Origin of the sequence: Lysinibacillus sp. A1 (assembly GCF_000801965.1) — a bacterium.
Taxonomy (GTDB): domain Bacteria; phylum Bacillota; class Bacilli; order Bacillales_A; family Planococcaceae; genus Lysinibacillus; species Lysinibacillus fusiformis.
This window is the reverse complement of record NZ_JSZM01000001.1, coordinates 57,672-173,014: the sequence shown is the minus strand read 5'-3', so window position 1 is coordinate 173,014 and position 115,343 is coordinate 57,672. Positions and strand designations below refer to the sequence as shown.

Sequence of the window (115,343 nt, the reverse complement as noted above, 5' to 3'; positions counted from 1 at the left end):
TTCCAGATTCTCATTATTATAAATGACCGCATGAGCTCCCTTTTCTTTGACAGACATAGGCAACTGTGAGTGCATGCGTGCTAAGGCATCCTCTTTTGATAAATGATTGCGTTCCATTAAGCGTCGAAGCTGAACCTCTTCACTTACCGACACTACAATAATACGCTCTACAAAATGCTGAAGCTTACTTTCAAATAACAGGGGAATATCCATGACAACATGCTCATGGCCACCCTCTAAGTAGGCATCACGTTGTCGTAGCATTTCCTTTCTAATGGCCGGATGCATAATATCATTTAAAATTTTGCGTTTGGCAGGCTCATGAAAAATAATATCTCCGAGCATTGTCCGATTTAAATTGCCATCCTCTAGTAAAATATCTTGGCCGAAGTTTTCTGCAATAAATGCCAGTGTCTCCGTTCCTGGCTCGACGACATCTCGCGCTACAATATCTGCATCAACAATCGGTAATCCTAGTTCGAGCATCATTTTTGCTACTGTACTTTTTCCGCTTGCAATACTTCCTGTAAGTCCGATAATCATTGTTAAATCCCCTTTAATGTTGACAATTTGGACAAAAAACCGATGTTCGCCCACCAATCGTCATCTGACTTGTTGCCGTTTCACATGTTGGGCATATCTTTTTCCCATACATTTTCAAACGATTCTGCATGCTCCCAGCTTCCCCATTAATATTTCGATAATCAGAGATGGTTGAACCACCCGCTTCAATACTTTGACGCAAAACAGCAACGATCTCCTCAAATAGTGCTCGTTTACGCTTCTCACTTATACGATTCATTTTTCGTGCAGGATGAATTTTTTGAGCAAACAGCGCCTCCGTTGCATAAATATTGCCACAGCCCGAAACGACTTGCCCATCCATAATCACTTCTTTTACTGCTTTATTCGCATATTTCGATAATGTTGATTTTGTTATAAAAAAATCACACGCTAATTCATCAAACGGCTCTGGCGCCATTTTTGTTAATGGTACATGATCTTCAATTTTTGTCAGAAATCGAAGTTCACCAAAGCGTCGTATATCTGAATAAATTAAGTAACCACCATCAGCCATCTTAAATGTAGCATGGATATGCTTTTGGAATTTTGCTTCATCGATGTCTTCTGGTGAATTCACAACAAACCATGCACCTGTCATTCCTAAGTGACTAACAAGTACATAAGGAACCTCATCTTTCAATAAGTGAAAGAAAATATATTTCGCACGTCGTTCAATTTTTGTAATCGTCATTTCAGACAACGTTAATTCAAATGCATCAGGCTCTGCTTGCTTAACAATACATTGTTTCCCCTCACTAAAAGAAAAGTGTACCCTTTCAGATAGCTTTACATGTTGAATTGTACGTCCTTCAACCTTTGGCTTCAATGCCTGGACGACACCTTCTACCTCTGGTAATTCAGGCATTTGAACCCCTCCTTATTTTGCTTCATACCATGTCGAACCATGGTTAAAATCTACTTTAAGCGGTACGGAAAGCTCGATTGCATTTTCCATTACCTCTGGCACAATTTTTTCTAGCAATGCAATCTCTTCCTTAGGTGCTTCAAAGATTAACTCATCATGCACTTGTAAAAGTAGCTTTGCCTGCATATTTTCCTTTTTTAGTCGAGCATCCATATCAATCATCGCTTTTTTAATAATATCCGCAGCACTTCCCTGAATTGGGGTATTCATCGCCGTACGCTCTGCAAAGCTTCTTAAATTAAAGTTTGAGCTCGTAATATCTGGTAAATAACGACGTCTATTTAAAATTGTTGTAACATAGCCATTGAACTTCGCATTTTGCACAATATCATCCATATACTGTTTAACACCTGGGAAACTAGCGAAATATTTCTCAATAAACGTTGCCGCTTCCTTACGGGTAATATCTAAATTTTGTGATAGACCATAATCACTGATACCATAAACAATCCCAAAGTTAACAGCCTTCGCTGCACGACGCATATTACTATCAACTTCCTCTTCGGATACATGGAATACATCCATCGCTGTTCGTGTATGAACATCCATTCCTTCACGGAAGGCCTCTACAAGGTTTTTATCCTCCGACATATGTGCGAGTACACGTAATTCGATTTGAGAATAGTCCGCCGAAAACAGTATCCAATCCTCATTTGAAGGGACAAATGCTTGACGGATTTTACGTCCCTCCTCTAAACGGATAGGGATGTTTTGTAAATTTGGATCTGTTGAGCTTAGTCGTCCTGTAGCGGTTAAGGCTTGTTGGAAACGAGTATGCACCTTGCTATCCTTTTCATGGATTTCCTTTAGCAACCCTTCAATATAAGTAGACTGTAATTTACCAAGCTGACGATATAACAGAATATATTCAATAATGGCATGCTCGGATTTTAACTTCTCTAATACATCAGCAGCCGTTGAATAGCCCGTCTTCGTTTTTTTAATAACAGGTAAACCTAATTTATCGAATAAAATAACACCTAATTGTTTTGGTGAATTAATATTAAACGTTTCTCCTGCCACCGCATAAATTTCTTGTTCAAGCACAACAAGCTTTTCATTAAGCTCTTGGCCCATTTTTTCGAGCGTAGCACGGTTAACGGTAATGCCTTCACTTTCCATCTCACCTAAAATGGCTGCCAGTGGCAATTCCAAGTCTTTATAAAGATCAAATTGTTCATTTTCCTTTAATAATGCTTCTAGCTTCGGCTGTAATGACCAGACAGCATAAGCTTTTCGGCTAACATGCTGTGCAAGCTTATCTATTTCAGGTATAGCACGTTTGGCTCCCTTGCCATAGACCGTTTCATCAGCTTGTACATCATAATACCCAAGCTCCCTTGCAAGAGTGGCAACATCATCCCCACTAAGTCCAGGATTATTAATATATGAAGCAAGCACTAAATCAAAGTCAACGCCAGCTAATTGAATACCTGCTCGTTTTAATGCTGCTTGAGATGCTTTGGAATCAGACATATATTTTATTTTTGAGGAGTCCTCTAACCAGCGGCGAAGAATATCTGATTTTGCCACAATGTCAAAAGGAATGTATTGAGTCTTGGTCCCATCAGATAGGGCCATTCCAAGTAGCGCACAAGTGTGGTAATGTTCATTCTCTAGCTCAACATGTACAGCCATCACATCTTGTAAGTCTTCTTGTCGTACTTCTTGAATTTGTTCAAAATCAAAAGGTGCTTGCTCTTGCTCCTGCACAGTAAAATCACTTTTCTCGAGCAGTGATTTAAAGCCGAGCTCACGCCATACATTGATCAATTCTTCTTCATTCGGTCCATGGTACGCGAGATCAGTTAGTGAAATGGTAATTGGGGCATCTGTAAAAATCGTTGCCAGCTTCTTACTCATCTTAGCCTGCTCTTCATTCGCTACGAGCTTTTCTTTCATCTTAGAAGCTTTCAATGTATCCATCGCCTCGTAAAGTGCCTCAACGGAGCCATGCTCTTTTAATAGTTTGACAGCCGTCTTTTCGCCAACACCTGGCACACCAGGAATATTATCTGAAGAATCCCCCATTAAGCCCTTCATATCAATAATTTGTAGGGGCGTTAAACCGTACTTTTCGGCAATAAAGGCTGGCGTGTTTCTCTCAATTTCCGTAATCCCTTTTTTCGTAATATAAACCGTTACTTGCTCTGTCGCAAGCTGTGTTAAATCGCGGTCTCCAGATACGATGATAACATCCATATCCTGTGATGAAGCCTCTTTTGCCAGCGTCCCAATAATATCATCCGCTTCATATAGATCTTGTTCATATTGTTTAATTCCATAAGCATCAATTAGCTTGCGTATATAAGGGAATTGCTCCGATAATTCTGGTGGCGTCTTTTGTCGTCCACCTTTATATTCTGTAAAGGTTTCATGGCGGAAAGTTGTTTTTCCAGCATCAAAAGCCACTAACATTTGCGTTGGTTGCTCTTCCTCTAATATTCTTTGTAGCATCGTTGTAAAGCCGTACACAGCATTAGTATGAATTCCACTATCATTCGTCAACAATGGCAACGCAAAAAACGCGCGATATGCTAAACTATTACCGTCCAATAATAGTAATTTTTCCTTTGTCATAATATTATCCTCCTGCGTTGTCTTCTACTTCCTTCTACTTTATCATAACAATACATTTCAAGTAAAAAAAGCAGACAGGTCCTCCCTAAGGTTATCCGCTACTTTTGACTCGCTATCCGTCACTCTTCTGGTTTTATCCGCCACTTTGGGCTTGCTATCCGGCACTTTCTTTGTTTTATCTATTACTTTTAACATGCTATCCATCACTATTGCATTTCAACCTATAGCGAATGTGAACCTTTTATTGTGAAAATCCATAACAGCAGGTAATGAGGTTTCTCCTGTCACAGGATCAGTGTATATTATTGCCTCATTTAATGTAATTAGTAACTTGTTCGCCTCGATAGTATAGGATTCCTCGTATTCAACGCATAAAAACGTAAAAAAACTCCCATTCACAGAGAAAGTCCCAGTGAATGAAAGTTCTATTATAGATATTACTGATTGGCTGTTCGATGAAAAATTTCTTCATATATAATCGTTAAGATAAAGGCATTCATAAAGGCAAATACTAAAAATAATGGCATTCCACCCAGTTGTGGCTGTGTTAACTCTTTACTAAATACCATTACAGCACTAATTTGAGCTAAAAAGAAAATGAAGCCAATACCGACTTGCCATATAGGACGCTTGACCTTACGTTTTTCATACCAAAACAACCTTTTAAACAGATTTCTTACATCATTTGCAATAATAATACTAACTAAAAAGATACTGACAAAAAATACAGGTATATGATAAACACTCTTTGTCATCCATGCAAAATCAGATAGGCGGAAGAACAGAGTCAATAACGATGCTATACTACAAGCAATTCCAACATTTTGGAGCCAAGTGCTAATTCGCAATTTCACAGCTATTACCCCCAACAGTTCTTTTTTAAACATTATCATTCTATCAAATTATAGGCAGTTGGGGAATAGAAATTTGTATGTTTCTATTATTTTCACAATATAACAAGTCAATTGTAGGGATATTTATAATTTTTATAATAACAAAAAGTCGCCTCCCTAATAGGGAAGACGACTTTGCTATCTATTATTTTAAATAACCAGATAAAATTTTTGCATAAGGTGATGATGCTGGCAAAATAATGACCGTATCCTCTCCAACCGTTTTCTTATAGGATTCTAACGTACGGTATAAAGAGTAAAATTCAGGATCTTGAGAGAATGATTTGTTGTATATTTTCGCAGCTTCTGCTTCTCCCTCAGCTTGAATAATGGATGCCTCCTTATTCGCTGTAGCTAACATTTCCTGCACTTGTTGGTCCGTTTGGGCTTCGATACGTCGTTTATCTGCATCCCCTTCTGAAAGATATAATTGAGCCGTTGATTCACGCTCTGAAATCATGCGGGTAAATACAGACTGTTCATTTTCTGCTGGTAAGTCTGTACGACGAATACGTACATCCACTACTTCTACACCATACTTGTCATTTTGTAACAGTTCATTAACTCGCTCTGTTACACGATCGTTGATGCTTCCTCGTGAAGATTTTTCATCATTAATAATCTCATCGTATCGCAGTTGGCCAAGCTCTGTTCTTATGACGGAGTAAATAAACTCCTCCATTCGAGTCTCTGCCTTACTAAGTGTACCTGCATTGGATATTAGAGCTTTTGGATCTGTAATACGCCAAACAGCATAGTTATCGATGATAATTCTTTTTTTATCCTTTGTATTAATTTCTTCCTCTGAAATATTATAGGTCATCTGATTTTTTGGCAGTCGTGTAACACTTTGTATAAAAGGTATTTTTATTTTTAAGCCCGGATCTCGTTCAAATTTCACTACTTCTCCAAACTGGCGAACCACGGCATATTCAGATTCCTTTACAATATAAACATTCGCAAAAATAATGATAGCTGCAGCAAAAACAACTGTTAATGTGATGACAATAGACAGATATTTTTTAGGGTTGAGCGGGCCTTTTTTCTTCATTTTCACGACATTGTCTCCCGTATCACTGTCTGCTGGAGCCGCTTTTTTGCTTTTTCCTGATAAAAAATTGAGGAATTTGTCAAGGTCCTTATTTTTTTGGTCCATTAATTACTGCTCCCTTCCTTTTTATCTGATTGTGCCTGCTGAGGCTGTAATGGCTGTAGTGGTAAGTACTTCATCGTACTGCCATCATCATTCATAATGTATATTTGCGCCTTCGGTAAGACATTTTCAAGTGTTTCTAAAATTAATCGCTCTCGTGTAATTTGTTGATTTCCTTTATATTGCTCATACATCTTATTAAAGACAGCTACATCACCTTGAGCTTGCTCGATACGTGCTGTTTTTGCACCTTGTGCCTTGGAAATAATAGCATCTTTTTCGCCTTCAGCTTCACTTTTACGCTGATTCATATACTTTTGTGCTTCATTCGTTTTTGTATTCTTTGTTTCACGTGCATCCGTTACTGCTGTGAAAGCAGCACGCACTTCCTTGTTTGGTAATTCAACGTCTTGTAACTTCACGCCTAATACGCCAATACCAATATCATATTTTTCGATTAAGGACACTAGCAAATCACGTGTTTTTGCTTCAATTTCAGCCTTCCCATCTGTTAATGCTGCATCAATGGTAGAGCTACCAATAATCGAACGAATGGCGCTTGATGTGGCGCTATGTAAAATTTCTTCGGGGCTTTGTGCGTTAAATAAAAATTTACGAGGGTCGGTAATTTTCCATTGTACAACAAGATCAGTTAATACAATATATTCATCTCCTGTAATCATCTTTGTCTCAGCATCATAGGCTTCTAGCTCTCCTGCCTTATTTTGCTTATAGCCAAACTGTAAACTGAACGTTTCCTTCGATAAAATTTCAACTGATTGAACTGGCCAAGGTAATTTAAAATGAAGTCCTGGGTTTGTAACCATTTCATCGGCACGTCCAAATGTAATGACAACCGCTTGTTCTGATTCATCTACTGTGTACCAGGATGTAAATACGGTAATAAGTGCAATAACTCCAAAAATCCCAAGTCCAACCATCATTAGTGTCCTTTTCACACTCATGTCTGTTCCTCCCTTTTATTGATTACTATTGTTTACGGAAGAGTTTTATAAAAAGTTTCAAAATATAGTGAATTTAGCATAAAAAAATCCTGCTACCTTTTATGGTAACAGGATATTAATAACTAGATGTTCGAAGACTGGGAAAATGGTTGTGGTTAATACAATGCTCATTAAAGCAGCAACAATCATTGCTAAGCTGGCAAATGTACCCTCTAGTTCACCAAATTCAAATGCTCTAGATGTACCTGCCCCATGCGCGCCCATTCCTAACATTAAGCCTCTAGACGATGGGTTGTGGAATCGACATATTTTAATAACAATAGGTGCTAGTAGGCTTCCTAAAATGCCTGTCGTCATAACAAAGACAGCTGTTAAAGTAGGAGAGCCTCCAATCATATTTGAAATGTCCATTGCAATAGGTGTTGTCACTGATCGTGGCACTAAACTATGCACAAGCTCATTGTTTAACCCTACTACTAAGGCCATTATAAAAGATGAAATAATGGCGACTGTGGAGCCAACCGCAATACTTATAAAGATTTCGAAGGCATGTTTTTTTAATAAATTGACATTTTTATAGATAGGAACCGCAAAAGCAACCGTTGCTGGTCCTAGTAAATTCGTTAAAACACTAGCCCCTGCATTATAAGTTGTATACGGTATGCCTGTTACTAATAGTAAGATAATAATAACGATCGGCGTCACCAGCATAGGTGTCAGCCATTCCTTTTTATATTTCTTGTAGATTATTTTACAAATATAAAAAATAATAATTGTTCCAAGTAAGCTACTACCAGCTATCCATAAACTCATACTGCATCACCCTTCTTTCGACGCCCTAGCCATTGTGCCGTATAGCCCGTTACAAACATGACAATAATCGCACTTCCAACAATGACCAACACAACCTTCATGCCCTGCACACCGAATAATGCATCGTAATCGATGACACCAATGGCAGATGGAATGAAGAAAAGTAAGAGTTCACTTAGTAATAATGCTGCCCCTAGCTCAATCCATTCAAGCTTAATAATATGAAACTGTAAAAGTAAAAATAATAGAACGAGTCCTATTATGCTCCCTGGAATCGGCAAGTGAAGTAGGCGTGCAATACTATTCCCAATCAATAATAGGAAATAAAGAAAGCCGATTTGCACGATACTTTTGACGATTTTCATGGTCATCCTTCTCTCATTTTTTTCTCTGCTTTAACAGTCAGAAAAACACGATTCAAATGAAAAGAAGTTATGATTTCACTGACTGTTCAAGCTTTAGTTTGACAAACAATCTACTACAGATTGATGGTAAACTTTTATGCTACTATACTTTACACCTATTTATCCTCTCTGTAAAACAGAAAAAGAATCTAGTGCCTAATAATTAGACAATAGATTCTTCTGTGGTGAAAATAAAACAGTTATTAAAAAATCTGTCATCACCGAGTAAAATGGTGAGCGCGATTTTTTAGTTTATAGTCTTAACAATCATATAAGGGGGTTTCTAGTTATAAGTATAGTTCCCAAATATGAATGTAACATGTTGTTCATGTAAAGGATTTGTTAATTTTTCGGAATCATCACAATCATGGTTGTCCCTACGCCCACTTCACTTTCTACTTGAATACGTCCATGATGGGCTTCTACAAGATGCTTAACAATTGCTAAGCCTAAGCCTGTTCCACCTGAATTTCGGCTTCGTGCGCGATCAACACGATAAAAGCGCTCAAAGACTCGGGCTATTTCATGCTTTTCAATTCCGATTCCTTGATCTTCAATTTCAATAATACCATGTGTTTCATTTTCTTTTAAACGAATAGACACCGTTGTATTTTCTGGAGAATAGGTGATTGCATTGGTAATTAAATTCGTCACGATCTGAATAATACGATTGGCATCACCCATTACTTGTACGTCACGGTCAATATCCACTTGAAAGCTCATATTTTTTTCATCTAATCGTGGCGCTGTTAGCTCTGCTCCACGAATCAGCACATCCTGCAAGCCCATTGGCATAATGTTAACCGTGAACCCATGCTGTTCAATTTTAGAAAGCTCTAACAAATCCTGAATGAGCATTTGAAGACGATTACTCTCTTTATAAATAATTTCTAAGAAAGATATTAACATTTTTTCGTCTTTATAGGCTCCATCCAATAAGGTTTCAGAAAAGCCTTTAATAGAGGTAATAGGTGTTCGCAATTCATGGGATACATTGGCAACAAAATCTTTGCGAATTTGCTCTAAACGGACAAGCTCCGTTATATCATGCATAACAATAACAACGCCTAGCCATCGTCCATGGTCCCCAATAACAGGTGCTCCATATACTTCTTTATTATAGAGCTCCTGCTTTATCTCCATTTTAATTTGCTGTCGATAAGGCATCTCTGTAAGAAATACGTGATCGATAAACTGCTCTAATGATTTTGGTAAGCCAATTGTCCGGAATACCTTTCCCTGAACTTCATCAATCTGCATCCCAAAACGTTCTAAAAATACGCGATTTACGATAGAAATATTGCCTTCACGCCCAATCATCATGAGAGAGCTACCCATATTTTCGATTAACGTTTTCAGCCTCTCTTCCTCTACTTCACGAACAGTCGTAATATCCTGTAGATTACGAGCCAAAATATTAATGGAATGACTTAATGGAATCATGCGTTCATATTCATTTTCCTGGGCACGTGCACGATAGTTCCCCTTTGCAAGTTCAAGAGCAGTTTCCGTAACATTATCGATTGGTGCTGTAAAATTCCGTATCATATAGCGACTGACAATTCCGATTAAAATCAGTGTAATCGTGAAGAGAATGGCCAATATGATATAGAGTCTGGCCCGCACAAAGGTCAAAGAATCTTCTAGATCTAAGCTCTGTGATGCAAATAATGCTTCTTGATCTTCCTCTGAAAGCTGGAGCTTACGTTCATCTATTACTTGAGTCATTGATGCTTGTTTATGAGTATTTGCATCCTCATTGTATTGCTTAATATAAACAGGAAAAAGCTGACCTATAACAATCATTAGGACAGCTAATATCGTTCCAAGTAAAAGCATGAATGTCAAAAATAAGCGGTTGCTCATTGATTTCATGACGTTTTCGGCTCCTCAAATTTATAGCCAAGCCCCCTGATTGTTTTAATAAACATTGGCTTACGGCTATTTTCTTCAATTTTATCGCGAAGGTGGCTAATATGAACATCCACAATTCGAGTATCGCCAGCAAAATCATATTTCCATACAGCACTTAATAGCTGATCACGTGTTAATACACGATTTTTATTTTCAAGTAAGTAAATGAGTAATTCAAATTCCTTTGGCGTAAACTCCAGTGCCTCATCTTGTAAAAAGACTTCAAAGCGTTCTGGAAATACACGTAATTGTCCAAACTCAAACATTTTCTCTTGAGGTTCATCTTTCTCATCTGATACAACATTTTGAGTAAAGCGTCTTAACACTGCCTTAACGCGTGCTAATACTTCCCGTGGACTAAAGGGTTTAGTCATATAATCATCTGCACCTAATTCTAGACCAAGTACTTTATCAAATTCGTCATCTTTTGCTGTTAACATTATTATAGGCGTATTCATACGCTGCTGACGTATTTGTTTGCATACTTCCATACCATCTAGTTTAGGTAGCATCAAATCTAACAGAATTAAATTAGGTTGTATGTCAATTGCTTTTTCCAGACCTTCTTGTCCATCTGCAGCTGTTTCCACTAGATAGCCAGCCTGTTCTAAATTATATTTCAATAATGTTGCGATTGAAAATTCATCTTCAATAACTAATATCGTTTTCGTCATAATATAATGCCTCCGTTAGTGATTTGAAACCCCCATTTCAAACCTCAAGACGTCTATAATGCAAGTGGTGGTGTCACCAACAACATACCTTCAATCACAAGCTGCTTCTGCTCATTATAAGAGTGTACAGACACAGTAATCGTATTTTCGTATTTATTGACTGCTGTTACCTCTAAAAGCGTATCAAACAATTCATAATGATAGAGAGGCCCTAAATATTTTAAATGTTGCTCAATAATTCGTGCACCTGGTCCTGGAATATACTTTGACACAGCTGATGTAATAATACCATTTAACATGATGGTCGGGACGATCGGTTTTTCAAAAGGTGTCATCGCCGCATAATCATGTTGAATATAAAGTGGATTACTATCGTTCGTGAGCCCTAAATACAGCAACAGATCTCTATCCTCAATCTTTTCAGTTATATGGATCTTTTCGCCAACTGTAATTTCATCGATTGTCAGACCAAGTTTACTATTTTTTTGAAGCAAAGATACGCCAACCCCTTTTCTATCATACTACATTCATAGTATCAATTTTATGCCAAAAGTACAACGAAAAGCCGAAGTACCTTAACCCTACCACCACTTAGGCACAAAAAAAACGAGCAGGAGTTACCTACTCGTTTTCTTAATTCAGACTCATGTACTGATATTGAACTTCAGATATAGAGACATTGCTTATATATTTTTTCGATAGCTGAAAGAGAGAGATCGACATGCTGCCCTAAAGACTCTGCCTGAAAGCACCTTGAGTCGGACATCATTAATCTACACTAAAATTTTCATTACGTTGCGTACTGCATCTGCCGATTGGTCTAAAGCTGCTTTTTCTTTGCCTGTTAACTCAAGCTCAAAGATTTTTTCAATACCATTTTCGCCAAGTAATGTAGGAACACCAAGATATAAATCGCTATAGCCATATTCACCTTCTAAATAAGCAATAGATGGTAGAATACGCTTTTGATCTTTAATAATAGCTTCAGCCATTTCAATCAATGCTGCAGCAGGTGCATAGTAGGCTGAACCGTTTCCAAGTAAGTTAACAATTTCAGCACCACCATTACGAGTGCGATCTACAATTGCTTCTAGACGTTCAGCAGGGATTAATGTTTCTAATGGAATACCACCTGCAAAAGAATAACGTGTTAAAGGCACCATCGTATCTCCATGACCACCTAATACAAAACCAGTAATGTCTTTTACTGAGATATTCAGCTCTTCTGCAACAAATGCACAGAAGCGCGCCGTATCAAGAACACCAGATTGACCGATAACACGATTTTTTGGGAAACCAGTTTCCTTATAAACTGTGTAGGTCATGGCATCAACTGGATTCGTAAGGACGATAATTGTGGCATTTGGTGAATGTGCGGCAATCTCTTTGGACACTGTTTTCATGACGCCTTGGTTGATTTGTACAAGATCATCACGACTCATACCTGGTTTACGGGCTACCCCAGCTGTAATAATGACTACGTCAGAATTAGCTGTATCCGCATAATCTGATGTACCTTTTACATAAGCATCAAAGCCTTGTATTGGCGCTGCTTCCCACATATCTAGAGCTTTTCCCTTTGTAGGATTTTCTGCTTGTGGGATATCTACTAATACAACGTCACCAAGTTCTTTCTGAGCTGCTAAAAAAGCTGCGGTAGCACCTGTAAATCCTCCACCGATTACTGATAATTTTTTTCGTTTCAGAGACATTTGAATACGCTCCTTTAAAATGGGGTTATATATTTTAAAAGAGGGAGGAGAAATACATCTCACTCCCTCGATTAAACAAGTTCATCGTAAATATTTTATTTAACGAAAATTCACTTTTACCCTAATTATATCGGCATTTAAAATGCATACTTTTACGTAAAAATTTCTATATCAGAATAGAAAATTATAAGTTTTTGATTAACTCATTAGCGAATTCTGAACATTTCACTTCTGTAGCGCCGTCCATTAAACGAGCGAAGTCATAAGTTACAACTTTAGAAGAAATTGTATTCTCAACAGATTTAGTGATCATGTCAGCAGCTTCTTGCCATCCTAAGTGTTCAAGCATTAATACACCTGAAAGTAATACTGAAGATGGGTTTACTTTATCTAAACCAGCATATTTTGGAGCTGTACCATGAGTAGCTTCGAAGATCGCATGTCCAGTAACATAGTTAATGTTAGCTCCTGGAGCGATACCGATACCACCAACTTGTGCAGCAAGTGCATCAGAAATATAGTCACCATTTAAGTTCATTGTAGCTACTACATCGAACTCAGTTGGACGAGTTAAGATTTGTTGTAAGAAGATATCAGCGATAGAATCTTTTACTAAGATTTTGCCAGCTGCTAAAGCATCAGATTGAGCTTTGTTTGCTGCTTCTTCACCTTGTTCAGCTTTGATTGCATCGTATTGGTTCCAAGTGAAAGTTTGATCAGCAAATTCTTTTTCTGCTAATTCATAACCCCATTTTTTGAATCCACCTTCAGTGAATTTCATGATGTTACCTTTATGAACTAAAGTAACAGATGGGCGTTTATGTTTAATTGCGTATTCGATAGCAGAACGTACTAAACGCTCAGTACCTTCTTTAGATACAGGTTTAACACCGATACCAGAAGTTTCTGGGAAGCGGATTTGATTTACACCAAATTCAGATTGTAGGAAGTTGATGATTTTTTGAGCTTGTTCTGAACCAGATTCGAATTCAATACCAGCGTAGATGTCTTCTGTGTTCTCACGGAAGATAACCATATCAACGTCTTCTGGGCGTTTAACTGGAGAAGGCACTCCATCAAAGTGACGTACTGGGCGTAAGCATACATATAAGTCAAGTTGTTGACGTAATGCTACGTTAAGAGAGCGGATACCACCACCGATTGGTGTAGTAAGAGGACCTTTGATTGCAATTAAGTATTCATTAATTTTGTCTAAAGTTTCTTGTGGTAACCATTCACCAGTTTGGTTAAATGCTTTCTCACCAGCTAAAACTTCTAACCATTCAATTTTCTTTTCACCGTTATAAGCTTTTTCTACTGCTGCGTCGATTACGCGTGATGCTGCTGCCCAGATATCTGGACCAATTCCATCACCTTCGATGAAAGGAATTACTGGATTATTTGGTACATTAAGTACGCCATTTTCAACTACAATTTTGTTTGACATTCTGTTGCCTCCTAAATTCATAATCATAGGACTGTGTTAGTGATAACACAGTCCCAAACATTCTAGCATATTTTCCAAATTAGCGCTCGCTGATTGGAACATATTTTTGCATGCCTGGTCCAACATACTCAGCACGTGGACGGATTAGGCGGTTATTTGCATATTGCTCAAGGATGTGTGCCACCCAACCTGAAGTACGTGATACTGCGAAAATTGGTGTGAACAGGTCATGATCAATACCTAAAGAATCATACACTGACGCAGAGAAGAAATCTACGTTAGCTGGTAATTTCTTTTGTTCAACGATCATGTCATGGATTTTAACTGACATCTCATAAAGCTCTGGTTTACCAGTTAGTTCAGTTAATTTTTTAGACATTACGCGTAAATGTGGTGCACGAGGGTCGCCTTTGCGATATACGCGGTGACCGAAGCCCATGATTTTTTCTTTGTTGTCTAATTTATTTTGAATATAAGATTCAACATTTTCAAGTGAGCCAATTTCAGTTAACATCTTCATAACTTGCTCATTTGCTCCACCATGAAGTGGCCCTTTTAAAGCTCCGATTGCTGCAGTTACACCAGAATAAACGTCTGATAATGTAGCTACACATACACGTGCAGTGAATGTAGATGCATTTAACTCATGGTCAGCATGCAATACTAGTGCTTTGTCGAATGCTTCAATTTCAATATCTGCTGGCTCTTCGCCTTTAAGCATGTATAAGAAGTTTGCCGCATATCCTAGTTCAGGTTTTGGTGAAACTGGTTCTAAACCTTTACGAACACGTGCAAATGCAGTTACTACTGTAGCAATTTTAGCTTGAAGACGAATTGCTTTACGGTAGTTTGCTTCTGGGTCCATAACATCCGCTTCTTCATCGAATACACCAAGTAGAGATACTGCAGTACGTAGTGCAGCCATTGGATGTACAGTTGAAAGTGGGTATGTTTTGAATTGGTCGACAATCGCTTGCGGAATTGACATATTGTCTGCCAATTGTTGTTTTAACTCAGCTAGCTCGTCCGCTTTTGGTAAACGAGTATGCCATAACAAGTAAATTACCTCTTCAAATGACGCATTTTGTGCTAAATCATCAATGTTGTAACCAACATATGTAAGTGTGTCATCGATAATTGAACTGATTTTAGATTCCGCTGCTACGATACCTTCTAATCCTTTAGTTGCTGACATAAATTATCGCTCCCTCATATTTATATTTTGTTGTAAATGCGTTTTTTTCTTGCATTTACGGTTTTTGCTCATATGAACCATTAAGTAAATCGCTTACATTGCTATTATAATCATTTTTGACAGCTTTGTGAATGAAAATCCTTCAAATAAAGAAAAAGACGTCCGAACGACTATATATTCGCCCTAAAGAGATTTTATTGTATTTTTTGACATTATGATTTGAGGTGAATTTGTTAAAATGAGGAATTTAAAGTATTTTTCATACGAAAGAACCACAAGTATTTTACTTTTTATTTTTTATTTAGTCATACTTTGGTTTGTATTACCAGTATCACTTGCGATTTTTTTGTCATTTTCGACGTACCCTGTCATAAATTTCTTGCATAAATATTGCAGGATCGCCTATTGGATAGCAGCAATAATTGTGGAGGTATTGATTTTAACTTGTATTTTTTTGCTTGTCGTCATATCCATCAATAGTGTGATTGTCATTTTTCCGGAGATTCGTAATACATTACAAAACTTCCCACTTTTCAGTGAATATGAATCGATGTTTATACAAGTTTTGAAGGAGAAATCACTTTCTATTTTTGATTCGATCATCATATATACAGCTGATCTTTTCCAATTATTAATGAAACATGTCATTGAGGTATTCATTTTCTTGGTAGCTTATTATTTCGCTCTCCTAGAAACGCGTAAATCTCGCTATTGGTTTTTTCAATATGTGCCAAAGAAATATCGTCAAGAGTGGCAATCACATTTCGCGAAAATCATGCAACTTTTTCATTATTTTTTATATGTGGAATTTCAATTATTTACAATAACCTTACTTATTCTTTGTGGAGGCTTTATGATCCTTCAATTTGAACAAGCTATTATTAAAGCTTTTATTGTAGCCTTCGCAGATGTTCTGCCATTTTTCGGTATCGGTGTATTTCTTGTGCCGATGAGTATTTATTTTTATTTCAATGGAAATACATTTTTATGTGTAGCCATTTTACTGTTGTATTTATTTGTACAATTAACAAGGCAGCTAGCTGACTCAATGCTTTGGTCCAACACGCTTCAATTACGTACATTCCATACATTTTTCATCAGCGCCGCCTCTATTCTATTATTTGGCTTTTATGGAATATTACTTAGCCCAATCTTTTTATTTTTAGCGGTTAAGCTAAAAGAAAACTCTATCTTTGAACGATAATAAATTGACCTTTTTTCATTTTTTTACGCATCCAATAATAGACAACAGGTTGGAACATTTTTCGTGAAAAAGGCAGAAGCAGTAGTAAGCCAATAAGATCTGTCATAAATCCTGGTAATGCTAAAAGCAGTCCACCACTAAAAGTTAATAATGTATCAACCAACGCAGATCCCGGAGCCTCTCCACGTGCTAATGTATTTTTTACATTTTGGATAGAATTCATACCTTTATTTTTCATTACATAAACCCCAAGTACACTAGTGGCAGTAATGAGTAATAATGTACTTAAAACACCAATGTTTTGTCCAATAACTATTAATAACGCCAATTCGGCTAATGCGTAGACAATGAAACCAAGAAAAATTTTTCGCATATTTTTCTCCTTTCTACTTGAAAAGGTATACCTTTTATACGTTATTATAGCCCATTTAGTTTCATAAAAAAATGAATGCCTCCCATCAAATAATACCAAATCACTTATCTTTCTTGATGGAGATATAAAAAGTAGCTTTCCATATAGCACGAAATATAGTTAATTTGTACAACCCTTATTAAAAAAGCTCTAGTACAACAAATCGCACTAGAGCTTTTTGTTTATAATTAAAGAACGCTCGCATGTCCTTTATAGATAACGCCTGTTTCAGCGTCCATCGTAATTTCTTGACCGTGGCGTAATAATGTTGTTGCTTCTTTTACGCCTACAATTACTGGAATACCAAGACTTAGTCCAACTACTGCAGCATGACTAGTTAGTCCACCTTCTTCAGTAATTAGCCCAATGCAATTTTCTATTGCTGGCATCATTTCACGGTCTGAACCAACTGTTACAAGGATACTTCCTTCCGTATCATAAGCAAGTGCCTCAGCCGCATTTTTAGCAATAACCGTTTTACCTACAACCGATGCCTTGCCAATCCCTTGCCCACGAGCAAGTAAATCGCCAATAATGTGTACTTTCATTAGGTTTGTAGTACCCGCTTCACCAACTGGCACACCTGCTGTAATTACAACAGCATCACCATGTGTGACAAAACCGTGTTTCAAGCTTTCATCTACAGCTAATTCTAAAATCTCATCTGTTGTTGTAACACGTTGGCAAACAATTGGATGTACACCCCACACTAATGTTAATGTTTGAGCCGTATTTGTTGAGCCTGTTACTGCAACAATTGGTACACCAGGTCGGTATTTGGCAATCATTCTAGCTGTATTTCCACTTTCTGTTGGGGCTAATACGGCTTTAACACCTAAATTAATGGATGTATAAGCGACTGCTTGTGAAATAGCTTCCGTCATATTGGCTTCTTTTTCACGACTACGTGTAGAAACAATCGATTTATAATCTAATGAATTTTCAGTACGTTGAGCAATTTTATTCATTGTTTGTACTGACTCCACTGGATATAGACCCGCAGCAGTTTCTCCTGATAACATGATCGCATCTGTACCATCGATGATGGCGTTCGCTACATCACTTGCTTCTGCACGTGTTGGACGTGGGTTACGTTGCATAGAATCCAACATTTGAGTAGCCGTAATAACCGGTTTCCCTACTTGATTACATTTTAGAATTAATTTCTTTTGTACAAGAGGTACTTCTTCTGCTGGAATTTCAACACCGAGATCTCCACGTGCTACCATCAATCCATCGGACACAAGGATAATCTCATCGATATTATCGACACCCTCTTGGTTTTCAATTTTCGGGATGATTTGGATATGCCCACCACCATTTTGCTCAAGCAACTCACGAATTTCAAGCACATCTTTTGCTCGACGAACGAATGAGGCAGCAATGAAATCAACACCTTGTTCAATACCAAATAAAATATCCTGTGCATCCTTTTCAGTAATACCTGGAAGTTGTACAGAAACACCTGGTACGTTGACACCTTTTTTATTTTTCAATACGCCAGCATTTTCTACAATCGTATGAATTAAACCTTTTTCAACATCTGTAGCTAATACACGTAATTGGATTAAACCATCATCAAGTAAAATAATTGAGTTTTGTTCAACATCTTCTACTAGCTGCTCATAAGTGACAGAAAAGCTTGTCTCCGTACCGTCCACTTCCGTCATTGAAATATCAATCACTTGGCCAGCCGATAAATGAAGCTCACCATTTTTCATGTTATGCGTACGAATTTCAGGACCTTTCGTGTCTAATAAAATTCCTACTGGTTTATTTAACTTTTGTGCCACTTCACGAATTAAATGAATTCGTCCCGCATGCTCTTCATGAGAGCCATGTGAAAAATTCAAGCGGGCTACATTCATACCTGCTTCAATTAATTTTTCTAATGTTTCTGGTGACTCACTTGCAGGTCCAATTGTACATACGATTTTTGTTTTTCTCATTTTTGCCCACTCCGTTTATAACAAATTATATTGATAGTTCTTTCATAAGTGTGTATAGACTTACATCTGCCTCATGATTTTTTTCAAAAGCCTCCGGCATATCATAATCGATAACCTGATGATTGCGAATACCTACCGCTCGACCATACTTGCCTTCCATTAGTAACTCCACTGCATGTGCGCCAAACTGACTTGCCAATACGCGATCACGTGCAGTTGGGGAACCACCACGCTGAATATGACCTAATACAGAAACGCGTGTTTCTTTACCAGTCTTTTCTTTTATCAACTTAGCCAGTTCATTTCCAGACATAACGCCTTCTGCCACAATAATGATACTATGCTTCTTTCCACGTGCTGCACCACGATCTAAGCGTGCCACAATGTCATCTAAATCATAATCCTCTTCTGGAATTAAGACTGTTTCCGCTCCGGCAGCAAGTCCTGCCCATAAAGCAATATCTCCTGCATCACGACCCATAACCTCAACTATGAAAGAATTTTCATGAGAAGTAGCTGTGTCACGAATTTTATCGATGGATTCTACTACTGTATTGAGTGCCGTATCAAAGCCTATCGTATATTCTGTTCCTGGAACATCATTATCGATAGTGCCTGGTACACCTACAGCAGGGAAGCCTTTTTTCACTAAATCCATAGCCCCTCTATAAGAACCATCACCACCAATGACAACAAGTCCTTCAATTCCGGCAGCTCGTAAATTTTCAATGCCTTGTAGTTGCACGGCATCTTCCTTAAATTCTGGACATCTCGCAGAATTTAAATGGGTACCACCACGCTGAATAATACCACCAACCGAACCTAGATCAAGTTCTTCTAAATAACCTTTTACTAAGCCCTCATAACCATGTTTAATTCCGACAACATCAATTCCATGGAATGCTGCCTTACGAACAACCGCTCGAATAGCCGCGTTCATCCCAGGCGCATCTCCACCACTAGTTAATACAGCAATTTTTTTCATTGTCGAACCTCCTGCAGTTACTATTATTATTCACATTAACATGAAAAAACAAACTATGTAAGGGTTCTGAGGATACAAAAACATAACTTTTACATAAAAAATGAAAAGAATGCGCTTTCACACACTCTTTCCATCCAAAAACATCCTAAATCTAACAAATTTTCAAGAAGTCTGACGTTCAGATTGCGTAACTAGCTTCTTTAATTTTAATAGCTTTTTAATATGTTAAGAAACAAATTTTGTCTCTTAACGAGCAAATTCATATCTCCATATTTTTGATGCTATCAGAAGATAGCCTTCCAAAAATGTGTTTTATACTTCTGTATATTGTCCAATTTTTTTGAACTTCTCATAACGATCGTCAATTAATTGTTCTCCATTTAGAGAATTTAATGCATGAAGTGTAGTGCTGATGCATTCTTTAATATAAAGTGCCTGTTTTGCTACATTGCGATGGGCACCACCAATAATCTCAGGGACGATACCATCTATAACACCAAGCTCTTTTAAATCTGGTGCTGTTATACGCATTGCTTCAGCTGCTTGCTTAGCAAGGCTACCATCACGCCATAAAATCGACGCCGCTCCTTCTGGAGAAATAACCGAATAGGTTGAGTTTTCTAGCATAAAGACACGATTTGCAACACCTAATGCTAGTGCACCACCACTTCCTCCTTCTCCAATCACAATACTGATGACTGGTACTGTTAAGCCTGCCATTTCAACAAGGTTTCTAGCGATTGCTTCACTTTGCCCACGTTCTTCAGCAGCTTTACCAGGATAAGCACCTTTTGTATCAATAAAACAAATTATTGGTCGATTAAATTTTTCTGCTTGCTTCATCAAACGTAGGGCTTTACGATAACCTTCTGGGTGAGGCATACCAAAATTACGTCGTATGTTTTCTTTTGTTGATTTACCACGTTGGTGTCCGATTATTGTTACAGGTTGCCCTTCAAAAATACCAATTCCACCAAGGATTGCAGCATCATCACCAAAAGTACGATCTCCATGCAATTCAATGAAATTCTCACATATCGCTTCAATATATTGTAAAGTGGTAGGTCTTTCTGGATGTCTTGCTACTTGCACACGATCCCACGGCTTCATATTCGCATAAATAGATTGCTCTAATTGTGATAACCGTGTCTCTAGTTTCTCGATTTCACCCGTCATATCGACATCAGCTTCAGTAGCTATTGTTTTTAATTCATCAATTTTTTCTCGTAATTGGATAACTGGTTCTTCAAACGCTAAATTTTTAGACATGTTGCACGCCGCCTTTCGTATGCATTTTTACAAGTAAAGAAACTTGTTTACGTAAATCTTTGCGAGGGAAAATGGCATCAAGTTGGCCATGCTCTAATAAAAATTCTGCTGTTTGGAAATCATTTGGTAGTTTTTCTCTTACAGTTTCTTCAATAACGCGTCGGCCTGCAAAGCCAATTAATGCTTGTGGTTCTGCAATATTTATATCACCTACAGAGGCAAAGCTTGCTGAAACCCCACCAGTTGTAGGATGCGTTAAAATGGAAATAAACAACAAACCTTGATCGCTATGACGCTTTAAGGCAACACTTGTTTTTGCCATTTGCATTAAAGATAGTACACCTTCTTGCATACGCGCACCGCCACTAGCCGTAAAGATAATAAATGGCACACCTAATTCAGTTGCTTTCTCTACTGCGCGAGTAATTTTTTCGCCCACAACTGAACCCATGGACCCCATACGGAAGTGAGAATCCATAATGGCAACAACAATTTCTTCTCCATCTAATGTACCAACGCCTGTTAGTACAGCTTCATTCAAGCCTGTTTTTTCTTGGTCAGCTGAAATTTTCTCTACATATGCTGGGAAATTCAATGGATTGCTTGTTTGTAAATGATCGTCCATCGAAACGAATGAACCTTCATCCAAGAAATAGTCCACACGTTCTTGTGCAGTCATTTTGAAATGATGACTACATCTCGAACACACTTTATCATTCTTTTCTAGTTCTTTCGTTAATTGAATATGGCGGCATTCAGGACATTTTGTCATTAATCCTTCTGGAAATGCCTTTTCTTGTCCATCCTCTTTCTTTTTTCGATTACCACTAAATAAGCTACGTATTGCCATGTTTGACTCCCCCTTTGTTGTTGTCTAAGTGCTTTGTACAGTACTCATCCACTGCTCATAAGCTTTTAGTGCTTCTTTTTCGTACCCTAGCTGCATCGATTTCAACATAGTTTGAATGATTATTTTTTCATCTTCTGTTGAGTTTCGATTTAAACGGTCGCCATCATAAGCTGCCAATTGAAACCAGATTTTTAATGATAAACGATTACCTGTTGTGATTAAAAGTTCTCGCAATATATCACGACAATTAACCATACCTTCTAATTCTAGTTTCACAAAAAAACTATCCCACACAGGTAGTGTGCGAAGAATCTCTGTACAACTTATTACGCGAATAGCTTCCTTTTCATGAATTTGTCGCGTAAATTCGACATCTTTTTTTGATTTTTCATCTTCTAATATAAACATCGACAGGATTTCTACAAGCTGATGCTTATGTGTGGAAGCAAGAAAAGTACCACCACCATGTCTCGTTTCTATAAGACCTAGCAATTCTAGACTTCGCAATGCCTCTCTGACAGAGGATCGCCCGACACCTAGACGCTCAGATAAGACTCGTTCGGAGGGAAGCTTTTCACCTGCTTGAATTTTTTCCAATTTAATGAGTTGACGTAGTTGTTGGACGATTTCTAAAAACACTTTTTTTTGTTCGGTTTTTTTATCCATACGACTAACTCCCCTTATCAAAAAAGTGGTCAGACCACTTTTTAACGTTGACTCTAGCTTACAAAATAACTAATCAAAAGTAAAGAAAAAACTGCATAAAATTTAATGCAGTTTCTAAATTCTCGTTTCATTTCATATCATTTTCGTCGCTTGCGCATGTTTTACTTTAATTTGTGGTTTTCCAAAACGTCTTTCTATAGTTCCTTCTATAAACAGAATTTCATCTTCTATTAACAAGTCTTGAACGAATTGGAAAACTTGCGGGAATAACGTAGCGGAAACAGCTCCATGCTCATCCTGTAACTGGACAAAGGCCATCTGCTCTCCTTTTTTAGTACGAATTTTTTTCACTTCTTCAATGACACCAATCATTTTCACATACGTACCATCTCGCATCTGCTTTAACTCACGACAAGTACTATTCACATCAGCCCAATGTAGTCTTTCTTGCGTAACGGGATGGGCAGAAATGTAAAAACCTAAACTTTCCTTCTCATGCATCAATTTTTCCTTTTGTGGCATATCATCCACCTGCATATATTTTGGCTTCCCAAAGCTAAATTCTGTAGCAGTTGATATATCGATATCCTCAGTTGGTCGTAGGAGTTCAGCGTGTTTTAAAGCAGCGTCTATTGTCTTAATCAGTACTGCACGGTCTTTCTCTAAATAATCTAGGGCTCCAGCATAAATTAATGCTTCTATTACTTTTGGTTTAAAATGCTGTGCACTTAATGCCACAGCTAAATCAAAAAGATTATGCAATGCCAGAGGGTTTGTTTGGCGCAATGTATGGATATTCTCTATAAAAGTATGAGGGACACCTTTAATTCCTGATAAGCTATAACGTATTCCCTCTTGCTCGACAGTAAAATACTTTGTACTGTCCTTTAATGAAGGTGGATAAAATGAGATACCTTTGTCCTTGGCCTCTTGCACTAGCTGTTGAATTTTATCTATATTTCCCGTCGCATTAGATAATAATGCCGCGTAAAAGCTTTGAGGGAAATGAGCCTTTAAATAAGCCATATGATAGGAAATAACACTATAGGCTACAGCATGACTTTTAGGGAATCCGTAATCGGCAAAGCGGACAATTAATTCGTACACCTCTGTCGCCACCTGTTGATCATAGCCTTGTTTTAATGCCCCTTGCACAAAGGAAACCTGTTGCTCCTCTAGCACTTGGCGATTTTTCTTACTAACTGCACGGCGAAGTAAATCTGCTTGTCCCATTGAGAATCCTGCAAGCACAGAGGCAATCTTGATAATCTGCTCTTGATAGACAATAACACCAAAAGTCTCTTGTAAAATGGGCTCTAGCACAGGGTGAGGCATAATAACCATTTCTTTGCCGGCTTTTCGTCTAGCATAGACAGGTATAAATTCCATTGGACCTGGACGATAAAGTGCGTTTACGGCAGCAATATCTAAAAAGTGTGTAGGATGAATGTCTCGTAATGCTTGTTTCATACCTTCTGATTCTAATTGGAAAATACCTGACGTATCACCTTTTTGCAATAATTGAAAAGTCTTTTCATCATGCATAGGAATTCGTTCAAAATCAATCCACGGTCCACCGGCTTTATAAATGGACCAACGCATTTGCTCTAAAATAGTAAGATTACGTAAACCTAAAAAATCCATTTTGACGAGACCACGTGCCTCGATATCCCCCATCGGCCATTGTGTGCAATAGATGCCTTCATGTCCATCCTCTATAGGGACTGTATTTACTAATGGGGATGGTGCAATAACAACGCCTGCCGCATGGGTAGAGGAATTTCTCGGTAGCCCCTCTAGTTTTAGCGCTACTTCAAACCATCGCTGATGTCGTTCATTCTCAGAGAGCCAGCCCTGTAAATCATAGGATTCTTCTAAAGCCTTTTGTAATGTAATACCTGGTTTATTCGGTATCATTTTCGAAATTTTTTCCAATGTCTCTGCGTCGAAACTAAATACTCTCGCGACATCTCGAGCAACTGCTTTGGCAGACAATGTACCGAATGTAATGATTTGCGCCACATTGGCTTTACCATACTTTTGTGCAACGTATTGGATTACTTGATGTCGTTTACTATCGACAAAATCAATATCTATATCAGGTAAAGATATCCGTTCAGGATTTAAAAATCGTTCAAATAATAAACCATAGGCAAGGGGGTCTACTTGCGTAATAGCTAAACTATAGGCAACTAGTGACCCAGCGGAAGAACCACGACCAGGTCCAGTCAAAATGCGATTGTCTTTCGCAAAGCGCATAAAATCAGCTACTACTAAAAAATAATCAGCGAAGCCCATTGAACATATTATTTCAAGCTCATATTGTAATCGTTCTCGGTAACCATTCGGAATATCCATCTGGTTGAACCGCCCCTCTAATCCGGCAAATGCTTCTTTAACAAGTAAGCTCTCAGCTGTATCGCCAATTGGCACAGGAAATTTAGGCATTTGTACAGACATTTCTGGGATAATAGCGTGACAGTTAGCAAGCATTTGTCCACAAGACTCAAGCCACTCTGGTCGATCAGCAAACCAACTTTGCCACTCCTCTGCTGTAGGTGCAAAATAACCTTGTAAATTAGCTGTTAGCATCGTATCGCCAAGCTTGTCTCCTGTATCGATAGCTCTTGCTACTTCATATGCAAAATGATCATCAGGACGTAAAAAATAACAGCTTTGAACGGCTACAAGTGGAATTGTCTGCCCTTCACACCACCCTACAAGTTCTTTCTCATTAGCTTGCGCTACCCCTCCAGGTCTGGTAATTCCCATATAAAAATGATGCTGAAAGAGTTGGGCTAAGGCAGTAACTAATGCTTGCCAATCTTCTACATCACCTATATCATCTGAAGAAAGTAATGCCAAGCAGCCTGCTGCATAGCCCTCTAGCCATTTCCAAGGCAGCACTTCATCTTCCCTAATTGAAACTGCACTACTTATTTTCAATAAATGCTGATAGCCCTCCTGAGACTGTGCATACAGCACAAGAGGAAACGTTTTGTCATGCCATTGCACATTTATAGAAAGACCAATGACAGCATGTATATTTGCTTGCTGTATGGCTTTACAAAAAGGCAAAAGCCCGTACAATTTCGTATTTACGATTGCACAGGCTTGTGTCTTTTGTTCTTGTAAAAAAGGAATCAATTGCTCAAGCCGAATTGTGCTTTTCAATAAATCCGCGCTCGTATGCATCTTTGTGTATACGTGTGTCAAATGAATCCCTTCCTTTTCTTTTTAATGATACGCTTTACAAATCTCTTGTAATCTTTCGATGACGTCATCTGCCTCTTTCCATGAATAAGCAGTAGCTCCAGAAGCGAGCGGATGTCCACCACCATTAAACTCTTTTGCTAATGTATTAATAATAGGACCCTTTGAACGTAAACGCACACGAATTTGATCCTCTTCTTCAATAAATACAACCCATGAACAGATCCCTTTAACACTTCCTAGGCATCCTACCAGCAACGACGCCTCTGATGGTACAATATCATGTTCTGCTAATAATTCTTTTGTTAGTTTTACATGGGCTGCTCCATACTCATCCATTGTAAAGTTCTGATAAATATAGCCCTGTAAATTGAGCAGTTTTTGCTCCATTTCATACATACCATCAAAAATTTGATTTCGATCAAAATCATATGTAATCAGGTCTGCGGCTACTTTAAATGTTTTAGCAGTAGTACTTGGGAATTGGAATCTCCCTGTATCCCCTACAATTCCTGCAAATAATAATCGTGCAGCAGTATCTGACAGTTGCCAGTTCGCTACTTCCTTACCTTCCTCATACAGCTCGTAAATCATTTCACTGCAAGAACTTGCTGTCGTATCCACCCATAAAAGATCACCATAGGCATCATCATTTGGATGATGATCAATTTTAATCATCTTTTTTCCCTTTGTATAGCGTTGATCGTCAACACGTTCTGTATTAGCTGTGTCAGTCACAATGACTAAAGCATGTTCATAAACGTCATCCGCTACTTGATCAGGCTGTGCCATAAATGTTAAAGAAGCATCATGGTCACCTACAGCAAAAACCTTTTTCTCCGGATAATTTGCTAAAATCAATTCTTTTAACCCAAGTTGTGAGCCATATGCATCTGGATCTGGTCGTACATGACGATGAATAATGATTGTTTCATAGGCAGCAATTGTGTCGATGATTTGTCTTTTCACAATAAATTCCTCCAAAATGATAGTAAGAACCGTTAGCATTTTTTCAAAATTATCGTTACAATAATGTCTAGTTATGCTAGGAGGTTTACTATGCTCAATTTAATATTTGTGTTTGCGATAATTATATCTTTTGTCTTTTATTTTTATTTTAAAACAAAACAATTCCGTTCTTCATTACCAATCGCTAAAAATTGGTATAAAAGTAAGGCGAATATCGGCTTCGGTTCCTTCCTACTGTTTTTCGGATTCAATCAAGCCTACTTATTCCCTAGCTTATATACATTTATAATTGTAGCAATTCTTGTCGTGCTAGGTATCTTTGTCGTTGTAGAAAATACGAAAAAAGCGCGTCATTATGGTCAGTTTGTTGAGGAGGAATTCCGCATTAATCGATAATATGTAACAAAGGGATGACCAAGCAATTGCGCTAGGCCATCCCTTTCAATCCTTAACGTTCTAAAAGCTGGAACATCATCATTGCCTTACCAACAAGTATTTGTTGATTATACACTTCAAAATCCATTTTCACAAACTTACGACTCATGTCTAATATTCGTGGCTTGACTGTAAGTGTACTTTCCATTTGTACTGGTTTAATAAAGTAAATGGTCATATTCTCGGCCACTGCATCTCCACGTTTTCGACGCTTTAATGCAAATGAACCCACTTCAGCTAATAGAGTCGTGAAAGCACCGTAAGAAATCGCCCCGTATTGATTCGTCATTTGCGGTGTAACCTTAAACTCCACAACGAGCTCTTCATCACCAAGTACCTTCATCTCATTTTTCACTAAATCATCAATAGTTTCACCATGCTGTGGCTGTCTTTGAGCTAGCTGTAATGCTTTAAGTACGTCCTGACGACTAATGACTCCTTGTAAAATGTTATCATCATTTACGATTGGTAACAGATCAATACCTTCCCAAATCATACGATGCCCGGCTGAAGCAACACTCATCTTCATGGAGCCAGCAATTGGATTCTTCGTCATAACCTTTTCAATTAGCTCATTTTCTTCTCGACCAATAACGTCTTTTACAGTAATCATTCCGACAAGTTTATTTTGATGAGTGACAACTGGAAATGCCCCATGTGTTGTGCGTTCATTCATCTTTTGGAAATGACGGATGGTCTCATCATTTCTCAACGCTGCTGTGTCAGTCATTGGAACATAAATATCTTCAATAAATAAAATATCCTTTTTGATGAGCTGATCATAGATCGCTCGGTTAATCATCGTTGCTACAGTAAACGTATCATAGCTTGTTGAAATTATTGGTAAATCCAATGAATCAGCAAGCTGTTTATTGGCATCCGTTGTATCAAAACCACCTGTAATTAAAACAGCAGCACCTGCTCGAAGGGCATTTTCATGGGCTTTAATACGATTTCCTACAATCAATAAGCTACCTGCATCTGTATAGCGCATCATGTCTTCTAATTGCATGGCCCCTATGACAAATTTCGTTAACGTTTTATGTAGACCAGATTTTCCACCTAAAACTTGACCATCTACGATATTGACAATTTCTGCAAAAGTTAAGCGTTCAATATTTTCTTTCTTTTTCTTTTCAATACGAATTGTTCCAACACGTTCAATTGAACTTACTAAGCGACGGTTTTCTGCTTCTTTTATAGCACGATATGCAGTCCCTTCACTCACTTGCATTTCCTTCGCAATTTGACGTACCGAAATTTTATCGCCCACTGGTAGTGACTCGATGTATTGTAAAATTTTCTCATGTTTTGTAGACAAAATATCACCTATTTCCTAAGCTTCAATTCTGCTCTTAGTGTACCATATTTTTTATAAAAATATTTAATATAAAGTGATCAAATTGTTTAAAAACCCCCACCATTTCAACTACCAGCGTGGTGTCAATTCATATAGTACAGCATTATCAACGATTAGAAACAGTTTACTTTCTCACCAGCTTTTAAAATTTGAACCTCTGAATTTTGTACTAAATCAGCAAAAACCTGTGGATCTTGCTCAATAGGTGGGAATGTATTGTAATGAATAGGTACGACAATCTTAGGCTTTAAGAATGAAACTGCACATGCAGCGTCTTCTGGACCCATTGTAAAATTATCACCGATTGGTAGGAATGCTATATCAATTGGATGTCGCTCACCAATTAATTTCATATCACCAAATAGAGCTGTATCGCCTGCATGATAAATCGTTAACCCTTCAACAAATAGTAATATCCCGGCTGGCATACCCATATAAATAATTTCATTTGTATCAGTTACATAAGAAGAGCCATGGAAAGCTTGCGTAAACTTCACCTTCCCAAAATCGAATTCCTTAGCCCCTCCAATATGCATTGGATGTGTTTTTACTCCCTGCCAGGAAATCCAATTGGCTAATTCATTTGGAGCAATAACTAGCGCATCTTTTTTCTTTGCTAGTTCTACGGTGTCTCCAACATGATCATTATGACCATGTGTTAATAAAATAATATCTGGTGCTTCCTCAGCAACCTTTAAATCTGTTTGTCCATTACCGTTAATAAAAGGATCAATTAAAATTGTTTTCCCATTTGTTTGTATTTTGACAATAGAATGTCCATGATAGCTTATTTCCATCTTAATGTCCTCCTTGATTTATAAATGAAAACCCCTCCATTTTAATTCGCTACCCATGCGCTTTTTCCCTTTTTTTGATATGCTTGTACAGAGAATAATCGTATCACTCTCTAACAATTTTATACGTTGTTAGATCACAATTATTCAGTGATAAAAAGGAACAGCCATTTTCTTTAGAAAATCGAAGTTTCCTCATTAAAATTTCCAATGTACTAAAAAGGAGGACATATTTATGTCAAAGGTTGAAGAAATCCAAAGTTATTTGCAGCAAAATCACATTGATGCGGCATTTATCACTACTCCTGACAATGTTTTTTACGTTTCAGGCTTTAAAAGTAATCCACATGAGAGATTACTAGGTGTCATGATTTTTAAAGATGCTGAACCTTTTCTAATTTGTCCGCAAATGGAAATTCCAGATGCAAAAGCGGCTGGTTGGTCTTATGAGGTTATTGGCCATCAAGACACTGACAATTCGATGGAGGTCCTTGCACAAGCCATTACATCACGTAACATTCAACCAACTACGTTTGCCATTGAAAAGGCACAGCTCATTGTGGAACGCTTAGAGGCCCTACAGCAGTCCTTCCCACAAGCAAATTTTGTACGTCTAGACGAAAAAATTAATGCAATGCGCGTAATTAAGGATGAAAGTGAATTAGACAAATTACGCAAGGCTGCGGAGTTAGCTGATTATGCTATTGAAATCGGTTGCAAGGAAATTGCTGAAGGTAAAACAGAAATGGAAATTTTAACAGCCATTGAAAATGCTATTCAAGATAAAGGTTGTAAAATGTCCTTTGAAACGATGGTACTGAGTGGCCCAAAAACAGCCTCTCCTCATGGTCATCCAGGTGCACGAAAAATAGAAAAAGGGGATATGGTACTATTTGACCTTGGTGTCATTTACGATGGCTATTGCTCTGATATTACGCGTACAGTTGCCTTTGGAGAGCCAAGTGAAGCACAAAAAGAAATTTATCATGCTGTGTTAGCAGCTAACCAAAATGCAGTTTCAGCTGTGAAACCTGGTGTACGTGCTATGGACTTAGATAAAATTGCACGTGATACGATTACCGAAGCAGGATTTGGAGAATATTTCACACATCGTCTTGGACATGGTCTTGGCATTTCTGTACATGAATTCCCATCTGTTACAGGAACAAATGACATGACAATGGAAGAGGGCATGGTCTTCACGATTGAGCCTGGAATTTATAAATCAGATGTAACAGGTGTACGTATCGAGGATGATGTTGTTGTAACAAAAGATGGTGTGGAAGTATTAACAAAGTTCCCGAAAGAGTTAATCATTCTATAATATAAAAAGGAAGCATCCAAATGCCTTCCTGTCTTTTTATTCCATTGAACTAGGATCTTTACTAGATAAATGTTTAGAAGAAAAATAACAAAATCCTTCGAGAGTGAATTTCTCGAAGGATTTTTCATTTTTACATGTAATTATTGAATAAGCTCATCCACATTTACATATGGAAGTCCTTGTGAATCTGCAACAGCTTTATATACTAGTTGTCCATCTAAAGTATTAACACCTTTTTTCAGTGCAACATTGTCTAGGCAAGCTTGTTTATAGCCTTTATTCGCAATTTGAAGTGCGTATGGAATTGTATTATTTGTTAAAGCAATTGTTGATGTACGTGGTACTGCTCCAGGCATATTCGCAACTGCATAATGTACAACGCCGTGTTTTACGTATGTTGGATCATCATGTGTTGTGACACGATCTGAAGAAGCAAAAATACCACCTTGGTCAATAGCTATATCCACTACTACAGAGCCTGCTTGCATTGATTGAATCATTTCTTCTGATACAAGCTTTGGTGCTTTTGCGCCTGGAATTAATACGGCACCAATTACTAAATCGGAAGTTTTTACAGATTCTGCAATATTATAAGGATTAGAAATCAATGTTTGAACATCACGACCAAACATATCTTCTAATTGGCGTAAACGCTCAGGGCTTAAATCAATAACTGTTACGTCTGCTCCCATACCAACAGCGATTTTCGCAGCGTTAGTTCCCGCGATACCACCACCGATGACTGTTACTTTACCGCGTTGTACACCTGATACACCACCAAGTAGAATACCTTTACCAGCATGATTTCTCTCTAAGAACTGTGCACCGATTTGTGTAGCCATTTTACCTGCTACTTCACTCATCGGTGTTAATAATGGTAGTGAACCATTTGCTAATTGAACTGTTTCGTAGGCAATCCCTACAACTTTTTTATTTAAAAGTGCCTGAGTCAATTCAACTTCTGGCGCTAAGTGTAAGTAAGTAAATAAAATTTGACCTTCATAGAAGTAATCATACTCAGAAGCTACAGGCTCTTTTACCTTCATAATCATCTCTTGCGACCAAGCTTCTTTAGCAGTTTGCACAATATGGGCACCAGCTGCAATATAATCAGCATCCGTAAAGCTTGATCCTAAGCCTGCTCCAGTTTCAATGTACACCTCATGGCCTGCATGTGTTAAAGTAACAACTCCTGCTGGAGTCATTGCTACACGATTTTCATTGTTTTTAATTTCCTTTGGAATACCAATTTTCATAGTTTCCTATCCCCTTCCATTACGTAAAAAATCAGCATCATTTATGTAATTAAAAATTGATGCACCCCTTGCAATTCCATATTACCAAACAAATAAAAAAAAAGCTTTAATTAAAATAAATACAAATAAAATTTCTAACATTTCAAAAATACAAAATATTTAAACGGTGATTTTACATACTAAATTATTATATTTATAAAATAAAAAGGAAAATTATAGTGATATATACTCTTCGATTACGAAAGCCAAAATTACGTTTACACGTTGCTAATAGTGGGAATTAAGTAATTATATTTTCTTCATGAAATGCCTTCACTTTTTCATAATTTTTCTTCCGGAAAGTATTTCCTTTAGAAAATCATTTGGTATAATCAACATATACAAATCAGGGAGGTTTTTCAAATGGCTAATCATTATAAAAGCATTGTGGTTGCAGTAGACGGTTCTAAGGAAGCTGAATACGCTTTTCGTAAATCAATTGACGTGGCGAAGCGTAATGAGGGTTCTGTATTAAATTTAGTGAATGTTATTGATACACGTTCATTCGCTGCGATTGAAGCATACGACCGTTCCATTGCAGAACGTGCTCAAGCATTTTCTGAAGAACTATTAAATGGTTACAAAAAGCAAGCTGAAGATGAAGGTATCGCAAACGTTAACCTAATCATCGAATATGGTTCTCCAAAAAATATTATTACTAAAGAGCTTTCTAAAATTGTAGACGCAGATCTAATCATTTGTGGTGCAACAGGTCTAAATGCAGTAGAGCGTTTCCTAATTGGTTCAGTATCTGAAGCAATTGTACGTTCAGCTAATTGTGACGTTCTTGTCATCCGCACACCTGAAAACTAATCAGCAATACATAAAAAGGTATCCTACTGTAGGATACCTTTTTGACTTCTATGAGCAATTACTTGCCCTCTTTCCACATTTTCACTTTTTCAAAGAATAAAGCAAGTGCCTGTTTGTTTTGCATATTTGGTACTTTTGCTAAAAGCACTTCTTTAGGTGATTGACATTCCTTCGATTGCTTTTGCAAGATGACAATGCTCTTTTCTAATGATTTATTGGCAAACATGGAATCAGGTAGTTGAATAATCGCTTGAATCCAAGCATGCTTTTGAATGTATTTATGAAGTTGCTTAGACTGCTCTGAATCAAAAAGATGTGATGGCGCAAGGAAAAATAAGTAGCCACCTTCCTTTGTATAATTCATAGACTGCTCAATAAATAAATGGTGGGCATAACTCATTCCCTCAGGCGCACACAATTCATACTCAAGGGCAATTTCTTCATTTGGATAATAACCAACAGGTAAATCACATACTACTGCATCTACAGGATTTGCCAATAAATCTTGTAAGGCATCCTGACGATATAAAGAAATCGGTTGCTCTGTTAAATCAGCTGTTGCTGCAGCCAAACGTATAAGGAGCTCATCTACCTCTACACCAGTAGCCTCTACTTTACCATCTAATAAATTCATAACTGTTAGTAATAAATTCCCCGTACCTACTGCTGGATCCATAATCGAAATTTTGTCATGCTCAAGACGTTCAGCAAAAATTTGTTCAACAAAATAGCCCACTAATAATCCTAACGTATCAGGCGTCATTTGATGGTTTGGTTGAGAACTTTTACGCATTCCTTTTAGAATGGCAATTTGAATAGACTTGCGAATATCCTCTTTTGTCGCATCCTTTTGTGAGAAATCCACTTCTCCATCCAGCCACGCCTCTAGCCCATCTAGTAACCCCTCTAACAAAGTTGTATTGTGTTCTTTTTCGATTTTTTCAGCATGCTCATTTAGCATACCAAATAATTTCTCGATGTTTTCCATAGATAACTTCCTTTCAAGCAGAAAAGAGCCGTGACAAACACTCGTCACAGCCCCTTTGTCTAGTATTATCTTAGCCTAAAAGCAGGCCATTATGCTAGTGCTTTAACAGCTTCAATAGCCGCTTCATAGTTTGGATGGTCTGTTGCCTCAGGTACATACTCAACATATGTTACTTTATTGTTTGCATCCACAACAAATACTGCACGTGTCAGAAGACGTAATTCTTGAATATACACGCCATAAGCCTCACCAAATGAAAGGTCACGGTGATCAGAAACTGTTTGAACGGCATCAATACCTGCTGCCCCACACCAACGTTTTTGAGCGAATGGAAGATCCACAGATACTGTATAAATCACTACATTATCGCCTAAGTTAGCTGCTTCTTCATTAAAACGACGTGTTTGCGCATCACATACACCAGTATCTAATGATGGTACTACACTAAATAAACGAATTTTCCCCTCTGAATCTTTTAATGTTACAGGTGAAAGGTCATTCGCTAATACTGTAAAATCTGGTGCAGAATCGCCCACCTTTACTTCATTACCTACTAGTGTCACTGGACCATTTTTAAATGTTACTTGTGCCATATAAACGCCTCCTAATCTTCATATGTACATAATATTACTAAATGAAGGGAATTAATTGCAACTAAGATAGCTTACTTTATTCTAAGTGTTAGCTAGTAATAGAAAAGACTGTCTCTTCATTTGAGACAGTCTCTTGTTTATTGTTCATTTTTTTCTTCTAGTTTTTCTAGCTCAGGTTTTCCCTCTTGTTCAATAGAAGCTATCTGCTCTTCCTTTTTCTCTATAGAAAGTGGCACCAAGTTCTTTTCAATATAGACTTTCTCATGCACCACGGTTGTATCGGCGAAATAATCATGCAACCCTTGATTGTCTGGCAAAATAACTACCAAAATATAGAGAGGCATCACAATATTATTAATCATACGCCCAATCCATTCACGGAATAACACATCTGACCAAGTAAGGTTATCATGCTTTAATGAAATAACACGTAGCCCAAATACCATCTTCCCTAGCGTTTGACCAAAGAATTTCGTCATAAGGACAAAATAACTGTAATAAAGAATCGCAGATATAATGGAGATTGGAGCATACCAAACTGATTCTGATAAGGACCAGTCCATTAAATAAAAGATAGGATTAATGAGTATGCCAACTACAGCAGATACAATAAATCCATCCAATAGAAATGCCCACAATCTGATCCAAAAGCCTGCCGTTTTTAATGTGTAATTTTTTTGACTTGTGGAATCTTCCGTGCCATTGTTAAAAAAGCCATTTTCCATTGAGGGTGAACCTTGCATAACAACTTCATTGTTTGTCATTGAACTCCCTCCTTAATATTCACCGTATAAATACATCATTTTCGGTGCATTGTAATCAGTCATAATTTTCATTAGCATTTTTTCTTCTGCAGAAGGACCGAACATAGAGCCAATTTTCATTCCAACATAAGATTGCCATCCACCCATATCATAGGCATATTCAAATAATACAGCATCTTCTAGTCCAAAATCTGCGCGTAAGGCAGCAATGGCAGCTTCTTCGTCGCCAATTTCATCAACTAAACCTGCTTCAAGTGCTTTTGTACCGCCAAGGATACGTCCATCCGCCACTTTCTTCACATCAGCTTCTGACATATTACGTCCTTGTTCAACGATATCTACAAATTCTTCGTATGTTTCATTGATCATATCCTGCATCATCGCTCGTTCCTCTGGTGTCACATCACGCATTGGGCTTAGCATATCCTTATGCTCGCCAGATTTAAACGTTTCGAATTTGACACCTACTTTTTCAGCCAATGCTTGATAATTAATAGATTGCATGATTACACCAATCGAGCCTGTAATTGTATCACGATGGGCAAATATTTTATCTGCTGGAGCTGAAATATAATAGCCACCAGATGCTGCCATCGAATCCATCGATACATAAATTGGAATTTGTCGTTCTTCTTTAATTTTTAATAGCTTTTTATAAATTTCAGCAGATTCTTTTACCCCTCCACCCGGAGAGTTAACACTTAAAACAATCCCTTGAATCGTATCATCGTACAAAATATTATCCAATTGATCTAAGAAAAATTGATGATCATATGCAACAGGTTGCCATAGTGAACTTGATCCAATATCTTGGATTGTTCCATCTACCTTTAAATAGGCAATCCTTTTATCATAATTATCTCCTTCAATTACATTTTCATATACATCTAGGTTATTTCCTGCCATTAAACTGTCAAAATTACCTAGGAAATCTGCTTTAAATAGTGCAAAAATGGTATTAATCCCTAATGAAAACAGTAAAAGAACACCAGCCACTATCAATGCAACCCACCTTTTAACATTCATGTCTTTCCGCCTCCTTAACTCGTAATACGTATGACTTGCTCATTTGTTTCATTTTTTTGCAATAATATGCAAAAAGTTTTATTCTATTTATTTCCTCATAATACCTTACCTAAAAATATAAAAAAAATCAAAGTTCATTTCTTTGCATGAACTTTGATTTTCGACATTATTTCCTAGGAAATGATTATTGTACAAGCTGTTCTAATTCTTGTTGTCTTAATTCGACACGTCTAATTTTACCAGATGCAGTTTTGGGTAACTCCGTAACAAATTCAATAGCACGTGGGTATTTATAAGGGGCCGTTAATGATTTGACATGATTTTGAAGGGATTGAATAAGCTCTTGATTACCATTAACACCATTATGAAGGATAATGAACGCTTTAACGATGTTTCCACGAACTTTATCGGGACTTGCAATGACAGCAACCTCTTTCACAGTCGGATGCTTCATCAGCGCATCCTCTACTTCAAAAGGTCCAATTGTGTAACCTGAGGAAATAATAACATCATCTCCGCGGCCTTCAAACCAAAAATAGCCGTCCGCATCTTTATAAGCTCGATCCCCTGTTATATACCAATCACCACGAAATTGTAAATTAGTACGTTCAGGATCATTTAAATATGTTTTAAAAAGTGCAGGTGTTTCTCGATGAACAGCAATATCACCTACTTCTCCTATAGCAACTGGCTCGCCAAAATCGTCTATAATGTCAACGGTATTGCCTGGCGTAGGTTTACCCATCGAACCAACTCTTGCGTCCATACCAACCATAGTCCCTACAAGAAGTGTATTCTCAGTCTGACCATAACCATCTCGCACTTGTAGATGGAAAGTGTCTGAGAATTTTTTAATGACTTCACTGTTCAATGGTTCACCTGCTGAAACAGCTTGTCGAATTGAACTGATGTCATACTCCTGTAAATTTTCAAGTGCTGCCATAAAACGATATTCTGTCGGTGTGCAACATAAGACATTCATCTTAAATTTTTCAAGCAACGCTAAATATGTTGCTGCATCAAACTTTCCTTTATAAACAAATGCAGTGGCACCGCTGCCTAAAATCGCGAGAAACGGACTCCAAATCCATTTTTGCCATCCTGGTGCTGCAGTTGCCCATACAATATCATTTTCTTGTACGCCTAGCCAGTGTGGGGCTGTTGTCCGTAAATGTGCATAGCCCCAGCTATGAGTATGAACAGCAGCTTTCGGGTTACCTGTTGTGCCACTTGTGTAAGCTAAAAAGGCATGGTCTGTACTTTTTGTTGGTGTAGAACTTATGTAAGTTGTTGGTTGCTTTCGCATTTTGTCTACTAACGGCTGCCATGGTTCATGTGCATCTCCGATAACAAATTGCTGTATATTTTGTAGATTTCCTACTTGATCAAATTGCTCAATATAGGGCTCAAAGGCTACTACAGCTTTAGCATCAGCATGATGAATACGATACTCAATATCTTTTGTTCTTAGCATTTCAGAGCTTGGAATGATTGTTAATCCCGCTTTTAATGCAGCAATATAGACAATGTATGCTTCTACTGAGCGTGGTACCATCACTAAAATGACATCACCTTTAGTTAATCCATTTTTTGTAAAGACATGTGCCGCCTGATTCGCTCTTTCAAGTAAATGTGCGTAGGTGATAAATTGTACATCATAATGCTCATTATAAATAATCAATGCGTTTTTAGTTGAATCCTTTGCATATTTTTCAAATTCATCTGTTATGTTGTACCATTCTGGTGCTACTAATTCTTGTCTATTCATGGCAAATGCCCCCTTTTGTTAAGACACATTATACTCCTTTCTTAGTATTTTCAATGGTTTACACTTGATTTAAGTAAAGTCATGACAACTATCATGCTTAGCTATATGGCATCAGTCACGTTTTGTCGATAGGAAAACTTGCTATTGAATACATACGAAAAGTATGGTACATTTTGGTCAACTAAAAGCAAGATTGCAGGGGGACTCATAAAGAGTTGAGAAGGTAAAACCTGACCCTTTGAACCTGTTAGTTAATACTGACGTAGGGAGCAATGAACATCGTTTTTTCAGATGAAAGGCTCTTTTTCGTGCATTTTTACGTAAAAAGGGCCTTTTTTGCATGCTTACGTCCACCCATAAAGGAGGACTAAAATGATTTTTCAAACAATTCGTCAACAACAACCGCTTATTCACTGTATAACTAATTATGTCGTGGCTAATTTCCAAGCCAATGGTCTATTGGCATTAGGTGCCTCTCCTGTCATGGCTGATGATAGCCATGAGGTTGAGGAAATGGTCGCCAATGCAGACGCTCTTTTAATCAATATTGGTACACTAAATGATCGAATAAAAGAATCAATGCTGTTAGCAGGAAAAAAAGCAAATACCCTTGGCATTCCTGTTATATTAGATCCGGTTGGCGCAGGTGCCACAGTTTATCGCAAGGAAACCGTACACCTATTACTTTCAGCTATTCAATTTGCAGTCATACGTTGTAACAAGGGAGAGCTTGCGGCATTAGCCAATGTGGAATGGCAACAAAAAGGTGTTGATAGTGGTGAGGGATTTATTGACATAGAGACTGAGGCTACATTATTGGCTCAACGCTACAACTGTATAGTCATTGTTACAGGCAAACATGATTTTATGACAGACGGTGTGCAGAGCGAATGGATTACAGGTGGAAATTCACAAATGACTGAAGTAACGGGTACAGGCTGTTTACTTAGTGCTATATGTGGAGCAGCCTTCTCTTCAGGAGATGATCCGTACAGCCAATTAGCGGAAACACTCACATACTATAAAAAAGCAGCTGAGTTAGCATCCGCATTTACAGAGGATATTGGGGATATTCAAATTGCTTTGCTTAATGCCTTACATCGTCTTTCAAAGGAGGGTGAGGCTTCATGCATATTGTAACGACAATTGCAGGCTCAGATAGTGGCGGTGGCGCTGGTATTCAGGCTGATTTAAAAACATTCCAGGAATTAGGGGTTTTTGGCACCTCCGTTATTACAGCATTAACTGCTCAAAACACACTTGGTGTAACAGGGGTTTTCCCAATTGAAGTTGACTTTGTTGAAAAACAATTTCATGCATTACTAGAAGATTTTTCGATTACTGCGATTAAAACAGGTATGCTTTATTCCTCGGAAATTATTCAAGGTATTGCACACATTATTGACGATTTAAAAATCCCACTAATCGTTGATCCCGTTATGATTGCAAAAGGTGGAGAAAGCTTATTGCAGCAAGAGGCTATCGAGGCCATGCGCATGTCTTTACTTCCTCTTGCTACAATTGTGACACCAAATATACCGGAAGCAGAGGCACTTACGGGAAAAAAAATAAATCAATTCTCGGATATGGAGGAAATTGCTCAATGCTTTTTCCAACTAGGTGTTCAATGTGTCATCATTAAAGGTGGGCATCTACCCAATTCGTTATATGCAATTGATTATGTATTTATAAAAAATGACAAATCATTTTCCATGCAGTCTCCTCGTATTACGACGAAAAACACACATGGTACAGGTTGTACATTTTCAGCAGCTATCACTGCTTTTCTTGGTCAAGGTTTGACCATTGAAAAAGCTATTATCGAAGCTAAAAGATTTATACAATTAGCCATTATGCATGATTTAGCCATTGGTAAAGGTCATGGCCCCACAAATCATTTTGCTTATCAGCTGCATAAAGGTGCCTGCGAGGTGAAGTTACTTGAAACGTGAAGATTTACAGCTTTATTTTATTATGGGTACAAGCAATGTTTCCCAACAGGAACCTTTAGCTGTACTCGAACAAGCGCTACGGGCTGGCATTACTATGTTTCAATTACGCGAAAAGGGTCCTTATGCATTAACAGGATTAGCTTATGAGCAATTTGCCCACCAATGCCAAAAACGATGTCAACATTACCGTGTGCCGTTTATCATCAACGATGATGTGGATCTAGCAGTTCGACTTGGTGCTGATGGTGTTCATATTGGTCAAGATGATGAACAAATTGCCATTGCACGTAAGAAAATGGCAAACCGGCTCCTTGGCGTTTCTGTACATTCACAGGAAGAACTACAAACGGCTATTGACCATCATGCGGACTATGTAGGAATTGGACCTATTTTTGCCACAACATCTAAAAGTGATGCACAACCACCATGTGGCACAAATTTTTTACAGCAAGCTTCCAAGTTGCAACCTAACTTGCCCATCGTAGCTATAGGTGGAATAAATTGGACAAACGCTAATATTGTTTTGCAAGCTGGTGCTGACGGAGTTGCTGTTATTTCTGCTATCTGTGACAGTAAGGATATTGTACAAACAGTATCCATGTTTAAGTCTTTATCTCGCATAAAATAATGATTGATAAACAAACTAAAACCAGTGCCTTTTACGGTCACTGGTTTTGAGTTTATAAATGCTTAGTTAGCATTTATTAGTTGTTGTTGTTTGGCATACCTTTTAATTGAGATTCTGCCATTTGTACAAGACGTTTAGTGATTTCACCACCAACGGAACCGTTAGCACGAGCTGAAGCGTCAGCCCCTAATTGAACACCAAATTCTTGTGCAATTTCGTATTTCATTTGATCAAGTGCTTGTTGTACTCCAGGTACTGCAAGCTGGTTTGAACTGCGGTTGTTGTTTGAAGCCATGTTTCTCACCTCCTTGTGAATATAGAATGTGCGTTATTAGATTTTTAATACAAAAAAAATAAAGGTAAAATATACCTCTATTGGCATTTGGCGAACTATACAAAAAAGCCGTCTCAAATAAGCTATTTGAGACGGATTTTGAAATTTTGATTTATAAAAGATCAGCAAACTTATCTTGCTTTTGCTCTTCTTCTTTCTTAGGGAAAATATAGACCTCACGATTTTTGACCGCGCGTGCTATCAGTTCATCAAAATCAGAAAAGCTTTCGTAATGCTCAACCTTTTCGAGCTTAGGCTTTGTTTTAGGACTAGCAGGCGTAAAGATTGTACAGCAGTCCTCAAAAGGCTGAATAGATGTTTCATATGTGCCGATTTGTTCAGCTAACTCAATGATTTCTAATTTATCTGATGAAATTAACGGTCGTAAAATAGGTGTATTCGTTACTGCATTTATTGCCGTTAAGCTTTCAAGTGTTTGACTTGCTACTTGTCCAAGACTTTCTCCTGTGACAATCGCAAGAGCACCGATTTCTTCTCGCACTAGATCAGCAACCTTCAACATCATACGACGAGTTGTTGTCATCGATACATTAGAAGGTACTTTTTCTTTAATCAGAACTTGTATTTCAGTAAAAGGAATAACATGCAATCGTATATTAGCTCCAAATTTCGTTAACTCATTTGCAAGCACTTTTACTTTTTCCAATGAATTTTCGCTTGTATAGGGCGGACTAAAAAAGTGAATGGCTTCTAAACGGACTCCGCGTTTCATCATTAAATAACCTGCAACTGGACTATCAATACCACCTGAAAGCATTAACAATGACTTCCCGTTTGATCCTACAGGCATTCCGCCTGCACCTGGAATGACTTGTGCCATCATATAGGTTGCATCATGGCGCACTTCTACTCGTAACTCAATATCAGGTTTCTTCACTTTAACAGATAAATTATTAAATTGAGGTAAAACATATCCACCAATCTCCCTTTGTATCGCGTGTGATTCTAATGAGAAGGTTTTATCGGTACGTTTCACTTCCACTTTAAACGTATATGGCTTTTCTTTAAATGTCTCCATTATCGTAATCGCCAGTTTTTTCATACTTTCCATATCTTTTTCACATGCTGCAACAGGACTAAATGATTGAATACCAAAAATTTTAGGCAAACCTGTTACTAGTGTTTGCATTTGTGCTTCATCCTCTATCGCAATAAACATTCGATCACGTTCTGTACGAATATGGAGATGTCCTAAATCCGCAAAAGCATGACGGATATTTTCACGTAAACGGCGGATAAAATCCATCTTGTTGCGACCTTTTGTAGAAAGTTCGCCATATCTAATTAAAATTTCTTTCCAAATCATTACTTTATTTCTCCTTTAAGCTCTAGCATTACTTCTGCTAATACTTGTTTAAACTTTTCAATATCTTCGACAGTGTTATGTGCACCAAAACTAATACGGATGACACCTTTTTTATAATGCTCATCTAGATGCAATGCTTCGACAACATGACTTGTTTTAGTTTGCTTCGAAGAACAAGCACTGGATGTTGATACAATAACGCCTCGTTTTTGCATCGCATTAATGATGACTTCCCCTTTTAAATCGCGAACACTGAAAGATAAAATATGTGACGCTCCCTGCGGAGTCGATAAAATATGAATAGCTTCTCCATATTCGTGTAGCTGTGCAAGTATTTCATCATGCCATTGACGATAATTTTTTGCATGGTCATTCATAGTTTCGATGGCCATTCGAGCTGCCTTTGATAAAGCGACAGCTTGTGGAACAGCAACAGTCCCACTACGCAATCCAAATTCTTGGCCACCACCAAGTGCAAATGGCTGCCATCTTATCGCTTTACGAAATGCTAATACACCGGAGCCTTTAAAGCCATGAATTTTATGGCCTGAGATTGAAATACAATCCGGTCCCTCTTCACCCTTAAAGGATACAGCCAATTTTCCAAAGCTTTGTACAGCATCCACATGCAAAGCTGCCCGGCTCATTTCATGGATTAATTTAGCAGCTTCCCCTATCGGTTGAATCGCACCCATTTCATTGTTTACATGCATCATACTTACCAAAATTGTATCTTTACGTATTTTTGCACGAAGTTCATCTAACGAAATAACACCATGCTGATCAACATTTAAATATTCCACTTCAAAGCCCTCTTTTGAGAGCTGTTTAACAGTCTCTAAAACAGAAGGATGTTCTATTTCAGTCGTTAAAATATGCTTTCCTATATGTGTATTACTCCGTGCTATTCCAAAAATCGCCGCATTATTCGATTCTGTACCACCTGAAGTAAATAGCACATTTTTTGCTTCTGTTTGCAAAATATCTGCTACTTGCTCACGTGCACGCATTAATAAATCATTTGCTTCAACACCCATCGCATGGATAGATGCAGGATTGGCATAATACTGCTCATTCACAACCATAAACGCCTGTAGTACTTCTTTTAATGGTTTTGTTGTGGCACTATTATCTAAATAAATTGTATCGTTCATTATATTTTCACACACTTTCAAAACGTTGATGTAACGGTTTTTATCATAACGCAATCTGTGAAGATTGACCACTAACTTTAACGATAATTCATATTTTAATCATTAGAAAGGATGGTACTTACAATTTTTTTAACATCGTAATAAATTCCGTTGGCGTACTAAATTCAAGCTCTTTCACAAATCCTAATTTTTCATAAAGGAATATCGCTCGCTTATTAAATTGGGCAACTGTTAAACGGAGTGGCATAGCGTATTCTTGCTGGATATTATTTATGATGAATGAAAAGAATTTTGTACCAAAACCTTTTCCTGTTAGCGTTGGCTTCATGCCAATACCAATATCTATATACTCTTTTGAATAAGCGTTGAAATCATGTCCTTTTGGCACTTGGGCAGCTGACCCTGTGCAATAAAAACCGATTAATTCCTCTTGTTCATTCATAATGGCGAAGTAAGGATTGTCAAGAAATTCCCGCAAGGATTCCTCGGATAATTCATTATTATAAAAATCATAGGGCTCTTCGTATTGCCAACATATAATTTCCTGAGCATACTTTTCGTTCATATTTCGAATTAATAGTTCCACTCGTATCACATCCTTTACAAAATTTAAAAAGAAAGCTGTCTAAAAAGTAATTGCTATACTTTTTAGACAGCACAAATGTAGTTTTAATTTTTTGCCATAGACTGTTCTGCAACCATTTCTTGGATGCGTTTTAATGCACCTGGCTCCATTTCTTCCACCGCTGTCCCTGCTTCCTCTAATGCTTTGGAGTAGCGGAATTGATGGAATGCTTCCTCAGCCTCTTTTAAACGTGCATTTAATGTCGGATTAGATGCACGATGACGATTGCCATACTGAATAATGCGCTCAATAAGCATTACATTCTCTATTAATTCATGTGCTTTTGCTTTAACATCCTCTACACAAAGTGTCGCAGCATTTAAATTATTATGAACCGTTCCCATATTAAGCGGAACTTCCTGCAGACTTTGCATAACTACATATATATGCTCTGCCGCTTCATCAAGTCGTGCGTCCATCTCTTCTGGGACTCCTGGAATATTCGCCTTATTTAGGAGACGATCTGTATCTTGTAATATTTTCTTTAAGTTTTCGACTTGAGCACGGGCTTTATTTTCATCAATACGAAGTTTCTTCATTGTATTAGACAGATGACCTTGCTCTTCATGGATTCGTTCAAGCTCTTCACTTATTTCTATTAATTCTTCTTGCAAGCTTGAATACGCAGACTTTTCTTCTTTGACACGCATGGATAATAAATCATAACGACGTTGCAGTGCTTCCAATTGCTTTAATGCAGCTTTTGGAATTTCAGCATCCTTTTCGTTTAAGTGATAGCTTTGTTGTACATAGGTTGCCTCATCACTCACTGATTTTGTAGACGTTATAACGTTTGTGATTGAGCTTAATAAACGATCACAATTTTGATCCACATAATTTTTAGCAATAACCTCTTTTTCCAGTAAATCATAAAAATGATCGATTTCTTCATTTATTTCTGTTACACGAGGTTTAACAACCATTAAATTTAGCTCTGCTAGGTCATTTTTTAACGAAGCAAATTCGTTTTCATACTTATTTAATGCCTCTGCTAATTCTAAATGCTGCAGATAGTAAGATTGGTCTTCCATTTCCCGTTGACCATTACGCAATTCCTGAACTGCTCCTGGGAGCTTAACTTGTAATTCCGTCAAAATTGTTGGGACATCATTAATATATTCGAATGTTTGCTGTGATTCCTGATTTAAGCTAATTACAATTTCCCTTGCTTGCAAGTAATTACCCTCATTGGTCAGAACATCAAATTTTTCAAACTTCTCAACAAATTCCTCTAGCTTTTTCTCCAGTGCAGGTAGTGCTACACCGAAGGAATGCTGGTGTGCTAGCAATGTTTTTCTCGCAGAACGGTAATATTCCTTTAACTGTTCAATTTCAATTCTATTTTTTTCTTCGCTGCCAATTAATTCATTTAATTCCTCTAAAATTTTATCTTTATCTTGGTCACATTTTTCAATATAGTCTTCGATTTCACGTTCAATTAATGTCGCTTTTTTAAAACGAAGTCGATTAATTTGATCTTCTGCATCAAATAAAAGTGAATCGATTTTAGTCATATGTACATCGATGACTTCATCCCAAATATTGCGCCATCGTTCAAACATTTCTTCCGTTTCACCGTTCATGTTCAAAGATTTTACTTTTGAAATTTCTTCATTTATAGGTTTATGTTGTATTTGTAATTTTTCATTTTCAAGTTTTGCAATAATTGCAACATGTTTTCTTCGCATCATAAATCCTACTATGGCTAAAATTAATAGTAGGATAATCGGAATGATGATATACTCCATCGTAAGCCTCCTATTCTACAATAAACGAATTGGCTAGTTGTATTTATTATATACTATGTTTTCGCCTTTTGTACTAAAATTTAAGTGATTTTCAGAAAACTGTATTTTTGCTATTGTAAAATATCAAAATAGCGGTCTATAGATCTAAAGGAGTGGTACATTTTGAAACGTGATGGGCATATACATAGTCCTTATTGTCCACATGGCAGTTCGGACACGTTCATTCAATATATTGAAAAAGCAATTTCTCATAATTTCACTGATATAACGTTTACAGAACACGCCCCATTACCAGACGGTTTTATTGATCCTACACCACAGCAAGATAGTGGGATGAAACCCGAGTATCTTATGCCATATATTAAAGAATTACAATGCCTGCAAAAACAATATGCAAAAGATATTCGTATTCGTATTGGGTTAGAAGTTGATTATATCAAAGGATTTGAACAAGAAACTCGTCATTTTCTTGATACATATGGACATTTTTTAGATGATGCCATCTTGTCAGTTCATTTTTTACAGTGGCAGGACACCTTTGAATGTATCGACTTCTCTCCCGAATGCTTTATTGATTTCTCTAAGAAAGTTGGCTCTGTTGAACAGGTGTATCATTTATATTATGATACAGTCCTACAATCTATAAAGGCAGACCTTGGTTACTATAAACCAAAACGGATTGGACACCCATCACTTATTCATAAATTTCAGCTAGCACATCATGAGAAAATAATTGACGGCACTCGAATTCACCAGGTTTTAGACATGATGAAGCAAGATGGCTATGAATTAGATGTAAATAGTGCTGGTTTAAGTAAGCCATTTTGTCTGGAGCCCTATCCACCATTTGCCTTTATCAATTATTGTCATGCTATTGAATTACCTTATGTATTTGGTTCAGATGCCCATAGCGTGGCTGATTTACATCAACATTATAATGTTATATTACCGATCTAAATAACTTTTAAACGAGGTGCTTATATGTTTACACAAATTAATTATGAAGGATCCATTGCTGACCAATATCTTACACTATCTAAGCAATTAGATGCACTACTAACTGGCGAAACAGATCAGATTGCAAATTTAAGCAATGCTTCTGCCATTCTTAATCAATTTTTAACAAATATTAACTGGGTCGGCTTCTATCTCTTACAAGATGATGAGCTTGTACTTGGACCATTCCAAGGTCTACCTGCCTGTGTTAGAATTCCGGTTGGCCGTGGAGTTTGTGGAACTGCAGTGGCAACAAAAGAAACGATTGTTGTCAAAGATGTACACGATTTCCCAGGACATATCGCCTGCGATGCTGCCTCCCAATCTGAAATTGTCATACCTTTAATGAAGCAAGGTGAGATTATTGGTGTACTTGATATCGATAGTCCTACTGTGAATCGCTTCTCACAGGATGATCAAGATGGCTTAGAGCAATTTGTTCAAACATTATTGCTTCACATATAAGGTGTTAAAAAATTGCCCTGAAATGGATTGTCATTTCAGGGCAATTTATTTTATAGTACCTTTTACATTAATGCCATCCATCTTATTGATTTGTTTGAAAAGAATCACCATGGATGCAAAAACGATTTTTACCACTATTTTTTGCTTCATAAAGAGCAGTATCGGCATGTAAGAAAACAGATTGGAAAGCCGGTCGGTCTTGATCATTCCATGTAATGAGACCTGCTGAAATCGTTACTTGAGGGTCCGTGGCACTTGGGATTACTTCAACGATGGCTGCTGCTAATTCTAAAGCTTCTTTTTCACTGATATTAGGTACATATACAGACATCTCTTCGCCGCCCCACCTTGCACAAATTCCTCGACTACCTATTGTTTCCCTCAACTGAACGGCAATCTGCATAAGAATTTTATCACCCACTTGGTGACCATACGTGTCATTAATTCGTTTAAAATTATCAATATCAATAAGTAAAAACATACCTGATTGATCATACTCAAGCGACTTTTCTACAAAATGATCTAGGTAACTACGTGCATATAGTTTTGTTAAATGATCCAAATCGACCATTTCCTGAAGCTGTGTTCGTAAAATAGAGTTTGCAATTGCTAAAGATGAGTGGTGGATTAAAGACTGCATTAATTTAAAGCTATCAAACGAAAAGAAATACGGCTCTTTATGTAAGACGATACTAAAGCCATTGATCTTTTCCTCCATTAGAATGGGGATAGCCATTATGGAACGATAATCAATTTGTTTAGAGGTTAATCGACTAAAATCAGCTATAAACAGCGGATCATTAGTTTGAGTAAAATGTTGTTCAACATGCTTAATATACGTTTGACCCTCTTCAGAACTAAATAACGAAGTACTTGCCCCCGTTACTTCAAAGGTGTCATCTTTTTTAAATGCGAAGCAAACTTCCATTGGTTGAAAAGATTTTAGTAACTGCTTTTGTAGGAAAAGTAACATTTCATGAATGTCAATCCTCATATTTAAACGATGTGATGTTTCATTGATAAGCTGTAAGTCACTGACGAGGCGATGCGACTGATGATATAACTTTGCATTTTCTAGTGCATTTCCTGACGCCTGTGCAAGCATCCGTACAAAATCTTTTTCAGTCGTTGAAAAAAGGTAAGTAGTTGGAGCACTTACTTGTAATATGCCATAAATTGCCTGCCTTCCTTTAATAGGAGCATTTAATAATCGGCAATTTAAATCACTCGCAAGTTCAGTTGTTAAATCTCCTGATACAAAAGCCTCAATAGTTGTAGGTCTTTCGGATAAATAATCAAAAAGCTTAATATCGATGGTCGTGTGTCGGTCTTGATCATTCGATAATATAAGCTCTACATTGAATTCAGGGAAGTTATCCCTTATATTTTTCAATACATTTTCTAAAATTAAATCAATATCCATTGTTGAATGAAATAAATCAGTCATGTTATATAGTTTTCTATATTGGTCTTCATTTATTTTTACATCTAAATTATCTTTCATCATTTGAAGAGCCTGAGAAAGTATTTCTATACATTTTTCGCCGTAATCTGAGGTCATAAAGTCTGTCCAAGACTTTGTTGCCTCCACAAGTAATACACCAATGGGATTATTGCCCTCTGCTTGGAAAAGCACCATATCTGTCATCATTGAATAGGCCTGTCTTGCCTTTAATATATAAGGAATTTTCACTACTTTTTGTTGATAAAAACTAGCTTCGATCATCAGCCATGACACAGCATTTAGCTTTGTTTCAATTGTTAATGAAGCCATCTCCTCAATAGGTATTAAAGAATTACCTTCAAAACTAAGAAAAGCTACATTATCAATTTCCAAGTGTTTCTTAAGACACTGTTTTAATGAATAAAAATACCCATTAAAACTAGCTTGTTCTTCATTAGAACTCACCCAAAAGCTCAAAACATCAGATTTTATATATTTTAGCGTTTGTAAATGGTCTGTCATGAAATCACCTTTTCTATATAACGTCCAAATCAATTACTATTAACTTATAATATATTATACATAATTTGTGTCATTTTGACTATGTAAATTCTCCCTTACTTTTACATTTTAGATTTTACAGCGTATCTTTAACTATTTCTGACACATTAGGAATGTACAGTGAGGAAATTCCTACTATACGCCTGTTACAAAATTTTAAATACTAATAATTGACGTACATGTCCTAAGCAGTTACAATGAAGGTTGTGTAAAATAAACGCAGCAGTGGTATAAGCTTATATTGTATTTTATTCCTCTATTTTCTTCTGTACAACTACTTAGATAGTCAACTATTAAAAATAGATGGTGTATCGCGTAACCTAACGGCTGCATAGGCGAAAATACATGAAAATAAAATGCGTGTAAGAATGGGTACTACTGGTTTTTGTTTTACAACAAAAAAACCAAATTTAAAGGAGGAGACAACAATATGTCTCGTTATACAGGTCCATCTTGGAAATTATCACGTCGTCTTGGTATCTCACTAAGCGGTACAGGTAAAGAAATCGAAAAACGTCCTTACGCACCAGGACAACACGGTCCAAACCAACGTAAAAAATTATCAGAATACGGTTTACAACTTCAAGAGAAGCAAAAACTTCGTCACATGTACGGCATGAACGAACGTCAATTCCGTACACTGTTTAACCGCGCTGGTAAAATGAAAGGTGTACACGGTGAAAACTTCATGATCCTTCTTGAAACTCGCCTTGACAACTTAGTTTACCGTTTAGGTTTAGCTCGTACTCGTCGTGGAGCTCGTCAATTAGTTAACCACGGTCACATCTTAGTAGATGGCAAACGCGTTGACATTCCATCATTCAGCGTAAAACCAGGTCAAACGATTTCTCTTCGTGAAAAATCTCAAAACCTTGCTGTTGTAGGTGAAGCAATCGAAGTAAACAACTTCGTACCTGACTACTTAACATTTGACGCTGACAAAAAAGAAGGTACATTCACTCGCCTTCCAGAGCGTTCTGAGTTATCAGCAGAAATCAACGAATCATTCATCGTAGAGTTCTACTCTCGTTAATTTTTTAACGATAGAAATCTTCGGATTCTTAAACCCCGTAATCTTGGTATACCAAGTGTTTACGGGGTTTTTGTTTTATATTCACTTTCTGATATTATAACTTGGCGTTTTTACTTCAATAAAATTATTTACTTCATCAATAAATATAGTTGCAGTCCATCCGCTTATCGATAAAAGAAAAAAACCAAAATGAATTTCTCCATTCTGGTTAAAGTCATACTATTTGAGTTTCCCATAAAATAAATAGCTTGATTATAAACTTATCTTACCATTTGTTAATTATAATCGCTCTAAATCTTGGTACTCTTTCATATAAGGGCCATCCTCTGCTACAAATGAATGATACATGGCCTTTACTGCAAAATTTTTCTCTAATCCCATTTCAGATTTTAGCTTTTTTAATTCATCATGCAGTACTCGATGTTCATTGATAAGCTTTAGCATAACTGTTTTATTATATTTCATTACATCCGTCCTTTTGTTTAATTACAACTTTGAAATAATTAAATTCTGTTCTGTGGTTCTGCATTTAATCGATTTTTTCCTTCTAAATACGCATTAATGCACCATTAGGCTTTGGTAATTCTTGAGCTGATATCTGATTCATTTTACAAAAATGTTGAAAAAATTGTTGTGCCTGCTCTCGTTCATTTGGGTCACTTTTCAACGACATGATATCAAGTAAAATTTGGGCCATCCATATATTTTCAAAATAACGGTATTTACCAGTATTCCATGTCATTTTGTCAGGAGATTTTTCGTTTGTATAATATTTCCAAAAAAGCAGCTGATCTGATTCCTGTTCTGTAAGTTGAATTCTGTAGGTCGAATGAGCAGGAATATATCCATTTTCACAAATTTTGCCGACAAAATCTTCTTTCACCATATAGATACCTAAGATGCGTCTTTCTTTTTCAAGCTTACTGGAATCTATTGCTGTTAATAGCACAGCGCTATTCGGGTGCAAGCGGCTCGGCTTGTTTGGCTTTCCTTTGTTATTACCACTTTTCAATACTCCTGAGAAAACTTTCCACTCTGAAAAAGCAGTAATCTGTTCTTCCGTGTCACACCAAAAAACCATTTGTGATGCAGGATGAAGTTTATGGTTTTTCATAAGTTTTTCATGTTCCAAGCGAAGTGCCAGTTTTTTTCGTTGTAGATTTTTTTCCTCTTCCTTCTTCAATTCCGCTTCTTTTCTTTCATTTTCCTTTTTTTGTATAATCTCTTCAAGTGACTTAGCATCACTTTTATCATGCAGCTGTAGATGTTTTCCAAATACATCAGGGAAAACAAACTTTTTATTTTCAGATGCGAAATCGATTTCAATACTAGAATCATTATGCTTAACGATACTACCTACGCCGAAACGCTTGTGCGTAACTTTCTTATTGATTAGATTCATTATTCTAGTCCTCCTTATGGAATAAAAAAACTCGGTTACCATTAGATAATAAATTAATAATTATTCAACCAACTTCCTTAAAAGTTTACAAAACTGTGTTAATTTTTTCTTTAGCTTTAAAAAAATATAAAAAAAGCGCCCAAATTCTATCTGTAAAAAAGACATCGGATTTTGAAATACGATTTCAAAAAATGATTATAAGACTATTATAACATTTTTTGAAAATTTCACAAATTTATTATTGACAACATATTTTATATTAAGGTAAAATTATAATTTATTCTCTGAATTTCTTTAAAATAAAGACCTAAAACAAGTCTCGAAACTTCTTGAAAATGCCAGTAAAAATAACCTCTTGTCCCACACCTCCTCTATAAACGAAAACAAATAGTCTCAGGAAATGATTCTACAATTATGGACCATATAAAAAACCCCAATTTTGCAAATGATTATTGCAAAAATTAGGGTCAGAATTTGTTTAAACCAAGCTGATCGTATCTCTCTAGATACCAGCTCATTTTAATAACTAAAATTTAGCCTGATTTGTTTATTAAGGTTCAGGGCTTTTTACCATTTAATCGTAATTTATGAACAATCAATTCGAACCTACGCTTCTTCCACTTTTAATCATAAGCGCAGAAACTAATCCAATACTAAGTGTTGTAGCAAGAAGAAGGAAGGCTACAGTAAAGCTACCAGTTTGGATAAAATAAACAGATATGAATGGTGCAACACTTGTTCCAGCAAATAAAATGACTGTATACATAGAGACCGCAATCCCTCCCATATTCCAGCCTAACTGACTAACAAGTGTTACTAATGAAGGAACCGCCAGTGCAATCCCACCGACAAATAAAATACTAATAATCGTTAAACCAGCTATTGTTGAAACAAAGCTCATCACCGTTAGTGAGATAATCGAAAGACATAAGGCCATTTTTAATACAAATAGTACATTAAAACGCTTCGCTAATTTACCTGCAAATGGTGACATCACCATTCCTACTATCCCAAAGGCACGAATGTAAATGAGGTTTTGACTATTCATACCGAAGGAATCACTCGTTAAATATGCACCTAAAATAATATACATACTGACAAATGACATTAATAATACAAACGCAATGATATAACTGAATATCAAATTTCTAATGGTAAAAATAATACCGATTTTCTTCAGAGGAGCACATATATTTTTAGATTGGTTCTGAAGTACTCCCTTCGGTAAGATCCACACGACTAACAAAGCAGTTATAACATACACGGAAGCAAGCACATAAAAAATGACGTGCCAATGACTATGTTCACTTACATATCCACTAAACACCTGCCCAACTATACCCGCAACAAGAAATCCCGTACTGATAAAACCAATGGCCCCAACTTTTCGATCATTTGGAAAAATCTCAAGAGTATAAGCAAGTGCTACTGGTGAAAATGTTGCTGCCGCAAGCCCTTGTAATCCTCTCAATAAAAGAATAACAGAAAAATCATTAACTAATCCTAGAAGTAACGTGATCATGCTTAGTGAAAAAAGCCCAAATACAATGACATTTTTTCGACCATATTTTTCTGATATCGCACCATAGAAAAAACAACCTAGTGCAAATCCAAGTGAAAAAACACTTGATGTAAAGCCTGCTTGAGCCAATGAAATATTAAAATAATCACTGAATAAACTAATCAGAGGTATTGTTAAATAGAGACTCGACATCACTACCATACCTGTCCAGGATAAAATAGTTGTCATTAAAGCATAATTTTCTCGATTACCTGAAATTACAATACTCATTAAATAAATCACCCTTTTAGTTTGATTAACTTATAGTTAGATAATCTAATTAAACGATTAAAAATTAAACTGTACCAACATAGCTACAGTTTAACGCTCCACATTTAGTTTTCTTTGTATTGATGTTACTAATTTACTCACTAGCTTCTCAAATACTTTTCGTTCATCAGGCTCCAAATCAATTAAATTAGAAGCACACGACGACCAATATGTCGGTAAAACTTCAGCTATAAAAGTACGACCTTCATCCGTTAAACTTACATAGATCTTCCTCCGATCTTCCTTACTATGATTTCGTACAACAAGATTTCTTTTTTCTAACCAATCGAGCATTGACGTTGCAGATGCTCTCGTAATTCCCAGTCGTTTGGCTAAAGCAGACGGAGTCGCATGTCTCTCCCCATGTAATGTCAGTAATAGCAATAAGTCTAATTTACTTTCTGTAATACCGAAAGGAGCTAACTCATTGTCTGTTACATCTAAAACGTAATCACTTAACCATAACAACATTAAACCCAATTTCGCATCTTCATGATTTGTTTCATTTGATGAAGACATCTGAATCAGTTCCACATACGGCTCTATCCCTAAGGCTGGTAAATCATCTTCATTCATGTACGTTTTCTTAAATTTTGTCATTGAATCACCTTTTAATTAGATTATCTAACTATAAACCATCCTAACTATAAATTTAGTTGAAGGCAAGCACTTTATTTCCACAAATTTCTTCAAAATAAAAGCTACTCCTTTTTTAGTGCAAACACAATGCCTCTCAATGATCATAATCCCCTCTCACTTTGTGACAATTTTATGTACTTTAAAATAGTAATTACTTAGTTTCAAAATAATATATTCACTACCTTAATATTAAAAATTAAATATCAGTTATTTACTATTCTTAGACCACTTCAAATAGAACCGTTTTCCAAAAAATATATTTTATTTTTATAGTAAAACATTTTCCAAACCATATTATAATCAATATTCTTATACAATTCTTATTTTTAAAGAACCTTTTGATAAGCTAACTTTTTTGTAAAATAATAACAAGGATAAAATGAACAATTTTAATAAAAATACGAGTTGAACTTTAACAAAAAATAGAATACGATGAATTCCGAAAGGTGGTTCACCATCATTCAAGCAATAATAATTTTTAAAAAGGGGTTGGAAGTATGTCAGACGTTCTAAAGCAATTTGTTATGCCGAAAACAAACTTATTTGGACCTGGAGCAATTCAAGAAGTTGGTAAACACTTAAATGATTTAGAAGTGAAAAAGACATTAATCGTAACAGATGAGGGCTTACACAAATTAGGTCTCTCTGAACAAATTGCAAACATCATTACAGCTGCTGGAATTGATGTAGCAATTTTCCCTAAAGCAGAACCAAATCCAACAGATCAAAATATTGAAGATGGCATTGCAGCTTACCATGCTGAAGGCTGTGATTCAATCGTTTCTCTTGGAGGAGGGAGCGCTCATGATGCAGCAAAAGGTATCGGACTTATTGCTTCGAATGGTGGACGCATTCACGATTATGAAGGCGTTGATAAATCACAAAATCCACTTGTGCCATTAATTGCTATTAACACAACGGCTGGTACTGCTAGTGAAATGACTCGTTTCACCATTATTACAGATACAGCACGTAAAGTGAAAATGGCCATCGTTGACAAACATGTGACTCCGTTAGTTTCGATTAACGATCCAGAACTAATGATTGGTTTACCTCCTGCTCTAACAGCAGCTACTGGTGTTGATGCATTGACACATGCTATTGAATCATTTGTTTCGACTAATGCTACACCAATTACGGATGCTTGTGCTGAAAAGGTACTTCAACTAGTTCCCGAATTCCTACCACGTGCTTATGCAAATGGAGCTGATTTAGAGGCACGTGAACAAATGGTATATGCCCAATTTTTAGCTGGTATGGCCTTTAATAATGCTTCACTTGGCTATGTCCATGCAATTGCTCATCAGTTAGGTGGCTACTATAACCTACCTCATGGCGTATGTAATGCGATTTTATTGCCACATGTTTGCCGCTACAATGTAACAGCACGTACGGAGCGCTTTGCTCGCATTGCTGAATTATTAGGTGAAAATGTGGAAGGATTAAGTAAACGAGATGCTGCTGAAAAAGCTATTTCAGCGATTGAAAAGCTATCAAAAGATTTGAATATTCCTAGCGGCTTCCGTGAACTAGGTGCAAAAGATGAGGATATTGAAATTTTAGCAAAAAATGCGATGCTAGATGTATGTGCTGAGACAAATCCTCGTAAGGCAACACTAGAGGATATTAAACAAATTATTACAAATGCAATGGGCCCTATCGTAAAAAAAGAGACATCGCTTGAAGCTGTTGCTCTTTCATAATTAATGTTAAAAACAAAAGGTGGAGATAAACAAAGCGTTTTCTCCACCTTTTTTCTATGCACTAAAATAAAAAAAACGTAGACACATTGTTTAGAATGCAAACTCTCGCTATACTTTTCTTAAAAAAGGATAGGAGATAACAATATGCGTTTAATCTCGATATGCCCAAGCAATACGGAGCTTGTAGCCTATTTAGGACTGACAGACCAGCTTGTTGGAGTAGATGATTTCTCCGATTGGCCATCCAGCGTTAAAGATTTGCCACAGCTCGGCCCAGATTTATCTATTAATATGAACGATTTAGAGGAATTACAGCCCGATCTTGTTCTTGCTTCATTAAGTGTGCCTGGAATGGAGAAAAACATCGAGGAATTGCAAAGAAGAAATATCCCACATATTGTTTTTAATGCTAACTCGTTAGAGGAAATTGCTCAAGACCTCCTTTCACTCGGGAGAGCTTGTCATGTAGAAGAACGTGCTAAAAAAATTGCGGAAGAATATTTGCAATCGATTGACAAAATGCGTACGGTTGCAAAATCCCTCATGAAGAAACCTACCCTTTATTGGGAATGGTGGCCGAACCCTATTTTTACACCAGGAAAAATAAATTGGCTAACAGAAATTAGTGCTATTGCAGGTGGAGTCAATTTATTTCAGGATGTCGAACTAGCCAGTGTTCAAACAGATTGGACAGATGTTGTTAAACGAAAGCCTGACTACATCATGATGGCTTGGGTAGGCGTAGCTTTTGAGCGTATACAGCCAGCCAACTTATTAAAGCGCCCTCACGCTAGTGAGCTACATGCCGTGAAAATGGAACAGCTCCATGTAATGGAGGAATGGCTTTATTGTCGCCCTTCTCCCCGCCTTATTGAAGGGGCTTTAAAGCTAGCTAAAATATTGCACCCTCAACAATATGAACATATAAAATTGCCAAGTTTTTTATCATAAAAAAACAACATCCCCTTTTTGGTCGGGGGATGTTGTTTCAATCATTACACAAACTTCACCATATGATATTTTTTCTTACCGCGACGAACAACGCTAAATGCATCCTCTAAACGATCCTTTGCATCGAATACATATTCTAAATCCGTCACTTTTTCTCCATTGACACTAATTGCACCATTTGAAACGTCCTCACGCGCCTGACGTTTCGATGATGAGATGCCAGCTTCCACTAGAAGGTCTACAATATTTTTATCTTCCTTAGCCATTTCAATAGAAGGAACATCTTTAAAGGCATCCTTCATTTCTTCAGCAGAAAGTGCTTTTAAATCGCCTGAAAATAACGCTGCCGTAATACGGATAGCTTGCTCTAACGCCTCTTGACCATGAATTAATCGTGTCATTTCCTCAGCAAGTGCTTTTTGAGCCTTACGTAAATGTGGCTCTTCCTCTACAGAAACAGCTAATGCTTCAATCTCTTCACGAGTAAGGAATGTGAATATTTTCAAGTATTTGATCACATCTGCATCAGCAGCATTGATCCAGAATTGGTAGAACTCATATGGAGATGTTTTCTTACCATCTAACCAAACAGCACCACCAGCTGTTTTACCAAATTTCGTACCATCAGCTTTCGTTACTAATGGAATCGTAATTCCAAAGGCTTTAGTTATTTCTTCATGAGTTTTACGAATAACCTCTAAACCTGTTGTAATATTACCCCATTGGTCAGAACCGCCTACTTGAATACGACAATTGTAGTGGTTGTATAAATGATTGTAATCAATCCCTTGAATTAATGTATAAGCAAACTCTGTGAAAGATATCCCCGTATCAAGTCGAGAAGCAATTGTATCTTTTGCCAACATGTAGTTAACATTAATTAATTTCCCATAATCACGTAAAAATTCAATCGTATTTATATTGCCGATCCAGTCACGATTGTTCACAAGTTGAGCACCATTACCATCTTTAGCAAAGTCAAAAATACGTTCTAGTTGACCGCGGATACCTTGAACATTTTTATCGATTTGCTCCACAGTTTGCAATTGACGCTCTTCTGAACGGCCTGAAGGATCTCCTATCATACCTGTAGCCCCACCCACAAGTAAAATTGGACGGTGACCAGCTTTTTGGAAACGACGTAAAGTTAAAAGCGGAACAATATGTCCAATATGCATAGAATCTGCTGTTGGATCTACACCACAGTATAAAGAGACAGATTGTTCTTCTAATAATTTTGCCATACCATCAGCATCTGTTTGTTGATATAGCAGCCCACGCCATTCTAAATCTTGTAATAATTCGTTTGTCATGATGATTCCTCCTATTGATTGAAATTCGCTACGTGCATGGACAAATTCATGAGATAAAAAAAATCCCTACACGCAAACAATTGCATGCAGGGACGTTAAATTGTAAATTAACGCGGTACCACCCGGCTTGAAGATGTCATCCACCTTCCACTTCATTCAATCGCCTTTATCGCAGGCGCGCACGTCTAAGCTCCAAGCACGTAATTCATCTCTACATTATGACCAGTTTTCACCAACCACTGGCTCTCTAAACAGGGAATATAGAAACTACTCCAAACTCTTCATCACTAGAAAACTATAACCATTATTCTAAACGAATCTATTTCAAAGTCAATAACTATGTTCGAGCTAAAACAATATGTGCTATAATAAACAAGATTTTAGGAGGTCGATACATTGAAAGATTGGATTGAAAAAATCAATGCAAAGATCGATACATTAATTGAACAAAAATGGATGAAGAAATTACGTATTTCAGGTAGCGTTACCTGGAACTTATTTTTACTATTTTTAGTCTTTGCATTGGTTGGCACTGTATTTGTCGGTTCAGTAGGAGCTGGTTATTTCGCTTCTCTTGTAAAAGAAGAGCCCTTACGCTCAAAAGAAGAATTGCGAGATCAAATTTTTAGCTATGAAGAAACAAGTGAGATTTATTTTGCCAACGATATTTATATTGGAAAATTACGGACAGATTTAGATCGCCGTGAAACTTCACTTAAAAATGTTGCACCAGATGTTCTTAATGCTGTACTAGCAACAGAAGATGAATATTTCCGTGAACATAACGGAATTGTACCAAAAGCGGTTATACGAGGCTTATTACAAGATGTTACGAATTCTGCTACACAGACAGGTGGCTCTACCCTAACGCAACAACTTATAAAAAACCAAGTATTAACCAATGAAGTTTCCTATGAACGTAAAGCAAAAGAAATTTTACTTGCTATGCGTTTAGAGCATTTTATGACAAAAGAAGAAATATTAGAGGCTTATTTAAATATTATTCCATACGGTCGTAACTCTTCAGGGCGCAATATTGCAGGTGTAGAAACAGCCGCGGAAGGGATCTTTGGTGTGAAAGCTAAAGATTTATCACTAGCGCAAGCAGCTTACATAGCTGGTATTCCTCAGGCGCCATTTGCTTACACACCGTTTACAAATACGGGTGAACTGAAAAGTGAGGAAGCTTTAAAACCAGGTATTGATCGTATGAAAACAGTTCTTTATCGTATGAAAGAAGCTGGTTATATTGACGATGCACAATATAAAGAAACACTTAATTATGATATTGCTGCTGACTTCCGTGGTCCAGAAATGCGAGCGGAGGATCGTTATCCATGGCTTACATATGAGCTTGAGAGTCGCGCAAAAGATATTATTGCAGAAAAACTCGCAGAAGATGACGGTATTGACCCAGAGCGATTAAAAACAGAAAAGAAATTAAAAGATAAATATAAAATCTTAGCAGATCGTGATGTTCGCTCAAAAGGTTATCGTATTTATTCAACCATTAACAAAGATATGTATGATGCCATGCAAAAAGCTGCTAAGGACTTCCAATATTATGGCCATACGTATACTGGTAAAGGGAAGGATCCTGTAACTGGTGAAGAAATTGATATCGAAATGCCCGTACAAGTGGGTAGTATTTTAATGGAAAATACGACGGGTCGAATTTTAAGTTTTGTAGGTGGTCGAGATTTTAATACAACTCAAGTTAACCACGCAACACAAGCTTATCGTTCAAATGGTTCTACGATGAAACCATTACTTGTTTACGCTCCTGCTATTGAGTACGGGGTAATTGGTGCAGGTAGCCCACTCGTTGACGTAAAATTCTCAATCGGTTCATGGAGCCCAAGTAACTATATTACTAGTGATGAACGAGGACTTATTCCAGCACGCGAGGCTTTAGCAGATTCTCAAAACATATCAGCGTTACGTTTATACAATGATATTATTAACAAACGTCCTGCTGATTTATTAGTAAAAATGGGATTCACAAAATTACACCCCGATGATTTCACTAACCTAGCAACTGGTATCGGTGCTTTAAGTGAGGGGACTACTGTAGAAGAGAATACGAATGCCTTTGCTACTTTTGCAAATGGTGGTCAATTCGTTGATGCTTATATGATTGATCGAATTGAAGATCAAGAAGGAAATATTATTTACAAACATGAAGTAGAGCCCGTTCAAGTATTTAGTCCAGAAACGTCCTATATTGTGACGGATATGCTACGTGACGTGTTAACAAAAGGAACAGGAACTCTTGCACGTAACACATTAAAATTCTCTTCAGATTTTGCTGCAAAAACAGGGACTTCTCAAGAGTATAAAGATGTTTGGTTAGTTGGTTATAATCCAAATGTATCTCTAGGTGTTTGGATGGGTTATGACCAACCTCGTACATTGTACGCATTTAATAATACGTACCAACAGCCAAGTGTTCGTGTCAATAAACTATGGGGTACTTTAATGAATTCCGTTTACGATGTGGCTCCTGAGTTTATTGATCCACCAACAAGCTTTAAGGCACCTAAAAATGTGGTGACCGCTTCGTTCTGTGGTATTTCTGGGATGGCACCTTCTGCAGCCTGTGCAGACGCAGGTTTAGTCCGTTCAGACTTATTTAATGCGAAAGTATTTTTACCTACACAACCAGATGATAGTTTAGCTGCTTCAAGTGTTGTAACGATTAAAGGAAAAACTTATAACGCATTACCAAGTACACCAGCAGAATTTGTTAAATCAGGTGGCGCAGGTATTAATCAAGCGTTCATTAAACGCATGTTAGGCCGTCTTGGCGGTAATCCAGCAAGTTTATTACCAAAGAATTCAACTTTATCAAATTCATCTGTTTCAGCAGTTGATTTCCCTGCAGATGGAAGTGCACCTGCAGCGGTAACGGCATCCGTAAATGGCTCAACTTTATCTTGGACGGAGTCATCAAACGATGTAGTTGGTTATCGAATTTATAATGTTACAAATGGAGGCAACACATTAGTAACGTCCGTTCTTGAATCTACACAAAGTATTACGGTTGCTAGTGGACAAGCCTATGTTGTAGTGGCTGTAGATATTACAGGCTTAGCATCACCACATTCTAATGTAGCCTCTACTGGTGGTAGTGATGATGAACCTGACCCAGAGGATAATGGTCAAGAGACAATTCCACCGACAACACCGCCTACAAATGGCAATGGGTCTGGTAATAATGGGAACGGTTCAAACAATGGAAATGGATCAGGAAACGGCAATGGATCTGGTGGCAATGGCAACGGCTCCAACAACGGCAATGGGTCTGGCGGCAATGGTAACGGCTCTAACAACGGCAACGGTAACGGTGGTAACGGCAACGGCTCCAACAATGGCAATGGATCTGGTGGTAACGAATCAGGCCAACCGGAAGATGGCTCAAACGGAGGAGACAACAGCAATACTACTCCCCCAGAAACGTCAAGCCGATAAACAATTTCGTTTCAGTATCAAACAGACTTACTACAATTCACTTTTGATTTGTAGTAAGTCTATTTTTTTGTCATTATTAAGAAGACTACTATTTTGAAGGAGAGGGAAAATATGAACATATTAGTTTTAGGTGGCACACGTTTTTTTGGAAAAAAATTAGTGGAACTTTGCATTGAGAATGGACATGATGTAACGATTTTAACACGGGGTCAAAGCGGCAATCCTTTTGGGACAGCTGTCAAACAATTAATAGTTGATCGGGATAACCATGACGCACTAGAAAATGCTCTCGCCCATACAACATGGGATATTGTTTATGATAATATTTGCTACTCTCCTAACGAGGCACATACTATTTGTGAGCTTTTAAAAGGGAAAACGAAAAAACTTGTCTTTACGTCTACTCTTTCAACCTACGAAGTAGATGGCAAGATGAAAAAGGAAGAAGATTTCGATCCTTACCATTATCAAATTCTTATGGGGGATCGAGAAGAATTTTCCTATGGAGAAGGAAAACGACAGGCTGAGGCAGTGTTGTTTAAAGAAGCTTCATTCCCTGTTGTTGCCGTACGTTTCCCAATTGTTATGGGCGAACATGATTACACACGTCGCTTGCATTTTCATGTTGAACGTATTTTACATGATCAGCCAATCTCATTACCAAATATCGATGCACAGATGAGCTATATTACAGATGAGGAAGCTGCTGAATTTTTATATTTTGTAGGCGTTACGCCTATAGAAGGACCGTACAATGCTACGGCTTCTGGTGCCATTTCATTGAAGGAACTTCTTGCATTGATTGAAGAAGAGAGTGGAAAGCGCGCAAAAATTTCTCTTGTTGGTGGCGATGAAGAATCACAATCACCATATGGTGTACCAGCTGATTGGTATATGACGAATGCGAAAGCAGAGAAAGCAGGATTTACATTTACTCAACTTCGTGATTGGTTGCCAAATTTAGTTAAAACTTTAGTAAAACAACTTCAATAAAAAAGAAAAACAAAGAGTCTGCCAAATACGCAGCAGATTCTTTGTCTGTATATTAATATAATATAGTCTTTAAAATAGCGACGGCTTCATCTATCTCTTCCTTCGTTACCGTTAAAGGTGGCAATAAACGAATAACATTCGGACCTGCCCCCACTAACAAGAGACCCTTCTCCTCTGCCGCTGCGATATAATCCGCTACTTCTGTTTCGCCACAGCCAATTCCAAGCATTAAGCCCTGACCCTGAACGGTATAGTTAGAAGGTAAATGCGCTTTTAATTGTGCTGCAAAATACGCTGACTGATCTTGTACTTGCTGTAAAAATGCCGGCTCAAAAACATGGCTTAAGACAGCTTGAGCTACATTCATCGCAAGAGGGTTGCCACCAAATGTAGTGCCGTGTGCACCTGGACTAAAGGTTGCATAAAGCTCGGCAGTTCCTAGCATTGCCCCTACTGGGAAGCCACCACCTAGGCCTTTCGCTAATGTCACAATATGGGGCTTTAACACAGTTTGCTCAAAGGCATAGCGTGTTCCTGTTCTTCCTATTCCTGTTTGTACTTCATCAATAATAAGTAATATTCCCTTGTCATCACATGCTTTCGCAATCGCGGCAGCGAATTCTAACGATACACAGTTAACACCACCTTCTCCTTGAATCATCTCCAGCATAATGGCTGCTACTGAGTCATCAATAGTAGCTTCTAGTGCGGCAGCATTATTGAATGGCAATATCGTAAATTTTTCAACGAGTGGTCCAAAGCCGTTATGTATTTTGCCTTGACCTGTTGCAGACATTGCTCCGAATGTGCGACCATGGAATGATTTTTCGAAAGTAATAATGTGATTTTTCCCTGTATGTTTACGCGCTAACTTAATGGCCGCTTCATTTGCCTCCGCTCCACTATTACAGAAAAAAGCATGTGCCAAATGCGTATGAGCGATTAATTTTTGAGCCACCGTTTCCTGGCCAGGGATATCAAAAAGATTCGATATATGCCACAGCTTTTCACTTTGCTCTTGCAGTGCCTGCACGATGGCAGGATGGGCATGCCCCAGACTCGCTACTGCAATACCACTAGTAAAATCTAAATATTGTTTTCCTGTAGAATCCTCTACAATGGTGCCCTGCCCTTTGACAATTTGTGCACGACGTTTACCGTAGTTCCCGAATAAAGCACTCATATTATCATCTCCGCTTTTATTTGAAATGGTCTTCTTTCAACATCTATACTTTTAATACGATCTTATTAGAACACTAGGTAGCATGAAGTTTGTCGGAAGTGACAATCGTAGTGCCCATCAATGTCTCTCCAACAATTTGCACGGAAGGTATACCTGCACGTAAACAATCGATAGCACCTTGTACTTTTGGAATCATTCCCCCATAAAGATGCCCTTGTTCTATCCATTGATGAATGAGAGAGGGTGTTGCCATTGTTTGATATTCATCGTAAATTCGAATACCGCTTACATCTGTAACAAGTAATAAGCTATCTGCCCCTAAGGCTAATGCCATTTCACTTGCGACTGTATCACCATTAATGTTTAAAGCCAGACCTGCTTCACTTGCTCCAACACAAGCAATAACGGGTATAATTCCCACTGTCAATAAAGCTTCAAGTAAGGCTGTATTGATGGCTTTTACTGCTCCAACAAAACCATACACGTCTTTATCCAAATAATCCGCCACCATTAATTGACCATCAAAACCGTTTAGCCCAATGGCCTCAATGCCAGCACTAGTTAATTCATGAACTAAAGCAGGGTTAACCTGCCCAATCAAAGTTGATTGGACAACATTCATAGCTGCCTCATTTGTCACACGTATACCATTTAATGTATGCGATTCTATGCCTCGAGCAGCTAATTCACGATTAATAGCTGGGCCACCGCCATGAGTAATAATAAGCTCCACACCGCTATCTTGTAGCTTTTTAAAATTAATAAAAAAGTCTTTATTTAAGCCCTCTAGTGTACTACCTCCGAGCTTGATTACCATTCGTTTACGAGCGGTATGATGCGTTGATTTGGACGTAGTCATAGGTTAAGTCACATCCCCAAGCATGCCCCTTACCTTCACCCATACCAAGGGACACATATATTTTCACTTCATGCATTTTTAAAATTTGTATTAATTCATCCTCCGAGAAAGGGATTGGTTCGCCGTTTTCTACCATTGTAGCGCCACCGATTTGAATCGTAATTTTATCTGGATCTACAGTGGCACCACTATACCCTACTGCTGCAATAATTCGTCCCCAGTTCGCATCACAGCCAAAAACAGCAGTCTTTACAAGTGGTGAACCTACGACGGTCTTCGCAATCTTACGTGCCTCTTCATCTGAAATTGCGCCAACAACTTCTACTTCAATAAGCTTGGTTGCCCCTTCCCCATCCTTAGCAATCATTTTTGCTAAATCTTCTGCTACTGTTTTCAATGTGTAATAGAAATTTAACCAATCTGGATGCTCAGGTGTTAACGTCTGATTTCCAGCGATACCGTTCGCCAATACAACAACAGTGTCGTTTGTAGATGTATCCCCATCTACTGTAATGGCATTAAATGTGAGGTTGGTAATATCGGATAATGCACTTTGTAATACATCAGATTCTATTTGGGCATCTGTCGTAATAAAGCCCAACATTGTTGCCATATTTGGTTCAATCATGCCTGAACCCTTCGCAACACCAGCGATAATGACTTCCTTACCATCTACCGTTGTACTATAGCTTGTGTTTTTCATAACTGTATCTGTCGTTAAAATCGCCTGTGCAAAGTCAATGGCACTTTCTAAATTGTCCTTCGGTTCTAGCTGTTGAACACCGTTTATTACTGGCTCCAACTTCATCATTTCGCCAATGACACCCGTTGAACAAACTCCAACCAATTCAGGAGCAATCCCTAATTTTTCAGCCGCTTGCGCCTGCATGATTTGGGCATCCTTCACGCCCTGCTTCCCTGTACAAGCATTCGCATTACCCGAATTCACGATTATTGCCTGCATTTTTCTTGTTGTGTAAACAACTTCCTTTGTTACTTTTAATGGGGCTGCCTGCACAGCATTTGTTGTAAAAACACCTGCAACACTAGCTGGTACCTCGCTTACTAAAATCGCTAAATCTTTCTTCTTATGTTTTAAACCACAATGTAACCCAGCTGCCTTAAACCCTTTTGGTGAAACGATATTTTTACTTGATAACTTTTTCATTACATTTATAGAAGTAGTAACAGTCATCCATAATTCCTCCTTATTTTTTCATCAAACTAAACATGGGATGTGTTAAATAAAGAACGGTACGACATCCAGTCCTGTCGTTTGTGGTAAGTCAAATTGTACATTCATATTTTGAATAGCTTGCCCTGCAGCCCCTTTGACTAGATTGTCAATCACACTAACAATCGTGGCACGATTTGTACGAGCATCTACTTTCAACAAAATATCGCAATAATTGGATCCCTTAACACGATTAGTCCCTAAGCTAGTAGCATCCGTAACAATTCGAACAAAAGGATGCTTTTCATAAGTCTCCTGCAAGCAAGCAACCAACTGAGCCTCTGTAACTCCTGGCGTTACAGGCGCATAGGATGTTGCTAAAATCCCTCGTGTCATAGGTACTAAGTGAGTATTGAAAGTAATATTTGTTTCTATATGAGCAAACATAGATAAAGCTTGTTCTATTTCTGGTATATGTTGATGTGTATTTACTTTATAGATAGAAAAGTTTTCATTCGTCTCGCTAAAATGAGTTGTTTGTGACGGCTTATTGCCAGCTCCTGAGATGCCACTTTTCGCATCAATCACTAAAAAACTCGGATCAATTAAGCGTTCTTTCACTAGCGGTAGTAATGATAACAACACCGCTGTTGGGTAACAACCTGGGTTAGCAATAAGAGTAGCTTGCCGTATATGCTCTGAATTCCATTCCGTTAAACCATAAACACTTTGCTGAACCGTATTAAATGGCGCTGCTTTTTTGCCATACCACGCTTCATAGCTTGCAAGATTTTTCAACCGGAAATCACCAGATAAATCTATTAATTTCGGGCCTGTGTTCACCAATGATGGTAGTAACTTACTCGTTACACCAGATGGTGTACTTGTAAAAACTACATCAAATTCCGCTAAAGTATCTTCCTCTATTTTTTGTAAAGGCCTATCAACAATCGTCATAAGATGACCAAATTTAGAAGAAAAAAGCACTCCCTCTTCGGAAGAAGTAAATAATGCTAGCTGCTCTACAGCCGGATGATTATGTAAAAACCGAATAAGCTCTAGCCCACCATAACCTGTTGCTCCAACAATTCCTACTTTCAATGCACTCACCTCTAAAATAAGTTAAAAACAGTATACGTCTGCATAAATATTAAGTCAACTGAATTTTTATTTATTTATGTATTTTTTCCGTACAACATGACTTCTCTTTAAAACACGTCTTCAGTATTGTAAATGCAGAAAAAAGAAGGCAAGAATCCTTTCAACGATTGAATGAACCCTTGCCTTCTTTTTATGCATATAATGTATAAATATCAATTGATGTCTTTTACTTTATCAGTCTTCCATCGTCGATAAGTCACCCGTAGGTAAATTTAACTCCCACGCCTTCAGCACACGACGCATAATCTTACCACTGCGTGTTTTTGGTAGTTTTTCCTTAAATTCAATTTCACGTGGTGCAGCATGAGCCGATAAGCCTTTTTTAACAAAATCTCTTATATCCCCAATTAATTGATCTGAAGGTTCAACACCCTCTCGTAAGGATACAAAGGCCTTTATGATTTCCCCTCGTACTGGATCCGGTTTTCCAATGACTCCTGCTTCAACAATATCTGGATGCTCCAATAGCTTGCTTTCCACTTCGAAAGGTCCCACACGCTCTCCAGCCGTCATAATGACATCATCCACTCGACCTTGGAACCAGAAGTATCCGTCATCATCCATATAGGCAGAATCTCCAGATACATACCATTTCCCTTTTAAGAAATAAGATTCATAGCGTTCTGGATTGCCCCAAATTTGACGCATCATAGCTGGCCAACCCCGTTTAATAGCTAAATTCCCCATTGTAAATGGCGGTACTTCGTTACCAGCATCATCTACAATCGTCGCATGAATACCTGGAAGTGGTTTTCCCATTGATCCTGGCTTAATATCCATAGAAGGGTAATTACAAATCATATGCGCTCCTGTTTCTGTCATCCACCATGTATCATGGATTCGGTGACCTAATTCTTCTACTCCCCAACGAATCACTTCGGGGTTCAATGGTTCACCGACAGATAGCACATGACGTAAAGATGATAGGTCATAGCTTTCAAGCAAGCCACTTCCTGCCCCCATCAGCATCCGGAATGCAGTCGGTGCACTATACCATACCGTAACACTATAATCTTCAATGGCTTGATACCATGCTTGCGGTGAAAATCTTCCTCCAACAATCACCATTGTCACCCCATTTAACCAAGGACCAAAAATACCATAGGCTGTCCCTGTCACCCATCCTGGATCAGCAGTACACCAATAAATATCATCCTCACGTAAATCAAGAACCCATTGCGTAGATTGGTATTGTTGAAGCATTGCATTATGAACATGCAGCACTCCTTTTGGAGCACCAGTTGATCCAGAGGTATAGTGAAGAATCATCCCATCTTCTCGATCTACCCATTCCATATCAAACTGAGCTGAAGCTTCTTTCAATCGTTGATTAAAGTCTACAATTTGGGATGTTTCTTCAATATTTTCCCCTATTAAAAAGATATGCTCGAGTTGCGGTAATTTAGCGATAGGTACGCGTTCAAGTAATGCCGGTGTAGTAACTAATACTTTCGCCTCACTATCTGCTAGCCGATCATACACAGCGCCTTCCATAAATGCTTCAAATAATGGTCCAACAATAACCCCCATCTTCAGCGCACCTAATAATGAAAAATAAAGTTCAGGAGATCGTGGCATAAAAATAAATAAACGATCACCTTTTTGTAGATTAGTAGATGTTTTAAGAACGTTGGCAGCCTTGTTTGTTAACCTTTTCATTTCATTAAATGAATACGCCTCTTTACGTTTACCATCATTAAAATAAAGGGCAACTTTATTTTTACGATGTGTTTCTGTATGGCGATCAATTGCCTCATACGCCATATTCACTAAACCTGTTTTGTACCAGCTAAATGCTTTTTCCGTATCAGCCCAATTATGAGACTTTGCCACTTCTTCATAATTCATTAAATGGTGCTGACCAGCAAAAGCCGTTAACTTCTCTTTCAATTTCATCCCCATGAAACTACCCCTTTCTTTGCTTTCACTTGAAATTGTTCATTTACTATTTTCAGTAATCCCCTCTGCTGAAATAATAAATTTACGTTCCAAGTAAAAGATAGGTGAGCTTTTGTTATATAACAGTTTTTCACATTGCAAATGATAGAATTATTAATTAAACTACTTTTATCTGTTAAATAACAGAAGCAATATATTATATTTTACACGAATTTAAGGAGATTGTCTTAATATTTTCACTTTTCCAAAAATACAGGTATATTTTGCAAAAATAAGCGTTTTTACGCATGAAATCAGCTATAATGGAATTATTAAACTCAGGTGGTGGCATTATGGAACATAAAAAAACTTTTTTTTCTGTCAAAAGGGAAACTAAGCATGGTACTGTGTATGTGGAAGGACCTGTTCCTCCAGAAAAATTAGCTACATATTCTTTCCATGAGGGCTTGGTTGCCTTTAGACCTCCAAAACAGCAACAACAAGCTATTATTGAAATTGCAGGGCTTCCTGAAGGGCGTATCGTTATTATTCGAAACGAAGATATCGTTGTAGGCTATGTGACCTATCTCTATCCTGATCCACTTGAACGGTGGGCAGAGGACCGAATTGATGACATGATTGAATTAGGTGCCATTGAAGTGATTCCCGACTATCGGGGAACCGGTTCAGGAAAAGCATTACTAGCCGTTTCATTTATGGGTGATGAAATGGAGGATTATCTGGTGATAACTACCGAATATTATTGGCATTGGGATTTAAAGGGGACTGGCTTAAATGTTTGGGACTATCGCAAAATGATGGAGAAGATGATGAGCTCTGTTGGATTCGAATATTTTGCTACGGATGATCCAGAAATTACATCACACCCAGCAAATTGTTTAATGGCGCGCGAAGGTAAACGCGTGCCTCCTGAAACAATTGAAAGATTCGATAGGCTTCGTTTTAGAAATCGTTTCATGTATTAAAACCAATGCAAAGGGGATACGTATATGATCGTAGAAGAAATTATGAATGAGGAACCTTACACATTAGCTCCTACCAATACCGTGTTGGAGGCACTAAAGCTAATGCGTGACAAAAAAGTTCGCCATTTACCAGTTATAGATGAGGAACGTCACGTTCTAGGGGTGATTACAGAACGGGACATTAAAGAAGTTTTGCCATCATCTTTACAAGATGAACCTAATTCTCCTGTTTTTCAAGCAAAAGTAGAAGAAATAATGGTTAAGGATCCGCTTGTTGGTCATCCACTTGATTTTGTTGAAGAGGTCGCTCTTACCTTCTATGAATCTAAAGTAGGTTGTTTACCTATTGTCTCTGGAGAAAAATTAGTAGGAATAGTTACTACAACGGATTTACTCTATACATATATAGAGCTAACCGGTGCTACGGAACCTGGCTCAAAAATTGAAATTCGAGTAGCTGACACGCCAGGTGTTTTATTTGAAATAACAAAGATATTTCATCATCATCATGCCAATGTCCAAAGCGTCTTAGTGTATCCTGATTCTGAAAATACGCAAAATAAAATTTTAAGTGTCCGAGTAAAAACACTGAATCCTTTAGCTATGATTAACGACCTTCGCAAAGAAGGCTTTGATGTGCTATGGCCTAATTTACCAGGTGTTTCGTTATAATGAAAAAGGCTGTATTCGTTTACTCGCAAGAACAACTCGGATATAAATTTTCAGATACACATCCTTTTAATCATAAACGCTTGACGCTAACGATGGATTTACTAAAAAATATAGATGCACTCGATGATGTAGATATTATTCCAGCACGTGTTGCAACAGAAGAGGAGCTACTGCTTGCCCATGATCCTAAGTATATTGATATCGTGAAGAGGGCAGGACATGGAGAACTATCGGTAGCCCAATGTGAAAGCTATGGTATCGGCACAGAAGACACACCGATTTTTGAAAATATGCATGAAGCAAGTGCCCAATTAGTCGGTGGAACGTTAACGGCCGTTGATTATGTAATGGAAGGTAAAGCTGAGCATGCCCTCAATCTTGGAGGAGGGCTACACCACGGTTTTCGTGGTCGCGCATCAGGATTTTGTATTTACAATGATAGTACGGTTGCGATTCGATACTTACAGGAAAAATATAATGCCCGTGTACTATATGTCGATACAGACGCACATCATGGAGACGGTGTACAATGGAGCTTTTATGAGGACCCGAATGTTTGTACATTGTCTATTCACGAAACAGGGCGCTACTTATTTCCTGGAACAGGCAATATTACTGAGCGAGGCAACGGACAAGGGTATGGTACATCCTTTAATTTCCCTATGGATGCTTTTACAGAGGATGAAAGTTTCCTAGAAATCTATGAACGATCTATGCGAGAGGTTTTCGAATATTTCAAGCCAGATGTTGTGCTCACACAAAATGGAGCAGATGCCCATTATTTTGATCCTTTGACACATCTTCATGGCACTATGAATATATATCGTGAAATTCCAAAGCTCGCACACCAATTAGCCCATGAATATTGCGATGGTAAGTGGATTGCGGTGGGTGGAGGTGGCTATGATATATGGCGAGTTGTTCCACGTGCTTGGTCCATGCTCTGGTTAGAAATGACTGACCAGGCGTTACCAACAGGACCTCTTCCACAGGCATGGCTTGACCGATGGCAATCTGAAGCTCCCGTTCCTTTTATTCCAACTTGGGAGGACCCGAATCCTTTATATGAGCCCATTCCACGTAAGACAGAAATAGAAGAAAAAAATGCTCAAATGTTAGCAAAAGCATTACACCTTATTCGCAATGAAAAACGAGATTAACACCTTTCCTCACGATTTTTCGTGGGGTTTTTTTCATTGGTTTAAAGCTACATCCCCCTGCGCTCCATTTTAAATAAAAAACACGCAAATCCTCGATAAGATTTACGTGTTCCTATATGTTATTTACTTTTGACGGATTGTCGATGTTCAATACGATGGGGTAAAATTACCGCCTCATCCTCGACCGGTTCCTTACTCATCAATTTAGTAAGTAGGCGCATAGCAACAGCACCAATGTCGTACAGTGGTAATGCAACACTTGTTAGTTGTGGACGAACCATTCGTGCTAGCTTAGAATTCTCAAAGCTAATCACTTCGATATCCTCTGGAACATTTTTACCGGCGTCTTGTGCACCATGAATTAAACCAATTGCCAATTCATCACTGCCCGCAAAATAGGCTGTAGGTGGTTGTTCAAGCGCTGATAAAATCTCCCAAGCTTCTAAGCCCATGTCATAGCTAGATTCTTCAGCAGCAATTAATGCTTCATCTATTGGCAAGCCAGCATCCTGTAATGCTTTCTTATAGGCTGCTAGCTTGAATTTTCCGTTAATTGTATACGAAAGTGGGCCCGTTACGAAACCAATGCGTGTATGACCATTTTGAATCAGTAAAGATATCGCTTCATAAGCCGCTTGGAAATAGTCAATATTAACAGTAGCTATTGTTTGCGATTCATCTACAGAGCCTGCTAATACAATTGGGACCGGTGAATGATCCATTGTTTGTTGCATCTTTTCTGTTACTTCATCACTCATCATCACAATACCATCTACTTGTTTGCCAAGCATAGTATCAAGTAACTGTAACTCTTTATCTTCATGTTGATCTGAGTTGGCTAAAATAATATTATAACGGTACATTGTGGCTATATCCTCTACACCACGAGCCAGCTCTGCATAAACATTGTTTGCAATATCTGGGATAATCACGCCAACTGTTGTTGTTTTCTTACTTGCTAATCCACGCGCTACTGCGTTTGGACGGTATTCTAATCGTTCAATTACTTCTAGTACTTTTTTTCGTGTTGCTGGTTTTACGTTTTGATTACCATTGACTACACGAGAGACCGTTGCCATAGAAACATTTGCTTCTCTTGCAACATCATAAATTGTAACAGTCATCGTACGTGCCTCCCTTTTTTCCTATTATAGCCTTATCATACGATAATTTTCATATTATTTTCAAGAAGAACTACGTAAAAACCAAGTACTAATAGTCCTATTCTAGACATTATTTTGTCACGATATAACAAACACCGCCTGCCAAAGTAAGCAAGCGGTGTTAGCTGTTAACAATTAAGCATGGATTTCATGATTTTTCATGAATTTTTGTAGTGTTTCATAGAATGCGTCGAATGTTGGGATGTCCATTTGTTGTTGTGAATCAGAAAGTGCTACAGATGGATCTGGATGCACTTCTGCCATAACACCATCAGCACCGATTGCAATGGCTGCTTTGGCACATGGTAACAATAAATCACGACGTCCTGTTGAGTGTGTAACATCTACGAATACTGGCAAATGCGTTTCTTGTTTTAACACTGGTACGGCAGAAATATCTAATGTATTACGAGTTGCTTTTTCATAAGTACGAATACCACGCTCACAAAGGATGATATTTTCATTTCCTTTAGACATAATGTATTCCGCTGCATGGATGAACTCATCAATCGTTGCAGCTAAGCCTCGTTTTAGTAGGACAGGTTTATTAGTTGCACCTGCTGCTTTTAATAATTCAAAGTTTTGCATATTTCGTGCACCGATTTGAATCACATCAATATAATCTAATGCTTCCTCTAAATGACCTGGCGTCACAATTTCAGTAATAACGCCTAAACCATATTCCTCAGACACACGTTTTAAGATTTTTAAGCCTTCTAATCCAAGACCTTGGAAGTCGTATGGAGAAGTACGTGGCTTATAAGCACCACCACGGATTAGCTTTTCACCTTTTGCCTTAATAGAAGCCGCTACTGCAGCTACTTGCTCATAAGATTCAACTGCACAAGGACCAAATACGAAAGATGGCTTCCCTTGTCCAATTAATTCACCATTAATATTAATGACTGTATCTTCGGATTTCTTCTTACGAGATACAAGTAATTCTTTCTTCTTATCAGCTTCAAGTTGTTTTAAAGCTGTTTTAAAGATTTGTTTAAATATATAATCTACCGTCATTTGGTTTAATGGACCTTGGTTGTGTTCTTTAATAAGATCAAGCATGTGTCTTTCACGCAGTGGGTCATAGCGATTTACACCTTGTTTTTCTTTAATTTTACCGATTTCATCAACTACAGCTGCACGTTCGTTAATAAGACGAAGAATTTCTAAGTTTAATCCGTCGATTTGACTACGTAAGCTTTCTAAATCTTTTTGGCTCATGCTTTCTTGCTCCTCTCCTCATGACAGACACTTTCAGAACTCTGAAATGTATGTTACATTTTTAGATAATAGCAATATTATAATCAATGTTGTTCAGAATGTCACGCATTTTTAATTTAGCGCTTCAACTCGCTAAATTAAAATTGAGATATAACGCGAAAGGAAGCGATTACATTGAGTTCTAAATTATTTGCACTTGATATTGGTACACGCTCAGTGGTCGGAATTATTCTTCAAGAAGAAAATGACCATTATCATGTAGAAGATATTGTAGTGAAAGAGCATAAAGAACGTGCCATGGTGGATGGTCAAATACATAATGTCATGTATGTGGCAGATTTAATTAATACAATAAAATATGAACTTGAAGAGAAACACGGTCCCCTGACGAAAGTAAGTGTTGCAGCAGCGGGCCGATCCTTGAAAACTGAACAAGCTAGCGTGACGATCAATATACGTAATCGTCCTATTTTTACAGAAGAAGATATAAGTCGCTTAGAGCTCCAAGCAGTTCAACAAGCCCAACAGCAACTTTTACAACATAAAGAAGATGCCAAAATAAGCCACTATTACTGCGTAGGCTACTCAGTCCTCTACTATCGCTTGGATGGTGAAGAAATTGGCAGCCTCTTAGATCAACAAGGAGACGAGGCACAAATCGAAGTCATCGCTACGTTCCTACCTCGGGTTGTAGTCGAATCACTAATTGCCGCTTTAAAACGAGCTGATTTAGAAATGGAAGCTTTGACATTAGAACCTATTGCAGCTATTAATGTCCTTATCCCTTCCACGATGCGTCGTTTAAATGTGGCTCTTGTCGATATAGGCGCGGGTACTTCTGATATTGCCATTACCGATAAAAGTACTGTTGTAGCCTATGGTATGGTTCCAACAGCAGGCGATGAAATAACAGAGGCTTTAAGTGATCATTATTTACTAGACTTTCCTGTTGCTGAAATAGCGAAACGTCAGCTTCAAACGGCAGAAGAAATATTAATTCAAGATATTCTTGGTTTTGATCAGTATTACCCAAAAGCTGAAGTTTTATTAGCAATTGAACCTGCTGTCAAGCAGCTTGCAAAGTCCATTGGAGAAGAAATTTTACGACTCAATAACCGTGTGGCTCCAAAGGCTGTTATGCTTGTTGGCGGAGGTAGCTTAACACCTAACTTAACAACAGAACTTGGACTAGTCCTTGATTTACCAGCAAACCGTATAGCTGTTCGAGGCATTGATGCTATTCAAAACCTGACAAAAGAAGAGCATATCAAAGCATCGCCAGAGTTAGTTACGCCAATCGGTATTGCCATAGCAGCGAAAAAAATGCCTATCCAATATATGAGTTTAACGGTAAATAATCAGGTGGTTCGTCTTTTTGAGCTAAAAGAAATGACAGTTGCAGATGCTTTTTTAGCGGCTAATATCCGCGCTAAACAATTGTATGGAAAACCTGGCCACGGCTTATCTATTAGTGTTAACGGACAAGATATCTTCATTCCTGGTGGTCATGGACAGCCAGCTGAAATATTAGTCAACGGACAACAAGCATCAACGAAAACACTAATTAAAACAGGCGATGCCATTCAGCTAGTGGAGGGACAAGATGGACAGCCAGCGACAGTAACGGTGAGAGATCTTATTGATCATGCTGCAATCAAGACCATAACTATTCAAAATACAAAATATGTCATTGAGCCGAAAATTTCAGTCAATCACTCACCCGCATCGCTGGATACAGTTTTGAATGATCGTGATAGTGTCGTTTTTGAGATAGCTGAAACCATTGAGGAAATTTTTAAAGTCACAAACAACTGGCATTTATTGAAGCAATTTGAGTCTTATACAATACATGTCGATGGACAGCCTTTATTTTTACCTGAGTTTTCTTCCCAATTAACGATTAATGGGAAAACTACTAAATTGAGCTATGCTGTGCAAGATGGTGACATGATTAACTTTCAGCAGCAATCATTGCCAACTGTTCAGCGCATTGCAGACCAAATGAATCTTTTACTGGAAGATAAAATCATCATTCATTTCCAAAATGAAGTAGTGGAGCTTTCCAAAACAGTACATGAAGCACTGGTCAATCAAATGATAGTAGCTCCTCTTTCAACTGTGCCCAATGGAGCCACTGTATTATTTACAGAGAAGGATCGCAGTCGTTGGATTTATCAAGATGTATTTCGCTTTTCTAATTGGCAACTCCCAAGCACATTCAAAGGAAATTTTACGATTTTAAGAAACGGCCAGCCTGCAAGTTTTGATATGGAGATTTTCGGTGGCGATCGACTTGAAATACTATTAGCTGAAACCCCTATCGTATAAAAAAAGGGATACGTTACACGATGATCATGTAACGTATCCCTTTTCGTTATGCATTATGCACGTACTTCTTCATTTGAGTCTTTTGTTTCGTCTTTTTTCTCTTCTGCTTTTACTTCTTCGTTAGGAATAAAATCCTCAAGTGGTTCTTCACCCTCAAAGGAAACCGTTCCATCATCAAAAACTGTAGGAGCCTTTGCTGTTTTTAAAGTTTTTACTTTCTCCACTAATTGTGTAGATTGTTCTTGAATTTGTTTAGAAAGTTGAACTGTTTTATCTTTTGCAGTTGTCGAGAAGTCTGCACTCTTATCTTTTAAATGAACTGCTTGTACAGCCACTTCACTACGTAAATCTTTTCCTGATTTTGGAGCCAACAGTAGACCTGCTGCAGCACCTACAATTCCACCTACTAATGCGCCAATCACAAAATCTTTCATGTTTACACGCTCCTCTTCATAAATCGAATCTTGCGAATGATAAAGCTGAGGCAATGAACTTTCAAGCTGTTTTTCCTTTACTTCATTAAAATTTGGCTTTTGAGTTGTCATGCAACAATTCCTCCCCATCATATTATCAAATTTGTCTAGACAGGTTGTCCATCTACTTTTTACAGATGCATGTTCAACTTATGTCCAAGACTTTATTTTTATTCAGACCGTATCATGTACTTACTGAATAATTTTTACTATTTACGACCCCATTTTCTTTTCGGCTTTTCTACTTGAACCGTTTCAAAGCCATACACATCCTCAGATACAGTTTCTTGCTCTATGATTTTGCGCTTTTTCCATTTATCAGCAATGCCCATTGCAACATTGCTCCACTGTACAACTTGCGCAATTTTTTCCTCATTTTGTTCTACACTTTTAGAAACAGAAGAAGTAATTTGCTGTACAGAATTATTTAAACCATTAACAGACTCACCAATACCTTTAACAGCTTGAACCACTGAATTTAACTGTTCAGATTTATGTTGAATATCCTCTGCTAAGCTATTTGTTTTGGATAATAAAGAAGTTGTTTCTCGTGTGACCCCTTCCATTTGGCCTTCAATACCTGATAAAGTACCAGATAAACTGCTTAAGATGGACTTGAGCGAGAATAATGTCATTCCTACACTCACACATAAAATTAAAAACCCGATTGCAGCGATAATGGCTGCAATATACAAAATCACTTCCATAAGTTGACCTCCTGCTAGTAAATTCTCTTTACTATTACTTTCCCTATCTTCGACAAAAAAAACGGAATTCCTGCTCAAATTTTAAAAAAACAGCTTAACCCCTACGGACTAAGCTGTTTCATCGTTTTTAAGCACGGCTTCAAAAGCATCTTGGAATTTATGAACATCTCCAGCACCCATAAATAAGAATACTGCGCCTTGATGTTTTGTTAGTATATCAATTCCTTCAGTGGTAATCACTGCACTGCCCTCGATTAATGACGCCAAATCTTGAATAGAAAGTGCGCCTTGCGTTTCTCTTGCAGAGCCAAAAATATCACATAAATAGGCTGTATCTGCAAGGCTTAGACTATCTGCGAAATCTTGTAAAAAAGCTTGTGTACGTGTAAATGTATGTGGTTGGAATATAGCAACTAGTTCACGATCTGGGAACTTTTGTCGCGCTGATTGAATGGTAGCACGAATTTCCGTTGGATGGTGGGCATAGTCATCTATTAATACATTATCCCCTATATCTGTTTCAGTAAAACGTCTTTTTACACCTTTATACGTGTACAAACGATCCTGAATAATATCCGGTGAAATTCCTTCATATTCGCATAGAGTAATGACCGCTAATGTATTTAAAATGGCGTGATCCCCAAATAATGGAATGAAGAAAGTGCTATAAAATTCATTACGAACAAAAACATCGAATTTTGTACCTTCTGTCGTTTTTTCAACATTACGAGCCTCGAAATCATTCTCAGATCCAAATCCATAATAAACAACCGGAACTTTTGCTTGGATACGTTGAAGCTGTTCATCATCGCCACATGCAATAATAGCTTTCTTTACTTGTAAAGCTAATGATTGAAAAGCAGAATAGACATCATCTATATTGGCAAAGTAGTCTGGGTGATCAAAATCAATATTTGTCATCACTGCATAGTCAGGATTATATGCTAAAAAGTGTCGGCGGTATTCACACGCTTCCATCACAAAGAAGTCAGCATTCGAATGACCAGCACCAGTACCATCACCAATTAAATACGATGTTGGTTTATAACCACCTACCACATGTGCCATTAAACCTGTAGTTGAAGTTTTACCGTGTGCACCTGTTATGGCAATGGATATATAGTTACCAATATATTCTCCTAAAAATTTATGGTAACGAATAATCTCTACGCCGATTTCTCGGGCACGAATTAATTCTGGATGATCATCAGGAAAAGCATTACCTGCAATTACAGTCATGCCTTCTTTAATATTATCTGCATTAAATGTAAAAATTGGAATATTACGTTCACGTAACGGCTGCTCCGTGAAGAAATATTTATCGACATCTGAGCCCTGTACTTGTTCACCAGCATCAAATAAGATTTGTGCAAGTGAACTCATGCCAGAACCTTTAATGCCTGTGAAATGAAAAACTGTCATTAATTAAACCCCCCGGGAATTTCAATATCCCATCTATCATCTATTAGGTGTAACGTATTATTTCACGATTGATTAGGTATTAATACCTTCACAAGTATTAAAAAATACGTACTATTCAACACATCTTGTCTATTATAGCACTTTTTATGCATAAGGATAGATGTGTAACTTTTCTAAAAAAACTAATTTTGACGTAAATTAGATAATGTAGACGAAAACAAGGCAATTCTTATTCAAACATAGTAATTAAATCTTCTTCCGTAATGAAACTTTCACGCGGCTTACTACCCCTTGCCTCTGAGATAAAGCCATGTGATTCCAACATATCAATTAAACGAGCAGCACGATTATAGCCAATATGATATTTTCGTTGAATCAATGAAGTAGAAGCTCCACCTTGTTCAAAAACAAAACGGCAAACATCTTCAAACAAATCATCCTGTTCTGCGGATACCTCTGTTTTCTTCAATAGCTCCTCTTGATCAAAAATATAATCAGGCTCTCCTTGTTCACGAACATGCTCGATGATCGCTTCAATTTCATCATCTGTAACAAATGTACCTTGGAGACGTACTGGCGCTGACATACCGTTACCTAAATATAGCATATCGCCTCGTCCAAGTAACCTTTCTGCCCCCTGCCCATCCAAAATTGTACGAGAATCAATTTGTGAAGATACTGCAAAGGCAATACGTGTAGGAATATTGGATTTAATTAATCCTGTTATAACGTCTACAGATGGTCTTTGTGTTGCAACTATTAAATGGATTCCACATGCACGTGCCTTTTGAGCAATACGGCAAATTGCCTCCTCTACATCTGCTGGAGACATCATCATTAAATCGGCTAACTCATCAATAACAATTAAAATATATGGCAATTTTAAACTATGTTCATTATTTTTATCTGCTATTGCATTATAGCGCGTAATATCCCTTGCCCCTGCATGCGCAAACAGTTGATATCGACGTTCCATTTCCTCCACTGCCCATTTAAGAGCTGCCGTTGCAGCCTTCACATCTGTGATCACAGGGCTAACTAAGTGTGGGATATGGTTAAATGGTGCCAGTTCCACCATTTTAGGATCAATCAACATTAGTTTTAACTCATGTGGTGCAGCTTTATATAATAAACTAACCAAAATAGAATTGATACAAACGGATTTACCTGAGCCTGTCGCACCAGCAATTAAACCATGAGGCATTTTTCGTAAATCTAGTGTCACAGGCTTACCTGTTAGATCAAGACCTAATGCTGCCTCTAACGGCGAATCTGATTCAAGGAAGGATGCACTATTCGTCACTTCTGATAATCGTACAGCTCTTGATACTCGGTTTGGAATCTCAATACCAATCGAACTTTTCCCAGGGATCGGTGCTTGAATACGAATATCCTTTGCTGCTAAAGCAAGCTTTAAATCATCTGCTAAATTTCTGATTTTGCTTACCTTCGTACCATGACTCACAGTAATTTCGAATTGAGTAACTGCAGGTCCCTGCATAATCGATTCAATTTGGGCAGAAACCTGGAAATAAGAAAGTGCTTCCACCAATGTATCCCCTTGCTGCTCCATCCAATCTGTATCCTGTGTTTTTTCCTCAGGTAGCTCTAAATATTCGTCAGTTGGCTTTTGATAAACGTGCACAGGTATTGCTTTTTCCTCAACTGGTAGCTCCTGTTCAGCTTCTAAAACCTGTTCTAGATTTTCCATAGGTTTTACTGGAGAATTCTCTATAATTTTAGGAAGAACTTCAGTTACTGAAATGATCTCTGATTCTAGCTCTGTTGTTGCAGCAACTTCATCATCACTAATACTTGTAATCTCTGCTTCTTCATTCGAGGATACACGAGTCATAGTTGTTACAGGAGCCATTGTAATAATCGCTACTGGATTTTCTGATTGGGCTTCTGTAATGAGATCTTGTCTTTCATCTTCGTGCCGATTGTATTCAACATCTCCTTGAATTTGACTGAATAAAGCAGATTGTGAATCACTTTCTTCCTCTAGCTGTGGTTCAACTAGATGTATAGCAACTGTATCTATGCTCTCCGAAGGCAGGGATTGTTCCTCTTCTTTAGCTTCCGTCACATCCAACAGCACATCTTCTACTGCTTCCAGTTTACTTTCCACACGAATAGGCTGCGCCATTTTCATTTGCTGTTGAATCCGCCATTTTTCTTTATCTGTTTTTAACATGAGGACATTGAATGGAATACGACTTTTTTCTTCCTTTGGCATAACATCAGATGATTTTTCTTCCATATCCATCTTATAGTCCTCTTCATTACTCGAAGGCTGTACGACAGTTACCTCTCCAATATGGATGGTAGAATTTTCAATTTGAACTTGTTCCACAATCAATTCTTTCACATGAATCTCAGACTGATCTGCAGAAAGCTGCTGTAAGGTTTGATCTTGCATAGCAGCTTCCTTCACTTGATCTTCAAATGCCATGGCAAAAGGTGTGGTTGGTGGCACCACGATATCTGTTGGCGCACTGTCCTGTATACCCTTTTCTTCTTCCAACACATTAGCATCAAATGTAATAGGTTCATGGAATTCATGTTCAATTTCAACATGATGACCAGTACTAGGCGGCTCTTTTTCTTCTAGTATATTTTCATTAGCCTCATTTGTTGTCGCTTCTTTTAATGGCTGATGAATTGTCAATATATCAGAGGTTGTCCTAGCCGTTTCTTGTAGCTCATGTTCTTCTTTTCTTTTATCCAATAATTCATTGATAGGACTTGGTTTCGCAAATCCATAAACCGGTGAAGGTACATCTGTTGGGATAAAGCGTTTCCGATTTTCAAGAAAATCGCTATCTACTTTTTGAACTTTTTGTTCTTGCCACTGTGGTTTATCTTTTGGCGCAGATGTTGTCTTAGGTATAATTGACTCTTCACGATCTTGTGCATCTCGAAAAACTAAACTCGCTCTTGAACGTTGTTCTTGTTCGATTGGTTGACTTTTCACAGTTGTTTTTCTACCAGTGCGTTTTGAACGATTCGCCAATAAATCTCGAATCCCTGATACATCTACATCATAAACGCTTGAATCAACGATATGTTGATTTAAATGCTTGGGTAAGGATAAATCCTCGATTTGCCCATAATAATCATCATTTTCTATCTGATTGAACATTTCTTTTGGTGGTGCTTGTGATACAACGCCTTCCTCATCATCGTCAATCAATGGGAAACGGAAAGTTTTTTGCTTAGTCATCGGCGCCTCTTGCTGAGTATGTAACTGTTCTGCTTGTTCCTCTCCGTAGTCCTCATAAAATTCTTCATACTCGTATTCATATTCATCTTTATTTAAAATTTTATTTATTTGTTTTTTAAACCAGTTCACTTCGTTTCACTCATTTCTCTTACACTTCATTTATAGCATTGTCTAGTATTGCTCAAATCAATAGCTCAATGTCTATATCAAAAGCATACCATAAAAACGCTCGCGAAACTTGCATTTAGAGGCTCATTCTACACAAAAAAATCGTTATGTTACTAGCATATTAGTAACATAACGATTTAGGGAATTTCACCTTGATACATTGGATAATATCATAATAAAATTTTTAAATTTTAATAATTTTATTATCAAAAAATGAGTTTATTATTTACTCAGTGATTCAAATGCACTACCTACGATAGCATCTTCAGGCAAAACTAAAATTCCTTTTTCAGATGGAGCATTAGGAATAGCTAGCTCACGTGCTGAACAAAGCATGCCAAATGAATCTACACCTCTTAAATTCCCTTCTTTAATAAGCATTCCTGAAGGCATTACCGCACCAATCTTTGCAACTACTACCTTTTGCCCTGCTTCTACATTAGGTGCGCCACAAACAATTTGTAAAGTCTCATCTCCAACGTTTACTGAACAGATACTTAATTTATCAGCATTTGGATGCTTTTCTTTCGTTGCTACAAAACCTATGACAAATTTCGGAGAGAAGTCAACATCTAGGCTAATGTTAGCACAGTTCTTTTCGATTGCTGCTGCTAATTGTTCAACTAACTCTGGAGTAACCTCAACTAATCCTTTTGCTTCTGTTTGTACATATTGGCTCGCATTAAATAAATTAAAAGCTTTAATTTCACCCGTTTGAGCTTCTTTTAATATAGCAATATCCCCTGCACGCTCTACTACTGTGTTAACGATAGACTCCGTTGCTAGTTGAACTAGTAATACATCTCCTACATGCTCTTTGTTGTAAAATACGTTCATTGTTTTTCTTGCTCCTTTTTCACTCTGTTTTTTGCTAAAATAAAGATCGGTTCTAATTCCCCGTCTTCATAAATAAAAGATAATGACGTGATCGGTACTGTACCGACTGCAAAGAAATGCATCGTCATCTGTGCTAATACATCATACCCTGTTTCATTCCGAATATCACCTATAATTAGCACATCTTGATGGGGCACAGATAGTGTCATATCCCCCTCCACTTGCGTACGTATTTCTTTTAAAAAGCTCTCATTTAAAATTCGGCTTGCATCATAACCATCATTCATATTAACAAAATAAAAGATATTATTGGCGACCTCATCCTTTTTATAAGAGGTTGGTAATTGTTTAACTGAAAAACGTGCCATTTCACGAATTTGCTCTACACTTAATTGTAAAGCTTCCAGCATAGATTCATCGATAAAACGATAGGTTTTGCCTAAATCAAGCGCATAAAAGATGCGTGTTTCCGCTGTATGGTCTGTTGTAATAAACGCATGTCCCTCTTTTGATGCTTGAGGATATGATGTTGCACGAATAACTGGATAAATTTGTGTAGCCGTTTGGAAACCCTGTTCTTTTTCTTGTTCCATCGCATTAAAAGTTTGCGTAATCGTATACACAACCTCATCAATAGCTGCTTCTTGCTTATCATTGTATTTTGCTAAAATCCCAGGTAACGAAAGCTCCATACCTTTTTCAATCGTCTTATGATTCAATCTTAATTTATCGTGTTTTTTATCGAAATGAAAATCGTATTTCTCTTCGTTTAATCGTTTTCTTAATAGCTCTACAAGCTGCTCTGATTTCAATTGCTTCATATTTTCTCACATCCTATCTTCAAAATGAAACGGCTCACATGTTTGTGAACCGTCTTGTTCAATCTTGTTTATTTACTTCATCTTAACCGAATGAACGATTTTCGTCATCTCACGCAAATTATCTTCTATATGTTTGGCCGGAGAAATCGTGGTCATTTTCACGCCACCACTACTCACAATGAGCTCCATTTCATTCTCATCATCTGTTTTAAGTACGGCTGTAAAGCCAAAGCGACCATCTTTATCATAAGTAGTCTCCTCAATGATTTTATTAGCTTCATTGTCTTTTAAAAGATGATAATAAAGTTTACTATCTTGTGCTTCTTTATCGTTAATGAAGAGGATATAGCTTTCTTTTCCTTTTGAAATAACAATATTGTAAGCATCTGAACTATCTTCAACTTTAAAAGTTGAAGGTAAGTATAATTTAATATTCCCAATTTCCTCGGTATGTTCTTCAGGCTCTTCTGCAAAAACCGTTTCTGTGATTTGAAGTCCGTTGGCAATTTGCTCATCGATCGATTGATTGCAGCCAGAAAGCATCAGAAGTAACAGCGTCAGGCCAATAAATTGTAGCCATTTATATGACATGTCTCTCTTCCTTTCTCTTGCACTACTAACTAACTTTTTTTCTATTTTAAAAAAATTATTAGGAAGATGCAACCTCTCCGCATGCGCATCACTAATTCCATTTAACTATTTTTCAGAAAATGTGAACAAATATTGACCAACCAATAATGATACAATATGCTCAAACATCATTTGTCTGCTTACTAAACCTTGTGTAAAAATCCCTACTGCTCCAGTGCCCTGACGAATATCCCTGCGCTGTGTATATTGCTCCATGAGTGGACCAAGCTCTCCACCAGATCTGATTTCCTGGGCAATTTCTTTTGGTAAAATAATTTGTGCACCTGCCGCTGTAAATGTTGTCCCATCGGATACTGTTAGTGCACCCCAATTACATACATATATTTCGCCTTCTATTTCAGTTACACCACCTTCTAAACCAAAGGATAGTGATGCATCGGTTTTTATTATGGCATTTTTCGCGCGGTTCATCGCACCTAATCTCGTTTCTTCATTCGACATAGGCTGTTCTGATACTTCTGAGGCAGCTTTCACATAGGTAAAGGTTGTATCCTCAAAATATTTTTGAGCTACAGCTTCAACTGCTTCAGTTTTCGCTTTATTAGTTGTTCCAATTGCTATTTTCATCAAACCCCTACTTTCTTTCCATAGAAAAAGATGCCTTTTTACAGGCATCTTTCCAACTTCTTATACATTAGCGCGAATAGACTCTAAAGTCGAACGATCTGCTTTTTTCACTAATTCAACAATTAATGCTTTAGCAGCAGCATAATCATCAATGTGAATGATAGACGCAGATGTATGAATATAACGTGAGCAAACACCAATTACTGCACTTGGTACACCGTCGTTAGCTGTATGTACTCGTCCAGCGTCAGTTCCACCCTGTGATACAAAGTATTGGTAAGGAATATGGTTAGATTCAGCTGTATCTAAAATGAATTCTCGCATACCACGATGTGTCACCATTGTACGGTCAAGAATACGAAGTAATGTTCCTTTACCAAGCTGTCCAAATTGATCTTTTTTACCTGAAGTATCATTTGCTGGTGAAGCATCTAATGCAAAGAATAAATCCGGTTTAATCATGTTTGCTGACACTTGAGCACCACGTAAACCAACCTCTTCCATTACATTTGCCCCTGAATATAAATGAGATCCAAGCTTATCATTTTTGACTTCTTTCATTAATTCAATTGCTAGACCACAGCCATAGCGGTTATCCCAAGCCTTGGCCATAATTTTTTTCGGATTGGCCATTGGTGTAAATGGACAAACAGGAATGATGGATTGTCCTGGACGAACGCCCAATGCTAGCGCATCTTCCTTGCTGTCAGCGCCAATATCGATTAACATATTTTTTATTTCCATAGGCTTAGAGCGTTCTGCATCCGTTAATAAATGTGGTGGGATAGACGCGATAACACCAGGAATAGCTCCATTTTTCGTATAGACTTCTACACGTTGTGCAAGCATAACCTGGTTCCACCAGCCACCTAACGTCTGAAAACGGATCATGCCATTATCAGTAATAGAAGTAACCATAAATGCTACTTCATCCATATGACCTGCAACTAAAATTTTTGGTGCATCCGCAACATCACTATGCTTTACACCAAAAATCCCCCCCAAATTGTCTTGAACGATTTCATCTGAATACTTTTCCAACTCAGATCGCATGAACGCGCGAACAGCGTGCTCATTACCAGGAGCACCTGGTAGCTCTGTTAATGTTTTAAATAATTGCAATGTTTCCTCATTCATGTTGACTCTCTCCCCACGAAGTAGAATATTCTTCCTCGCCTATTGTAACATATTTATTTCCGAATTCGAAATATTGATACATTTCCTAAAACTGTTATCATGTGAACGTGCATTCACTCTATAGGCTATGCTAAAATATAGGTACAGAAAAAGGAGGAAGATGTATGAAATTACGTGATTTTTTAATTGGTGTTGCAACTGGCTTAGCTGCCGCAGTCATTATTAAAGAAGCTAGTGAAAAAGTTTCTCCGTTCGTACCTGCAGGACAAGTACTTGAAAACATAAAAAAAGAATTTAAAAAGGATGCACCGATTGACGGTTCCTGGATTTTTATGAAAACAGAAGATTATACAAATGGTATTATTACTATTCCTGTCTATCGTGGAGGCATCTCACGCATGCATGAGGGTGACATGCAAACATTTGAATTTGCAGCTGATGCACGCTCGGGCGTTGTAGTGGAATTAACAGAGGTTTAGCCCTAAAAAATAAGCAAAAGAAGCCATCTCATTTTTTTATTGAGATGGCTTCTCTTTATTATTCTGATAAACCTTTATTATTAAAGTATTTTTTATATTTGCGATAATAATTTAAGTTATTGAGTGTTAGCTTCACCCAACGCTTTGTATTCATATCTTCATTATAGTAAAGGGAGTTTGTGTATTTACCTTCACTAATTAATTTCTTCGCCTCTAATTTAAGCTTTTCGTTCGATGCATACTTGAATAATACACCTTTTGGAATAACCATCCACAGATGTTTATCCTCCACATAAGTAACTTCTTGCTCGATGTTTAACATATGATCATCAGCAACGTACTTCATTAAATTATGGCCACTTGCCGTAACATAATAGCTAGAACGTCCATTACGTAAATTAATTTCAAACAGCTTGTACTGCTTATCACGAATATCATATTTCATATCGAAATTGGCAAAGCCTGTATAGCCGATGTCCTCTAAGAAAAAACGTACTTGATCCATTAATTCCTTATCATATGTTGTTACGATTGCGGCATAACTTCCGATTCCTTCAGGTGAATGCTCTTCTAGAATAGGATTTCCTAGACACATCAGCTTCACTTTTCCATCTTTGCCCACATAAGCGTTAAGCACACGCATATATGAATCATCACCAGGGATAAATTCTTGAATAATCATCGTATCTTGATAGCTTGAGCTATAAATCGCTTTTAAAATAGCTGTTTTTTCTGCCTCATCATGCGCAACAAAAACTTTTTTCTTCCCTGGGAATTTACATGCCCAGTATTCAACAGAATTTGATGCCTTTAAAATAATTGGATACTCAAATGGAGGTGTAAAATTGTCATAATTATCTGCTGTTACAGTCGTTGTCCCTGGATATTTAAAATCGTATTTATCACACATCTTGTAGAAATTTTCTTTAAGTAAAATTTCATCCATTAGAGACTCATCGATGTAAGGTACTGTGAAATGCTCCTGTAGCGCTGGCTTATTTTTAATAATAAGCTTGGCATAATCGTCACCACACGCTAAGAGCAAAAGTTTTTTATCCGCATATTGCTTTGCAACTTGTGCAAGGGCAGGAGCAAATACATCCTGTTCATTCAAACGGTCGATTTCTTGAAATTGTAAGATATGGCTATCTTGTGTAGCTGTTAAATGAGAACGTCCTAAGACAAGTGGTTTAATTCCATATGCTTCGTAAAATGCACGGGCCATCCCATATGCATTCATATCAGATCCTAGTAAAACTGGTAAAAATGGTTGTTCAGTTGCCATGTTTATTTCAACTCTCTTTTATAATTTAGTTTCGTGTTTAGTGTATCATATTTTCCATCATCATCACGAACAAAAAAGCGAGGTATCGACATTTTACATGTCAATTACCTCGTCATTGTTAGAATGTAATTACAGCTTGTCTACTACGCTCGAGCTTAGCCTTGATTTCTTTCCCCGTTTCATCCCATTTAATCATACGGTAATAGGCATCATGGTAGAAAATAAAGCCATAGTTATTGGCAAGAGCTTCTTTCATAAGACGCTCTTTGGCAAAAACACTTGTCATTGGATAGTCATCATAAGCTAAAACCCATAATGGATTTTGATGAGCATGAGTAGGCATAATATCTGCCATATGCAAAAGTACTTCACCTTGTTGAGTAAGTTTAATGACAGCATGTCCTTCACTATGACCACCTGTATGAATCATCTCGATTCCTGGTGCTACTTCCAACTTATCTTCATAGGTTTCAACTAAGTGCTGCACAGGCTCCCAATTTTCTTTCCAGTACGTATTTTTCGAGCGAATATTTGGGTTACGCATCTCATCCCATTCAATTTTTGTTACAAAAATTTTAGCATTTGGGAAAGTAGGCACAAGCACATCATCCTGCCACTGAGTTAAGCCACCAGCATGATCAAAATGTAAATGTGTCATTAGCACCGCATCTATATCTGCTGTCGTTAAGCCAAGTTCTTGTAAACTATCCGCTAACGAAGATTCCTCTGTTACCCCAAAGTTTCTTAGCTGTTTTTCATTTAATTTGTTAAAGCCCACACCTGTATCAATAAGATAGTTTTTGCCCTCATATTGAATAAGAATTGGTTCTGTTGGTAATTCAATTTGATTTTTTTCATTGACTGGATATTTACGTGACCAAAGTGGTTTCGGTACAACTCCAAACATCGCACCACCATCTAGGCACGTAACACCCCCGTTAAGCCATGATAATGACATTTTGTGAAACTGTAACTGATCCATCCATATTCCCCCTACAATTTAGTGATAAATTGCGACTCTAAGCGATAAATCGGCTGTCCTTTTGCAGAAAATTTCTGCTCGTATTCAGTCATCACATTATCCTCAGGCATGCTTGCATGTAGGTCGAGTGATACATACTTTAGTAACATACCATATTCAGATATACTGATTAACGAAAATTCAAACAAACCACGGTTATCCGTTTTAAAATGGATTTCCCCATTATCCACTAAAATCGACTCATATAATTTCAAAAAACCCTCATGCGTCAAACGTCTTTTGGCATGACGTGTTTTTGGCCAAGGATCTGAGAAATTCAAATATACACGTGCTACATCATTTTTGTTAAAGAATTTATTTAAATCCGCGCCATTTACTTTAAGCAAACGTAAATTGGCTGGAGATTTTGCTTCTAGAATTTTCTCTAATGCACAAACGATTACACTATCATAAAGCTCAATGCCAATATAATTAATATCTGGGTTTTGTAAAGCCATTCCCGTAACAAATTGTCCCTTTCCAGTACCAACTTCTATATGAATTGGGTTGTCATTTCCGAAAACAGCCTGCCAATTTCCTTTAAAGTCTTCAGGATTCGGAACGATTACCTCTGGATGATTTGTAATCATTTCCTCTGCCCAAGGCTTATTTCTTAATCTCACTGTTGTTCCTCATTTCTTTCTTATAAAATTATTGATTTTTTTATAGTATAACGTATTCCTCTTACATTCGCATAAAATTATTGCGCAATGGTATTATTTAAGAACTCTTTGTCATAATGTTCCATGCATTCTGTTGCACTGTACAGTGAATGGTAGAACCCGGATGGATACTTCCACTATAATTACCATCCATATGACAATCAACCTTGTGATCATTCACGATAATATCGAAATGTTGTCCTTGTAAAAATGTGATTTCCTTAAATTTCGTATGCTTTTCAAAAAAAACAGTCGCAAAAATAAGTAATAATTTCAGACGGGAAATATCATGGACGATTGTAATATCGACTCGACCATCATCTGCTTTTGCAGCTGGTGATATTTTCATCCCTCCGCCAAAATAAGGCTGATTGCACATGGCGACAAACCATGCTCGTTGGAATTGCCACTCTTGATGATCAGAACGTATCGTGACGTTAAAACATTCAAAGCTAAATAAGCCTCTAATGACAGCAATAGCATACGACAGCTTACCCAATCCTATTTTATTGAGGTAAAATTTAAGGCGAGATGTATTAATCGATTTTGTGACATAAGCATCAAAGCCTATGCCAGCATTATTGACAAAGATTCCATCCCATCTATTGCTGAGCTGAATACTTCCCGCATCTATTTTTGTATAGGCCGTGGAAGCATTCAATACATAGTCCTCGATTTGCTGAGCACTGTAAAATGTGGGAAATGAACGCGCAAAATCATTACCAGAGCCTGCACGAACCACTCCGAGCACTAAAAATTCATTATGTACAACACCACTAAACACCTCATGGATGGTGCCATCTCCACCAACAACTATTAGTAATTTTTGATCCTGCTGTTGTGGAGCCCATTGTTTGGCAAGTTCTCGTCCATGTCCTTCATATTCCGTAAAAACCACTTCATAATCTATCGTTAGCTGCTTTCGAAGTTGAGACCATACTTTCTTACCTTTTCCATTTCCTGCAGCTTCATTGACAATAAATAGAATTTGCATACTCAATCCTCTGTTGTTTGTGAAGCTTGCTGCCAAATATCTCTATTAAACGAAGTAGTTTGTACAGTATTTAGAATCGCTTGAGCCGCACGTATTTGCATATGCTTCATTGGAGAGGAGGCCTTTCGCAAATGCTCCATCCATTCTCCGTAATTTCGACGATCAACAAAACGAATCCCATATGGTGAACCCGGATAATCAAAATAACCATTTCGAGTTAATACCACTTTTCGAATAGGCATATCTATATTCTCTTCTTTAAACAATTGGGATAGTACCGACTCCATACGGGCTAAGTTTATCGTTGGATTCAGAACTTTAGAGTCCTTTGTCCCCACCTTTTTCATCCAAAAGCGATCACTTCCACCAACGTATACAGCTTGATTATCTGCTTCCAAAACGGTAATACAAATACACTCCGTCGGAGACATTAACACAACATCAAGCTCAATCGGTGCTTTTCTTATTTGTAGAATAGGATAATAAAACAACAAGAAATTATCTGGTAATGTTTGTAATAAAGTACGTAGTAACGAGTCACGCATGAAGCGAGGATCTACATATGATTTTTCACGTAATGTTGAACTAGCCCATTTCATTTGGAAATGGAAGAATTGATCAATAAACATTCGCTTCAATTCATGGATGGATTGCGGAGCATACACAATCTTAGGTTCAAATGTTAGGGTTGTTTCTTCTTCTGGAATGGTATCCTCACTACTTATGAGCTCGTTTGATATTTCTATATCTTCTACGTCTTCTGCTGCTTCTTTTTGTCGTCCTGTAAATATTTTTTTAATAAAGGAAAATCGCTCTTTCTCCTCGAAAGTATCCGCTTCTGACTCATTATCAATATGTTGCCACTCGCTTATATCTTCTCCCAATTCCCATTGACGTTTAATGCGATCCCATTGACTTTTCTTCAAGCGTACAAATTGTGTAGGATATCTTGCTAAGTCAATTTGATAGCGAGAAATATAATCTTGTATTTTCACTAATTGTGCCATGTAAAGGTCACTCCATTCTTCCTTACCATCTCGTTAGTTCTCTCTTTTCTCGATTGCTTACGATAAAAGAGTCTATGCATTCTTATGTATTCATTACATCGACATTTGTTCTACAAATTTCAACCTGTAAGATTATGCTACTATCCTTTTCATTTTACATGACGAGACCCAACATTACACCATAAATAAAGAGAACTATCCATACAGATAGTTCCCTACAAGGTTCTTTTATTTAGTATTGATTGAAAGTGGTAATTTCGCTTCAAATGTTTGCTGTAATTGACGAGTCCATTCACCTGGAACTCCAGCACCAATTTGGTTGCCGTCCACATCAATGACTGGCGTGACCTCAGAAGATACAGACGACACAATGATTTCATCCATTGTTAGTAAATCCGCTTTCGTCATTGGCTCTTCGATCACTGGTAAATTAATTTCTTCCGCACATTTTAAAATGACTTGACGTGTAATGCCATTTAAGATGAAATTATTAGCTGGATGTGTATAAAGTTTACCATCTTTAATGCCATAAACATTTGCTGAAGAGCATTCTGTCACGATATCTCCGCGATGTAAAATCGCTTCATAGCAACCTTTTTCAGCAGCTTCTTGTTTTGCTAAAACTGCACCAAGCAGGTTTAAAGATTTAATGTCACAACGTAACCAACGAATATCCTCAACAAAAGTGGCTTTAACACCTTTTTCAAAGTTTTCATATGCACGTTCGCCCGCTTTTACATTACCAGTTAATATAGCTGGAATACTTGCATCCGGGAAAATGTGATTACGGGAATTAGCTCCACGAGTGATTTGAAAATAAACATGTCCTGTTTCCAAATTATTCTTTTCAATTAACTCATGTAGTAATTTGTGTAAAACGTCTTTTGTATAAGGAATAACAAGGCGAATTTTTTCGGCGCTCGCATAGAAACGATCAATGTGCTCTTGTGCTGTAAACATATTTCCGTTATATACTTTGATTACTTCATAAATACCGTCACCGAACTGATAACCTCTGTCTTCTGGTGAGATTGCAATAGATCCTTCTTCAACAATTTGATCATTCCATAATGAATATGCCATTTTCCGTTCATCCTTTTCGTCTTTATGTTATTTTTTTCCCGCAAGCTCAACAATTGCTTCCGCATAAATAGCCGCTGCTTTTACAAGATTTTCAACCACTACAAACTCATCCGCCCGATGCGCCACATCTTGCTCCCCAGGGAATAACATGCCAAATGCCACGCCCTTTTTCAGAACACGTGCATACGTCCCACCACCTGTAGATAATAGCGGTGTTTCTGTATCACCTGATTGACGTCTATAAATGGACGCTAATGTTTGGATAAATGGGTCATCTTCACTGACATAATGAGGCTTAGAGTCGTCTTGAATATCTAATGAAAATCCTCTTTTTACAACTAAACGTTGAGCCTCTGTAATTTTTTCATCGAATGGATAGGACACAGAATAGCGCATACTAATTACTAAACTGCCACCTTTACTAACATCATAGCTAACAATGCCTGGATTTAACGTTGTATGACCAGACATGGCATCTTCAAATTGTAATTCAAGCTGATGGCCATAATGATCCTGATAAAAAACATCTGCGATAAAGTCGACAAATTGTTTACTTGACTCAGTCGTCAACTCTTGTTGTAAAAACGCAGCAAGATAAACAGCCGCATTGACACCTTTTTCTGGTTCCATTGCATGGGCTGCTTTACCTTTGATAGTTATTATATAGCGAGAGTCCTCCATTAATAAAGAGCCATCTAGCTGATTTTTGCTTAAAAATGTTTGAAAATTCTGTTCGAATTGCTCTGATGCATGCTGAACTGTTGCTTTGGCCAAATCTGGTACCATATTTGGGCGCTTTCCTGCATTAAATAGTAGTAGTTGTTCTTTCGTTGCATCACCCACTTTATTTTGAGAGAACACAAGCTCAGCAATGCCTTTCTCAGCATTAATGAGCGGGAAATCTGCATCGGGTGCAAAACCGATTGACGGCATTTCCTCCTGTTTGAAATAGTGGTCGACACAGCGGAACCCTGTTTCTTCATCCGTACCAACGATCATTCGCACTCTTTTATCTAATTGAATACCTGCATCTTTGACAAGTTTCATGGCCATCCATGCCGCAACTGTAGGGCCTTTATCATCAATTGCACCACGTGCATACAGCTTACCATCAACTACAGTGCCGCTAAATGGTGGGTATGTCCAATCAGCTTCATCTCCAATTGGAACCACATCAACATGACATAAAATACCTAATAATTCTTCACCTGCACCCATTTCGATATGTCCAGCATAGTTATCAACATTTTTCGTTAGTAACCCTTCTTTTTGTCCCTTTGCTAGTAACCATTCAAGCGCTTGAAGTGGACCATTACCAAAAGGTATCTCAGTAGTTCTTGTATCCTCATCAAGAATACTATTAATTTGCACAAGCTCCTGTAACTCTTGTACTAATTCATCTTGCCTTTCTTTTGCAGCCTGTAACCAATTCATACCATGTACCTCCTTCAAGTATTAACATTATTCTACACCTTACAACATATATGACAATCTTCTTTCTGACAACTATTTTCAGCAACTTCTACTGACACTACCACATATAGCATGTTTTTCAGGTATTCCCACAAAATACAGTAAAAATTTTATGTTTCTATTGTAAATTTCTATTGCATTCACTAGAAAATCATGTAGTTTTTCTATATAATGAAGTTATCAGAATAATTCTTCTGACTATAAAAATTAGAAAAGGGGATGTCTAAGGCAGCTACTTAATAGCCTAAGTGCACTCCGCACATATTGTCGTCCGCTAGTCTTTGCCAAGAGAATTAAGATGAAGGAGTGGTTCATTTAATGAAACCAACTACTGATCGAATGCTTAATCGTATTAAAGACGTGTACATGTTTATTTTAGACAAAGGAACCGTGTCTACACAGGATTTAGTCGAAGAGTTTAGTATCACTCCTCGCACCGTTCAAAGAGATTTGAACGTGTTAGCCTTTAACGATTTGGTGACGAGTCCAAGTCGAGGCAGATGGACAACGACGAAGAAAAAAGTAAAATTGACGTCTTAGTTTTACGTAGAATGCGTAAAGCATTGTGTATGGAAAAGAATGACCTTTCGTCGGGGTCATTCTTTTTTTGTTGTTAGAAGATTATTAGATATTGTGGATCTTCTTGGATTAATCGAAGACAATCATTATTTTGCTGCTTCATTGGCAGTAGAAATAAGAAAATTAGTTAAAAGTTCATCTTGCTCCTTTAAATAAAATGAAGCTCGTTTAGTCATTTCTCGTTTAAGTTTACTGGAACGTATCTCCCGAGAGTATTTTGACTATTTACAGTTGCTTAACAATCCGTTAAACTCGAAACATTCTAAATTGTTGAGAGGAGGGTTTTATATGAAACTGTCAAATTTGTTTCATCCATTAGTTTGGATTATTTTGGGTGGAACAGTTTTCACACGTATTGCAAGCTTTATGGCAATGCCTTTTTTAGCTATTTATTTACATAATGAAATTGAAGCCACTCCTTTACAAATTGGATTGACGATTGGGATTGCACCCCTTATTTCTACTGTTGGGGGGTTTTTTGGTGGATATTTAACGGATCGTTTCGGAAGGAAAAGTGTCATTTTATTAACGATCATTGTATGGAGCCTCGTATTCTTTGGCTTTGCCACTGTCCATACAGTTTGGTTATTTATTCTATTCAACGCCTTGAACGGTCTTTGTCGCTCATTTTTTGAACCTTCCACTCAGGCATTAATGATTGATTTTACACCTGCTGATAAACGGAAAAGACTGTTTTCATTACGGTACACGGCCATTAATATTGCCGCAGTCATTGGCCCAATAATAGGCGTCTACATCTCGCAGTTAGCAAGTCCAAGTATACCTTTTATGCTAACTGGTATTATGTATATTATTTACGCCATATTTTTATTTTTCGTGTTAAATCGTTATCAAATGCAACAACAAAAAGCTGTTACGCAAACAAAAATTTTGCACACCTTCACAATCCTTTTAACAAATCGTGTGTTGCTTAGCTTTATTTTTGGGGCGATCCTTATCAATATCGGGTACTCTCAATTTGATTCGACATTGCCACAATTCATTGAATTAACTGTTGAAAATGGAACAAAACTGTATTCCCTATTGATTTCACTTAATGCAGCGGTCGTCTTATTATTACAATTACCTATTAGTATTGTGTCTGAACGATTCTCATCAACCGCCACTTTATTAATCGGTATTCTATTTTTTGCTATCGGCCTATTCATGTTCGGGTTCTCCGACAACTATACGCTCTATATCATCGCCATGATTATTTTTACGATTGGAGAAATATTTGCCTTCCCTACAATGAATGTCATGATTGATGAAATTGCGCCTGACACTCAAAAAGCGACCTACCTTGGCGCTGCGCAGTTTAAAAATTTAGGGGGCTTTATCGGACCCATTATAGGAGGTTGGCTATTAACGCACTATATGGATGCCATGTTTGCAATTATAGCTGTCCTAGTATTGTGTAGTTGTATCTTTTATCGATCTAAAACATCAACACATTAAAAAACGCTCCATATCTATCAAATAGCTTAATTTGCTATTTATAGTATGGGGCGTTTTTTAAAGCTTGGCATCTTCGTCAGCAGCGACTTCAGCATAGCTAGAGTATTGGTCTTTACCAGCATTTTTCGATTGATATAGTGCTTGGTCCGCTCGCTCAAATAAGCTCATTTCTGAATCTTCGGGATGATGATAAATTGCCCCTCCCATACTCACCGATAGTACCGACCATTTCTCTATGTCTTGACCTTCGAATTTAAGAGTTCTTATTTGCGCCAAGATGGCATCTGCTAGCTGTTGCATATGATGCTCTGTTGTATCATACAAAACAATGGCAAATTCATCTCCACCAAACCTTACGACAAAACCTTCTTTTTTCACTACTTTTTTTAAGATTTTGGCCGTTCCAATTAAGATATGGTCCCCTTCAGCATGGCCAAACTGATCATTTACTTGTTTAAAATTATCTAAATCGATTAACAATAATCCTGGCCTATTTATTTTTCGTTTCTTTAGTAAGCTATCCATTTTTCGAATATAGGTTGCACGATTATAGACACCTGTTAACGGATCAAAAGTGGCGAGATGGATTGTTTTAGAAAGTATTTTATTAATAACTAACAGCATGACAAAGGCGGTTACTAAAGCAATGACTAGTAAAACCCAAAATTGTTTTGTGTTTTTTTGAAGCGCTTCCATTTTTGTGAAATTAGCATATTTCACATAAACAATTCTTTTGGAAGACTCCCCTCTGATCGTCTCTGCTTCATAGGGTAAAAAGAGATGCGTTTCAATAAACCCCTGATTAAATGCTTGTTGATACTCTACAGGCTGCATCTTTTTCCTTGCTAGCTCAAAATATTTCTGAAACTGTTCGGATTGTTCTTGAACGGTTATCCGCTTCGCTTTTGAATCATTAAAGAAAACCCCACCAGCACTAATCGTTTGTACTTCTACTAAATCAACGTATTTTGCTACCAAATATTCTGAAGTTTTCTCAAAGTTAAAGGTTTGAAAGACTGGGTTTTTCAATAAGTCTATACTTAGTTCAAGTAGATATTTCTTATCATGTGTAGCAAGGTAGGCAAATTTTCGGTATTCTCCTGTCGTTGTGGAAATGTCTATCCCGTCTGTGAAAAACTCTCCGCTCGCACGTCGCTCATCCAATAATGCAGAAAAACGCTGACAGCACTTAGAAAAATTGAAACCAATATCTTTCTCAAATGTTGTGTATATCACTGTGTTAGACTGATCTACTATGTATATATCCATATTATGTTTATTTTTCATTTGTTGTAAATCCCATGTAGCAACATTGGGATTCTCACGATAATAGTTTTTTAAAGCTCTCAGTTCCTGCTCCATCTCGTCTGACATGTCTTCATCAAAATATAGATGAGCATTATCTACTGTTCGCATATCTGTAAGAATATGATTTTCTATTAACACTCTATTCCTGGCAACTTGTTCTTCTATATCATCAACTAATATTTTCCTATTCACACTTGAAATTACAGCAACCAGGATAACTGCAAAAGCTATTAAAGATAGTAATAATTTAATTCGCAGGTTCTTCATTATTGGCCCTCTACTTATTTTCACCATCATTTTTTTTGAAATATTTTAGACAATAATACGCTTCTTCACTATACTAAGATAACACATTACATATTATACAGTTACTGTCATAAGGCTGTATATAAAAAATCCCCGATGCTAACTTAGCACCGAGGAACACGTTAAGGGTTATTTTGTAAGCAGTTTAATTCTTCTGCAGTTAGCTCACGATATTCTCCTAACGCCAGGTGATCATCTAATTTTAGATTCCCCATAGATATACGCTTTAGATAGGTTACACGTTTACCTACAGACTCGAACATTCGCTTCACCTGGTGAAATTTGCCTTCCTGAATGGTTAGCTCAATTTCAGATTGTGACGCAGATTTTAGAATAACAAGCTTGCCAGGCTTTGTCATATACCCATCATCTAGCTCCACGCCTTCTGCAAATTTCTCTACGTCCTCTTCCGTTACAACACCTTCAATATGTGCGTAATAAACCTTTGGCACGTGTTTTTTAGGAGACAATAAATTATGAGCTAATATACCATCATTCGTTAATACCAGTAGACCTTCTGTATCTTTATCGAGTCGGCCAACCGGAAAAGGTTGAAAATGCTGGTCAAATGGCTCCAATAGGTCAATAACTGTTTCATCTCTTAAATCTTCTGTTGCAGAAATAACACCTGGTGGTTTATTCATCATAAAATAGACAAACTCTGTATAAACGACACGCTCTCCATAGACGGACACATTTTGCTGTTCTGGGTCAACATGCATAGCAGCATCTTTGACAGAAGCACCATCTACTGTGACAGCTTTTTGCTTTAAAAGCTGTTTAACTTCCTTGCGTGAGCCATATCCCATATTTGCAAGTAATTTATCTAACCGCATCTTACCACTCCTATTTCATTCCCAGCTTGCTCATAATACGAGTTAATCGTTCACCTAATAGCTTTTGTGCCAAACCTATACGGAGTGACAAGAAGCCATAGACAGCTACGCCAACAACTGCACAAATAACAGAGAACAGTAGTGCTGAGAATTTACTATCAACTGGACCCATTAGTAATTCCAGTAGCTTATGGACAATCAACACACTGACCGCCATCGCCATAGTCAATAATGCAATTAACATGACACGTCTAACGACCATCTCTGATCGATAATTTAATGTTTTACGTAACACAAGAATATTAATAATAATGGATACACTATAACCGATTGCAGTTGCTACAATAGCACCATCTGCCTCCAACAAACGAATTAATGGGATATTTAGCGCTAGTTTAACGAAAATTCCTGATAATAAGCTGAAGACAATCCATTTTTGAAAATCAATTCCTTGTAATAGGGCAGCTGTTACTTGGAATAAAGCAAATAAAATGGCTACAGGTGCATAATGGGCTAAAATCATCGAACCCATTTCACTTTCAGAATACAGCATAAAGTAAATTTCATTTGCTAATAGAGAAATACCAACTACGGCTGGCAATGTAATGAAAATTAAAATTTGGTAGGTTTTATCCATCGCATGACGTAGCGATAAATATTCGCCCTGTGTGTAATATTTTGTAATTGTCGGGACAAGTGCCATCGAAAAACCTGTTGCTAGCATGACAGGAATGATGACAACCTTATGTGTCATAAAGTTAATCATCGATAGATAGGTATCTGTCACCTCAGCTAAGCCAATGGATGTCATAGCCCCATTAAATGTAAGCATATCGACTAATTGGAATAGTGGATTGGCTACACCTACGAACACCATTGGTATGGAGTAGGTAATAACTTCTTTATAAATATTGGACATGGGCAGTTGTGTAGAGGTTACACTTTGACTGCGTAATAAGTTAAATTCAGGCTGATATTTTTTCCAATAATAATAAAGAACACCTAAGCCACCAATCGCTCCGATAAAGGCTGCAAATACTGCGAAGGAAATGGCAGTCTCTGGTTTACCTTTGAACACAACCACCACGATGAAGGAACCGCCTAGTAACACGACAATTCGCACAATTTGCTCTACTAATTGTGAAACAGCGGTAGGCTCCATTTTGTCATAGCCTTGGAAGAAACCTCTCCAAAGACTCATAAAAGGTACAACAATTAAGGCAAAGCTAACCCATCTTATGACCGAAGCAATCTGATCTACTGTAAAAACTTGTTCTTCACTTTTAATCACTAATCCTGCTATAGGTGTAGCAAGGAAAAAGAGGGCAATAAATGCTGCAAAACCTGTCATCATCATAATGAGTATGCCCGATTTCATCAGTTTTCGACCTGATTGATAATCCCCCATTGCATTGTATTTAGAAACAAATTTGGAGACAGCAATGGGCGCACCTGATATGGCGATTGCCAGCATAATAGAGTAAGGGATGTATGCATATTGATAGAGCGCGATATTTTTCTCTCCGACAATTGCATAAAACGGAAAAATATAAATTAATCCGAGCACCTTCGATAAAAACATCCCTAATGTTAATATCGCAGTACCTTTCATTAAATTGGACATCATACCCATCCATTCATTGTAAAATCAATATTATAGTTATACTTCCAAACGTACTTATAAAAATCTTTTCTTTTTTTATTGTCACAACATGCAAACGCTGTCACTCGAAAGTTTCATAAGTAAACCAACTGTAATCTTAACATATTTATAGGAAATGAGACGCATAAAATCATCAAAAAGTTCATTTAAAAGTATACTTGATGAAAAAAGACCTGAAAATAATCGGTGAGGATTACAAAAACCCCACCGATTAAAGCCCATTTCTTTATTACATGTCCACAAAGAACTTTTTATACCACACTAGGAATACATAGGCTGTCCAAATATAACGACCTCGGTTTGCTTTTCCTTCATAGTGTTCATCTAAATAGCCAACTAATTGTTTTGTATCAAAAAATTCATTGGCAAAGTCAGTAGTAAACATTTCTTTTACCATGTTGTAATACTTTTCTTCACGCAACCAGTGACGAATTGGCACTGGGAAGCCTAACTTCGGACGTTTAGCCCATTCTTCTGGTAATTCTTGATGTGCAGCTTGGCGCAGAACATATTTTGTATCAATGTCGTTGACGCGATATTGAGAAGGAATATTTTTAGCTAATTCCATTACTTCTTTATCTAAGAATGGTACACGTAATTCAATCGAATGCGCCATACTCATCTTGTCAGCTTTTAATAAAATGTCGCCTGGCATCCAAAGATTTAAATCTAAATATTGCATTTTCGTCACATCATCTTCGCCTGGTACTTCGTCATAAATACGTTTTGTAATAGATTTTACAGATGGTGCATTTTTATAGTCAGGTTTTAGAACATTAATTGCATCTACTTCATCCCAAACTACTGCTTCCCCTATAAAGCGTTCCTCTACCGTTTGACCACCTTTAATAAGGAAGTTCGTATATTGGCTTTTAGGTAGAGCTTCCGCTATTCCACGTAACGTTTTACGAACACCAAATGGAAGTTTTTCATATTTTTGCATTCTTCCTGAGTTTTGATACCAAGAGTAGCCACCAAAAATTTCATCCGCACCTTCACCTGATAGTACAACTGTTACATCTTTAGAGGCTAGCTCTGAAAGGAAATACAGAGGTACAGAGGAGGGATTCGATTGTGGCTCATCCATATGCCATTGGATTTTTGGAAGAGCTTCAAAACACTCATCTGCCGTAATATATTTACGTTCATTTTGAATATTTAACGTATCAGATAAATCTTTTGCTAGGTTCGTTTCATTAAACATATCTTCATAATCAGCAAACCCAACTGAAAATGATTTATCTGGACGTAATAAGGACGTAATATAACTTGAGTCAATACCACCTGATAAGAATGAACCAACTTTTACATCACTGATTTTATGAGCTTCTACTGATTCTTTAACAGTTGAACGTATTTCTTCAATGTATTTTTCAATGGAAGCTTCTTTAGCATGGAATTTTTTATCCCAATATTGCACAATTTGCTTTTTGCCATTTTGAATGAGCATATAGTGTGCTGGTGGTAATTTAAAGACCCCTTTAAAGAATGTCTCATCCATCGAAGAATATTGGAATGTTAAATAAGGACGTAATGCCTTTTTATTTAATTCTTTAATAAATGAAGGATGTGGTAAAAATGATTTAATTTCAGAGCCAAAAATAAACGTACCATCTGTTGTATGTTCAGAGTAATACAATGGTTTAATACCAAAGCCATCACGAGCAATGAATTGTAAATCATTCTTTTTATCCCAAATACAGAAAGCAAACATACCACGTAGCTTTTTCACAAAGTCTACACCGTACTCTACATAGCCATAAATAATAACTTCACTATCTGATTGCGTTTTAAAAGTATGTCCTTTTTCAATAAGATCTGCACGCAGCTCTTGGAAGTTAAAAATCTCTCCATTGAATACAAGCACAATATTGCCGTCTTCACTATATAATGGTTGATTCGCTACATCTGATAAATCAATAATACTTAATCGTCTGAATCCTAACGTTACTGTATCGTCACTGTGAATACCACCACTATCTGGCCCGCGGTGAATAATTGTATTCATCATATTTTCAATTGTTTGATGATGATCAATCACATTTGTTCCATTAATATAACCTATAAATCCGCACATTCTATTTTTCACCTCATAATTTAGTGCATAACCTTTACCATAATAGCATGAAAAGACATTCATTTCATGCTGACAATGCTAATAAAGGAAACTTTCATCGATATAATTGTATAACAAAATTTATTGTGTTTCATTCTACTATAAAATACCCTTCAATACGAAGGAAGGGATAAAGAATTATAAAACACTTTGCTATTATTTTCAATGTCAAAGAAGCCCCTACTCTATATAGACTTCATGTATAATAGGAAAGATTCCTAAATTGAAAAGAAAGTGAGTTTCTAACTATGTATGATGTAATCGTGATCGGTGGTGGCCCATCTGGTTTAATGGCGGCGATTGCTGCTGGAGAGCGGAAAAAGAAAGTTTTATTGTTAGAAAAAGGTGCAAAACTTGGCAAAAAATTAGCCATTTCTGGTGGTGGGCGCTGTAATGTGACCAATCGTTTGCCTGTTGAAGAAATCGTGAAGCATATACCTGGTAATGGTCGTTTTCTTTATAGTCCTTTTACCGTTTATAATAATGAAGATATTATTGCATTTTTCGAAGGGCTTGGTGTTGCTCTAAAAGAAGAGGATCATGGTAGAATGTTTCCTGTATCTAACCGTGCACAAGATGTTGTCGATGCGCTAATTCGTCAGCTTCAACGTTTACATGTTGAAGTTCGTTTACACACTGCCGTTAACAAGCTTGTCATGGATGAAGAAAAAATTCTTGGTGTCCGTCTTACAGATGGCTCCGAAATTCGTAGCCAAGCCGTCATTGTAGCCGTTGGTGGCAAGGCTGTCCCACAAACGGGATCGACAGGCGATGGCTATCCATGGGCAGAGCGAGCTGGCCATACTATCACAACTTTATTCCCAACAGAAGTCCCTGTTATATCGAAAGAGGACTTCATTCAAGCACGTGAACTACAGGGTCTAGCCTTACGTGATGTTGCTGTCTCTGTGCTAAACAAAAAAGGGAAGGTACTCGTTACCCATCAAATGGACATGCTCTTTACACACTTCGGCTTAAGCGGTCCTGCCGTTTTACGCTGTAGCCAATTCGTTGTGAAAGAATTAATGAAAACAGGCTATGAGCCCGTAACAATGCGTATACAAACTTTAACTAATTATAATGAAGAAACATGTCTACAATATTTAAATAAGTTGATCAAAGAGGATCCGAAAAAGGCTGTGAAAAATGTTTGGAAAGGCATCGCCCCAGAACGTTGGCTATTATTTTTATGTGAACAGGCAAATATCGATGTACAAGTAACGGGTGCCGAATTATCCCAAGATAAAATTCGTCAGCTAGCTCGTTTACTTGTTAACTTCACTTTGACAGTAAGCGGCACACAATCACTTGATAAAGCATTCGTTACAGGTGGTGGTGTCTCCGTAAAAGAAATTGAGCCAAAAACAATGGCTTCCAAGAGAAAAGAAGGGCTATTCTTCTGTGGTGAAATCCTAGATATTCACGGCTATACAGGAGGTTATAATATTACCTCCGCCCTTGTAACGGGACGTATCGCAGGAATGAATGCGGCATTATAATAATAGAAGAAAAAGCGTGTCCGGACAAAACGGACACGCTTTTTTAGCTTTCACTAGACATATATACTTCTTCAAATGGCTGGATAATGACGAAGCCCTCACCCGAAAACGCCATCTGGATTGATTCGCCACTTCCACGACCGATAAATGTACGGAAGCTAATATCTGTTTTAAACTCAGGTGTTAAATTCCCTGACCAAGCGACAGTGGCATGTGGGTCAGTATAAACCGTTTCACCTGGTTTTACTAATAATGTTAATGGTTCGAAGTGTGTTGTAATCGCTACTTTTCCTGTCCCTTGTAACGTTACATTAAATAAACCACCTGACATGATGCCAGCCATTTTTCGCATTAACCGTATATCCCAGTTGATGCTAGGCTCAAAAGCAAGTAGATCATTACCATTTACACAAAGACTGTCGTTTTTCAAATCAAAGACGGTTACTTTCTTACCTTGATCGGCTAAATAAAGTCTGCCCTTTCCACTCGCTTTCATCAATTGTGTACCTTCACCTGTTAAAGCCTTTTTAAACATCTTACCAAGTCCGTGCTCCAACACGCGCTCACGTTCAAATTTAATGTCTCCTGTATAGGAAATCATTGCCCCCATTTTGGACCATACTTCACCGTTTAAATTAACCTCTAATACACGCTCAGTTTCCAATTCAAAATAATCATTTTCTTGATCATCCTGCTGTGTTTTATGAACAAATTCATCTAAAGAAAATTTCCCCATAGTAGATCCCTCCTTAATTACTTTATATACGATTACTTTTGAGAAAAGATTCAAATTTTAGCTGTTTATCCCTTATTCCGTCTTTCGTTATAAATTTTCTCTTTTAATAACGAAATCTTTTTATTTCCAGTAATGGTATTGACATCAGGTATGCACTGTTATACATTAAACGAGGAACCGATAATTGTTATATAACAATTAGTACAAAAAAATAACTATATAAGTGCCATGTGCGAAATGACACCTATACAGTTATCGCAAAAATAGATTATTGAGTAGCGGAAACGTCTCCAACATTTTGTGCCGCTTTTAAAGCAGTTTGTTTACGTACATCAGCACGTAAGGTGATTGAAATGACTAATGAAGCAGCGATTAACCCTGCAAATACATAGAATACAGGAATATAGCTTCCATAAGCATTTTTGATAGTGCTTACTAACAACGGTCCGAAAATGCCACCCAATGACCAAGTTGTTAATAAATAACCATGGATCACACCAAGTTGTTTCGTTCCAAATAAATCACTTGCAAAAGCAGGTAAATTTGAGAATCCTCCACCATAGCAACTAACGACTAAGAAAATAAGTGCTTGGAAAATAATCACGTTCGTTGTATGTGGTAAAACGATAAATGTAATTAGCTGTGCTGTAAAGAAAATAACAAATACATTTGAACGTCCAATATAATCAGACACAGCGGCCCAAATTAAACGACCACCACCATTAAATAACCCCATGATTCCTACCATCGCTGCAGCGCCTGCAACTGATAGCCCCACAATTTCCTGTGCCATTGGTGAGGCAACAGAAATCATCATAATTCCTGCAGTAACATTGACTAAATGCATAGACCATAGCATCCAGAAATGCTTTGTTTTGACAGCCTCACGTGCTGACATAACTGCTAAATCTTTCTTTACTACTTCTTTGCCGTTATCGGCTGCTGCCTTCATATTAGCTGGCATATAACCAGGCTTAGGCGGCGCTATATATGAAGCCCCTAAAATCATTAACGTGAAATAACTTGCCCCTAAAATAAAGTATGTTGTAGAGATGCCAACTGCCTCCATTAAGTTGGCTGCGACTGGCGCTGTAATTAGTGCACCAGAACCAAAACCAAGTACGGCCATCCCTGTTGCTAGACCTCGTCGATCTGGGAACCATTTTACAAGCGTTGATACTGGCGCAATATAACCAATCCCCATACCTAATCCACTAAGTACGCCATATGTTAACCAGTACAACACGACCGAATCCATTGAAATTGCAACTCCTGCACCAGCTTGTCCTGCTCCAAATAAGACAGCTGCTACCATCGCCGATTTACGTGGTCCCATCTTCTCTACTAAACTACCAAATAATGCAGCTGAAAACCCAGCAAGCCCCATCATAATGGTAAAGGCAACCGTTACCTTTGTTTCACTCCATCCCATTTCTGTGACAATAGGTATCTTGTATACACTGTATGCATAGGCTCCACCGATTGAAAGGTGAATAGCGATTGCAGATAATGCAATTAACCATCTATTTTTATTCATAAATTCTCATTTCTCCCCTCTTTTGCTACCTGTGAAAATTCTATGAACGTCCATGTTAAACAATTTACCACTTAGAATTATTCAAATGCAAGATGTTTTTCTAAAAAATATTATTTCTCCAAAAAGTATTTTGTTTTTCCATTAATGTTTTTCATTAAATAAACCCTACAGTCTCTAAGCAAAACAGCGTTTATCCTACAAAAAGCATAACACCTTTTAGCTATTATTACTTTTCTACTCTATTTTATAAATAACCACTAATTATATTAAAATAATTATTTTTGTGCATAATTTCACATTCAACAGATGCATACGTCTCTTTTTACCATTTCTAACAGGAGTCAGCAACACTTAAAATGAAGCAAATGCATTACACAGAATGTAGAATTTTTTAGAATAATAGAGAATTTTACAATAGTAAAAGACAATTTTTTTATTTTTAAAAATATCTTTAAAAATGGTATAACACCTCTTTTTTTACTTAAAATTGTAAAAAAACACTTTTATAACAATACAGTGAATGTATAATTTTTAAACCACTTTCAATTTTCCTTCATTTTTATTATTCAAATATATATTTTTTTCAACTAAATTTGAACGTTCAACACTCTGAATCAGAATCAATTGCTTCTATCAGGTTATATATATGCTAGAACAGGTCCATTTTTCGCGAAATATTATTTTTGTAAAAAAACAAAACATATCAAAAAAAAACAGCATGCTAGAAATATTTCCAACATACTGTACAAAATAATAGATTTTTTAAGTTGTTTTTCTTTTCATAAAAAGCAAAGTTCTTATTTCCTTATAGTAAATACATAGCAAAATTCCTAGTAAAATCAATAAGGAGCCATATACTTGGACACTTGTAGGAAATTGCTTTAAAAAAATAGCACTTAATAGCATAGCGATAGCTGGCTCAAAATTCAATAATAGTGAAGCATTCGTTGAGCCAATCTCCTTCATTTTTTGATTCCAAAGTAAATTACTAATTCCATGAATAATAACCGCTGATATAATGAGCAGCATCCAATAAGGATATGTTACTTGCCAATTTATTCGTGTCCACATCGTAAACGAAAATGGGACAAGCACCAGCAAACCGATTAGATTTGTATAAAAGGTGATGGACTGGGCTGATAATTTCAGACTGAGATGATTCACAATAATAAGGAATAAGGCAAAGCTTAGCATCGTAATTAAACTTAGCACTTCCCCCTTTCCAATAGAAATGGCGATGAGGGCTCCTTTAGTAATGATGAGACCAACCCCTATAAATGAAATGATTGCCCCTAACCAAAATATACCGTTTCGTGATTCATGATAAATCATTTTATTAAGTAAAGATGTGACAATCGGTGCGCAGGCTAAAATTAATGCCGCGGTAATAGGAGAGGTATGCTGAAGACTTGCATAAAAGCTATAGTGATTGATGGAAACACCTAGTATTCCTGCAATGATCAGCAACAGTAGGTCATTACGTGTAAACGTTGTATGAATAATAGCCTTCCAACTAATGCAGCCTAAAAATAGGACAATGACCATTAATCTAAATATGGCAACCATGATTGGATACCAATGTTCAATTAAAATAGAGCCAATAATAAAGTTACTGGCCCAAAAAAATACACAGCTAAATAAAATCATATAGATCGTTAGTTGCTTCATATTTATCGCACCTGTATATAAGAGACTTCTACATAGTTCATAATCAACTCTTTTAAAAATCTACTTCCCTTTCTTGTATTTCTTCCTATCTATTAAAACATAAGTATAGCAAACTAGAAATTTTCTAGTTTGCTATGGTATCTAAATAAGGGGGATTTAGATTGATACTTAATTGATAAACTGGCCTTTTGACATAACCACCCGTTTTGATGGTTTACGTGCAATGACTTCAGCGCTAGAAACGGCGTCAAAGAAAACAAAGCTTGCTTCATCTTGCACGTTTGGCCAAACCTTTTGACCATTTGCATCCAATGGTGTGACACCATTTGTAATGTATTTTAATGTTTGTCGAATAGAACGCTCATCTAACTTACGTGTATTGTCTGCAAAAGTCGTTGCTTTTTCTAAAATATCTCCCGAGCCATATGGACTCCATGAATCATAAAAGCCATCACAACCAAAGTGAACATCTACTCCATGCTCTGTTAGTAAATCAATCGGTGGGATTAATCGTCTTAAATCAAATGGCACCGTTGACATAATTTTTACTTGCTGCTGCGCTAGACGATCTGCAATTTTATGCTGTTCCATAGCTGATACATCTCCAAGAGAAAAGGCATGACTAATAGCCGTTCTCCCTTGATAGTTTGCATCCTCTACCATATCGATCCATTTATCGATTGTATAATAGCCAACATGACCACCATCATGTAGATGAATATCAACATCTACATTAAATTCTTGTGCGATATTCATGACTTCATAAAGAGAAGGCTCAATCGAATTATCAATACCAGCAGGATCTAGCCCACCAATCATCGTTGCCCCATTGCGCAAGGCTTCACGTAATAATTTAGGCACATCATCTCTTAGTAAGCCATGCTGTGGAAAGGCAATGATTTCTGATGTCACAACACCTTTATAATCTTCCAATGCTTCTAGCACACCCTCTAAGTTTTTTAAGCCAATGTACGGATCGATATTGACATGTGTACGAATATGATTGGCACCATTATTGAGGATTTTCTCAATCATGGCTGCAGCACGTTGTTTCCCAGTCGTTGCAAGGACCGATAATTCTTGTGCTTCACGATCCAAGCGTTCTTTCAAGTTCTTTACAGGCACACATGCTTTCCATGGTAAAGATAAGTATGTCTTATCTAAGTGATTATGCATTTCTTTAAAGGCTGGTAATAGCAGCTTCCCTTTCATATCTGTTACTTCATCTAGAGAATCAATTGTTTGTGTTGCTGGTACAATTTGAGAAATAAAGCCATCCGTAATTTCAAGGTGAAAAAGCTCCACCTTTGTACCGACAGTATCATTTTCTTTTAGATATTCTCCTGTTTCAAGTAGAACATTTGTAAGCCAGTGCTTCATCTGTATTCTCCTTTCAACTCTCCAACTTCCTGTTGGTGAATAATATGTCCTTGTGAAATAACTGTAGTAATAGGGCATCTTCTTGCTACAACATGTGCAGTACTAATTCCATCTACTAAAAGCATATTGGCTTTATCACCAACCTGTGGCCAAACACGTTCTCCGGCATCATTCAATGGAGTAATGCCACCCGAAGCATATTTCCAAGCACGACTTAATGAATATTCATCAATAAAACGGAATCTCTCCGCCATTACATTTAACTTCATAATGGTGTTTCCTGTACCATAAGGAGACCAATGATCTGTTAAACTATCATGTCCAACAGAAACTTTTACACCATTGTTATAAAGGTATGGAATCGGTATCGTCGAGCGATTAATATCCGTTGGCACCGTTGTTGTAACATCCATTTGCACAGCAGCCATCGCCTGAACTAAGTTTTCTAATCTTGATTGTTCTAAATCCGCAAGCGCCATTGCATGACTAATCGTAACTTGTCCTTCTTTTTTCGCCTGTTTTGTTAATTCGATTAGTTTATAAAATTCAAATTCACCTAAGGTATTAGCTGTATGAATATGAATATCAATCCCTGCCTGATAGTCTTGAGCAATAGCCATCGTTGTTTGCAATGATTTCTCAATATTTCTATCTACAATGGATGGGTCAACTCCTCCAACAAGCGTTGCACCCATTGCCATCGCCTCACGGATCAGTCCTTCCACATTCGAGCGCAGTAAACCATGCTGTGGGAAAGCCACAATATCATAAGTAATTTGATCTTGATATGTTTCTAACACTTGCTTTGTTATTTCAATATGCTTGGTCCCAATTTGTGGGTCCACATTACAATGCGACCGTATATGTGTATGTCCTTGTGAAATTAACCACTTAACCATTTCCTCAGCCCGATAAGCCGCGGTCGGTAATTGTTTAGGAAGTAGCGTTTGTTCTTCCTCGATGCGCGTTAATATCCCTTTTGTAATAGGTCTTGGGGCCTGCCACTCTCCACCAAAATAAGTTTTATCAATATGAATATGCATTTCTCGGAAAGATGGTACTAATAATTGCTTCTGTGCATCTACTATCTCTACATCGCCATCGACTACTATATTCTTATCTATTTGTTGAACATATCCATCTACAATTAGAACATCATAAATAGCAGTACGCGTTGCAACAATGCGTTCATTTTCATGCTCAAATGCCTCTTCTAATCTCACATTTTTCAGCAGTAATTTATTCATAGTTTCCTCCTCATTGGTATTTGTAGGTTTCAGCAAGTTTGATTATTCTACAATTTCAACGCCACTGATCATCGTATAGTTAGATGCATCTAACCAGAACCCTTTGACAGCATTACTGTAAACAGCTAAATGCTCGTAGTTACGAACTGGAATATACACAGCATCATCTAACTCCATTTGCATTGCTTTTTTGTAGATTTCATTACGTGCCTCTTGATTTGATTCAGAACGTCCTTGCTCAATTAGCTTGTCTATTTCTGGATTTGAATAGTAGAAATGGTTTCCTGGAGGTCCCATAGAAGCAGTATGGAATAGATTAAATTGGTTATAATCAGCATCTCCCGTTGCATTACCCCAGCCACTAATAAATATTTGGTGTTGTTCTTTCGTAATTTCAGAAATAAATGCGCCGTATTCCATTACTTGAATATCAACGTCTAGACCAATGCCCTTCAATTGAGATTGAATAACCTCTGCCATATTAATACGCTCTTTACGGTCGCTCGTTAGTAATTTAACTTTTGTTCCTTCTTTAACACCCGCTTCTTTTAATAGTTCTTTTGCTTTTACTACATCATAATCATATGGCTTTGTTTCACTAGAGTAACCGATAATTTTTGGACTCATTGCGGAATTGGCAAGTGTGCCTACATTATCATAAATACCGCTAATAATTGCTTCACGGTCCACTGCATAACTAATTGCTTGACGCACTTTAACATCTGATAACAATGCATCTTTCACATTGAAACCAATGAACTCTACTGCCAATCCTTCTGCGCGGAATAGATTCATAGTTGGTGAATTTTCAATACGATCAATTTCAGTTACTGGCACTTGCTCAGCGATATGCGCTTCTCCGCTTTCAATCATCGCTAAACGTGTAGAATCCTCGGGTACTACTTTAAATGTTACTTTATCTACTTTTGGTACTGTACCCCAATAGTCTTTGTTTGAATTTAATGTAATTTCTTGACCTGATTTCCAAGCATCAAATACAAATGGACCTGTCCCTACTGGATGTGTTGCTAATTCATCTGCCGCTTCTGCAATAGCTTTCGGGCTAATCATACTACCTTCCTGACTTGCTAAAATTGATAAAAGTGGTGCATATGGCTCCTTTAATTTCAACGTGACAACATACGTATCATCGACTACTACTTCACTAATCATTGATAATTTATCACGCTGTGGTGACCCAGTCTCTGGATCTAAAATGCGATCGAATGTAGCTTTTACAGCTTCCGCATTAAAATCAGCGCCATCATGGAATTTAATGCCTTCATTTAAAGTAAATGTCCATGTGACATCATCTTTTTGTTCCCACTCTTTTGCAAGTAATGGAGCAATTTTACGATCTCTATCAAAAGCAACAAGTGTTTCATATACTTTGCCATGAATAATATTCGCTGAAGGGATATCTGTAATAAAGTGAGGATCAAGGCTTGTTGCATCTGATGCTCTTAAAACAACTAATTCCCCTCCTACACTTTTAGATCCCTCATTGGAACCTTCAGCACTCTTATTACTAGCAGTTGAGCATGCCTGCAAAACTAGAACAGTAATTAGTGTCATCAATAAAAAAAGCTTCATTCTCTTCATAAACATTTCCTCCTTTTATGTTTTCATCCTTACATCTCGAATTATAAAGAAATAAAATTCACTTGTTTTTTAAAATCTTTACTTGTTTTTTAAATTTTCTGACTAATACCTTCTAAAATATTTACATTCTTTACGCTTTTCACTAAATTGAAATCAAATCAACTAGAAAAGGAGTTTCATTATGGATAAAGTAACTACTACTATCGACCATGCTGTTTTAGTGAATGCACGTAAAGCTTCTAGAAAAAAGAATCTTGTCTCGTTCCTAAACAAAATCAAAAAAAATAAGGCCGCTGTCGCAGGGGGTATCATCATTCTACTATATATATTGATGTTTCTTATCGGGCCAATTATAGCTCCTTATGATCCATTCGATGTTCAGTTAGATCAAAAATTACAAGGACCCAGTTTAGATCATTTAATGGGCACAGATGACAAAGGACGAGATATTTTAAGTCGAATATTATATGGCTCCCGTTTATCTCTTGGTGTTGGTATTTCAGCCGTGTTATTTGGTGGAACAATTGGGACAATCCTCGGGCTTATCTCTGGCTACTATGGAAGATGGATTGATTCGATTATTAGTCGTATTTTAGATATCATGCTTGCCTTTCCAGGTATATTACTAGCTTTAGCGATTGTCAGCGCTTTGGGACCAAGTCTTATTAATGTAACTATTGCTGTTGGATTCTTTTCCATCCCTATGTTTGCCCGTATTGTACGTGGATCGACAATGGAAGTAAAAAAGTTAGAATATATCGATGCTGTTAAAACACTCGGTGCAAATGATATGACCATATTAATCAAGCATATCTTCCCGAATATTTTATCACCTATTATTGTCCAAGCATCTATGCGTTTAGCAACAGCCATTTTATCTGCTGCAGGTCTGTCATTCTTAGGATTAGGTGCACAACCACCATCTCCTGAATGGGGTGCCATGTTATCAAATGGTAGGGATTTTCTTTTTACGGCCCCATATATGGCCCTTTTCCCAGGTATTATGATTTCCATCCTTGTTCTAGGATTTAACCTATTCGGAGATGGTTTACGAGATGCTTTAGATCCAAGAATGAAAAATTAAAGGAGAGAAGTTATATGACATTATTTATCCTAAAACGACTTGCTCAAATTATCCCCGTGACGCTCGGTGTAACGCTTGTTGTTTTTCTAATTATGCAAATGATTCCAGGCGATCCCGCCATCATTTTAGCTGGTGAAGGAGCTTCACAAGAAACCGTTAATGAATTACGTGAAAATTTAGGACTGAATAAGCCTTTAGCCATTCAATATACAGATTACATTAAAAATCTTTTACAAGGTGACATGGGTCATTCTTTAAAAAATAATCAACCTGTATTTGAAGAAATTACCGCTCGTTTACCAATTACAATTGAGCTGGCCTTTTATAGTATTTTAATTACCATCGTTCTTGGGCTTATTGCCGGCATCATCTCAGCAATCCGCCCCTATTCCTTCATGGATGTTGGTTTAATGATTGTGGCATTATTAGGAATCTCGCTCCCTAGTTTCTGGTTAGGTATTTTATTAATGTACGTTTTCTCCGTACAGTTACATTGGCTACCTGTTGCAGGTTGGGACAGTGCTAAGCATATTATTCTACCTGCGGTTACACTGGGCGCAGGTGGTGCTGCTATCGTTGCACGTATGACACGTTCAAGTATGTTAGAAGTCGTCAATCAAGATTATATTCGAACAGCTAAAGCTAAAGGCTTAAAAGGTTATATTATCATTTTAAAGCACGCATTACGGAATGCTTTAATTCCAGTTATTACAGTAGTAGGCTTACAGTTTGGTAGTTTACTTGGCGGCACAGTATTAGTAGAATCTGTTTTCGCCGTAAACGGATTAGGTCGAATGATTGTCGATGCAATTCGTACACGAGATATACCAATCGTGCAAGGAGGCGTACTAGTCGCTTCATTAATATTCGTATTCATTAATCTTTTCGTCGATATTTTGTATCGAATCTTTAATAAACGGATGGATTTAAACTAGGGAGGGAAAAAACAGATGAAACAAGATACAGTGTTAGAAGTAAAAAATTTACAAACTTATTTTTATTCGAGTGAGGGAGTCGCTAAAGCTGTGGACGGTGTTTCCTTTACACTTCAAAAAGGAGAAACGCTGGGCATTGTCGGAGAATCTGGTTGTGGGAAATCCATGACTTCCCTTTCACTACTTCGATTAGTCCCTTCACCCCCTGGCAAAATTGTTAATGGTGAAATTCTTTTAAACAATACAGACATCTTGAAATTATCAGATGAAGAATTACGTAAAATTCGAGGTAATAAAATATCAATGATTTTCCAAGAGCCCATGACAAGCTTAAATCCTGTGCTATCCGTTGGTGAACAAATCGCTGAATCCATTCGTTTACATCAAGGTTTATCACGTAAAGAAGCATGGCAAAAAGCGGTGGATATGATTCGCCTAGTTGGCATTCCAGCCCCTGAAAAAAGAGCGAAACAAGAGCCGTATCAGCTAAGTGGCGGGATGCGTCAACGTATTATGATCGCGATGGCACTTGCTTGTACGCCAGATGTTTTAATTGCTGACGAACCGACGACTGCCCTAGATGTAACCATTCAAGCTCAAATTATTGATATTATTCAAAATTTGCAAAAGCAGTTAGGAATGAGCATTATCTTCATTACCCATGATCTTGGTGTTGTAGCTGAGATTTGCGATAAAATTGCCGTTATGTATGCAGGGCAGGTTGTAGAGGAAGGCACAACTGATAGCCTTTTTGAAAAACCATTACATCCTTATACTAATGGTTTAATTCAATCCTTGCCAAAACTATATGAGGATCAAGAGGAATTATCTACTATACATGGAACCGTTCCAAGTCCATATCATTATCCAATTGGCTGCCGCTATGCAGAACGCTGTCCATTTGCTACAGAATTATGCCTTGAAAAACAGCCTGAACTTCTTACGATTGAGCCAGGGAAAAGGTAAGATGCTGGATGTACAGTAAGGAATGGCAGGGAGCAACACTTATGGAGGAGATGACCGTATGATAAAAGAGCAGCAAGCACAGCCACTACTACAAGTAAATAATTTAAAACAACATTTTTCCTTAAAAAAAGAAAAACTC

At 37.4% G+C, this 115,343-nt stretch carries 99 protein-coding genes, 1 pseudogene, 1 riboswitch and 1 other annotated feature (2 of these 102 cut by a window edge); of the genes and pseudogenes, 26 read left to right on the top strand and 74 right to left on the bottom strand.

Translation table 11 applies throughout. The annotated features are described in order from the left end of the window. The 14 genes from coaE to citZ all read right to left on the bottom strand — a co-directional run. Positions 1–543, bottom strand: partial view of a dephospho-CoA kinase gene (gene coaE, locus PI85_RS00755; protein ID WP_036119512.1) — the 5' portion only. The gene continues 51 nt to the left of window position 1, outside the view; 543 of the gene's 594 nt are visible here — the first part of the coding sequence; its start codon is at positions 541–543; its stop codon lies beyond the left edge, outside the window. A 13-nt stretch (positions 544–556) separates the two neighbouring features. Next, positions 557–1,429, bottom strand: coding sequence for a bifunctional DNA-formamidopyrimidine glycosylase/DNA-(apurinic or apyrimidinic site) lyase (mutM, locus tag PI85_RS00750; RefSeq protein ID WP_036119515.1), 873 nt, complete (start codon positions 1,427–1,429; stop codon positions 557–559). Between the two features lie 12 nt (positions 1,430–1,441). Then, positions 1,442–4,069 (bottom strand): DNA polymerase I, encoded by a 2,628-nt coding sequence (gene polA, locus PI85_RS00745; RefSeq protein ID WP_036119518.1) that lies wholly within the window; start codon positions 4,067–4,069, stop codon positions 1,442–1,444. 437 nt (positions 4,070–4,506) lie between these two features. Beyond that, the gene (locus PI85_RS00740; RefSeq protein ID WP_225316117.1) at positions 4,507–4,923 is read right to left on the bottom strand and encodes a DNA polymerase I; all 417 of its coding nucleotides are present in this window, start codon (positions 4,921–4,923) and stop codon (positions 4,507–4,509) included. A 184-nt stretch (positions 4,924–5,107) separates the two neighbouring features. After that, the gene (gene hflC, locus PI85_RS00735; protein ID WP_036119521.1) at positions 5,108–6,118 is read right to left on the bottom strand and encodes a protease modulator HflC; all 1,011 of its coding nucleotides are present in this window, start codon (positions 6,116–6,118) and stop codon (positions 5,108–5,110) included. Beyond that, entirely contained in the window at positions 6,118–7,080 is a 963-nt protein-coding gene (gene hflK / locus PI85_RS00730; protein WP_036119524.1) for an FtsH protease activity modulator HflK, read from the bottom strand. The genes hflC and hflK overlap by 1 nt, the downstream gene beginning before the upstream one ends. A gap of 99 nt (positions 7,081–7,179) precedes the next feature. Next, the gene (locus tag PI85_RS00725) at positions 7,180–7,893 is read right to left on the bottom strand and encodes an LrgB family protein (RefSeq protein WP_036119527.1); all 714 of its coding nucleotides are present in this window, start codon (positions 7,891–7,893) and stop codon (positions 7,180–7,182) included. After that, the gene (locus tag PI85_RS00720) at positions 7,890–8,258 is read right to left on the bottom strand and encodes a CidA/LrgA family holin-like protein (protein ID WP_036119530.1); all 369 of its coding nucleotides are present in this window, start codon (positions 8,256–8,258) and stop codon (positions 7,890–7,892) included. The genes PI85_RS00725 and PI85_RS00720 overlap by 4 nt, the downstream gene beginning before the upstream one ends. Before the next feature lie 381 nt (positions 8,259–8,639). Next, positions 8,640–10,172, bottom strand: a complete 1,533-nt coding sequence (gene pnpS / locus PI85_RS00715; RefSeq protein ID WP_036119533.1) for a two-component system histidine kinase PnpS — start codon at positions 10,170–10,172, stop codon at positions 8,640–8,642. Continuing rightward, entirely contained in the window at positions 10,169–10,885 is a 717-nt protein-coding gene (locus PI85_RS00710; RefSeq protein ID WP_012295616.1) for a response regulator transcription factor, read from the bottom strand. The genes pnpS and PI85_RS00710 overlap by 4 nt, the downstream gene beginning before the upstream one ends. A 53-nt stretch (positions 10,886–10,938) precedes the next feature. After that, positions 10,939–11,379 carry a MaoC/PaaZ C-terminal domain-containing protein gene (locus PI85_RS00705; protein WP_008176852.1) on the bottom strand — a complete coding sequence of 147 codons (441 nt, stop codon included), beginning with the start codon at positions 11,377–11,379 and terminating at the stop codon, positions 10,939–10,941. A gap of 279 nt (positions 11,380–11,658) precedes the next feature. Next, complete coding sequence (gene mdh, locus PI85_RS00700) at positions 11,659–12,597, bottom strand: malate dehydrogenase (protein ID WP_036119538.1); 939 nt, start codon at positions 12,595–12,597, stop codon at positions 11,659–11,661. 184 nt (positions 12,598–12,781) lie between these two features. Next, on the bottom strand, positions 12,782–14,044 hold the full coding sequence (icd, locus tag PI85_RS00695) for an NADP-dependent isocitrate dehydrogenase (protein WP_025114483.1): 1,263 nt from the start codon (positions 14,042–14,044) through the stop codon (positions 12,782–12,784). Between the two features lie 79 nt (positions 14,045–14,123). Then, on the bottom strand, positions 14,124–15,239 hold the full coding sequence (citZ, locus tag PI85_RS00690; protein WP_025114482.1) for a citrate synthase: 1,116 nt from the start codon (positions 15,237–15,239) through the stop codon (positions 14,124–14,126). 238 nt (positions 15,240–15,477) lie between these two features. On the opposite strand from citZ, the gene PI85_RS00685 reads away from it, so the two are divergent. Continuing rightward, complete coding sequence (locus PI85_RS00685; RefSeq protein ID WP_036119542.1) at positions 15,478–16,443, top strand: AI-2E family transporter; 966 nt, start codon at positions 15,478–15,480, stop codon at positions 16,441–16,443. Here the strand turns inward: PI85_RS00685 and PI85_RS00680 are convergent. From PI85_RS00680 to PI85_RS00645, 8 genes are all read right to left on the bottom strand, one after another. Beyond that, entirely contained in the window at positions 16,427–16,816 is a 390-nt protein-coding gene (locus PI85_RS00680) for an FxsA family protein (RefSeq protein WP_036119544.1), read from the bottom strand. The two genes, PI85_RS00685 and PI85_RS00680, sit on opposite strands and share 17 nt — an antisense overlap. Before the next feature lie 227 nt (positions 16,817–17,043). Then, positions 17,044–18,804, bottom strand: a complete 1,761-nt coding sequence (gene pyk, locus PI85_RS00675) for a pyruvate kinase (protein WP_036119547.1) — start codon at positions 18,802–18,804, stop codon at positions 17,044–17,046. A 25-nt stretch (positions 18,805–18,829) separates the two neighbouring features. After that, a complete protein-coding gene (gene pfkA, locus PI85_RS00670) occupies positions 18,830–19,789 on the bottom strand; it encodes a 6-phosphofructokinase (RefSeq protein ID WP_008176840.1) in 960 nt (319 codons plus the stop codon). Between the two features lie 312 nt (positions 19,790–20,101). Then, on the bottom strand, positions 20,102–21,058 hold the full coding sequence (locus PI85_RS00665) for an acetyl-CoA carboxylase carboxyltransferase subunit alpha (RefSeq protein WP_036119550.1): 957 nt from the start codon (positions 21,056–21,058) through the stop codon (positions 20,102–20,104). Next, a complete protein-coding gene (gene accD, locus PI85_RS00660) occupies positions 21,051–21,908 on the bottom strand; it encodes an acetyl-CoA carboxylase, carboxyltransferase subunit beta (RefSeq protein WP_036119553.1) in 858 nt (285 codons plus the stop codon). Before accD ends, PI85_RS00665 begins: the two co-directional genes overlap by 8 nt. Before the next feature lie 24 nt (positions 21,909–21,932). Beyond that, positions 21,933–22,574, bottom strand: coding sequence for a FadR/GntR family transcriptional regulator (locus PI85_RS00655; RefSeq protein ID WP_036119555.1), 642 nt, complete (start codon positions 22,572–22,574; stop codon positions 21,933–21,935). A 132-nt stretch (positions 22,575–22,706) separates the two neighbouring features. Next, on the bottom strand, positions 22,707–25,790 hold the full coding sequence (dnaE, locus tag PI85_RS00650; RefSeq protein WP_036119557.1) for a DNA polymerase III subunit alpha: 3,084 nt from the start codon (positions 25,788–25,790) through the stop codon (positions 22,707–22,709). 21 nt (positions 25,791–25,811) lie between these two features. Further along, positions 25,812–26,756 carry a bifunctional oligoribonuclease/PAP phosphatase NrnA gene (locus PI85_RS00645; protein WP_036119558.1) on the bottom strand — a complete coding sequence of 315 codons (945 nt, stop codon included), beginning with the start codon at positions 26,754–26,756 and terminating at the stop codon, positions 25,812–25,814. Positions 26,757–26,846: 90 nt separating this feature from the next. On the opposite strand from PI85_RS00645, the gene PI85_RS00640 reads away from it, so the two are divergent. After that, the gene (locus PI85_RS00640) at positions 26,847–27,152 is read left to right on the top strand and encodes a YtpI family protein (protein ID WP_008176828.1); all 306 of its coding nucleotides are present in this window, start codon (positions 26,847–26,849) and stop codon (positions 27,150–27,152) included. Positions 27,153–27,204: 52 nt separating this feature from the next. Here the strand turns inward: PI85_RS00640 and PI85_RS00635 are convergent, their stop codons facing one another. Beyond that, positions 27,205–28,512 carry a DRTGG domain-containing protein gene (locus PI85_RS00635; RefSeq protein ID WP_036119560.1) on the bottom strand — a complete coding sequence of 436 codons (1,308 nt, stop codon included), beginning with the start codon at positions 28,510–28,512 and terminating at the stop codon, positions 27,205–27,207. A gap of 152 nt (positions 28,513–28,664) precedes the next feature. Then, positions 28,665–29,348: a metal-dependent hydrolase gene (locus PI85_RS00630; protein ID WP_036119561.1), complete on the bottom strand. Its 684-nt coding sequence runs from the start codon at positions 29,346–29,348 to the stop codon at positions 28,665–28,667. A 232-nt stretch (positions 29,349–29,580) separates the two neighbouring features. Between PI85_RS00630 and PI85_RS00625 the strand changes: the two genes are divergently transcribed. After that, positions 29,581–30,669 (top strand): Xaa-Pro peptidase family protein, encoded by a 1,089-nt coding sequence (locus PI85_RS00625; RefSeq protein ID WP_036119562.1) that lies wholly within the window; start codon positions 29,581–29,583, stop codon positions 30,667–30,669. Between the two features lie 140 nt (positions 30,670–30,809). Here PI85_RS00625 and ald read toward each other — a convergent pair whose 3' ends face one another. Further along, positions 30,810–31,925, bottom strand: a complete 1,116-nt coding sequence (gene ald / locus PI85_RS00620) for an alanine dehydrogenase (RefSeq protein WP_008176820.1) — start codon at positions 31,923–31,925, stop codon at positions 30,810–30,812. A 402-nt stretch (positions 31,926–32,327) separates the two neighbouring features. On the opposite strand from ald, the gene PI85_RS00615 reads away from it, so the two are divergent. Next, positions 32,328–32,777: a universal stress protein gene (locus PI85_RS00615; protein WP_008176818.1), complete on the top strand. Its 450-nt coding sequence runs from the start codon at positions 32,328–32,330 to the stop codon at positions 32,775–32,777. 58 nt (positions 32,778–32,835) lie between these two features. On the opposite strand, the gene PI85_RS00610 is transcribed toward PI85_RS00615, so the two are convergent. From PI85_RS00610 to mbcS, 5 genes are all read right to left on the bottom strand, one after another. After that, positions 32,836–33,765 carry a class I SAM-dependent methyltransferase gene (locus tag PI85_RS00610; protein ID WP_036119563.1) on the bottom strand — a complete coding sequence of 310 codons (930 nt, stop codon included), beginning with the start codon at positions 33,763–33,765 and terminating at the stop codon, positions 32,836–32,838. A gap of 89 nt (positions 33,766–33,854) precedes the next feature. After that, positions 33,855–34,358, bottom strand: a complete 504-nt coding sequence (gene tpx / locus PI85_RS00605) for a thiol peroxidase (RefSeq protein WP_036119564.1) — start codon at positions 34,356–34,358, stop codon at positions 33,855–33,857. Positions 34,359–34,495: 137 nt separating this feature from the next. Then, the gene (locus tag PI85_RS00600) at positions 34,496–35,122 is read right to left on the bottom strand and encodes an RDD family protein (protein ID WP_036119565.1); all 627 of its coding nucleotides are present in this window, start codon (positions 35,120–35,122) and stop codon (positions 34,496–34,498) included. Positions 35,123–35,134: 12 nt separating this feature from the next. After that, a complete protein-coding gene (gene sppA, locus PI85_RS00595; RefSeq protein ID WP_036119566.1) occupies positions 35,135–36,148 on the bottom strand; it encodes a signal peptide peptidase SppA in 1,014 nt (337 codons plus the stop codon). A 184-nt stretch (positions 36,149–36,332) separates the two neighbouring features. After that, on the bottom strand, positions 36,333–37,916 hold the full coding sequence (mbcS, locus tag PI85_RS00590; protein ID WP_036119567.1) for an acyl-CoA synthetase MbcS: 1,584 nt from the start codon (positions 37,914–37,916) through the stop codon (positions 36,333–36,335). A 187-nt stretch (positions 37,917–38,103) separates the two neighbouring features. Beyond that, positions 38,104–38,202, top strand: a riboswitch (TPP riboswitch). A gap of 86 nt (positions 38,203–38,288) precedes the next feature. Here mbcS and thiM point away from each other — a divergent pair. Genes thiM through thiE form a run of 3 tightly spaced genes read left to right on the top strand, consistent with a single transcriptional unit; the run spans position 38,289 to position 40,496 of the window. Beyond that, positions 38,289–39,056: a hydroxyethylthiazole kinase gene (gene thiM, locus PI85_RS00585; RefSeq protein ID WP_036119569.1), complete on the top strand. Its 768-nt coding sequence runs from the start codon at positions 38,289–38,291 to the stop codon at positions 39,054–39,056. Then, positions 39,044–39,868, top strand: coding sequence for a bifunctional hydroxymethylpyrimidine kinase/phosphomethylpyrimidine kinase (gene thiD / locus PI85_RS00580; RefSeq protein ID WP_036119571.1), 825 nt, complete (start codon positions 39,044–39,046; stop codon positions 39,866–39,868). The genes thiM and thiD overlap by 13 nt, the downstream gene beginning before the upstream one ends. Then, positions 39,858–40,496: a thiamine phosphate synthase gene (gene thiE, locus PI85_RS00575; protein ID WP_036119573.1), complete on the top strand. Its 639-nt coding sequence runs from the start codon at positions 39,858–39,860 to the stop codon at positions 40,494–40,496. The genes thiD and thiE overlap by 11 nt, the downstream gene beginning before the upstream one ends. Before the next feature lie 76 nt (positions 40,497–40,572). On the opposite strand, the gene PI85_RS00570 is transcribed toward thiE, so the two are convergent. The 5 genes from PI85_RS00570 to ezrA form a co-directional block, all read right to left on the bottom strand. Next, the gene (locus PI85_RS00570; protein WP_008176803.1) at positions 40,573–40,791 is read right to left on the bottom strand and encodes an alpha/beta-type small acid-soluble spore protein; all 219 of its coding nucleotides are present in this window, start codon (positions 40,789–40,791) and stop codon (positions 40,573–40,575) included. A 151-nt stretch (positions 40,792–40,942) separates the two neighbouring features. Next, a complete protein-coding gene (gene thiI, locus PI85_RS00565) occupies positions 40,943–42,157 on the bottom strand; it encodes a tRNA uracil 4-sulfurtransferase ThiI (RefSeq protein ID WP_036119575.1) in 1,215 nt (404 codons plus the stop codon). Beyond that, positions 42,157–43,311 (bottom strand): cysteine desulfurase family protein, encoded by a 1,155-nt coding sequence (locus PI85_RS00560; RefSeq protein WP_036119577.1) that lies wholly within the window; start codon positions 43,309–43,311, stop codon positions 42,157–42,159. The genes thiI and PI85_RS00560 overlap by 1 nt, the downstream gene beginning before the upstream one ends. 118 nt (positions 43,312–43,429) lie before the next feature. Continuing rightward, a complete protein-coding gene (locus PI85_RS00555; protein WP_036119579.1) occupies positions 43,430–43,897 on the bottom strand; it encodes a GNAT family N-acetyltransferase in 468 nt (155 codons plus the stop codon). A gap of 83 nt (positions 43,898–43,980) precedes the next feature. Continuing rightward, complete coding sequence (gene ezrA, locus PI85_RS00550) at positions 43,981–45,684, bottom strand: septation ring formation regulator EzrA (RefSeq protein ID WP_036119581.1); 1,704 nt, start codon at positions 45,682–45,684, stop codon at positions 43,981–43,983. Positions 45,685–45,846: 162 nt separating this feature from the next. Here ezrA and hisJ point away from each other — a divergent pair, with 162 nt between their 5' ends. Then, entirely contained in the window at positions 45,847–46,641 is a 795-nt protein-coding gene (gene hisJ, locus PI85_RS00545) for a histidinol-phosphatase HisJ (RefSeq protein ID WP_036119583.1), read from the top strand. Between the two features lie 24 nt (positions 46,642–46,665). Then, entirely contained in the window at positions 46,666–47,145 is a 480-nt protein-coding gene (locus PI85_RS00540; RefSeq protein ID WP_008176791.1) for a GAF domain-containing protein, read from the top strand. 82 nt (positions 47,146–47,227) lie between these two features. Here PI85_RS00540 and PI85_RS00535 read toward each other — a convergent pair whose 3' ends face one another. Further along, positions 47,228–49,111, bottom strand: a complete 1,884-nt coding sequence (locus PI85_RS00535; RefSeq protein ID WP_036119585.1) for a sensor domain-containing diguanylate cyclase — start codon at positions 49,109–49,111, stop codon at positions 47,228–47,230. Positions 49,112–49,580: 469 nt separating this feature from the next. Between PI85_RS00535 and rpsD the strand changes: the two genes are divergently transcribed. Then, positions 49,581–50,183, top strand: a complete 603-nt coding sequence (gene rpsD, locus PI85_RS00530) for a 30S ribosomal protein S4 (RefSeq protein ID WP_025114455.1) — start codon at positions 49,581–49,583, stop codon at positions 50,181–50,183. Positions 50,184–50,462: 279 nt separating this feature from the next. Here the strand turns inward: rpsD and PI85_RS00525 are convergent, their stop codons facing one another. The 4 genes from PI85_RS00525 to PI85_RS00510 form a co-directional block, all read right to left on the bottom strand. Beyond that, positions 50,463–50,648: a hypothetical protein gene (locus PI85_RS00525; protein WP_008176785.1), complete on the bottom strand. Its 186-nt coding sequence runs from the start codon at positions 50,646–50,648 to the stop codon at positions 50,463–50,465. A gap of 82 nt (positions 50,649–50,730) precedes the next feature. Continuing rightward, positions 50,731–51,585: a hypothetical protein gene (locus tag PI85_RS00520; RefSeq protein ID WP_036119588.1), complete on the bottom strand. Its 855-nt coding sequence runs from the start codon at positions 51,583–51,585 to the stop codon at positions 50,731–50,733. Between the two features lie 595 nt (positions 51,586–52,180). Beyond that, positions 52,181–53,377 (bottom strand): MFS transporter, encoded by a 1,197-nt coding sequence (locus PI85_RS00515; protein WP_036119591.1) that lies wholly within the window; start codon positions 53,375–53,377, stop codon positions 52,181–52,183. A 90-nt stretch (positions 53,378–53,467) separates the two neighbouring features. Then, positions 53,468–54,016: a MarR family winged helix-turn-helix transcriptional regulator gene (locus PI85_RS00510; protein ID WP_042737435.1), complete on the bottom strand. Its 549-nt coding sequence runs from the start codon at positions 54,014–54,016 to the stop codon at positions 53,468–53,470. 536 nt (positions 54,017–54,552) lie between these two features. Here PI85_RS00510 and PI85_RS00505 point away from each other — a divergent pair. Next, entirely contained in the window at positions 54,553–55,758 is a 1,206-nt protein-coding gene (locus tag PI85_RS00505) for an iron-containing alcohol dehydrogenase (RefSeq protein WP_036119594.1), read from the top strand. A 144-nt stretch (positions 55,759–55,902) separates the two neighbouring features. Beyond that, positions 55,903–56,709 carry a cobalamin-binding protein gene (locus PI85_RS00500; RefSeq protein ID WP_036119597.1) on the top strand — a complete coding sequence of 269 codons (807 nt, stop codon included), beginning with the start codon at positions 55,903–55,905 and terminating at the stop codon, positions 56,707–56,709. A gap of 44 nt (positions 56,710–56,753) precedes the next feature. Here the strand turns inward: PI85_RS00500 and tyrS are convergent, their stop codons facing one another. Further along, a complete protein-coding gene (gene tyrS, locus PI85_RS00495; RefSeq protein ID WP_036119601.1) occupies positions 56,754–58,022 on the bottom strand; it encodes a tyrosine--tRNA ligase in 1,269 nt (422 codons plus the stop codon). A gap of 85 nt (positions 58,023–58,107) precedes the next feature. Then, positions 58,108–58,316: a binding site (T-box leader), on the bottom strand. A gap of 102 nt (positions 58,317–58,418) precedes the next feature. On the opposite strand from tyrS, the gene PI85_RS00490 reads away from it, so the two are divergent. Further along, entirely contained in the window at positions 58,419–61,493 is a 3,075-nt protein-coding gene (locus tag PI85_RS00490; protein WP_036119604.1) for a transglycosylase domain-containing protein, read from the top strand. Positions 61,494–61,604: 111 nt separating this feature from the next. After that, the gene (locus tag PI85_RS00485) at positions 61,605–62,486 is read left to right on the top strand and encodes an NAD-dependent epimerase/dehydratase family protein (protein WP_036119607.1); all 882 of its coding nucleotides are present in this window, start codon (positions 61,605–61,607) and stop codon (positions 62,484–62,486) included. A gap of 52 nt (positions 62,487–62,538) precedes the next feature. Here the strand turns inward: PI85_RS00485 and PI85_RS00480 are convergent, their stop codons facing one another. The 5 genes from PI85_RS00480 to acsA all read right to left on the bottom strand — a co-directional run bounded on the left by PI85_RS00480 (position 62,539) and on the right by acsA (position 68,759). Further along, positions 62,539–63,669: an acetylornithine transaminase gene (locus PI85_RS00480; RefSeq protein ID WP_036119610.1), complete on the bottom strand. Its 1,131-nt coding sequence runs from the start codon at positions 63,667–63,669 to the stop codon at positions 62,539–62,541. Between the two features lie 73 nt (positions 63,670–63,742). After that, positions 63,743–64,528 carry an acetylglutamate kinase gene (argB, locus tag PI85_RS00475; RefSeq protein ID WP_036119614.1) on the bottom strand — a complete coding sequence of 262 codons (786 nt, stop codon included), beginning with the start codon at positions 64,526–64,528 and terminating at the stop codon, positions 63,743–63,745. Next, a complete protein-coding gene (gene argJ / locus PI85_RS00470; RefSeq protein ID WP_036119617.1) occupies positions 64,491–65,723 on the bottom strand; it encodes a bifunctional glutamate N-acetyltransferase/amino-acid acetyltransferase ArgJ in 1,233 nt (410 codons plus the stop codon). Before argJ ends, argB begins: the two co-directional genes overlap by 38 nt. A 45-nt stretch (positions 65,724–65,768) precedes the next feature. After that, entirely contained in the window at positions 65,769–66,803 is a 1,035-nt protein-coding gene (argC, locus tag PI85_RS00465) for an N-acetyl-gamma-glutamyl-phosphate reductase (protein WP_036119620.1), read from the bottom strand. Positions 66,804–67,037: 234 nt separating this feature from the next. Then, positions 67,038–68,759, bottom strand: coding sequence for an acetate--CoA ligase (gene acsA / locus PI85_RS00460; protein ID WP_036127315.1), 1,722 nt, complete (start codon positions 68,757–68,759; stop codon positions 67,038–67,040). Positions 68,760–69,094: 335 nt separating this feature from the next. Between acsA and PI85_RS00455 the strand changes: the two genes are divergently transcribed. The 3 genes from PI85_RS00455 to PI85_RS00445 are packed head-to-tail and all read left to right on the top strand — an operon-like array spanning position 69,095 to position 71,559. Then, positions 69,095–69,727 (top strand): GNAT family N-acetyltransferase, encoded by a 633-nt coding sequence (locus PI85_RS00455; RefSeq protein ID WP_008176754.1) that lies wholly within the window; start codon positions 69,095–69,097, stop codon positions 69,725–69,727. A gap of 24 nt (positions 69,728–69,751) precedes the next feature. Next, on the top strand, positions 69,752–70,399 hold the full coding sequence (locus tag PI85_RS00450) for an acetoin utilization AcuB family protein (RefSeq protein WP_036119624.1): 648 nt from the start codon (positions 69,752–69,754) through the stop codon (positions 70,397–70,399). Continuing rightward, positions 70,399–71,559 (top strand): acetoin utilization protein AcuC, encoded by a 1,161-nt coding sequence (locus tag PI85_RS00445; RefSeq protein WP_036119627.1) that lies wholly within the window; start codon positions 70,399–70,401, stop codon positions 71,557–71,559. The genes PI85_RS00450 and PI85_RS00445 overlap by 1 nt, the downstream gene beginning before the upstream one ends. A 119-nt stretch (positions 71,560–71,678) precedes the next feature. Here PI85_RS00445 and ccpA read toward each other — a convergent pair whose 3' ends face one another. Together ccpA and PI85_RS00435 are read right to left on the bottom strand one after the other, a co-directional pair. Next, complete coding sequence (gene ccpA / locus PI85_RS00440; protein ID WP_008176748.1) at positions 71,679–72,683, bottom strand: catabolite control protein A; 1,005 nt, start codon at positions 72,681–72,683, stop codon at positions 71,679–71,681. A gap of 174 nt (positions 72,684–72,857) precedes the next feature. Next, positions 72,858–73,943 carry a bifunctional 3-deoxy-7-phosphoheptulonate synthase/chorismate mutase gene (locus PI85_RS00435; RefSeq protein ID WP_008176746.1) on the bottom strand — a complete coding sequence of 362 codons (1,086 nt, stop codon included), beginning with the start codon at positions 73,941–73,943 and terminating at the stop codon, positions 72,858–72,860. Positions 73,944–74,117: 174 nt separating this feature from the next. Here PI85_RS00435 and PI85_RS00430 point away from each other — a divergent pair, with 174 nt between their 5' ends. Then, entirely contained in the window at positions 74,118–76,271 is a 2,154-nt protein-coding gene (locus tag PI85_RS00430) for a cell division FtsA domain-containing protein (RefSeq protein WP_036119630.1), read from the top strand. 53 nt (positions 76,272–76,324) lie between these two features. On the opposite strand, the gene PI85_RS00425 is transcribed toward PI85_RS00430, so the two are convergent. From PI85_RS00425 to PI85_RS00385, 9 genes are all read right to left on the bottom strand, one after another. Then, on the bottom strand, positions 76,325–76,816 hold the full coding sequence (locus tag PI85_RS00425) for a YtxH domain-containing protein (protein ID WP_036119633.1): 492 nt from the start codon (positions 76,814–76,816) through the stop codon (positions 76,325–76,327). A gap of 137 nt (positions 76,817–76,953) precedes the next feature. After that, on the bottom strand, positions 76,954–77,451 hold the full coding sequence (locus PI85_RS00420; RefSeq protein ID WP_036119636.1) for a DUF948 domain-containing protein: 498 nt from the start codon (positions 77,449–77,451) through the stop codon (positions 76,954–76,956). Between the two features lie 108 nt (positions 77,452–77,559). Further along, entirely contained in the window at positions 77,560–78,873 is a 1,314-nt protein-coding gene (gene murC / locus PI85_RS00415) for a UDP-N-acetylmuramate--L-alanine ligase (RefSeq protein WP_036119639.1), read from the bottom strand. Positions 78,874–79,102: 229 nt separating this feature from the next. Then, entirely contained in the window at positions 79,103–82,228 is a 3,126-nt protein-coding gene (locus PI85_RS00410; protein ID WP_036119642.1) for a DNA translocase FtsK, read from the bottom strand. 261 nt (positions 82,229–82,489) lie between these two features. Next, positions 82,490–83,104 carry a YtpR family tRNA-binding protein gene (ytpR, locus tag PI85_RS00405; RefSeq protein ID WP_036119644.1) on the bottom strand — a complete coding sequence of 205 codons (615 nt, stop codon included), beginning with the start codon at positions 83,102–83,104 and terminating at the stop codon, positions 82,490–82,492. After that, positions 83,101–83,925, bottom strand: a complete 825-nt coding sequence (locus PI85_RS00400) for a DUF1444 domain-containing protein (protein WP_036119646.1) — start codon at positions 83,923–83,925, stop codon at positions 83,101–83,103. Before PI85_RS00400 ends, ytpR begins: the two co-directional genes overlap by 4 nt. A 72-nt stretch (positions 83,926–83,997) precedes the next feature. Next, the gene (locus PI85_RS00395; RefSeq protein ID WP_036119648.1) at positions 83,998–84,516 is read right to left on the bottom strand and encodes a hypothetical protein; all 519 of its coding nucleotides are present in this window, start codon (positions 84,514–84,516) and stop codon (positions 83,998–84,000) included. Positions 84,517–84,621: 105 nt separating this feature from the next. Then, positions 84,622–85,143, bottom strand: coding sequence for a DUF84 family protein (locus PI85_RS00390; protein ID WP_036119650.1), 522 nt, complete (start codon positions 85,141–85,143; stop codon positions 84,622–84,624). 60 nt (positions 85,144–85,203) lie between these two features. Beyond that, positions 85,204–86,280 carry a M42 family metallopeptidase gene (locus PI85_RS00385; RefSeq protein WP_036119652.1) on the bottom strand — a complete coding sequence of 359 codons (1,077 nt, stop codon included), beginning with the start codon at positions 86,278–86,280 and terminating at the stop codon, positions 85,204–85,206. Positions 86,281–86,444: 164 nt separating this feature from the next. Here PI85_RS00385 and PI85_RS00380 point away from each other — a divergent pair, with 164 nt between their 5' ends. Next, positions 86,445–86,759, top strand: coding sequence for a hypothetical protein (locus PI85_RS00380; protein WP_008176726.1), 315 nt, complete (start codon positions 86,445–86,447; stop codon positions 86,757–86,759). Between the two features lie 58 nt (positions 86,760–86,817). On the opposite strand, the gene PI85_RS00375 is transcribed toward PI85_RS00380, so the two are convergent. From PI85_RS00375 to pepV, 7 genes are all read right to left on the bottom strand, one after another. Next, positions 86,818–88,044, bottom strand: a complete 1,227-nt coding sequence (locus PI85_RS00375) for a hypothetical protein (RefSeq protein ID WP_008176723.1) — start codon at positions 88,042–88,044, stop codon at positions 86,818–86,820. A gap of 118 nt (positions 88,045–88,162) precedes the next feature. After that, positions 88,163–89,026, bottom strand: coding sequence for an MBL fold metallo-hydrolase (locus PI85_RS00370; RefSeq protein ID WP_036119656.1), 864 nt, complete (start codon positions 89,024–89,026; stop codon positions 88,163–88,165). An 11-nt stretch (positions 89,027–89,037) separates the two neighbouring features. Next, on the bottom strand, positions 89,038–89,688 hold the full coding sequence (gene trmB / locus PI85_RS00365; RefSeq protein ID WP_036119659.1) for a tRNA (guanosine(46)-N7)-methyltransferase TrmB: 651 nt from the start codon (positions 89,686–89,688) through the stop codon (positions 89,038–89,040). Between the two features lie 97 nt (positions 89,689–89,785). After that, positions 89,786–90,721, bottom strand: a complete 936-nt coding sequence (locus PI85_RS00360; RefSeq protein ID WP_036119660.1) for a diacylglycerol kinase family protein — start codon at positions 90,719–90,721, stop codon at positions 89,786–89,788. 2 nt (positions 90,722–90,723) lie between these two features. Then, the gene (locus PI85_RS00355) at positions 90,724–91,728 is read right to left on the bottom strand and encodes a nuclease-related domain-containing protein (protein WP_036119662.1); all 1,005 of its coding nucleotides are present in this window, start codon (positions 91,726–91,728) and stop codon (positions 90,724–90,726) included. Between the two features lie 228 nt (positions 91,729–91,956). Then, positions 91,957–92,811, bottom strand: a complete 855-nt coding sequence (gene dat, locus PI85_RS00350) for a D-amino-acid transaminase (RefSeq protein WP_036119664.1) — start codon at positions 92,809–92,811, stop codon at positions 91,957–91,959. Between the two features lie 27 nt (positions 92,812–92,838). Then, entirely contained in the window at positions 92,839–94,245 is a 1,407-nt protein-coding gene (gene pepV, locus PI85_RS00345; protein WP_036119667.1) for a dipeptidase PepV, read from the bottom strand. Positions 94,246–94,602: 357 nt separating this feature from the next. On the opposite strand from pepV, the gene PI85_RS00340 reads away from it, so the two are divergent. Both PI85_RS00340 and PI85_RS00335 read left to right on the top strand, forming a co-directional pair. Further along, positions 94,603–94,824: a DeoR family transcriptional regulator gene (locus PI85_RS00340; protein WP_004226074.1), complete on the top strand. Its 222-nt coding sequence runs from the start codon at positions 94,603–94,605 to the stop codon at positions 94,822–94,824. 327 nt (positions 94,825–95,151) lie between these two features. Continuing rightward, positions 95,152–96,321 (top strand): MFS transporter, encoded by a 1,170-nt coding sequence (locus PI85_RS00335; protein WP_036119670.1) that lies wholly within the window; start codon positions 95,152–95,154, stop codon positions 96,319–96,321. Between the two features lie 57 nt (positions 96,322–96,378). On the opposite strand, the gene PI85_RS00330 is transcribed toward PI85_RS00335, so the two are convergent. The 4 genes from PI85_RS00330 to asnB all read right to left on the bottom strand — a co-directional run bounded on the left by PI85_RS00330 (position 96,379) and on the right by asnB (position 102,511). Next, complete coding sequence (locus PI85_RS00330; RefSeq protein ID WP_036119672.1) at positions 96,379–97,896, bottom strand: GGDEF domain-containing protein; 1,518 nt, start codon at positions 97,894–97,896, stop codon at positions 96,379–96,381. A 161-nt stretch (positions 97,897–98,057) separates the two neighbouring features. Continuing rightward, a complete protein-coding gene (locus PI85_RS00325; protein ID WP_036119674.1) occupies positions 98,058–98,771 on the bottom strand; it encodes a pseudouridine synthase in 714 nt (237 codons plus the stop codon). Between the two features lie 10 nt (positions 98,772–98,781). Continuing rightward, positions 98,782–100,395, bottom strand: coding sequence for a polysaccharide biosynthesis protein (locus PI85_RS00320; RefSeq protein ID WP_025117504.1), 1,614 nt, complete (start codon positions 100,393–100,395; stop codon positions 98,782–98,784). A gap of 268 nt (positions 100,396–100,663) precedes the next feature. Further along, entirely contained in the window at positions 100,664–102,511 is a 1,848-nt protein-coding gene (gene asnB, locus PI85_RS00315; protein WP_036119676.1) for an asparagine synthase (glutamine-hydrolyzing), read from the bottom strand. A 287-nt stretch (positions 102,512–102,798) separates the two neighbouring features. Between asnB and PI85_RS00310 the strand changes: the two genes are divergently transcribed. Continuing rightward, the gene (locus tag PI85_RS00310) at positions 102,799–104,049 is read left to right on the top strand and encodes an NAD(P)/FAD-dependent oxidoreductase (RefSeq protein WP_036119679.1); all 1,251 of its coding nucleotides are present in this window, start codon (positions 102,799–102,801) and stop codon (positions 104,047–104,049) included. Between the two features lie 43 nt (positions 104,050–104,092). Here PI85_RS00310 and PI85_RS00305 read toward each other — a convergent pair whose 3' ends face one another. The 6 genes from PI85_RS00305 to PI85_RS00280 all read right to left on the bottom strand — a co-directional run bounded on the left by PI85_RS00305 (position 104,093) and on the right by PI85_RS00280 (position 112,219). Beyond that, the gene (locus PI85_RS00305) at positions 104,093–104,785 is read right to left on the bottom strand and encodes an AIM24 family protein (RefSeq protein WP_008176687.1); all 693 of its coding nucleotides are present in this window, start codon (positions 104,783–104,785) and stop codon (positions 104,093–104,095) included. 268 nt (positions 104,786–105,053) lie between these two features. Continuing rightward, on the bottom strand, positions 105,054–106,322 hold the full coding sequence (locus PI85_RS00300; protein ID WP_036119682.1) for an OFA family MFS transporter: 1,269 nt from the start codon (positions 106,320–106,322) through the stop codon (positions 105,054–105,056). A 762-nt stretch (positions 106,323–107,084) separates the two neighbouring features. Further along, a complete protein-coding gene (locus tag PI85_RS00295) occupies positions 107,085–107,990 on the bottom strand; it encodes a DMT family transporter (protein WP_036119685.1) in 906 nt (301 codons plus the stop codon). Between the two features lie 168 nt (positions 107,991–108,158). Further along, entirely contained in the window at positions 108,159–109,370 is a 1,212-nt protein-coding gene (locus tag PI85_RS00290; RefSeq protein ID WP_036119687.1) for an amidohydrolase, read from the bottom strand. Further along, complete coding sequence (locus PI85_RS00285; RefSeq protein WP_036119690.1) at positions 109,367–110,617, bottom strand: amidohydrolase family protein; 1,251 nt, start codon at positions 110,615–110,617, stop codon at positions 109,367–109,369. The genes PI85_RS00290 and PI85_RS00285 overlap by 4 nt, the downstream gene beginning before the upstream one ends. A gap of 42 nt (positions 110,618–110,659) precedes the next feature. Continuing rightward, positions 110,660–112,219 (bottom strand): glutathione ABC transporter substrate-binding protein, encoded by a 1,560-nt coding sequence (locus PI85_RS00280; protein ID WP_036119692.1) that lies wholly within the window; start codon positions 112,217–112,219, stop codon positions 110,660–110,662. A 181-nt stretch (positions 112,220–112,400) separates the two neighbouring features. On the opposite strand from PI85_RS00280, the gene PI85_RS00275 reads away from it, so the two are divergent. The 4 genes and pseudogenes from PI85_RS00275 to PI85_RS00260 all read left to right on the top strand — a co-directional run. Beyond that, the gene (locus tag PI85_RS00275) at positions 112,401–113,303 is read left to right on the top strand and encodes an ABC transporter permease (protein ID WP_008176675.1); all 903 of its coding nucleotides are present in this window, start codon (positions 112,401–112,403) and stop codon (positions 113,301–113,303) included. Between the two features lie 14 nt (positions 113,304–113,317). Continuing rightward, the gene (nikB, locus tag PI85_RS00270) at positions 113,318–114,238 is read left to right on the top strand and encodes a nickel ABC transporter permease (protein ID WP_008176673.1); all 921 of its coding nucleotides are present in this window, start codon (positions 113,318–113,320) and stop codon (positions 114,236–114,238) included. Between the two features lie 15 nt (positions 114,239–114,253). Next, positions 114,254–115,266: pseudogene (locus tag PI85_RS00265) on the top strand (ABC transporter ATP-binding protein). Further along, positions 115,263–115,343, top strand: partial view of an ABC transporter ATP-binding protein gene (locus PI85_RS00260; RefSeq protein ID WP_036119699.1) — the beginning only. The gene runs 912 nt beyond the window's last position; 81 of the gene's 993 nt are visible here — the first part of the coding sequence; it begins with the start codon at positions 115,263–115,265; its stop codon lies beyond the right edge, outside the window. The pseudogene PI85_RS00265 and the gene PI85_RS00260 overlap by 4 nt, the downstream one beginning before the upstream one ends.

Bases quoted from the DNA above. Each gene is read 5' to 3' on its own strand.
- mutM (WP_036119515.1), bottom strand. From the start codon at position 1,429: ATGCCTGAATTACCAGAGGTAGAAGGTGTCGTCCAGGCATTGAAGCCA.
- polA (WP_036119518.1), bottom strand. From the start codon at position 4,069: ATGACAAAGGAAAAATTACTATTATTGGACGGTAATAGTTTAGCATAT.
- hflC (WP_036119521.1), bottom strand. From the start codon at position 6,118: ATGGACCAAAAAAATAAGGACCTTGACAAATTCCTCAATTTTTTATCA.
- hflK (WP_036119524.1), bottom strand. From the start codon at position 7,080: ATGAGTGTGAAAAGGACACTAATGATGGTTGGACTTGGGATTTTTGGA.
- PI85_RS00725 (WP_036119527.1), bottom strand. From the start codon at position 7,893: ATGAGTTTATGGATAGCTGGTAGTAGCTTACTTGGAACAATTATTATT.
- PI85_RS00720 (WP_036119530.1), bottom strand. From the start codon at position 8,258: ATGAAAATCGTCAAAAGTATCGTGCAAATCGGCTTTCTTTATTTCCTA.
- pnpS (WP_036119533.1), bottom strand. From the start codon at position 10,172: ATGAAATCAATGAGCAACCGCTTATTTTTGACATTCATGCTTTTACTT.
- PI85_RS00710 (WP_012295616.1), bottom strand. From the start codon at position 10,885: ATGACGAAAACGATATTAGTTATTGAAGATGAATTTTCAATCGCAACA.
- mdh (WP_036119538.1), bottom strand. From the start codon at position 12,597: ATGTCTCTGAAACGAAAAAAATTATCAGTAATCGGTGGAGGATTTACA.
- icd (WP_025114483.1), bottom strand. From the start codon at position 14,044: ATGTCAAACAAAATTGTAGTTGAAAATGGCGTACTTAATGTACCAAAT.
- citZ (WP_025114482.1), bottom strand. From the start codon at position 15,239: ATGTCAGCAACTAAAGGATTAGAAGGTATCGTAGCAGCGGAATCTAAA.
- PI85_RS00685 (WP_036119542.1), top strand. From the start codon at position 15,478: ATGAGGAATTTAAAGTATTTTTCATACGAAAGAACCACAAGTATTTTA.
- PI85_RS00680 (WP_036119544.1), bottom strand. From the start codon at position 16,816: ATGCGAAAAATTTTTCTTGGTTTCATTGTCTACGCATTAGCCGAATTG.
- pyk (WP_036119547.1), bottom strand. From the start codon at position 18,804: ATGAGAAAAACAAAAATCGTATGTACAATTGGACCTGCAAGTGAGTCA.
- pfkA (WP_008176840.1), bottom strand. From the start codon at position 19,789: ATGAAAAAAATTGCTGTATTAACTAGTGGTGGAGATGCGCCTGGGATG.
- PI85_RS00665 (WP_036119550.1), bottom strand. From the start codon at position 21,058: ATGTCTAAAAATTTAGCGTTTGAAGAACCAGTTATCCAATTACGAGAA.
- accD (WP_036119553.1), bottom strand. From the start codon at position 21,908: ATGGCAATACGTAGCTTATTTAGTGGTAATCGAAAAAAGAAAGAGGAT.
- PI85_RS00655 (WP_036119555.1), bottom strand. From the start codon at position 22,574: ATGGATAAAAAAACCGAACAAAAAAAAGTGTTTTTAGAAATCGTCCAA.
- PI85_RS00640 (WP_008176828.1), top strand. From the start codon at position 26,847: ATGCTCAATTTAATATTTGTGTTTGCGATAATTATATCTTTTGTCTTT.
- PI85_RS00630 (WP_036119561.1), bottom strand. From the start codon at position 29,348: ATGGAAATAAGCTATCATGGACATTCTATTGTCAAAATACAAACAAAT.
- PI85_RS00625 (WP_036119562.1), top strand. From the start codon at position 29,581: ATGTCAAAGGTTGAAGAAATCCAAAGTTATTTGCAGCAAAATCACATT.
- ald (WP_008176820.1), bottom strand. From the start codon at position 31,925: ATGAAAATTGGTATTCCAAAGGAAATTAAAAACAATGAAAATCGTGTA.
- PI85_RS00615 (WP_008176818.1), top strand. From the start codon at position 32,328: ATGGCTAATCATTATAAAAGCATTGTGGTTGCAGTAGACGGTTCTAAG.
- PI85_RS00610 (WP_036119563.1), bottom strand. From the start codon at position 33,765: ATGGAAAACATCGAGAAATTATTTGGTATGCTAAATGAGCATGCTGAA.
- tpx (WP_036119564.1), bottom strand. From the start codon at position 34,358: ATGGCACAAGTAACATTTAAAAATGGTCCAGTGACACTAGTAGGTAAT.
- PI85_RS00600 (WP_036119565.1), bottom strand. From the start codon at position 35,122: ATGACAAACAATGAAGTTGTTATGCAAGGTTCACCCTCAATGGAAAAT.
- sppA (WP_036119566.1), bottom strand. From the start codon at position 36,148: ATGAATGTTAAAAGGTGGGTTGCATTGATAGTGGCTGGTGTTCTTTTA.
- mbcS (WP_036119567.1), bottom strand. From the start codon at position 37,916: ATGAATAGACAAGAATTAGTAGCACCAGAATGGTACAACATAACAGAT.
- thiM (WP_036119569.1), top strand. From the start codon at position 38,289: ATGATTTTTCAAACAATTCGTCAACAACAACCGCTTATTCACTGTATA.
- thiD (WP_036119571.1), top strand. From the start codon at position 39,044: ATGCATATTGTAACGACAATTGCAGGCTCAGATAGTGGCGGTGGCGCT.
- PI85_RS00570 (WP_008176803.1), bottom strand. From the start codon at position 40,791: ATGGCTTCAAACAACAACCGCAGTTCAAACCAGCTTGCAGTACCTGGA.
- thiI (WP_036119575.1), bottom strand. From the start codon at position 42,157: ATGATTTGGAAAGAAATTTTAATTAGATATGGCGAACTTTCTACAAAA.
- PI85_RS00560 (WP_036119577.1), bottom strand. From the start codon at position 43,311: ATGAACGATACAATTTATTTAGATAATAGTGCCACAACAAAACCATTA.
- ezrA (WP_036119581.1), bottom strand. From the start codon at position 45,684: ATGGAGTATATCATCATTCCGATTATCCTACTATTAATTTTAGCCATA.
- PI85_RS00540 (WP_008176791.1), top strand. From the start codon at position 46,666: ATGTTTACACAAATTAATTATGAAGGATCCATTGCTGACCAATATCTT.
- PI85_RS00535 (WP_036119585.1), bottom strand. From the start codon at position 49,111: ATGACAGACCATTTACAAACGCTAAAATATATAAAATCTGATGTTTTG.
- rpsD (WP_025114455.1), top strand. From the start codon at position 49,581: ATGTCTCGTTATACAGGTCCATCTTGGAAATTATCACGTCGTCTTGGT.
- PI85_RS00525 (WP_008176785.1), bottom strand. From the start codon at position 50,648: ATGAAATATAATAAAACAGTTATGCTAAAGCTTATCAATGAACATCGA.
- PI85_RS00520 (WP_036119588.1), bottom strand. From the start codon at position 51,585: ATGAATCTAATCAATAAGAAAGTTACGCACAAGCGTTTCGGCGTAGGT.
- PI85_RS00515 (WP_036119591.1), bottom strand. From the start codon at position 53,377: ATGAGTATTGTAATTTCAGGTAATCGAGAAAATTATGCTTTAATGACA.
- PI85_RS00510 (WP_042737435.1), bottom strand. From the start codon at position 54,016: ATGACAAAATTTAAGAAAACGTACATGAATGAAGATGATTTACCAGCC.
- PI85_RS00505 (WP_036119594.1), top strand. From the start codon at position 54,553: ATGTCAGACGTTCTAAAGCAATTTGTTATGCCGAAAACAAACTTATTT.
- PI85_RS00500 (WP_036119597.1), top strand. From the start codon at position 55,903: ATGCGTTTAATCTCGATATGCCCAAGCAATACGGAGCTTGTAGCCTAT.
- tyrS (WP_036119601.1), bottom strand. From the start codon at position 58,022: ATGACAAACGAATTATTACAAGATTTAGAATGGCGTGGGCTGCTATAT.
- PI85_RS00485 (WP_036119607.1), top strand. From the start codon at position 61,605: ATGAACATATTAGTTTTAGGTGGCACACGTTTTTTTGGAAAAAAATTA.
- PI85_RS00480 (WP_036119610.1), bottom strand. From the start codon at position 63,669: ATGAGTGCTTTATTCGGGAACTACGGTAAACGTCGTGCACAAATTGTC.
- argB (WP_036119614.1), bottom strand. From the start codon at position 64,528: ATGACTACGTCCAAATCAACGCATCATACCGCTCGTAAACGAATGGTA.
- argJ (WP_036119617.1), bottom strand. From the start codon at position 65,723: ATGACTGTTACTACTTCTATAAATGTAATGAAAAAGTTATCAAGTAAA.
- acsA (WP_036127315.1), bottom strand. From the start codon at position 68,759: ATGAAATTGAAAGAGAAGTTAACGGCTTTTGCTGGTCAGCACCATTTA.
- PI85_RS00455 (WP_008176754.1), top strand. From the start codon at position 69,095: ATGGAACATAAAAAAACTTTTTTTTCTGTCAAAAGGGAAACTAAGCAT.
- PI85_RS00450 (WP_036119624.1), top strand. From the start codon at position 69,752: ATGATCGTAGAAGAAATTATGAATGAGGAACCTTACACATTAGCTCCT.
- PI85_RS00445 (WP_036119627.1), top strand. From the start codon at position 70,399: ATGAAAAAGGCTGTATTCGTTTACTCGCAAGAACAACTCGGATATAAA.
- ccpA (WP_008176748.1), bottom strand. From the start codon at position 72,683: ATGACTGTTACAATTTATGATGTTGCAAGAGAAGCAAATGTTTCTATG.
- PI85_RS00435 (WP_008176746.1), bottom strand. From the start codon at position 73,943: ATGAGCCAAAAAGATTTAGAAAGCTTACGTAGTCAAATCGACGGATTA.
- PI85_RS00425 (WP_036119633.1), bottom strand. From the start codon at position 76,816: ATGACAACTCAAAAGCCAAATTTTAATGAAGTAAAGGAAAAACAGCTT.
- PI85_RS00420 (WP_036119636.1), bottom strand. From the start codon at position 77,451: ATGGAAGTGATTTTGTATATTGCAGCCATTATCGCTGCAATCGGGTTT.
- murC (WP_036119639.1), bottom strand. From the start codon at position 78,873: ATGACAGTTTTTCATTTCACAGGCATTAAAGGTTCTGGCATGAGTTCA.
- ytpR (WP_036119644.1), bottom strand. From the start codon at position 83,104: ATGAACGTATTTTACAACAAAGAGCATGTAGGAGATGTATTACTAGTT.
- PI85_RS00400 (WP_036119646.1), bottom strand. From the start codon at position 83,925: ATGAAGCAATTGAAATCAGAGCAGCTTGTAGAGCTATTAAGAAAACGA.
- PI85_RS00395 (WP_036119648.1), bottom strand. From the start codon at position 84,516: ATGTCATATAAATGGCTACAATTTATTGGCCTGACGCTGTTACTTCTG.
- PI85_RS00390 (WP_036119650.1), bottom strand. From the start codon at position 85,143: ATGAAAATAGCAATTGGAACAACTAATAAAGCGAAAACTGAAGCAGTT.
- PI85_RS00385 (WP_036119652.1), bottom strand. From the start codon at position 86,280: ATGAATGAGGAAACATTGCAATTATTTAAAACATTAACAGAGCTACCA.
- PI85_RS00380 (WP_008176726.1), top strand. From the start codon at position 86,445: ATGAAATTACGTGATTTTTTAATTGGTGTTGCAACTGGCTTAGCTGCC.
- PI85_RS00375 (WP_008176723.1), bottom strand. From the start codon at position 88,044: ATGGCAACTGAACAACCATTTTTACCAGTTTTACTAGGATCTGATATG.
- PI85_RS00370 (WP_036119656.1), bottom strand. From the start codon at position 89,026: ATGGATCAGTTACAGTTTCACAAAATGTCATTATCATGGCTTAACGGG.
- PI85_RS00360 (WP_036119660.1), bottom strand. From the start codon at position 90,721: ATGCAAATTCTATTTATTGTCAATGAAGCTGCAGGAAATGGAAAAGGT.
- PI85_RS00355 (WP_036119662.1), bottom strand. From the start codon at position 91,728: ATGGCACAATTAGTGAAAATACAAGATTATATTTCTCGCTATCAAATT.
- dat (WP_036119664.1), bottom strand. From the start codon at position 92,811: ATGGCATATTCATTATGGAATGATCAAATTGTTGAAGAAGGATCTATT.
- pepV (WP_036119667.1), bottom strand. From the start codon at position 94,245: ATGAATTGGTTACAGGCTGCAAAAGAAAGGCAAGATGAATTAGTACAA.
- PI85_RS00340 (WP_004226074.1), top strand. From the start codon at position 94,603: ATGAAACCAACTACTGATCGAATGCTTAATCGTATTAAAGACGTGTAC.
- PI85_RS00335 (WP_036119670.1), top strand. From the start codon at position 95,152: ATGAAACTGTCAAATTTGTTTCATCCATTAGTTTGGATTATTTTGGGT.
- PI85_RS00330 (WP_036119672.1), bottom strand. From the start codon at position 97,896: ATGAAGAACCTGCGAATTAAATTATTACTATCTTTAATAGCTTTTGCA.
- PI85_RS00325 (WP_036119674.1), bottom strand. From the start codon at position 98,771: ATGCGGTTAGATAAATTACTTGCAAATATGGGATATGGCTCACGCAAG.
- PI85_RS00320 (WP_025117504.1), bottom strand. From the start codon at position 100,395: ATGTCCAATTTAATGAAAGGTACTGCGATATTAACATTAGGGATGTTT.
- asnB (WP_036119676.1), bottom strand. From the start codon at position 102,511: ATGTGCGGATTTATAGGTTATATTAATGGAACAAATGTGATTGATCAT.
- PI85_RS00310 (WP_036119679.1), top strand. From the start codon at position 102,799: ATGTATGATGTAATCGTGATCGGTGGTGGCCCATCTGGTTTAATGGCG.
- PI85_RS00305 (WP_008176687.1), bottom strand. From the start codon at position 104,785: ATGGGGAAATTTTCTTTAGATGAATTTGTTCATAAAACACAGCAGGAT.
- PI85_RS00300 (WP_036119682.1), bottom strand. From the start codon at position 106,322: ATGAATAAAAATAGATGGTTAATTGCATTATCTGCAATCGCTATTCAC.
- PI85_RS00295 (WP_036119685.1), bottom strand. From the start codon at position 107,990: ATGAAGCAACTAACGATCTATATGATTTTATTTAGCTGTGTATTTTTT.
- PI85_RS00290 (WP_036119687.1), bottom strand. From the start codon at position 109,370: ATGAAGCACTGGCTTACAAATGTTCTACTTGAAACAGGAGAATATCTA.
- PI85_RS00285 (WP_036119690.1), bottom strand. From the start codon at position 110,617: ATGAATAAATTACTGCTGAAAAATGTGAGATTAGAAGAGGCATTTGAG.
- PI85_RS00280 (WP_036119692.1), bottom strand. From the start codon at position 112,219: ATGAAGAGAATGAAGCTTTTTTTATTGATGACACTAATTACTGTTCTA.
- PI85_RS00275 (WP_008176675.1), top strand. From the start codon at position 112,401: ATGGATAAAGTAACTACTACTATCGACCATGCTGTTTTAGTGAATGCA.
- nikB (WP_008176673.1), top strand. From the start codon at position 113,318: ATGACATTATTTATCCTAAAACGACTTGCTCAAATTATCCCCGTGACG.